The organism is Capnocytophaga stomatis (genome assembly GCF_002302635.1).
Lineage (GTDB): Bacteria > Bacteroidota > Bacteroidia > Flavobacteriales > Flavobacteriaceae > Capnocytophaga > Capnocytophaga stomatis.
In genome coordinates this window covers 1,899,350-2,014,692 of sequence record NZ_CP022387.1, presented here as the reverse complement: position 1 = coordinate 2,014,692, position 115,343 = coordinate 1,899,350, and the positions used below count along the sequence as shown (strand labels likewise).

101 protein-coding genes, 2 tRNA genes, 3 rRNA genes and 1 other RNA gene (1 of these 107 cut by a window edge) are annotated in these 115,343 nt (G+C 36.2%); 37 read left to right on the top strand and 70 right to left on the bottom strand.

The genetic code is table 11. The features are described from left to right. From CGC58_RS08945 to CGC58_RS08905, 9 genes are all read left to right on the top strand, one after another. Positions 1-1,473 carry the 3' portion of an AIPR family protein gene (locus CGC58_RS08945; RefSeq protein WP_095896403.1) on the top strand. 276 nt of this gene lie to the left of the window's left edge, so only the last 1,473 of its 1,749 coding nucleotides appear in the window; the start codon falls outside the window, past its left edge; it ends in the stop codon at positions 1,471-1,473. A 4-nt stretch (positions 1,474-1,477) separates the two neighbouring features. Next, a complete protein-coding gene (locus CGC58_RS08940) occupies positions 1,478-2,251 on the top strand; it encodes a TdeIII family type II restriction endonuclease (protein WP_095897177.1) in 774 nt (257 codons plus the stop codon). 53 nt (positions 2,252-2,304) lie between these two features. Continuing rightward, positions 2,305-3,171, top strand: a complete 867-nt coding sequence (locus tag CGC58_RS08935; RefSeq protein ID WP_095896402.1) for a DUF58 domain-containing protein — start codon at positions 2,305-2,307, stop codon at positions 3,169-3,171. Between the two features lie 110 nt (positions 3,172-3,281). Beyond that, a complete protein-coding gene (locus CGC58_RS08930; RefSeq protein ID WP_095896401.1) occupies positions 3,282-4,883 on the top strand; it encodes a hypothetical protein in 1,602 nt (533 codons plus the stop codon). 15 nt (positions 4,884-4,898) lie between these two features. After that, a complete protein-coding gene (locus CGC58_RS08925; RefSeq protein WP_095896400.1) occupies positions 4,899-5,900 on the top strand; it encodes a vWA domain-containing protein in 1,002 nt (333 codons plus the stop codon). 55 nt (positions 5,901-5,955) lie between these two features. Next, positions 5,956-6,987, top strand: coding sequence for a vWA domain-containing protein (locus CGC58_RS08920; protein WP_095896399.1), 1,032 nt, complete (start codon positions 5,956-5,958; stop codon positions 6,985-6,987). A gap of 51 nt (positions 6,988-7,038) precedes the next feature. Further along, positions 7,039-7,932: a tetratricopeptide repeat protein gene (locus tag CGC58_RS08915; protein ID WP_095896398.1), complete on the top strand. Its 894-nt coding sequence runs from the start codon at positions 7,039-7,041 to the stop codon at positions 7,930-7,932. Between the two features lie 52 nt (positions 7,933-7,984). Beyond that, entirely contained in the window at positions 7,985-9,748 is a 1,764-nt protein-coding gene (locus CGC58_RS08910) for a BatD family protein (RefSeq protein WP_095896397.1), read from the top strand. A 25-nt stretch (positions 9,749-9,773) separates the two neighbouring features. Then, positions 9,774-10,526, top strand: coding sequence for a tetratricopeptide repeat protein (locus tag CGC58_RS08905; RefSeq protein WP_095896396.1), 753 nt, complete (start codon positions 9,774-9,776; stop codon positions 10,524-10,526). A 27-nt stretch (positions 10,527-10,553) separates the two neighbouring features. Here CGC58_RS08905 and CGC58_RS08900 read toward each other — a convergent pair whose 3' ends face one another. Further along, entirely contained in the window at positions 10,554-13,724 is a 3,171-nt protein-coding gene (locus tag CGC58_RS08900) for a glycoside hydrolase family 2 TIM barrel-domain containing protein (RefSeq protein WP_095896395.1), read from the bottom strand. Between the two features lie 391 nt (positions 13,725-14,115). Here CGC58_RS08900 and CGC58_RS08895 point away from each other — a divergent pair, with 391 nt between their 5' ends. The 4 genes from CGC58_RS08895 to CGC58_RS08875 all read left to right on the top strand — a co-directional run bounded on the left by CGC58_RS08895 (position 14,116) and on the right by CGC58_RS08875 (position 17,619). Further along, the gene (locus tag CGC58_RS08895; RefSeq protein ID WP_095896394.1) at positions 14,116-14,397 is read left to right on the top strand and encodes a hypothetical protein; all 282 of its coding nucleotides are present in this window, start codon (positions 14,116-14,118) and stop codon (positions 14,395-14,397) included. A 581-nt stretch (positions 14,398-14,978) separates the two neighbouring features. After that, positions 14,979-15,146 carry a hypothetical protein gene (locus CGC58_RS08890; protein ID WP_157909239.1) on the top strand — a complete coding sequence of 56 codons (168 nt, stop codon included), beginning with the start codon at positions 14,979-14,981 and terminating at the stop codon, positions 15,144-15,146. A gap of 757 nt (positions 15,147-15,903) precedes the next feature. Continuing rightward, positions 15,904-16,569 (top strand): DUF6261 family protein, encoded by a 666-nt coding sequence (locus CGC58_RS08880; protein ID WP_095896391.1) that lies wholly within the window; start codon positions 15,904-15,906, stop codon positions 16,567-16,569. Between the two features lie 168 nt (positions 16,570-16,737). Further along, positions 16,738-17,619 (top strand): carbohydrate kinase family protein, encoded by an 882-nt coding sequence (locus CGC58_RS08875; RefSeq protein ID WP_095896390.1) that lies wholly within the window; start codon positions 16,738-16,740, stop codon positions 17,617-17,619. A 275-nt stretch (positions 17,620-17,894) separates the two neighbouring features. Here the strand turns inward: CGC58_RS08875 and CGC58_RS08870 are convergent, their stop codons facing one another. From CGC58_RS08870 to CGC58_RS08700, 35 genes are all read right to left on the bottom strand, one after another. Next, positions 17,895-19,343, bottom strand: a complete 1,449-nt coding sequence (locus CGC58_RS08870) for a Na+/H+ antiporter NhaC family protein (protein ID WP_095896389.1) — start codon at positions 19,341-19,343, stop codon at positions 17,895-17,897. Positions 19,344-19,517: 174 nt separating this feature from the next. Continuing rightward, positions 19,518-19,991 carry a 50S ribosomal protein L17 gene (gene rplQ / locus CGC58_RS08865; RefSeq protein ID WP_095896388.1) on the bottom strand — a complete coding sequence of 158 codons (474 nt, stop codon included), beginning with the start codon at positions 19,989-19,991 and terminating at the stop codon, positions 19,518-19,520. Between the two features lie 30 nt (positions 19,992-20,021). Continuing rightward, on the bottom strand, positions 20,022-21,014 hold the full coding sequence (locus CGC58_RS08860; RefSeq protein WP_095896387.1) for a DNA-directed RNA polymerase subunit alpha: 993 nt from the start codon (positions 21,012-21,014) through the stop codon (positions 20,022-20,024). A gap of 22 nt (positions 21,015-21,036) precedes the next feature. Further along, entirely contained in the window at positions 21,037-21,642 is a 606-nt protein-coding gene (gene rpsD / locus CGC58_RS08855) for a 30S ribosomal protein S4 (RefSeq protein WP_095896386.1), read from the bottom strand. Between the two features lie 84 nt (positions 21,643-21,726). Continuing rightward, the gene (gene rpsK, locus CGC58_RS08850; RefSeq protein ID WP_018279608.1) at positions 21,727-22,128 is read right to left on the bottom strand and encodes a 30S ribosomal protein S11; all 402 of its coding nucleotides are present in this window, start codon (positions 22,126-22,128) and stop codon (positions 21,727-21,729) included. Between the two features lie 13 nt (positions 22,129-22,141). Next, entirely contained in the window at positions 22,142-22,516 is a 375-nt protein-coding gene (rpsM, locus tag CGC58_RS08845) for a 30S ribosomal protein S13 (protein WP_018279607.1), read from the bottom strand. Between the two features lie 2 nt (positions 22,517-22,518). Next, entirely contained in the window at positions 22,519-22,635 is a 117-nt protein-coding gene (gene ykgO, locus CGC58_RS08840) for a type B 50S ribosomal protein L36 (RefSeq protein ID WP_095896385.1), read from the bottom strand. Between the two features lie 242 nt (positions 22,636-22,877). After that, positions 22,878-23,093: a translation initiation factor IF-1 gene (gene infA / locus CGC58_RS08835; RefSeq protein WP_002675066.1), complete on the bottom strand. Its 216-nt coding sequence runs from the start codon at positions 23,091-23,093 to the stop codon at positions 22,878-22,880. A 5-nt stretch (positions 23,094-23,098) separates the two neighbouring features. Beyond that, positions 23,099-24,442, bottom strand: a complete 1,344-nt coding sequence (gene secY, locus CGC58_RS08830; protein ID WP_095896384.1) for a preprotein translocase subunit SecY — start codon at positions 24,440-24,442, stop codon at positions 23,099-23,101. A gap of 11 nt (positions 24,443-24,453) precedes the next feature. Then, positions 24,454-24,906, bottom strand: coding sequence for a 50S ribosomal protein L15 (gene rplO, locus CGC58_RS08825; RefSeq protein ID WP_095896383.1), 453 nt, complete (start codon positions 24,904-24,906; stop codon positions 24,454-24,456). Between the two features lie 17 nt (positions 24,907-24,923). Further along, positions 24,924-25,106 carry a 50S ribosomal protein L30 gene (gene rpmD / locus CGC58_RS08820; RefSeq protein WP_095896382.1) on the bottom strand — a complete coding sequence of 61 codons (183 nt, stop codon included), beginning with the start codon at positions 25,104-25,106 and terminating at the stop codon, positions 24,924-24,926. 13 nt (positions 25,107-25,119) lie between these two features. Next, positions 25,120-25,644 carry a 30S ribosomal protein S5 gene (gene rpsE, locus CGC58_RS08815; protein WP_018279603.1) on the bottom strand — a complete coding sequence of 175 codons (525 nt, stop codon included), beginning with the start codon at positions 25,642-25,644 and terminating at the stop codon, positions 25,120-25,122. A gap of 6 nt (positions 25,645-25,650) precedes the next feature. Beyond that, a complete protein-coding gene (rplR, locus tag CGC58_RS08810; RefSeq protein WP_095896381.1) occupies positions 25,651-26,007 on the bottom strand; it encodes a 50S ribosomal protein L18 in 357 nt (118 codons plus the stop codon). Positions 26,008-26,018: 11 nt separating this feature from the next. After that, positions 26,019-26,561, bottom strand: coding sequence for a 50S ribosomal protein L6 (gene rplF, locus CGC58_RS08805; protein WP_095896380.1), 543 nt, complete (start codon positions 26,559-26,561; stop codon positions 26,019-26,021). A gap of 18 nt (positions 26,562-26,579) precedes the next feature. Further along, positions 26,580-26,978: a 30S ribosomal protein S8 gene (rpsH, locus tag CGC58_RS08800; RefSeq protein WP_095896379.1), complete on the bottom strand. Its 399-nt coding sequence runs from the start codon at positions 26,976-26,978 to the stop codon at positions 26,580-26,582. An 18-nt stretch (positions 26,979-26,996) separates the two neighbouring features. After that, positions 26,997-27,266 (bottom strand): 30S ribosomal protein S14, encoded by a 270-nt coding sequence (gene rpsN, locus CGC58_RS08795; protein ID WP_013996569.1) that lies wholly within the window; start codon positions 27,264-27,266, stop codon positions 26,997-26,999. 4 nt (positions 27,267-27,270) lie between these two features. After that, on the bottom strand, positions 27,271-27,822 hold the full coding sequence (gene rplE / locus CGC58_RS08790) for a 50S ribosomal protein L5 (protein ID WP_095896378.1): 552 nt from the start codon (positions 27,820-27,822) through the stop codon (positions 27,271-27,273). A gap of 2 nt (positions 27,823-27,824) precedes the next feature. Then, on the bottom strand, positions 27,825-28,136 hold the full coding sequence (gene rplX, locus CGC58_RS08785; RefSeq protein ID WP_095896377.1) for a 50S ribosomal protein L24: 312 nt from the start codon (positions 28,134-28,136) through the stop codon (positions 27,825-27,827). A gap of 19 nt (positions 28,137-28,155) precedes the next feature. Then, on the bottom strand, positions 28,156-28,524 hold the full coding sequence (rplN, locus tag CGC58_RS08780) for a 50S ribosomal protein L14 (protein ID WP_002675043.1): 369 nt from the start codon (positions 28,522-28,524) through the stop codon (positions 28,156-28,158). A 2-nt stretch (positions 28,525-28,526) separates the two neighbouring features. Continuing rightward, the gene (gene rpsQ / locus CGC58_RS08775) at positions 28,527-28,784 is read right to left on the bottom strand and encodes a 30S ribosomal protein S17 (protein ID WP_018279597.1); all 258 of its coding nucleotides are present in this window, start codon (positions 28,782-28,784) and stop codon (positions 28,527-28,529) included. Positions 28,785-28,802: 18 nt separating this feature from the next. Continuing rightward, complete coding sequence (gene rpmC, locus CGC58_RS08770) at positions 28,803-28,994, bottom strand: 50S ribosomal protein L29 (RefSeq protein ID WP_095896376.1); 192 nt, start codon at positions 28,992-28,994, stop codon at positions 28,803-28,805. A gap of 10 nt (positions 28,995-29,004) precedes the next feature. Further along, the gene (gene rplP, locus CGC58_RS08765; protein ID WP_095896375.1) at positions 29,005-29,424 is read right to left on the bottom strand and encodes a 50S ribosomal protein L16; all 420 of its coding nucleotides are present in this window, start codon (positions 29,422-29,424) and stop codon (positions 29,005-29,007) included. An 18-nt stretch (positions 29,425-29,442) separates the two neighbouring features. Beyond that, the gene (gene rpsC / locus CGC58_RS08760) at positions 29,443-30,183 is read right to left on the bottom strand and encodes a 30S ribosomal protein S3 (RefSeq protein WP_095896374.1); all 741 of its coding nucleotides are present in this window, start codon (positions 30,181-30,183) and stop codon (positions 29,443-29,445) included. An 8-nt stretch (positions 30,184-30,191) separates the two neighbouring features. Beyond that, positions 30,192-30,602: a 50S ribosomal protein L22 gene (rplV, locus tag CGC58_RS08755; protein ID WP_095896373.1), complete on the bottom strand. Its 411-nt coding sequence runs from the start codon at positions 30,600-30,602 to the stop codon at positions 30,192-30,194. 9 nt (positions 30,603-30,611) lie between these two features. Beyond that, the gene (gene rpsS, locus CGC58_RS08750) at positions 30,612-30,890 is read right to left on the bottom strand and encodes a 30S ribosomal protein S19 (RefSeq protein WP_018279592.1); all 279 of its coding nucleotides are present in this window, start codon (positions 30,888-30,890) and stop codon (positions 30,612-30,614) included. Between the two features lie 11 nt (positions 30,891-30,901). Beyond that, complete coding sequence (gene rplB / locus CGC58_RS08745) at positions 30,902-31,729, bottom strand: 50S ribosomal protein L2 (RefSeq protein ID WP_095896372.1); 828 nt, start codon at positions 31,727-31,729, stop codon at positions 30,902-30,904. A gap of 21 nt (positions 31,730-31,750) precedes the next feature. Next, on the bottom strand, positions 31,751-32,041 hold the full coding sequence (gene rplW / locus CGC58_RS08740) for a 50S ribosomal protein L23 (RefSeq protein WP_095896371.1): 291 nt from the start codon (positions 32,039-32,041) through the stop codon (positions 31,751-31,753). Positions 32,042-32,048: 7 nt separating this feature from the next. Further along, a complete protein-coding gene (gene rplD, locus CGC58_RS08735; protein WP_095896370.1) occupies positions 32,049-32,678 on the bottom strand; it encodes a 50S ribosomal protein L4 in 630 nt (209 codons plus the stop codon). Next, positions 32,678-33,295 (bottom strand): 50S ribosomal protein L3, encoded by a 618-nt coding sequence (gene rplC, locus CGC58_RS08730; protein WP_095896369.1) that lies wholly within the window; start codon positions 33,293-33,295, stop codon positions 32,678-32,680. The genes rplD and rplC overlap by 1 nt, the downstream gene beginning before the upstream one ends. A gap of 160 nt (positions 33,296-33,455) precedes the next feature. Further along, entirely contained in the window at positions 33,456-33,764 is a 309-nt protein-coding gene (gene rpsJ / locus CGC58_RS08725) for a 30S ribosomal protein S10 (RefSeq protein WP_018279587.1), read from the bottom strand. Positions 33,765-33,777: 13 nt separating this feature from the next. Further along, a complete protein-coding gene (fusA, locus tag CGC58_RS08720) occupies positions 33,778-35,898 on the bottom strand; it encodes an elongation factor G (RefSeq protein ID WP_095896368.1) in 2,121 nt (706 codons plus the stop codon). Positions 35,899-35,901: 3 nt separating this feature from the next. After that, the gene (rpsG, locus tag CGC58_RS08715) at positions 35,902-36,378 is read right to left on the bottom strand and encodes a 30S ribosomal protein S7 (protein ID WP_095896367.1); all 477 of its coding nucleotides are present in this window, start codon (positions 36,376-36,378) and stop codon (positions 35,902-35,904) included. 26 nt (positions 36,379-36,404) lie between these two features. Next, complete coding sequence (gene rpsL, locus CGC58_RS08710) at positions 36,405-36,812, bottom strand: 30S ribosomal protein S12 (RefSeq protein ID WP_018279584.1); 408 nt, start codon at positions 36,810-36,812, stop codon at positions 36,405-36,407. A gap of 361 nt (positions 36,813-37,173) precedes the next feature. Further along, on the bottom strand, positions 37,174-37,719 hold the full coding sequence (locus CGC58_RS08705) for a tyrosine-protein phosphatase (RefSeq protein ID WP_394336613.1): 546 nt from the start codon (positions 37,717-37,719) through the stop codon (positions 37,174-37,176). 60 nt (positions 37,720-37,779) lie between these two features. After that, positions 37,780-38,652: a bile acid:sodium symporter family protein gene (locus CGC58_RS08700; protein ID WP_095896366.1), complete on the bottom strand. Its 873-nt coding sequence runs from the start codon at positions 38,650-38,652 to the stop codon at positions 37,780-37,782. 195 nt (positions 38,653-38,847) lie between these two features. Here CGC58_RS08700 and CGC58_RS08695 point away from each other — a divergent pair, with 195 nt between their 5' ends. Next, positions 38,848-39,792 carry a GSCFA domain-containing protein gene (locus CGC58_RS08695; RefSeq protein ID WP_095896365.1) on the top strand — a complete coding sequence of 315 codons (945 nt, stop codon included), beginning with the start codon at positions 38,848-38,850 and terminating at the stop codon, positions 39,790-39,792. 39 nt (positions 39,793-39,831) lie between these two features. After that, on the top strand, positions 39,832-40,566 hold the full coding sequence (gene rlmB / locus CGC58_RS08690) for a 23S rRNA (guanosine(2251)-2'-O)-methyltransferase RlmB (protein WP_095896364.1): 735 nt from the start codon (positions 39,832-39,834) through the stop codon (positions 40,564-40,566). Positions 40,567-40,589: 23 nt separating this feature from the next. On the opposite strand, the gene CGC58_RS08685 is transcribed toward rlmB, so the two are convergent. The 3 genes from CGC58_RS08685 to CGC58_RS08675 form a co-directional block, all read right to left on the bottom strand. After that, positions 40,590-41,924 carry a deoxyguanosinetriphosphate triphosphohydrolase gene (locus tag CGC58_RS08685; RefSeq protein ID WP_095896363.1) on the bottom strand — a complete coding sequence of 445 codons (1,335 nt, stop codon included), beginning with the start codon at positions 41,922-41,924 and terminating at the stop codon, positions 40,590-40,592. A 23-nt stretch (positions 41,925-41,947) separates the two neighbouring features. Further along, positions 41,948-42,172, bottom strand: coding sequence for a membrane protein insertion efficiency factor YidD (yidD, locus tag CGC58_RS08680; protein ID WP_095897175.1), 225 nt, complete (start codon positions 42,170-42,172; stop codon positions 41,948-41,950). 91 nt (positions 42,173-42,263) lie between these two features. After that, positions 42,264-43,070, bottom strand: coding sequence for an enoyl-ACP reductase FabI (locus CGC58_RS08675; RefSeq protein WP_095896362.1), 807 nt, complete (start codon positions 43,068-43,070; stop codon positions 42,264-42,266). A 204-nt stretch (positions 43,071-43,274) separates the two neighbouring features. Between CGC58_RS08675 and CGC58_RS08670 the strand changes: the two genes are divergently transcribed. After that, positions 43,275-44,219, top strand: coding sequence for an NAD-dependent epimerase/dehydratase family protein (locus CGC58_RS08670; RefSeq protein ID WP_095896361.1), 945 nt, complete (start codon positions 43,275-43,277; stop codon positions 44,217-44,219). An 85-nt stretch (positions 44,220-44,304) separates the two neighbouring features. Continuing rightward, entirely contained in the window at positions 44,305-45,387 is a 1,083-nt protein-coding gene (gene recF, locus CGC58_RS08665; protein ID WP_095896360.1) for a DNA replication/repair protein RecF, read from the top strand. Between the two features lie 3 nt (positions 45,388-45,390). Here recF and CGC58_RS08660 read toward each other — a convergent pair whose 3' ends face one another. Further along, positions 45,391-45,630 (bottom strand): hypothetical protein, encoded by a 240-nt coding sequence (locus CGC58_RS08660; protein ID WP_095896359.1) that lies wholly within the window; start codon positions 45,628-45,630, stop codon positions 45,391-45,393. Positions 45,631-45,632: 2 nt separating this feature from the next. Then, the gene (locus tag CGC58_RS08655; RefSeq protein ID WP_095896358.1) at positions 45,633-45,902 is read right to left on the bottom strand and encodes a Sec-independent protein translocase subunit TatA/TatB; all 270 of its coding nucleotides are present in this window, start codon (positions 45,900-45,902) and stop codon (positions 45,633-45,635) included. Positions 45,903-46,105: 203 nt separating this feature from the next. Here CGC58_RS08655 and CGC58_RS08650 point away from each other — a divergent pair, with 203 nt between their 5' ends. The 11 genes from CGC58_RS08650 to CGC58_RS08600 all read left to right on the top strand — a co-directional run bounded on the left by CGC58_RS08650 (position 46,106) and on the right by CGC58_RS08600 (position 61,526). Further along, positions 46,106-47,389 carry an NAD-dependent succinate-semialdehyde dehydrogenase gene (locus CGC58_RS08650; RefSeq protein WP_095896357.1) on the top strand — a complete coding sequence of 428 codons (1,284 nt, stop codon included), beginning with the start codon at positions 46,106-46,108 and terminating at the stop codon, positions 47,387-47,389. Positions 47,390-47,458: 69 nt separating this feature from the next. Beyond that, positions 47,459-48,889, top strand: coding sequence for an asparagine--tRNA ligase (gene asnS / locus CGC58_RS08645; RefSeq protein WP_095896356.1), 1,431 nt, complete (start codon positions 47,459-47,461; stop codon positions 48,887-48,889). 345 nt (positions 48,890-49,234) lie between these two features. After that, a complete protein-coding gene (locus CGC58_RS08640; protein WP_095896355.1) occupies positions 49,235-49,843 on the top strand; it encodes an outer membrane beta-barrel protein in 609 nt (202 codons plus the stop codon). A gap of 702 nt (positions 49,844-50,545) precedes the next feature. Then, complete coding sequence (locus CGC58_RS08635; protein ID WP_095896354.1) at positions 50,546-52,912, top strand: TonB-dependent receptor; 2,367 nt, start codon at positions 50,546-50,548, stop codon at positions 52,910-52,912. A 3-nt stretch (positions 52,913-52,915) separates the two neighbouring features. Further along, entirely contained in the window at positions 52,916-53,815 is a 900-nt protein-coding gene (locus CGC58_RS08630) for a DUF4249 family protein (RefSeq protein ID WP_095896353.1), read from the top strand. Between the two features lie 4 nt (positions 53,816-53,819). Continuing rightward, the gene (locus CGC58_RS08625) at positions 53,820-54,809 is read left to right on the top strand and encodes a glycosyltransferase family 2 protein (protein ID WP_095896352.1); all 990 of its coding nucleotides are present in this window, start codon (positions 53,820-53,822) and stop codon (positions 54,807-54,809) included. A 46-nt stretch (positions 54,810-54,855) separates the two neighbouring features. Further along, complete coding sequence (locus CGC58_RS08620) at positions 54,856-55,722, top strand: OmpA family protein (RefSeq protein WP_095896351.1); 867 nt, start codon at positions 54,856-54,858, stop codon at positions 55,720-55,722. A 212-nt stretch (positions 55,723-55,934) separates the two neighbouring features. Beyond that, positions 55,935-56,891, top strand: coding sequence for a PhoH family protein (locus CGC58_RS08615; protein WP_095896350.1), 957 nt, complete (start codon positions 55,935-55,937; stop codon positions 56,889-56,891). A gap of 41 nt (positions 56,892-56,932) precedes the next feature. Beyond that, positions 56,933-57,799, top strand: coding sequence for a nucleotidyltransferase family protein (locus tag CGC58_RS08610; protein WP_095896349.1), 867 nt, complete (start codon positions 56,933-56,935; stop codon positions 57,797-57,799). A gap of 77 nt (positions 57,800-57,876) precedes the next feature. Then, positions 57,877-58,932, top strand: a complete 1,056-nt coding sequence (locus CGC58_RS08605; RefSeq protein WP_095896348.1) for a phosphotransferase — start codon at positions 57,877-57,879, stop codon at positions 58,930-58,932. 86 nt (positions 58,933-59,018) lie between these two features. Then, complete coding sequence (locus CGC58_RS08600) at positions 59,019-61,526, top strand: DUF5686 and carboxypeptidase-like regulatory domain-containing protein (protein ID WP_394336608.1); 2,508 nt, start codon at positions 59,019-59,021, stop codon at positions 61,524-61,526. Between the two features lie 48 nt (positions 61,527-61,574). On the opposite strand, the gene ypfJ is transcribed toward CGC58_RS08600, so the two are convergent. Next, positions 61,575-62,435, bottom strand: a complete 861-nt coding sequence (ypfJ, locus tag CGC58_RS08595; RefSeq protein WP_095896347.1) for a KPN_02809 family neutral zinc metallopeptidase — start codon at positions 62,433-62,435, stop codon at positions 61,575-61,577. 191 nt (positions 62,436-62,626) lie between these two features. Between ypfJ and CGC58_RS08590 the strand changes: the two genes are divergently transcribed. Together CGC58_RS08590 and CGC58_RS08585 are read left to right on the top strand one after the other, a co-directional pair. Then, positions 62,627-63,241: a bifunctional nuclease family protein gene (locus CGC58_RS08590; RefSeq protein WP_095896346.1), complete on the top strand. Its 615-nt coding sequence runs from the start codon at positions 62,627-62,629 to the stop codon at positions 63,239-63,241. A 22-nt stretch (positions 63,242-63,263) separates the two neighbouring features. After that, positions 63,264-64,685 (top strand): NupC/NupG family nucleoside CNT transporter, encoded by a 1,422-nt coding sequence (locus CGC58_RS08585; protein WP_198540719.1) that lies wholly within the window; start codon positions 63,264-63,266, stop codon positions 64,683-64,685. 43 nt (positions 64,686-64,728) lie between these two features. On the opposite strand, the gene CGC58_RS08580 is transcribed toward CGC58_RS08585, so the two are convergent. Next, on the bottom strand, positions 64,729-65,196 hold the full coding sequence (locus CGC58_RS08580) for a type I restriction enzyme HsdR N-terminal domain-containing protein (protein ID WP_095896345.1): 468 nt from the start codon (positions 65,194-65,196) through the stop codon (positions 64,729-64,731). Between the two features lie 69 nt (positions 65,197-65,265). After that, positions 65,266-66,279, bottom strand: a complete 1,014-nt coding sequence (locus CGC58_RS08575; RefSeq protein WP_095896344.1) for a TQO small subunit DoxD — start codon at positions 66,277-66,279, stop codon at positions 65,266-65,268. A 614-nt stretch (positions 66,280-66,893) separates the two neighbouring features. Between CGC58_RS08575 and CGC58_RS08565 the strand changes: the two genes are divergently transcribed. Then, positions 66,894-69,275 carry an outer membrane beta-barrel family protein gene (locus CGC58_RS08565; RefSeq protein WP_095896342.1) on the top strand — a complete coding sequence of 794 codons (2,382 nt, stop codon included), beginning with the start codon at positions 66,894-66,896 and terminating at the stop codon, positions 69,273-69,275. 609 nt (positions 69,276-69,884) lie between these two features. Here CGC58_RS08565 and CGC58_RS08560 read toward each other — a convergent pair. From CGC58_RS08560 to purB, 13 genes are all read right to left on the bottom strand, one after another. Next, the gene (locus CGC58_RS08560; protein WP_095896341.1) at positions 69,885-70,373 is read right to left on the bottom strand and encodes a hypothetical protein; all 489 of its coding nucleotides are present in this window, start codon (positions 70,371-70,373) and stop codon (positions 69,885-69,887) included. 54 nt (positions 70,374-70,427) lie between these two features. Then, positions 70,428-73,538, bottom strand: a complete 3,111-nt coding sequence (locus CGC58_RS08555; RefSeq protein ID WP_095896340.1) for a glycoside hydrolase family 2 TIM barrel-domain containing protein — start codon at positions 73,536-73,538, stop codon at positions 70,428-70,430. Between the two features lie 296 nt (positions 73,539-73,834). Further along, positions 73,835-73,942: ribosomal RNA gene (gene rrf / locus CGC58_RS08550) — 5S ribosomal RNA — on the bottom strand. A 134-nt stretch (positions 73,943-74,076) separates the two neighbouring features. Next, a 23S ribosomal RNA gene (locus CGC58_RS08545) occupies positions 74,077-76,909 on the bottom strand. 200 nt (positions 76,910-77,109) lie between these two features. Continuing rightward, positions 77,110-77,183, bottom strand: a tRNA-Ala gene (locus tag CGC58_RS08540). A gap of 151 nt (positions 77,184-77,334) precedes the next feature. Then, positions 77,335-77,408, bottom strand: a tRNA-Ile gene (locus CGC58_RS08535). Positions 77,409-77,479: 71 nt separating this feature from the next. After that, positions 77,480-78,995: ribosomal RNA gene (locus CGC58_RS08530) — 16S ribosomal RNA — on the bottom strand. Together the 16S, 23S and 5S rRNA genes with 2 tRNA genes alongside form the textbook arrangement of a ribosomal RNA operon. A gap of 905 nt (positions 78,996-79,900) precedes the next feature. Further along, positions 79,901-82,525, bottom strand: coding sequence for a carboxypeptidase-like regulatory domain-containing protein (locus tag CGC58_RS08525; RefSeq protein WP_095896339.1), 2,625 nt, complete (start codon positions 82,523-82,525; stop codon positions 79,901-79,903). Positions 82,526-82,530: 5 nt separating this feature from the next. Further along, positions 82,531-83,208 (bottom strand): GLPGLI family protein, encoded by a 678-nt coding sequence (locus CGC58_RS08520; RefSeq protein ID WP_095896338.1) that lies wholly within the window; start codon positions 83,206-83,208, stop codon positions 82,531-82,533. A 2-nt stretch (positions 83,209-83,210) separates the two neighbouring features. After that, positions 83,211-83,897 carry a GLPGLI family protein gene (locus tag CGC58_RS08515; RefSeq protein WP_095896337.1) on the bottom strand — a complete coding sequence of 229 codons (687 nt, stop codon included), beginning with the start codon at positions 83,895-83,897 and terminating at the stop codon, positions 83,211-83,213. 2 nt (positions 83,898-83,899) lie between these two features. After that, positions 83,900-84,574 (bottom strand): GLPGLI family protein, encoded by a 675-nt coding sequence (locus tag CGC58_RS08510; RefSeq protein WP_095896336.1) that lies wholly within the window; start codon positions 84,572-84,574, stop codon positions 83,900-83,902. Positions 84,575-84,632: 58 nt separating this feature from the next. Beyond that, positions 84,633-84,854, bottom strand: a complete 222-nt coding sequence (locus CGC58_RS08505; protein ID WP_095896335.1) for a hypothetical protein — start codon at positions 84,852-84,854, stop codon at positions 84,633-84,635. Positions 84,855-85,216: 362 nt separating this feature from the next. Next, a complete protein-coding gene (purB, locus tag CGC58_RS08500; protein WP_095896334.1) occupies positions 85,217-86,554 on the bottom strand; it encodes an adenylosuccinate lyase in 1,338 nt (445 codons plus the stop codon). Positions 86,555-86,689: 135 nt separating this feature from the next. On the opposite strand from purB, the gene pbpC reads away from it, so the two are divergent. Further along, positions 86,690-89,068 carry a penicillin-binding protein 1C gene (gene pbpC / locus CGC58_RS08495; RefSeq protein ID WP_373310242.1) on the top strand — a complete coding sequence of 793 codons (2,379 nt, stop codon included), beginning with the start codon at positions 86,690-86,692 and terminating at the stop codon, positions 89,066-89,068. Between the two features lie 75 nt (positions 89,069-89,143). On the opposite strand, the gene infB is transcribed toward pbpC, so the two are convergent. From infB to rimP, 3 genes are all read right to left on the bottom strand, one after another. Further along, positions 89,144-91,990 (bottom strand): translation initiation factor IF-2, encoded by a 2,847-nt coding sequence (infB, locus tag CGC58_RS08490; protein WP_095896333.1) that lies wholly within the window; start codon positions 91,988-91,990, stop codon positions 89,144-89,146. A 114-nt stretch (positions 91,991-92,104) separates the two neighbouring features. Continuing rightward, positions 92,105-93,340, bottom strand: coding sequence for a transcription termination factor NusA (gene nusA, locus CGC58_RS08485; RefSeq protein ID WP_095896332.1), 1,236 nt, complete (start codon positions 93,338-93,340; stop codon positions 92,105-92,107). Between the two features lie 12 nt (positions 93,341-93,352). Then, the gene (gene rimP / locus CGC58_RS08480; protein ID WP_095896331.1) at positions 93,353-93,820 is read right to left on the bottom strand and encodes a ribosome assembly cofactor RimP; all 468 of its coding nucleotides are present in this window, start codon (positions 93,818-93,820) and stop codon (positions 93,353-93,355) included. Between the two features lie 277 nt (positions 93,821-94,097). Between rimP and CGC58_RS08475 the strand changes: the two genes are divergently transcribed. Continuing rightward, positions 94,098-94,919: a universal stress protein gene (locus tag CGC58_RS08475; protein WP_095896330.1), complete on the top strand. Its 822-nt coding sequence runs from the start codon at positions 94,098-94,100 to the stop codon at positions 94,917-94,919. Positions 94,920-94,999: 80 nt separating this feature from the next. Here CGC58_RS08475 and dusB read toward each other — a convergent pair whose 3' ends face one another. The 3 genes from dusB to polA all read right to left on the bottom strand — a co-directional run bounded on the left by dusB (position 95,000) and on the right by polA (position 100,494). After that, positions 95,000-95,974, bottom strand: a complete 975-nt coding sequence (gene dusB, locus CGC58_RS08470; protein ID WP_095896329.1) for a tRNA dihydrouridine synthase DusB — start codon at positions 95,972-95,974, stop codon at positions 95,000-95,002. Between the two features lie 676 nt (positions 95,975-96,650). Next, positions 96,651-97,445, bottom strand: a complete 795-nt coding sequence (locus CGC58_RS08465) for an IS5 family transposase (RefSeq protein WP_095894635.1) — start codon at positions 97,443-97,445, stop codon at positions 96,651-96,653. Between the two features lie 259 nt (positions 97,446-97,704). Then, positions 97,705-100,494: a DNA polymerase I gene (gene polA / locus CGC58_RS08460; protein ID WP_095897171.1), complete on the bottom strand. Its 2,790-nt coding sequence runs from the start codon at positions 100,492-100,494 to the stop codon at positions 97,705-97,707. Positions 100,495-100,806: 312 nt separating this feature from the next. Here polA and CGC58_RS08455 point away from each other — a divergent pair, with 312 nt between their 5' ends. Beyond that, positions 100,807-101,064 carry a hypothetical protein gene (locus CGC58_RS08455; RefSeq protein ID WP_157909238.1) on the top strand — a complete coding sequence of 86 codons (258 nt, stop codon included), beginning with the start codon at positions 100,807-100,809 and terminating at the stop codon, positions 101,062-101,064. 24 nt (positions 101,065-101,088) lie between these two features. Here CGC58_RS08455 and CGC58_RS08450 read toward each other — a convergent pair whose 3' ends face one another. The 7 genes from CGC58_RS08450 to metF form a co-directional block, all read right to left on the bottom strand. Next, positions 101,089-101,556, bottom strand: coding sequence for a hypothetical protein (locus CGC58_RS08450; protein WP_095896327.1), 468 nt, complete (start codon positions 101,554-101,556; stop codon positions 101,089-101,091). Positions 101,557-102,266: 710 nt separating this feature from the next. Next, a complete protein-coding gene (locus CGC58_RS08445) occupies positions 102,267-104,198 on the bottom strand; it encodes a prolipoprotein diacylglyceryl transferase family protein (protein ID WP_095896326.1) in 1,932 nt (643 codons plus the stop codon). Between the two features lie 145 nt (positions 104,199-104,343). Then, positions 104,344-105,108: a hypothetical protein gene (locus tag CGC58_RS08440; protein WP_095896325.1), complete on the bottom strand. Its 765-nt coding sequence runs from the start codon at positions 105,106-105,108 to the stop codon at positions 104,344-104,346. A 125-nt stretch (positions 105,109-105,233) separates the two neighbouring features. Next, complete coding sequence (locus CGC58_RS12700; RefSeq protein ID WP_198540718.1) at positions 105,234-105,464, bottom strand: hypothetical protein; 231 nt, start codon at positions 105,462-105,464, stop codon at positions 105,234-105,236. 205 nt (positions 105,465-105,669) lie between these two features. Further along, positions 105,670-107,553: a molecular chaperone HtpG gene (htpG, locus tag CGC58_RS08435; protein WP_095896324.1), complete on the bottom strand. Its 1,884-nt coding sequence runs from the start codon at positions 107,551-107,553 to the stop codon at positions 105,670-105,672. Between the two features lie 394 nt (positions 107,554-107,947). Then, positions 107,948-110,248, bottom strand: a complete 2,301-nt coding sequence (gene metE / locus CGC58_RS08430) for a 5-methyltetrahydropteroyltriglutamate--homocysteine S-methyltransferase (RefSeq protein WP_095896323.1) — start codon at positions 110,246-110,248, stop codon at positions 107,948-107,950. Positions 110,249-110,305: 57 nt separating this feature from the next. Beyond that, positions 110,306-111,262, bottom strand: coding sequence for a methylenetetrahydrofolate reductase [NAD(P)H] (gene metF / locus CGC58_RS08425; RefSeq protein ID WP_095896322.1), 957 nt, complete (start codon positions 111,260-111,262; stop codon positions 110,306-110,308). 280 nt (positions 111,263-111,542) lie between these two features. On the opposite strand from metF, the gene asnA reads away from it, so the two are divergent. The 3 genes from asnA (at position 111,543) to CGC58_RS08410 (ending at position 115,330) form a co-directional block, all read left to right on the top strand. Beyond that, the gene (asnA, locus tag CGC58_RS08420; RefSeq protein WP_095896321.1) at positions 111,543-112,577 is read left to right on the top strand and encodes an aspartate--ammonia ligase; all 1,035 of its coding nucleotides are present in this window, start codon (positions 111,543-111,545) and stop codon (positions 112,575-112,577) included. Between the two features lie 100 nt (positions 112,578-112,677). Further along, positions 112,678-113,080: a transfer-messenger RNA gene (gene ssrA / locus CGC58_RS08415) on the top strand. A gap of 309 nt (positions 113,081-113,389) precedes the next feature. Next, positions 113,390-115,330, top strand: a complete 1,941-nt coding sequence (locus CGC58_RS08410) for a family 20 glycosylhydrolase (protein ID WP_095896320.1) — start codon at positions 113,390-113,392, stop codon at positions 115,328-115,330. Positions 115,331-115,343: the final 13 nt, after the last annotated feature.

The window sequence follows — 115,343 nt, the reverse complement described above, 5'->3', positions numbered from 1 at the left end:
TTTATTCAATCAAAAACATCAAATGGCTTTTCAGATTCTGAATTAGGAAATTTCCTAGATGTAATTATAGATTTTTTTTCAGATTCTCCCAAATATAACATTCCTGAATTTGAAAATTCCAAGGATATATATTCAAAAATAATTGAAAATCTTGCGAATGTAAGAGAATTTAACTTACATTGTTTATATGTTTCTTTAGGAAATAAGCAAGAGGGTTCAACAACAATTGGCGCAACAAAAGACATAAAAACAAAACAACTGAAAAAATATGACTTATTTGATAATGTTAATGTTGAATTAATTGATAAAACCACGCTATTAAAGTATCATAAAAAAGTAATTACCCCATTACGTTCAACTATTAAGTTTGAGAATAAAATCCAGTTGACTGGAATAACTGATGTAGAGGAGGCTTATATAGGGTTTATTCCATTTTTAGAGTTTAAAAAATTAATAATGGATGAATCTGAGACAAAAATAAAAAGTCTTTTCAATGATAACCTAAGAGATTTTTTAGGGCTTGATAATCCTATTAATCAAGGAATTAAAAAAACATTACAAATGAATAAGTTCAATGAATTTTCTTTACTAAATAATGGGGTAACTGTAATTGCAGATTCAAATATAGGAAAGGGAAACACTCTAATTCTTGAAAACTATCAAATTGTAAATGGATGTCAAACATCAAATGTTCTTTTCGAGTGCAAAGATATTCCAAATATAGACAATGTGCTCATTCCTCTTAAGGTAGTAATTACAAAAAAGGAAGAACTAAGAGATGAAATTATTTTAACTACAAATAGCCAATCAAGATTTACTGAAGAACAATTGTTTGCTATTACACAATTTCAAAAAACATTAGAAGATTTCTATACTTCAAATAAAAATTTGGATGGCTTGTATTACGAAAGAAGAACAAATCAATATATAAATCTAAGTATAAATAGGGGAAATATTATAGAAATTAGAGAACAACTTAAAAGTTTTATAGCAATGTTTTTTGACTTACCACATTTAGTAGCAGGGAATATAGGTAAAGTTATAAAAATTCATAAAGATAAATTTTTTCAAAAAGATCACGAACCGATTTCATATTATGTGTCGGGACTTTTGTCTTCAAAATGGGATAAATTACTATTAAGAGAGGATAAAGAGTATAAGCAGTTTAACAAATATCGATACCATATATTTATGGGGGTTAGATACTTAATTGAAGATCTACCATTTCAAAGCAGTTATCTGAACAAACCTAAAAATTACTCTATTAAAACATCTGAAGGAAAAAGAGAAAATAGTTTTAATAAATTACTTCAAGTTATAAGAGATGAAAATAATTTGGAACAGGTTATAGATACAGCTATAAATATATTCAAAACAGTCGATTATGAGCGCACGAAAAGAGGTGCGTACTCTGGACCTATAACAGATGAGTATATTAATAAATTACAAAATCATATTAATTCAGAAAATTAGAAAAATGCTCACACCCCAACAAATAACTAGCATCGAAAATACCTTGCGTCAGAGTTTGCGAAATAAGTTTCAAAACTATAATCCCGAACCTGCCGTAATGCCCTTCCATACACGGCTTTTAGGCAAAGACCGAATGGCGTTGTTTTCGTTTATTCATTCACTCAATACCAATTTCGGGACGAGTATTTTTGAACCTGTGGCGAAGTCGTTGGCAGAATCGAGGTTTAAAGTTGTAAAAACACAAGCTACAGCCGGCAATCAGATAAGTAAACAGGCACAAGAGGTTATTCAAGAAATAATGGATAATTTAACGGCTTCATTTTCAAAACCTAATAAATTTGATGAAATAGAAGCCATTAGAAAAGTTTGTCAATTGGGCGAAATGAAAACCGTAAAACCCACCAAAGTGGATATTTGGCTGGAAACTTACGAAAATGAATTATTTCTGTTCGATTTAAAAACAGCCAAACCTAACAAAGGTGGTTTTAAAGAATTTAAACGTACACTTTTGGAATGGATAGCTTGCGTTTTAGCAGAAAATCCTGAGGCAAAAATCAATACCCTGATAGCTATTCCTTACAATCCGTATGAACCAAAGCCCTATTCACGTTGGACAATGGCAGGAATGTTGGATTTGGAAAATGAACTTAAAGTCGCTGAAGAATTTTGGGATTTTTTGGGAGGAGAAGGTACTTATCAGGGTTTGCTGGATTGTTTTGAAAGAGTAGGTATTGAGCTACACGCTGAAATTGATGCGTATTTTAAAAGATTTGTTTAAACTTACTGGTCAAATATTTGTGATTTTATAGATACATAAACACATCTAAATCAATGGACACCAAAGAAATATTAAAAAAAGTACGGAAGATTGAGATAAAAACACGTCGGCTTAGCGATAATATATTCGGGGGAGAATATCATTCTACTTTTAAAGGGCGTGGAATGACTTTTTCCGAAGTGCGTCCGTATCAATATGGTGATGATATTCGCTCAATCGACTGGAATGTTACGGCTCGCTATAACGAACCTTTCGTGAAAGTGTTTGAAGAAGAACGCGAACTTACCCTTATGCTGATGGTGGACGTTAGTGGAAGTGAACTTTTCGGAACTTCACAGCAATTCAAAAGCGAAATGATTACTGAAATTGCCGCCACACTGGCTTTCTCGGCACTTCAAAACAATGACAAGACCGGACTCATTCTGTTTTCCGACCAAATAGAACTGTATATTCCTCCAAAAAAAGGAAAATCACACGTTTTGCGTATCATTCGTGAGCTTATTGAATTTGAACCGAAGAGTTACAAAACAAACATTGCCCAAGCGTTTGAGTTTTTGAGCAGTGTAATGAAAAAAAAGGCGATTGTTTTCGTGTTATCCGATTTTATGGACAGAAACTACGAAAAACCGGTTCGTATTGCCTCACGTAAGCACGATGTTACGGGCATTCGGGTCTATGATGCAAAAGAAACGACCTTACCTAATTTGGGTTACATCACGGTAAAAGATGCAGAAACGGGTGAATTACTGCTGGTCAATACCGGTTCAAAAGCAACACGACTCGAATACGAGAAACATTATCAAGAAACGGTATCTTATTTTGAACATTTATTGCAAAAATCGGGAGCGGGAACCGTAAGTTGCCGCTGTGATGAGAGTTATACGCAAAAGCTATTGGGATATTTTAAACGAAGAGGGTAGTTTTTCAATGAAAAATGAACAATTAACAATGAAGTAGGAAAATTCTTCAATGAAAAGGAAGAATAAATGATAAATTAAAGAGGAATTTTGACGAATAATGAAAAATCAGAATGAAAAATAAGATTTTATACGCTCTATTGCTATTGGTTTCGGGCTTAAAGGCACAAGAAATTCAGTTTGAAACCGACACCAAAGAGATAAAGATAGGAGAACAGATAAAATATAAAATATCCGTGGAAGCATCTGACGGAGAGGCTGTTTTATTCCCTGACGGACAGACTTTTTCCCCGCTGGAAATGGTGCGGACTACGCCTATTGACACTTTATCCAAAGGAGAAAAAATCCGTTTGGAGAAGGAATACTTCCTCACGCAATTCGATTCGGGAAATTATACCATACCCCGCCAACGAATCCGCATAAACGCCACTGATTTTTATACAGATTCGCTTCGAATTGAGGTGCGTTCAGTAGCGGTGGACACCTTAAAACAGCCCTTGTACGACATCAAGCCGATTATGGAAGTAACTCCGTCCAAAAGCACAAATCTATGGTTATGGATTGGTTCAATTTTGGCTTTGATAGCCTTAGGTTTGCTCGCTGTTTACTTGTTTATATTTCGGAAGAAGCGACTTTCACAGGAAGAAATAATGAGAAATCTTCCTCCGTTTGAACGAGCTATCGAAGAACTTAAAAAACTGCAAAATTCTAAATATCTGATAGAATCAAAGCACAAGGAATATTACTCGGAACTGACCGATATCATTCGTAAATATTTGGAAGAAGAAGTACATATTTCTGCCAAAGAAAGTACCAGCGATGAATTACTTGAAAAAATTCATCTTTTGCAACAGGACGGAAAACTTAATCTTACGCTTGAAACTATTTCCAACCTCAAAAGGGTATTGCAAACTGCCGATTTGGTAAAATTTGCCAAAAACAAGCCATCGGACAACATTGCAGAATATGACCGAGAGACCATTGAAGATGTAGTTGTAAAAACGAAAAAGGCTATTCCAGAAGTTTCTGAGGATACAGAAAACTATCATAATGAGCAAATTAAAGTTTTACAAGAAAAGAAACGCAAAAAGAAAAAGATTATAAACATAATTGTAGCTACAATAGCAGTTGCTCTGGTGGGAATATTTTCTTACTACGTTACATACAACTTTTTTGGGGGTAATTCTATCCAGAAAATTAGTAAAACCGAATGGGTAACAAGTGATTATGGATATCCAATTACAGAGCTTACAACTCCAAAAATATTAACACGTAGGCAAATAATTGATATTAAAGGCTTTGAAGGACTTGTAAACAAGCAATATGTATTTGATTTCGGAAGCATCAATTCTGAATTGTACATAATGACAAGCATTATTACCTTCAAACAAACAGGTTCAGACCAAAAATTTGAATTAGACCCTGAAATGGTCAATGAAATCGTACTTTCGCAGTTAGATGCAGCCGGAGCCAAGAACATTACAACCCTCAGAGAGGAGTACACCACTCCAAGCGGCGTGCAAGGAATCAAAGTTTCAGGCAAAATGACACTGAACGACGAAAAAAGTAAAAAGCCCTTTGATGCTGGTTACGAGCTGTATAGCTTTACCGAAAATGGTGCATTACAGCAATTGCTTATTACGCATATTGATACTCCACAAGCGGGAGAAATCGCTCAAAGAATATTGCATTCCATTAACTTTAAAAGAGATTGATAAAGAAATTTACGTATGTTCAAAGATATAACTTTTGCAAATCCAACCTTTTTTTGGCTGTTGTTGCTTATCCCATTAATGATATTGTGGCATTTCTTTTGGAACAAAAAATCAAAAGCCTCGCTCACGGTATCAACAACCAGTGCTTTTAAAAAAGTAACATCTTGGGAAAGTGGATTATATCACTCCTTATTCATTTTCAGAATATTGGCTACTGGTTTAATCATTGTTGCTTTGGCACGTCCGCAAATGCGTTCGGAATCGGCTAAAACCAAAATTACGGACGGCATAGACATTGTAATGGCAATTGATGTTTCGGCAAGTATGCTTTCACAGGATTTAAAACCAAACCGTTTTGAGGCTTTAAAAAAAGTGGCTTCACAATTCGTCAAGGAACGTCCGTCCGACCGTATCGGACTGGTTATCTATTCGGGAGAAAGTTATACTAAAACACCCGTAACCAGTGATAAGTCCATCATACTGAGTGCTCTTAAAGGACTCACTTACGGGCAAATTGAGGACGGAACCGCCATAGGAATGGGACTTGCCACTGCCGTGAACCGACTTAAAGAGAGTAAAGCCAAAAGCCGAGTAATTATTCTACTTACCGACGGGGTAAACAACACAGGTTTTATTGACCCGCAGACTGCGGCAGAAATAGCAGCGGAATACGGCATCAAAGTTTATACCATTGGCATCGGTACAAACGGTATGGCACTCTCTCCGTATGCCCTGAACGCCGACGGAAGCATTATGTATCGTATGCAACAGGTCGAAATTGATGAACCACTGATGAAAAACATCGCAAAAACTACCGAAGGACGCTATTTCAGGGCTACCGACAATAAAAAATTGGAAGAAATATACGCTGAAATCAACAAAATGGAAACCACAAAGATTGAGGAATTTAAATACACGCAAGTCGATGAAAAATTTCGGCTTTTGGTCATCATCGCAGGGCTACTATTATTGCTTGAATTTTTGCTCAAACATACCATTTTCAGAAATGAAATTTAGTTGATTTATCTCTCTTCATTAAAAAATTGCAATATCTTATTTCAAAACAATAGTTATGATACACATTGACGAAAAGATATATTTATGGTATATACCAATCATAGCATTTATGTTTCTTGCTTTTGTTTTATCACAAATCCGAAAAAGAAGAAAACAGAGACATTTTGCCGATGAAAAACTTTTAAAACGATTAGCCCCTGACCGCTCGCAGTTCAAACCTTGGCTAAAATTCAGTTTTTTGGTTGTCATCATTGTGCTTTTATGTATTGCTTTGGCTAATCCGAAAATCGGCACGAAAATTGAGACCGTAAAACGCGAGGGTGTGGACGTTGTCTTTGCCATTGACGTATCAAAAAGTATGCTTGCCGAAGATGTAGCCCCCAACCGTATTGAAAAGGCCAAACGCTTAGTGTTTGAAACAATGAACGAGCTGAAAGGCGACCGCATCGGGATAGTTGCATACGCTGCAAGTGCTTATCCATTATTGCCTTTGACTACCGACCACTCGGCGGCGAAAATGTTCTTGCAAAGTATGAATACTGATATGCTTTCATCGCAAGGTACAGCCATTCAGGAAGCAATCCGAATGGGAAGTAGCTACTTCGATGAAAACCAGCCAACAGCACGCATTTTGGTTATTATTTCGGACGGAGAAGACCACGAAATGGGAGCCACAGAAATCGCATCAGAAGCACTAAATCAAGGAGTTACCATTTACACCATCGGAGTAGGCTCAGAGAAAGGTGCTCCCATACCAATTAAAGAAGGAAATACACAAACTTACAAACGCGACCGAAATGGGGAAGTAGTCATTACTCGCCTAAATGCGGAATTATTACAGCAAATCGCCCAAAATGCGGGAGGAAAATACACAGACGGTAACAATACCAAACAAGCTGTTGAACAGATTGTAAAAATATTGGACGGAACCGAAAAAAGTGAATTTGAAACACAAAAGTTTGTAGATTACAAAGACCAATTTCAATGGTTTTTGGCAGGAGCATTGCTTCTTTTGATATTAGATTTATTTATTTTTGAAAGAAAAACATTGTGGGTTAAGATGTTAAATCTATTTAACGAATCGTAAGCCTGTTTTTTTCTTATTTTTTTAATGAATTATCATATTTTTATCTGAAAAATGACACGAAATTTATTTTACATAGTATTTTTGATAGGATTTTCTTCTTTTGCACAAAATAGAGAAATTCAAGAGATGACAAAATCAAAAGAAATATCAAAGAAATACACATATCAAGGGAATAATGCTCTGAAAAATGACCAGCCCGTGCAAGCCGAAGTTGATTACCGTAACGCAATTGCCAAAAACAAGGATAATGGCATCGCTCAGTATAACTTAGGCACGATGTACTACAAACAAAAAAGTTACGATGAAGCTTTTACACGTCTGAAAAATGCATCAACTTCCAGTGAAATAAGCAGTGAGGAAAAACATCAAATATTTCACAATCTGGGAAATACCTTTATGCAAGAAAAAGCCTATGACAAAGCCGTGCAAGCTTATAAAGAGGCACTTCGCAACAACCCTACTGATGAGGAAACTCGGTATAATTTGGCAGTTGCACAAGATTTACTAAAGAAAAATCCTCCAAAACCCGAAAACAACAAGGATAATCAAGACAAACAACAAAATCAGGATAACAAAGATAAACAAAACGACCAAAACAATAAGGATAACCAAGACAAAAAAGACCAAAATAAAGACAAACAGGACGAAAAAGACAAAAACGAGGATAAAAATAAAGAAAAAGACGACCAAAATAAACAAAACCAAGACGAAAACAAGAAAAATCAGGACAAAAACCAAGGAAAAGACAAAAAAGACCCTAAGCAAGATAAAGAAGATAAAAATAAAGAGGGTGAAGGAAAGGAGCAAAATCGTCCATCTTCATTGTCTCCTCAACAAATGGAACGCATCTTAGAGGCAATGAACAATGAAGACCAAAAAACACAAGAAAAAATCAATGCACAAAAAGTAAAAGGAAATCGGTCAAAATCAGAAAAAGACTGGTAACAAGAAAATAATATACTAATGAAAAGCAGATTAAGCTAAAAACACAATGAAGATGAAATACCGCATATTATTTTTTATTAGTTTTGTAGTCAATCTATTATACTCACAAAATATAGAATTCACTGCCAAAGTAAGCAAAGAGAAATTAGGCTTAAATGAACGTTTACGAATCGAATTTTCGGTGAACAAAAACGGAGATAACTTCACGCCTCCGAATTTCAAGGACTTTACTGTGGTGATGGGACCTTCTCAGTCCGTTTCCGAGTTGTGGATAAACGGAAAACGCAGTTTTTCAAAAACTTACGGATATATTTTACAACCTACCGCTAAAGGAAAATTTACCATTGGGCAGGCTACCATTGAAATTGACGGAAAAACTCACAAAACATCGCCGATTCAGATAACAGTTACGGAAGCTGTGAACAATCCGTCGATGGATAAAACAAGTAAGGACGTGGCTTCTGACAATTTGTTTTTAGTTGCAGAAATTTCAAATTCAAATCCGTATTTGAATGAAGCCATCAGCGTTGTGTATCGCTTGTACGTTGGCGGACAAGTAGCACTCAATAATTTACGTTCGGTAGATATGCCTAAATATCCTAATTTCTGGAGCCAAGAAATCCGATTACAAGGTGATTATGACGTAGAAAATTGCACATATGATGGGAAACCTTTCCGATGTATCGTTGTGAAAAAAGTAGTTCTATACCCGCAAAAGGACGGAAATATCACCCTTGAGCCTCTCACATTGGAAGCCATTTTGAGCGTTCCCACCGCTGAACGCGATTTCTTCGGAAGACCAATTATGGACCAGATTGCCAAAAGAGTAACTTCGGGCAACCGAACCATAAACGTAAAATCTTTGCCGGAAGAAGGAAAACCGGCTAACTTCTCAGGTGCTGTGGGAGAGTTCTCTTTCAATGTAACTACTTCAAAAAAAGAATTGAAATCCAATGAAAGCTTGCAAGCCAAAGTGGAAATTTCAGGAAGCGGAAATCTCAAGTTATTTGATATGCCAAAACTGACCTTCCCAACGGCTTTGGAGGTATATAATCCAGAAAAGAAAGACAATATAACCACTTCTATTTCAGGAATGAGAGGTAGGGTTGAGGAATTTTACACCGTAGTTCCTCAATTTAAAGGAAAATATCCTATTGCAGGCGTATCATTTTCATATTTCAATCCAAAAACTGAAAAATATGAAACCTTAAATTCTGATGAAATTTGGATTGATGTTACCGAAGGCCCAACGGGAGGCGGTCAAAACTCTGCAAATAACGTTGTTAAACAAGATGTTAAGACGCAAGGCAACCAGTTCCGTTTTTTGCAACTTAATCCTGATTTACAACCTATTGGTAAAAAACTGTTTTTCGGTTCAAGAAGTTATTATTTATGGCTATTCCTACCTTTGCTTTTAATCCCGATTGCTTTAATCCTATGGAAAGCTAAGCAAACAAGAGCCGGCGACATTGAAGGAAATAAAGTCAGAGCAGCAAATCGATTGGCGAAGAAGTATTTAAGTGATGCCAAACGAAAACTAAATGATAAAAATACATTTTATGAGGCATTAGAACGAGCCTTGCATAATTATCTGAAAGCCAAATTAAAAATCGAAACTTCAGAAATGAGCAAAGAAAAAATATCGGAATTACTTTCAGTACGAAGTGTAAATCAACAAACTATTTCAGAATTTTTAGGATTGCTCAAAAATTGCGAAATGGCACGTTACTCTCCGTTTGACACGGTTTCTATGGAGAACGATTATCACAAATCTGTTCAAACTTTATCCGAATTAGACAAACAAATTCGGAGATAATTTCAAAAACTAAAAAAGAAAGAAAATGAAAAATATTCTATACATAATTGCTTTATTTACATCGTTTTTAGGATTTTCACAAAACAATGATGTTCTTTTTTCAAAAGCTACTGAAAGTTACAATTCTGGAAATTTTCAAGAAGCGGTAGAAAATTATATGTCTATTTTGAAATCAGGGTTTGAATCATCGGCTTTGTATTACAACTTAGCCAATGCTCATTACAAGCTGAATCACGTGCCTGAAAGTATTTATTATTATGAAAAAGCATTGAAACTCAACCCTGAAAATGAAGATGCTAAAAATAACTTGGTGTTTGCCAATCAGATGACCATCGATGCAATTACTCCGCTTCCGAAAACGTGGTTTAAAAATCTGTCCGATTCTATAACGTCACTTTTTTCGTTGGATGTGTGGGCGATTATTTCAATTTTAGGAATTTTTGCCTTTGTAATTAGCTTTTTGTTGTATTATTTTTTAGAAAAAACGATTCTCAAACGTATCTTTTTTACAACAATGCTTGTGGCGATAATTTGCAGTATTGGAACATATTTTATTGCTGATTTTCACAGAAATAACATTGAGAAAGAAAAATTTGCAATTCTTTTTGATAAAACTGTGCGTGTTTTTTCCGAGCCAAACGCTTACAGCAACGAAGTTTTTTCACTTCACGAAGGCACGAAAGTAGAAATTATTGAAAGCCTCAACGATTGGGTGAAAATAAAATTGGCTGACGGAAAAATAGGTTGGGCGAAAGAAAGTACTTTACGATTCTTGTAAGTACTTTCTTCCGCTTCCCTTTTTATTTTATTTTTCTATTGGAATAATTCTGTAGGAATATTTATACGGCTTGTGTAAATACAGTAGGTATTGCTCCATAGGTAAGTTCCCCCAGCTGTTATCTCCCCCTAATCCTAATTGCTGATAATCAACATCTAAGTGGACATACTTATCTTTTTCAAGCTCGGCTGAGTGTGTTTGTTTTTTCTCTTCACCTGGGTAAAGTGATTGCGGGCTGTAAGGCAAAACATTAACGTTAAGCAAATTACTTTCGGATTGTATTAAAATTCCGCTTCCGTCCTTACGAAGTATTTTAGCAAAACGCACTTGTGTTTTGTTACCCGATTCCTGCGGACGAACGTATGGGTGATATTGCTCGTCAATAGTTCCTTTGTAATAGCCCACAAAAGCAGAAGTTTTTCTGTCCTCGTAACTTTCCCAAGGCCCTCGCCCGTACCATTCCACATTTACAAAATCTTTTGGCAGAACCAAATGATTTCCTATTTTGAAAGTCAGTTGATTGCTTTCTTTTAATGGAACAAGCTCATTTTCAACCAAAATACTTCCTTTTCCGTCAAAAGTTAATTTTTGTGTATATGCAATGCTTTCCAATACTTTTTTAGTGATACGCACTTGCTTTTGTCCGTCTTCCAAGTCGGAAATTTCCACACTTTCAACCTTTGCATTTGTGTCGGCTTGTTGTAAATCTTTGAGTTTTTTCGGTAATCCTGCCCCAAAATCATTATCTGTTGCCGGTCTCCACAAATTCAAAAATAATCCATCTCCTTGCAGAATATTTTTTCCCGCCTCGTACGATACAAGTTTTCCTTTTTCAGTTGAAACAATCGCTTTGAAATTCTTATTCTGAAGAATTATCTCCTTATCCGATTGTTTAACAGTAATAGATGTATTGTTCGGTTTGTAAACAGGTTTCTTATAATTACTTAACTGAAATTCAGCAAAGGCAAGAGGTGTATGTTCATCCAAAATACCTTCTTTTGCTTTCAATTTAGCTTCTATTTGCAAGAAATATTCATTTTCTTTATCGGAAGATATCATTTCTGCCAAAGAAGTTGCATTTTTTACCGAATTTTCATCAAAATTGATATGAAATTCCGCTTTGGAACGTGGCAAAACATCTACATTATTTATTTTTCCTTCTTTTAGAAAAATTCCGTTTTTGAAAACTTTCCAAGTGAATTCAAAATTTGATAAATCTTTAAAGAAATATTTATTTTGTACGGTTAATTTTTGGTCTTTGTAAGAAAATCCTATTTCTTGATATACTTTTCTCACCTCAAAAGAATGCGGATGGAAAGTTCTGTCAGAAGCAATTACTCCATTAATCAAGAAGTTATTGTCGCTCGGTGTAGTTTCATCGCCGTAATCTCCTCCGTATGCCAAAATTGTTTGATTTTTAGCGTTTTTCTTATAAAAACCTTGGTCAACCCAATCCCAAATGTAGCCGCCTTGCAGCCCCGGGTAGCTTTCAAAAACGTCCCAATATTCTTGGAAGTTTCCGACACTGTTCCCCATCGCGTGTGCATATTCACATAATAAAAACGGTTTTTTAGGATGCGACAATCCGTAATCTACCAAAAAAGGAATACGACGATACATTCGTGATTCTATATCTGTATTCCAATCATAATGAGCCAATTCGTGATGAATAGGGCGACTTGAATCTAATCCTTTTGCCATTTTATAGGCTTGATAAAAATTCCAACCGTTGCCGGCTTCGTTTCCTAAGCTCCATATAATGATGCTCGGATAGTTTTTATCTCGTTCTATCATTCTTCTAATCCGAAGTGTATGAGCTTCTTCCCAAACAGGATTTGTTGCCAACGTTCTCTCAGGACGATATCCCATTCCGTGTGTTTCCACATTCGCCTCATCCATCACATAAAGCCCATATTTATCACAAAGTTCATAAAAATACGGATCGTTAGGGTAATGTGAAGTACGCACACTATTAACGTTTAACTGTTTCATTAACAGAACGTCTTTTTCCATACTTTCGCGACTGATAACCTGCCCTGCTGTTGGGTCTGTTTCGTGGCGATTAACTCCTTTTATAAAAATTCGCTTTCCGTTAACGAGCAAATCGCTTCCTTTGATTTCAATGCTTCTGAATCCAACAAAAAGGCTAACCGCTTCACTTACTTGCTGTTTGTCATCTTTCAACAGAAGCTCCAATCTGTAAAGATTAGGCATTTCGGCACTCCATTGTTTTACAAGCGGAATGTTAGCTAAAAAGTTCAGTTCCGTTTTACTATTACTACGTTTTATTTGCGGAATATTCTTTGTTTCTACCCAAATTTTTTTGTTTTTATCATCAAAAATTGATGCTTCAAGCTGATAATCTGCTTTACTTTGCTCGGATTGATTCCAAACTTGCACGAAAAGATTTAAAACTCCATCCGAATAACCGTTTGAAAGCCCAGCTTTTGCATTTACATCGTACAAATGCACTTTAGGACGTGCATAAACGTAGCAATCACGCGTAATTCCGGACAATCTCCACATATCTTGTGCCTCCAGAAAACTACCATCTGACCATCGGCGTACTTCCAAAGAAATATTATTTTTACCAACTGAAACATAAGGAGTTATATCAAACTCCGAAGGAAGTTTACTGTCCTTTCCTACTCCCACGAATTTTCCATTTACGTACAATTTAAAAGCAGATTTAACAGCTCCTAAATGCAAATAAATCTGTTCATTCTTCCAGTTGGAAGGAACTTCAAATTCCTTGCGATAAAGCCCTACCGACTGTTTTAAATCGTCCGGAACATCGGGTGGATTCGGATTTTTTACGGCAAATTCAAACTTTTCGTTTACATAAATCGGAATTCCGTATCCGTTAAGCTCCCAAACCGAAGGCACATTTATTTTGTCCCAGCGAGAATCGTTGTAGTTTGGTTTGAAAAAATCTTTCGGAAGTTCTTTAAAATCTTCTTTCCATAAGAATTTCCATTGTCCGTTAAGATTAATGTACCGATTTGATAACTTATAATCGTTTTTCTGAGCCTTTTCCGAAGTTTCAAAAGGAAAATAATGACTTCGCATTGGCATCCGATTAATTTCCTGAATAGCAGGATTTTCAAAAATGCTATCCAAATGAGGCTTTTGTGCCCAATTTTGCTGAAAAAACAAAACCAGAAATGATAAATACAAAAAACTCGTTAGTGTTTTCATACGTTTCGATTAATATTAGTTTGATTGATTCAAAATTTCACTTATTCACTCATAAAATGAATGCCCACAAAAATAAGAAAATTATTCCAACTTATAAAATGATTATAAAATTAAAGGCTATATATCCCATTTTATTAATTTTTAAATGTTTATCTCCATAATGCGAAGTAAATTTTTTCAGCGTTAATACGTTATTTGTTTAAAGAATATTTTTAACGATTGCTTTTTGAACAATTATTTCAGAAAGTTAATAAAATACATTTCGGATATATTTTTAACAAATCTATTTTGATAAATTGAAAATAAAATCAAATATTTTTTATGATATATATGTTAAATTTTACTTTTTTATTGATTACTATTTTTTATTATCGAAAAGTAGTTTTTACATTTGACACATAAAATTCTTAAATCACAATACCATACGATAAAAACATTAAAACTTTTAGCAACCGCAGGTTTGTTATTGGTAATAACTTTTGCCTGCCAACGTGAGGAAAAAGAGCCTCTGCAAGATGTCAAAGCAATTTCATTGGAAGAAGCCAAACAGTTCTTTGAAAAACAAGAAACCGAAAAAGAAAAAAATGGTATTGATTTTAAAATTACCCCAAAATGGGAAACTTTTAAGGAAGAAGGTAAAGAAAAAGATAAAAGTTTGCATTCGCTCAATTAATAATCAACAATCAGAATGAACGGAAAGCAAAAATTTTATTTACCACAACAGAAAATGGCTTAGAAAGTATCATAATTGCAGAACATTATGTGAACGATAACTTGCTTTTTTAAATTTCAGGCTTAGAAGGAAAAATTATATCTATAAATTATACTCAAAAGGAGAAAACAGCAACTCCTGAAGGTGGAGTCCCAAATATAGATATAAGAATTTATAAATGAAATAGGCAAAGCTGTATATGAGTATGCCAAATTAAAAAAAATAAAAGTTAGCAAGCAATATTGTAATGATTTAGCTTGGGGTTCAATGCATAAAACTGATATTTTAAAAAAAACACTAACAAGTACTGGTAGAATACGTAGTAATAATAATTTTGTAGCAGAAGTAGATAATAATACCTATGAAAAATATTAACCTAAGGGCACCCCTTGTAATTAGTTTTTTCCTGAGCTTCTTTGTTTCTTTAGCTCAAAACGAAGATGATTGCAAATTATTAGAAAATATCGTTGCCCAATACAAAACTTCTTATAAAAAATCTTTTTTTTGAAACAAACGAAGATAAAAGCACAAACCTTGATTCGTTGTTTATTGAGAATTTCTTCTTAGCAAAATACAATGATAATGGTGGTATCGACCAGTATTTTGAAGAACTCAAAGAACGTGAACAAGCAGGGAGTTTTATGCACTTAGATTGTTTGTTTCAAAGCCTGTTTATACTTCCGACAAACGCTATGCAATCATATTTGTAAGCATACGTGGTTTGCTTGTAATTCATATTTTATATAACAACCCTGAAACAGATTGGATAGAAGCTGACTCCGATATAATGCGTTTTCAATAAGCCTCAAAAATAACCTAACCAAGTCTTGTATATCTTTATGCAAGGCTTAAAAATTCTATTTTTTTTATTAGTAATAATTTTCTGATAGAATAAATCTTACATCACTTGGAAAAAATCTTTTTCTATCAGCGTAAACCTTACACCACTTGGAAAAAATCTTTTTCTACCAGCGTAAACCTTACATCACTTGGAAAAAACCTTTTTCTATCAGCGTAAACCTTATACCACTTGGAAAAAATCTTTTTCTATCAGCGTAAACCTTACACCACTTGGAAAAAATCTTTTTCTACCAGCGTAAACCTTACATCACTTGGAAAAAACCTTTTTCTATCAGCGTAAACCTTATACCACTTGGAAAAAATCTTTTTCTATCAGCGTAAACCTTACACCACTTGGAAAAAATCTTTTTCTACCAGCGTAAACCTTACATCACTTGGAAAAAACCTTTTTCTATCAGCGTAAACCTTATACCACTTGGAAAAAACCTTTTTCTACCAGCGTAAACCTTACACCACTTTGAGTAAGAATAAATCTTATTTTTTTTATAATTTCTTCCAAAGATTGTATCTTTTAAAAATCAAAAAATATTTCTTTCTCATTTTCAGAAACTTTTATTTGCAAAAGTCAATTTATTTACTGAAATTTGTAAACAAAATTTAATCAATATGAAAATAAATCTCAGAAAATTATCGACAAAAGACTTAGCGGCATTAGCTCAGCGAGTTATTGACTCCTCTAAGCAATCTGAATTTGAAGAAGTCAAAAATCATTTGTTTTTAAGCAAGTTAGATGATTCCTATCAAGAGTATTACAAGGTCATTTCCAAGATAAGTTTCAGCGGAAAAGGCATAGATGTGCTTCAAGTTGATAGAGAACGTGATGCCATCTTCCGTAATATGAAAGGCTTTCTATCGGCTTATACCCGAATGACTTTAATGCCTCATCAAACCGATGCGGTGGCTTTATACAAAGAGTTCAAAATCTATGGATTATCATTGGATAAACTAAATTACGGCGAACAAACCATTCAACTCGATAAACTTATTGAGGCTCTTTCTTCTTCTGAAAATCAAATGCGTATCGATAATCTGTCCTTGCGAAGCACTTTTGAAGAACTCAAAAGGATAGAACTTCAATTCAAAGAAGTTTATGAAGAACAAGCTCAGGCAAATTCCGAACTTCGAAAAACAAAAAGTGCCAGTGAATTACGTAAAGATGTCGAAAAAGATTTAAGGCGTTTTCTGAACTTAGTAACTTCAATGTTTGAAACACAACAATGGATTTCACTTTATAATAAATTAAATGAATTTGTAAAAGCTGCCAAAAAATAGTTTTTACAACAAAAATTTTTCTGCATACGTATTATTCTTTGTTATCATAAGCATTTATTTTTCAATTTAATATCTCTGAATCAGAAGAAATAAAATGTTTCTGTTAGCAAAGAATAATCTTTTTAAAAGATACCATACATAAATACAAAATTAAAATCATACATACAAATGGAACATATTGTCGTAGGTTTGGGAGAAATTCTCTGGGATGTTTTCCCCGAACGAAAAGTAATGGGAGGTGCTCCTGCTAATTTTGCTTATCACGCTTCACAATTTGGATTAAACGGACATATTGTAAGTGCCATAGGCAACGATGTTTTAGGGAAAACAATTCTGGAGAACCTAAACGAAAAGAAATTAAATCATCTGTTGGAAGAAGTGCCTTATCCGACAGGAACCATTCAAATCTCATTAAGTGGCGAAGGCATTCCGCAATATGAAATTTGTGAGAATGTAGCTTGGGATAATATTCCTTTTACTGAAGAAACTAAAAAACTGGCTGAAAAAACACAAACGGTTTGTTTTGGCTCTTTAGCCCAACGCAGTGAAACATCTCGCTCTACTATTCAGAAATTTTTACAAGCGATGCCTTCCGATAGTTTGAAAGTTTTTGATATTAATCTTCGGCTGGATTATTACACAAAAGAAATTATTCATCAATCATTGGAATTATCTAATATATTGAAGCTGAACGATGAAGAAATCATCATAATAGCCAATCTTTTTAATATGGAAGGTACGGAACGAGAGGTTTGTGAACAATTATTGGAAAGATATAATTTAAAAGTATTGATTTTAACTAAAGGTGCTTCAGGAAGTTATATATTCACTCCGTCACAACTTTCCTTTTTGCCTTCTCCTAAAATAAACGTTGTGGATACAGTAGGTGCAGGCGATTCATTTACTGCATCTTTCATCGCTGCTTATCTCAAAGGGAAGCCAATTAGTAAAGCTCATCGGTTGGCAGTTGAAATTTCGGCTTATGTATGTCAGCAACACGGAGCAATGCCCAAATTTCCTGATTCTCTTTTAAAATCTTTCGGAAAGTAATAACAATTTTATTTTTTTGAATTAATTTCAATCACAAAAAAACATCTTAGTTAAGATTATTTATCTTTTTCTAAGATGTTTTTAATATAATTGGTGGTATAGTTAATTCAAATCAAGTCGATACAAATAAATTTTTGAATGTTTTTTGATTTCTATTCAAGAAAAGAACAAAATTTTATTTTTGTGAATTTCTATCTTATTTAGCAAAATCGAATGACTGATAATTTTCAACAAAACCCAGCAGAAATATTATGATTCACAAAAAAATGAAATAGTTATTTATTGTATTCTATTCTTCTTATTTTGATATTTAATGCAACAAAAAGAAGAGTCATAAACGGACTTATGAGGTTGAAAAACGCATACGGAAGATAAGTCAAAGTCGGGATTCCTAAAACACCACTGTTGTACGCCGCACAAGTATTCCACGGAACTAAAACAGAAGTCACCGTACCTGAATCCTCCAACGTTCTACTTAAGTTTTCAGGAGCTAATCCTTTTCGTGCATACGCTTTAGAGAACATTTTCCCCGGCACGACCAACGCTAAATATTGGTCGGAAGTGGTAACATTTAACGCCAAACAACTCATCACCGTGCTGGCAAATAGCCCAAAGACAGAAGTAAATAAATGCAATAAAAAGGCTGTTATCCGCTCCAAAGCCCCAATAGCTTCCATCACACCGCCAAAAGCCATCGCACAGATAATAAGCCATATTGTGTTGAGCATTCCGCTCATTCCTGAGGAAGAAAACAACTCGTTCAAAGCTTCGTTATCCGTTGGTATTTGTGTAGAAGTTGTAATTGTTTCCATAATTACTTTATAAAGAGCGGAAAACTCCAACGTTGATTTTTGGGTTAATTCCAATAGTAAATTCTGCTGAAACAAAATTGCGAATATTGCCCCCAAAAGTACTCCACAGAATAAAGCCACTAAGGGTTCTGCTTTTTTGTAAATCATTACCAAAATTATGGCAGGAACGATAAAAACCCAAGGCGTTACGTTAAATCTCTCTAAGATTGCATTCTGTATCGCTGTTGTATCCGAAACCCCAACCGTTTCAAGGTTTAACCCTATAATAGTAAAGATTATCAGCGTAATGGTAATTGTAGGGACTGTGGTTAGGGACATATATCGTATGTGGGTAAAGATATCCGTTCCGGCTAAAGCTGGTGCCAAATTAGTTGTGTCACTCATTGGTGACATTTTATCTCCGAAATATCCACCTGAAATAATTGCTCCCCCGATAAGCCCTTCGTGAATTCCTAAAGAACTCCCGATGCCCACCAAAGCAATTCCTATTGTTGCGGAAGTTGTCCAGCTACTGCCCACAGCCACCGAAACCAAAGAGCAAATAATAACGCAAGCGGGCAAAAAGATTGACGGCGTGAGAATTTTCAAACCATAGTAAATCATTGAAGGTATAATACCGCTCAATAGCCACGTACCCGATAAAGCTCCTACCAAAAGCAAAATAAGAATCGCACCGCTGGTGGACTTTATGTTATTGTATATTTCTTGTGTCATCGTGTGGATTGGAACTTTATTGAAAATTCCGATTACAACTGCGACTGCGGCTCCAAAAAGCAAAATAAATTGATTTGACCCTCCAAGAGCATTATCTCCATACACAAAAAATACATTATATCCTAATAGGATAATAAGCACTGCTATCGGGAAAATAGCTGCAAACAGTGAAATTCTATGTGAATGTTCTGTTTTCATAGTTTTTTTCTTAAGTGTAAGGCAAAAATATAAACAATATCATTATGTTTCACAAAAAGTTATATTTGAAACAAAAAATTAATTATTTAATCAAAACAACACATTTACAATTAAATAAAAAAAGGACAAGTATTTGAATACTTGTCCTTTCCAAAACTTAATAAAGTTCTTAAATTATTCAGCTGATTCTGTATTTGCAACTTCTTTTTGTGCAGTTGGCTCAGCAGATTTCTTTCTACCACGACGTGTAGTTTTTTTCTTGCTGGAAGCTTTTTCTACGTTGTAAGTTGTATTGTAATCAACTAATTCTATTAATGCCATTTCTGCGTTATCTCCCAAACGGTTTCCTAATTTGATGATACGTGTGTATCCTCCCGGTCTGTCTCCTACTTTTACAGAAACCTCTTTGAATAGTTCAGTTACAGCATATTTATTTCTTAATTTACTGAAAGCAATACGACGATTGTGAGTCGTATCCTCTTTTGACTTTGTCACTAATGGCTCTACAAACAACTTAAGAGCTTTTGCCTTTGCCAAAGTCGTATTTATTCTCTTGTGCTCAATCAACGAACAAGCCATATTAGCTAACATTGCTTTTCTGTGAGCGGTTTTTCTTCCTAAATGATTAATTTTATTTCCGTGTCTCATTTTTCCTTAATTAAATAACGCAAAAGCGGGTTAATCTCTATCTAACTTATACTTTGACAAATCCATCCCGAATGTTAAACCTTTGTTGGCAACCAATTCATCAAGTTCTGTAAGTGATTTTTTACCAAAATTTCTGAATTTCATCAAATCAGCTTTGTTGAACGAAACCAAATCTCCCAAAGTATCAACTTCAGCAGCTTTCAAACAGTTTAACGCTCTAACCGACAAGTCCATATCTACCAACTTAGTTTTCAACAACTGACGCATATGTAACGATTCCTCATCGTATGTATCAGTTTGTGCAATTTCATCAGATTCCAATGTAATCCTTTCATCAGAGAACAACATAAAGTGATGAATCAACGTTTTTGCAGCCTCTGTTAAAGCTTGCCTTGGATGAATTGAACCATCTGTTTTAATTTCAAAAACTAATTTTTCATAGTCAGTTTTCTGTTCAACACGGTAATTTTCAATAGAATACTTGACATTTTTGATAGGTGTAAAAATTGCATCTGTTGCGATAACTCCTATCGCTGCATTCGGATTTACATTTTCCTCTGCAGGAACGTAGCCACGTCCTTTTTCAATGGTTATTTCCATATCAAAAGTTACTGACGATTCCATATTACAAATTACCAAATCTGTGTTCAAGATTTGAAATCCTGATAGATATTTCTGAAAATCACCGGCAGTCAACTGTTTTTTTCCTGAAACAGAAATTGTTGCTGTTTCATTCTCTACATCTTCAATCTGTCGTTTAAAACGAACTTGTTTCAAATTCAAGATAATTTCAGTAACATCTTCCACAACACCTGATATAGTAGAAAACTCGTGCCCTACTTTATCAAATTTTACAGAAGTGATTGCGAAACCCTCTAAAGAAGAGAGCATAACTCTACGTAATGCGTTACCTATAGTTAAACCATACCCTGGCTCCAAAGGACGAAATTCAAATCGCCCCTCAAAATCAGATGATTCAATCATTATAACCTTATCGGGTTTTTGAAAGTTGAATAATGCCATAATTTGACTGCTGTCTTATTTATTATTTAGAGTACAACTCTACGATTAACTGTTCTTTAATGTTTTCAGGAATTTGGATACGTTGAGGCACGGCAACAAATGTACCTTCCAATTTTTCAGTATTCCAAGTAATCCATTCATAAACAGTGCTATTAGAAGCCAATGAGTTTTCTATTACACTCAATGATTTTGATTTCTCACGAACACCTACTACATCTCCTGGTTTTAAAGCGTAAGAAGGAATGTTAACGATATTCCCATTTACTGTAATATGACGGTGCGAAACTAACTGACGAGCTGCACTACGTGTTGGAGCTATCCCCATACGGTAAACGACGTTATCCAAACGTGACTCGCATAATTGCAATAACACCTCACCTGTAACGTGTTTACTTCTTTTTGCTTTCTCATACAAGTTGCGGAATTGTTTCTCTAAAATACCATATGTGTATTTTGCTTTTTGTTTCTCTTGCAACTGAATAGCATACTCAGAGCGTTTTGCTCTACGACGGGCAATACCGTGTTGCCCTGGTGGATAATTTTTCTTCTCAAAAGATTTATCATCTCCGAAAATAGCCTCTCCAAATTTACGAGCTATTTTCGTTTTTGGTCCTGTATATCTTGCCATTTTGTTCTTTTTAGATGAAAGGGATTATGAATTAAGGCATCCTCCTTCGATAATCAAAATCCTCTCGTTTGTTATTATTTAAAATTAAACTCTACGTCTTTTTGGTGGACGACAACCATTGTGCGGTAATGGAGTTACATCTATGATTTCAGTTACCTCAATTCCAGCATTATGAATTGTTCTGATAGCTGACTCTCTTCCATTTCCCGGCCCTTTAACATACACTTTCACTTTTTTCAAACCAGCATCGAAAGCTACTTTTGCAGCATCTTCTGCAGCTACTTGTGCAGCGTATGGTGTATTTTTCTTAGACCCGCGGAATCCCATTTTACCTGCTGACGACCAAGAAATCACGTCTCCTTTTTTATTTGTAAGAGAAATAATTACGTTGTTGAATGTAGCAGAAACGTGTGCTTCACCAACTGACTCTACAACTACTTTTCTCTTTTTAGAAACCTTTGCGTTCTTTGCATTTGATTTTGCCATACTAACCTACTTATTATTTAGTTGCTTTTTTCTTGTTAGCAACAGTTTTTCTTCTACCTTTTCTTGTACGAGAATTGTTCTTAGTTTTTTGTCCGCGTAATGGCAAGCCAATTCTGTGACGAATTCCACGATAGCAACCAATATCCATTAAACGTTTAATGTTTAATTGAATTTCAGAACGCAATTCTCCTTCAATTTTATAAGACGCAACCGCCTCACGAATGTTTGTGATTTCCTCATCATTCCACTCGTTTACTTTTTTGTCCTCATTAACTTGAGCCTTTTCTAAAATTTCTTTAGCTCTACTTTTTCCGATACCAAAAATGTAAGTTAACCCAATAACTCCACGTTTATTCTTTGGTAAATCAATACCTGCAATTCTTGCCATAATTATCCTTGTCTTTGTTTAAATTTAGGATTCTTTTTGTTAATTACGTACAATACCCCTTTTCTACGCACAACTATGCACTCGGGACTTCTCTTTTTAATTGATGCTCTAACTTTCATTTCTTTATTGTTTAATCAATAGAGTTTGCAAAACTACAAAATATTTTGAATTTATATGTAATTTTAAAATAAAATACTACTCTCTGTTTTTATAAAAAACTTTTCTCTCAACAAAAACGACTCATACCAAACTGATTATCAGAAAAGTATTCATCATACAGAACTTTGCCAAAGTTAAAAAACTTTGACAAAGTTTTTATCTTATTCAAGCATTTTATAAAAATCTTCTAATCGAATCTCTGTTAATAACGATACGTAATTCGAGCTTTACTTAAATCGTAGGGACTCATTTCAAGCTTTACCTTATCCCCAGGAAGTAATTTGATGTAATGCATACGCATCTTACCAGAGATGTGAGCTATCACTACGTGTCCATTATCCAACTCCACTCGGAACATTGCGTTTGACAACGCTTCTACAATTGTTCCATCTTGTTCTATTGCTGCTTGCTTAGCCATAAACCTTAAGCCTTTCTGTTTTTACCAGTTTTCATCAAACCGTCATAATGACGATTTAGCAAGTATGAATTAACCTGTTGCATCGTATCTATGGCAACTCCCACCAAAATTAGTAGCGAAGTTCCTCCATAAAACAACGCCCACCCATCTTGCATTCCAATAACTTTCAAGAAAGCAGGGAAAACAGCGATTAAAGCCAAAAATATAGAACCAGGGAACGTGATAAGTGACATAATTTTATCCAAATAGTCACTTGTTTCCTTTCCTGGACGTATCCCCGGAATGAAACCTCCACTTCTTTTTAAGTCGTCAGCCATCTTATTAGTTGGCACTGTAATTGCCGTATAAAAATAAGTGAACAATATAATCATTGTTGCAAATAGCAAGTTGTACCAAAAACCGAACATATTACTAAAAGCCTGCTGAATACTCAAAGCTGTTTCTGACTTGGATAAGCCAGCAACTGTTGCTGGTATAAACATCAAAGCTTGTGCAAAGATAATTGGCATAACCCCCGATGCATTTAATTTCAAAGGGATATATTGGCGAGCACCAAATATATTTTTTTCAACTGCCACACCTCCATCTGCTGTTCTACGTGCGTACTGAACAGGTATTTGACGAGTTGCTTTGATTAGATAAATACAAAGTAATATAATCACAAACCAAATAATAATCTCGATAAGAATCATCATCAATCCACCATTTGACTGTGCAACACGAGCATCAAACTCTGCTGCAAAAGCCATTGGTAAACGAGCGATAATCCCAACCATAATAAGTAACGAAATACCATTACCTATACCTTTGTCTGTGATTTTTTCTCCCAACCACATTGCAAAAATAGTTCCTGTTACAAGAATCAGAACAGCAGGAATAATGAAATCAAGTCCTTTCCCAAGTACAAAAGCACTGTCAGGCACACCCAACTGACCTATTCCGTAAAGGTAAACAGGAGCCTGAACAATACATATCGCAATGGTTAGCCATCGAGTAATTTGATTTATCTTTCTTCGGCCACTTTCTCCTTCCTTCTGTAGTTTTTGTAAGTAAGGAATTGCTATCCCCATCAACTGAACTACAATTGAAGCAGAAATGTAAGGCATAATACCTAATGCAAAAACTGAAGCGTTAGCGAAAGCTCCTCCAGTAAAAGCGTTTAAGATATCAAGCAAGCCCCCGCCTGAAGTCTTTGTAGCCAACTCGTGCAACTGAGTTGAATCAACTCCAGGGAGAACTATATGTGCCCCAAAACGATAAACTAACAATATCCCTAAAGTTAAAATAATACGATTTTTTAACTCTTCTATTTTCCAAATGTTGGTTAGGTTCTTGATAAACTTCATAATAATTTAATACATTACAAGGTCACAGCCTCTCCTCCTGCTGCTTCAACAGCTGATTTAGCATTTGCTGTAAACTTATGAACAGAAATTTTTAATTTTGCTTTTAATTCTCCTCCACCTAAGATTTTTACCAAATCTGTCTTTTTAACGATGTGAAGTTGAACTAACGTTTCCAAATCAACCGTATCTGTGATTTTGCCTGAATCAACCAAACTTTGTAATTGTCCTAAGTTGATTCCTACATACTCCTTACGGTTAAAGTTTTTGAAACCGAATTTTGGTACGCGTCTTTGCAAAGGCATTTGTCCTCCTTCAAAACCAACCTTTTTAGAGTAGCCTGAACGAGATTTTGCCCCTTTATGTCCACGTGTAGCAGTACCTCCTTTTCCGGAACCTTGCCCACGACCAACGCGCTTCCCTTCTCTGTGAATTGAACCTTCTGCAGGTTGTAAATTACTCAAGTTCATAACTTTGTATAAAAATATTATTTAATTTCTTCAACAGAAACTAAGTGTTTCACTTTATTAATCATACCTAGGATACTTGGTGTAGCGTTATGCTCAACAACCTGTCCTATTCTTTTCAAACCAAGAGCCTGCAAAGTCAATTTTTGACTTTTCAGACGCTTGATACTACTTTTCACCTGTGTTACTTTAACTTTTGCCATTGTTCTAAATTTATTAACCTTTAAACAATTTTTCTAAGGAAATTCCACGTTGAGCTGCGATAGTTTTTGCAGAACGCAATTGCAACAATGCATCAAAAGTAGCTTTTACCACATTATGAGGATTTGATGAACCTTGTGATTTTGAAAGTACGTTGTGAACTCCAACAGACTCTAAAACAGCACGAACCGCACCTCCGGCGATTACTCCGGTACCTTCTGTTGCTGGTTGCAAATATACTCTAGCTCCACCAAATTTCCCTTTTTGTTCGTGTGGCAAAGTTGTTCCGTTAAGCGGAATACGAACTAAATTCTTCTTCGCATCTTCAACAGCTTTTGCGATTGCATCGGCTACCTCCTTAGATTTTCCTAAGCCGTGACCCACAACTCCGTTTTCATCACCCACCACAACGATAGCTGAGAAACCGAATGCACGTCCTCCCTTAGTTACTTTGGTAACACGTTGAACCCCTACCAAACGGTCTTTCAATTCAAGACCACTTGGCTTTACATATTCTACATTTTTATATTTCTGATACATAGTTTATTAGAATTTAAGTCCGCCTTCTCTAGCTCCTTCAGCCAATGATTTTACTCTTCCGTGATACAAGTATCCTCCTCTGTCAAAAGAAATTTTCTCAATACCTTGTTTTAGAGCTTTCTCTGCAACAGCTTTTCCTACTAATGCTGCTTTTTCAGTTTTGGTTGCTTTGACAGCACTAATTTCTTTATCTCTCGAAGATGCAGCCACTAAAGTAGTTCCTTTGGTGTCATCAATAATTTGAGCATAAATCTCGTTATTACTTCTGAAAACAGCCAAACGAGGTTGCGTTGCAGTACCGTTAACTACTTTTCTGATTCTGCTTTTAATACGTTCTCTTCTTTTTATCTTTGATAATGCCATTGTTCTAACTATTAAGCTGATTTACCTGCTTTTCTTCTCAACACTTCACCAACAAACTTAACTCCTTTTCCTTTGTAAGGCTCAGGCTTACGGAAACTACGGATTTTAGCTGCTACTTGTCCAACCAATTGCTTGTCGTGAGATGTCAATTTAATAATTGGGTTTTTACCTTTCTCAGTTACTGTTTCAAGTTTTACCTCTTGTGGCAACTCCAAAACAATATTATGAGAAAAACCTAAAGCCAAATCTAACTTTTGACCTTGGTGTGAAGCACGGTATCCAACCCCGACTAACTCTAATTCTTTAGTGAATCCTTCTGACACACCAACTACCATATTGTTAAGCAAGGCTCTGTACAAACCGTGCTTTGCATTTTGGTCTTTAGTTTGAGCAGTAGGCTCCAACACTAATTGTCCATCCTCTTGCTTTACAGCAATGTCTTTAACCTCTTGGGTTAATTCGCCTAACTTTCCTTTCACTGTTACAATACCACCATTGATAGTAACTGTAACTCCTGCTGGAATTTTGATGGGTAATTTACCTATTCTTGACATTTCTTTGTCTTTTATTTATTAGTAAACATAACAAACTACTTCCCCGCCAACATTTAGCTCTTTAGCTTTTTTGCCAGTCATCACTCCTTTTGAAGTTGAGATGATTGCAATTCCTAAGCCATTTAATACACGAGGAAGATTATCAGCTCCGGCATATTTTCTAAGACCCGGTCTGCTTGCTCTCTCAATATGCTTAATGACAGGCTCTTTAGTTATTTTATCATATTTCAAAGCTATTTTGATAGTACCTTGAACGGCATTATCCTCAAACTTATAGCTTAAAATATATCCCTGATCAAACAAGATTTTTGTAATCTCTTTTTTCAAATTAGATGCAGGAATTTCAACTACTCTATGCCTTGCATTATTCGCATTTCTAATTCTTGTTAAATAATCTGCTATAGGATCTGTGTACATATTTTTATCCTTTTAATATTACCAACTTGCTTTTTTCACGCCCGGAATTAATCCTTTATTTGCCATTTCACGGAATAAAACACGTGAAATTCCAAATGTACGCATATATCCTTTTGGACGACCTGTTAATTTACAACGATTGTGCAAACGAACTGGAGATGCGTTTTTAGGTAGTTTTTGAAGAGCCTCATAATCGCCAGCCTCTTTCAATGCTTTACGTTTTGCGGCATATTTTGCTACCAATTTTTGTCTTTTAACCTCACGGGCTTTCATTGATTCTTTAGCCATATACTTAGTTCTTTTTAAAAGGTAATCCTAATTCGCTTAATAATGATTTGGCTTCTTTATCAGTTGCAGCAGATGTAACGAAAGTTATATCCATTCCCGCAATTTTATTGATTTTATCAATATCAATTTCAGGGAAAATAATCTGTTCTGTAACACCTAAGTTGTAGTTTCCTCTACCATCGAAACCATCGGCTTTGATTCCTTGAAAATCTCTTACTCGCGGAAGAGCCGTTGTTATCAATCTGTCTAAGAATTCGTACATTCTTTCGCCTCTCAAGGTAACCTTAGCACCGATTGCCATTCCTTTACGAAGTTTGAAAGAAGCTACGTCCTTTTTAGAAACCGTAGCAACTGCTTTCTGTCCTGTAATTTTGGTCAATTCCTCAACTGCATAATCTATTTGTTTTTTGTCTGCAACTGCCGAACCAACACCACGGCTCACAACTATTTTCTCAAGTTTAGGAACCTGCATTACATTTTTATAGCCAAATTCTTCTTTCAGAGCCGCTATTACACGCTCTTTGTATTCTTGTTTTAGTCTAGGTACGTAAGCCATAACTATATTACTTCATTAGATTTTTTAGAAAATCTCACTTTCTTACCGTCTCTTACTTCAAATCCTACTCGGGTTGTTTTTCCTGATTTTGGATCAATTAAAGAAAGGTTTGAAATGTGAATAAAAGCTTCTTTTTTAACGATTCCTCCTTGAGGATTTTGAGCACTTGGTTTTGTGTGTTTAGACACTAAGTTAACTCCCTCTACAATCGCCTTATTCTTCTCGCGATCAACACGTAGCACTTTACCTTCTGAGCCTTTATGCTCTCCGGCAATTACTCGTACTGTGTCTCCTGTTTTAATTTTTAGCTTCATTACTTAATATTATTAAAAATTAAAGCACTTCAGGTGCCAATGACACAATTTTCATAAATTGTTTATCACGAAGTTCTCTCGCAACAGGACCAAAAACACGTGTCCCTCTCATCTCACCAGCTGCATTCAAAAGAACGCAAGCATTTTCATCGAAACGGATGTAAGAGCCATCAGCACGACGTACTTCTTTTTTAGTTCTTACTACCACAGCAGTAGAAACTTGCCCTTTTTTCACGTTTCCGTTCGGAGTTGCCTCTTTAACGGTAACTACAATTTTATCACCTACAGAAGCGTAACGACGTTTTGTTCCTCCTAAAACACGGATTGTCAATACTTCTTTTGCTCCTGTATTATCGGCTACTTTTAATCTTGACTCTTGTTGTACCATAATTACTTCGCTCTTTCAATGATTTCAACTAATCTCCAACATTTAGTTTTACTTTGTGGACGAGTTTCCATAATTCGAACCGTATCACCAATGTTGCATTCGTTCTTTTCATCGTGTGCTACATATTTCTTAGTACGCAACACGAATTTACCATACATAGGGTGCTTTACACGCTTAACTTCTGAAACCACGATGGTTTTTTCCATTTTGTTACTACTAACAACCCCTATTCTTTCTTTTCTTAAATTTCTTTTTTCCATGTTTAACGCAGCATAGAATTATTGTAACTCTCGTTTAGTTAGCTCGCATGCCAATCTTGCTACAGTTCTTCTCACTTGACGCAATTGAATTGGTTTCTCAAGTGGTTGAATGGCGTGAGCCATTTTCAAATCTGCATACGATTTTTTATATTCACCAAGCTTTTCTTGCAGCTCAGCTATTGTCAATTTTTTAATTTCAGACTGTTTCATTGCTCTTTAATTAATCTTGATAATCTCTTGCTACAACGAATTTTGTTCTCACAGGAAGTTTTTGTGCTGCCAAACGCAAAGCTTCTTTCGCCACTTCAATTGACACTCCTCCTACTTCAAACATAATTCTTCCTGGTTTAACAACAGCTGCCCAGTATTCTACGGCACCTTTACCTTTACCCATACGTACCTCTAAAGGCTTCTTAGTAATTGGTTTATCTGGAAAAATTTTAATCCACAACTGACCTTCACGCTTCATATAACGAGTTGCTGCAATACGAGCTGACTCAATTTGACGAGAAGTAATGAATGCAGAATCCAAAGATTTTATCCCAAACATACCATTAGAAAGCAAGGTCCCACGATGAGAAACTCCTTTCATCCTGCCTTTCTGTACTCTACGATATTTCGTTCTTTTTGGCTGTAACATTTCTTTTTACTTTAAAAATTACTTTTTACGACGTGCTTTTCTAGGTCCTCCTTGGGCTTTATCCGAAGCAGATTTACCTGTTCCTGAACCTGCAGATTTTTTGGTCATTCCTACTAGCGGAGAAAGCTCTCTCTTACCGTAGATTTCACCTTTCATAATCCACACTTTAATTCCCATACGACCGTACGTAGTATGTGCTTCATCAAGTGCGTAGTCAATGTCTGCTCTGAATGTGGACAAAGGAATTCTTCCCTCTTTATAACTCTCAGAACGAGCCATCTCTGCACCATTCAATCGACCAGAAATCATCACTTTGATTCCTTCAGCATTCATACGCATTGCAGCCGCTATAGCCATTTTGATAGCTCTACGATATGAAACACGCCCTTCTATCTGACGAGCAATACTTGCAGCAACCAAGTTAGCGTCTAATTCAGGTCTTTTGATTTCAAAGATATTGATTTGAATATCTTTACCGGTGATTTTTTTCAATTCCTCTTTCAACTTGTCTACCTCTTGACCTCCTCTTCCGATAATGATACCTGGGCGAGCAGTAGTGATAGTAACGGTTACAAGTTTCAAAGTTCTTTCAATAATCACACGAGAAACACTAGCCTTAGACAAACGGGTTTGTACATACTTTCTGATTTTATCATCTTCAGCAAGTTTATCTCCGTAGTCATTACCTCCGTACCAGTTAGACTCCCATCCTCTGATAATTCCAAGGCGATTTCCGATTGGATTTGTCTTTTGTCCCATAGTTTATCTTAGCTTTCTGTGTTATAATTTTTAGCTCCTAAAACCAACGTTACGTGATTTGAGCGTTTTCTAATTCTGTGTGCTCTTCCTTGTGGAGCAGGACGCAATCTTTTCAAAATCATTCCTCCGTCCACGCGAATTTCTTTGATGAATAATCCAGCTTCTTCCAAGTTTGCATCTTCGTTTTTAGCTTGCCAGTTAGCTATTGCTGATAACAATAATTTTTCCAAGCGAGCAGATGCCTCTTTTTGGTTGAATTTCAAAATAGCAAGGGCTTTATCTACTTGTTGACCACGAACCAAATCCGCTACCAAACGCATTTTTCGAGGCGAAGTAGGGCAGTTATTCAACTTTGCAAAAGCCAAGCTCTTTTTAGCTTCTTTTATTTCTGTTGCTTTTTCTCTTTTACGAACTCCCATAGCCTTCTATTATTTTTTACCTTTATTTTTTGCACCAGCGTGTCCTCTAAATGAACGTGTTGGTGAAAACTCTCCTAATTTGTGTCCTACCATATTCTCAGTGATATACACCGGAACAAACTGACGACCATTGTGAACCGCTATCGTTTGACCAACAAAATCAGGTGTTATCATCGAAGCTCTTGACCAAGTTTTGATAACTGTCTTTTTACCTGTTTCAATGTTTTGTTGGATTTTTTTCTCCAAACTATAGTGAACGTAAGGTCCTTTCTTTAATGAACGTGCCATCTCTTAGTCTTTTATTTTTTTCTACGTTCTACAATATACTTATTACTTGCTTTGGTTTTAGAACGTGTTCTGTAACCTTTAGCTGGGATACCTTTTCTTGATCTTGGGTGACCTCCGGTTGCTCTACCTTCACCACCACCCATTGGGTGGTCAACTGGGTTCATAACAACTGGTCTTGTTCTTGGTCTTCTACCTAACCAACGTGAACGACCAGCTTTACCTGACACTATTAACTGATGATCAGAGTTAGACACAGCTCCAATTGTAGCCAAACAAGTAAGTAAAATCATACGAGTCTCTCCTGAAGGCAACTTCACTGTTGCGTATCTTCCATCTTTCGCCATCAACTGAGCAAAAGTTCCTGCAGAACGTGCAATATTAGCACCTTGCCCTGGGCGCAATTCTATACAAGAAATCACTGTTCCTAACGGGATTTGCGATAGAGGCATTGCATTACCAATCTCAGGAGCTACATTCTCTTGTCCTGAAACAATTGTTTGATCCACCTTCAAACCAGCAGGAGCGATAATGTAACGTTTCTCCCCATCTGTGTACTGAATCAAAGCAATAAACGCCGTTCTGTTCGGATCGTATTCGATAGAAACTACTTTAGCATCAACACCAAATTTGTTTCGTTTGAAATCAACAATACGATACTTTTTCTTGTGACCACCACCAATGTAACGCATGGTCATCTTTCCTTGATTGTTTCTACCACCAGTCTTTTTCAACGGAGCCAAAAGGCTTTTCTCCGGCTTATCAGTAGTAATGGTGTCAAAATCGTTTACTACTCTAAAACGCTGACCAGGGGTAATCGGTTTTAATTTTCTAACTGACATCTTTGTCTATTTGTTAAACACTTATATATTACTATAAAAATCTATAGTTCCTCCATCTGCCACTTGAACAACCGCTTTTTTAACAGAATTGGTTTTCCCAACTTGCAAACCTGTTTTTGTATAACGAGTTGTACGTTTAGGTCCGTAATTCAAAGTACGAACCTCTTTAACTTTAACTCCATAAGTGGCTTCAATAGCTTCTTTGATCTGAATTTTATTCGCTTGTTTAGAAACTTCGAATGTATAGCAGTTCTTTAATTCACTATTTGCGTTTGCTTTTTCTGTAATTACAGGTCTAATTAATACGCTCATTTCTTACTTATTTTGTTAAAATTGACTCTAAAACATTGACAGAGCTCTCCAATAAAACTACACTTGAAGCATTCACTACTTCATAAGTGTTTAACTCAGAAGCAGTTACAACATTTAAGCTCTTCAAATTTCGTGACGACAAATATACGTTATTATTTGTATCTGGCAACACAAAAAGTGATTTTTTATTCTCTAACCCCAAAGATTTCAAAATATTAGTAAATTCTTTTGTTTTTGGAGTTTCAAAATTCAAATCTTCAACAACCAAAATCGACTGGCTTTTTGCTTTTGCACTCAATGCAGAACGACGCGCCAATCTTTTCACATTTTTAGTCAATTTTTGTGTATAATCTTTTGGACGAGGACCGAAAATACGTCCTCCACCAACAAACACAGGTGATTTAACACTACCTGCACGAGCTGTACCAGTTCCTTTTTGTTTTTTAATCTTACGAGTACTTCCCGCTACTTCATTTCTCTCCTTAGCCTTGTGTGTTCCTTGACGTTGATTTGCTAAATAACGCTTAACATCTAAGTAAATCACGTGATTATTAGGCTCTAAACCGAAAACAGAATCAGAAAGAGTAACTTTTCTGCCTGTTTCTTTTCCTTGACTATTTAATACTGCTACTTCCATTATTTATGAATAGTTACGTAAGCATTTTTGTGTCCCGGAACACATCCTTTAACCACTAAAAGATTTTTCTCGGCTACCACTTTCAATACTTTCAAGTTTTGTACTGTTACTTTTTCTGCTCCCATTCTACCAGCCATACGCATTCCTTTGAATACTCTTGAAGGATATGACGATGCTCCAATAGAACCCGGTGCTCTCAAACGGTTGTGCTGACCGTGAGTAGTTTGACCTACACCACCAAAGCCGTGTCTTTTAACAACCCCCTGAAATCCTTTACCTTTAGAGATACCTGTTATGTCAACAAATTCTCCTTCTGTAAACAAATCAACAGTGATTGTATCACCTAATTTGTAATTTGCTTCAAATCCTTGAAATTCGATAACTTTTTTCTTAACAGAAGCTCCTGCTTTTTTGAAATGTCCTAACTCAGCTTTGTTAGCACGGTGTTCTGCTTTGTCATCGAAACCAAGTTGAAGAGCCTCATACCCATCAACCTCTACGGTTCTGACTTGGGTAACTACGCAAGGACCTGCCTCGATGATAGTACAAGGAATGTTTTTCCCATTCTCATCAAAAAGACTTGTCATGCCTACTTTTTTTCCAATTAACCCAGACATAAATTTAATTTAATTAATTATTCTACTTTTTTATAAAGTTCAGGGTCAAAAAATGCCTCAGCCATTTGACCCTGAATCATTTTTATCCGTTTTTCCTCAGCTCACAGGCTTAAGGACATTTAAGACGAAGTTAAACCTTCTTTTGAAGTTGAGCGAATTATCACACTTTGATTTCAACTTCTACTCCACTTGGCAACTCCAGTTTCATCAAAGCATCAATAGTTTTTGATGAAGAACTATAGATGTCTAAAAGACGTTTGTGAGAGCTTAATTGAAACTGCTCACGAGCCTTCTTATTTACGTGAGGAGAACGCAATACAGTAAATATTTTTTTGTGAGTTGGTAACGGAATAGGTCCTGTTACTACTGCTCCTGTTGCTTTCACCGTTTTTACAATCTTTTCAGCTGACTTATCAACCAAGTTATGATCGTAAGATTTTAACTTTATTCTGATTTTTTGACTGCTCATTTTTTATAAAAAATTAGTTGCCTTTTGCTTTTTTAATTACTTCCTCAGCTATATTTGAAGGTGTTTCAGCATAGTGAGAGAATTCCATTGTTGAAGTAGCACGCCCTGATGAAAGTGTTCTGAGCGTTGTTACATATCCGAACATTTCCGATAGAGGAACATTAGCTTTAATAACTTTAGCTCCATTTCTATCTCCCATATCGTTTACTTGACCACGACGACGGTTCAAGTCTCCAACAATATCACCCATATTTTCTTCCGGAGTTATAACCTCCAACTTCATTATAGGTTCCATCAATACAGCTTTCGCTGCACGAGCTGCCTCCTTGTATCCTAATTTAGCTGCTAACTCAAATGATAAAGAATCCGAGTCAACTGCGTGGTAAGAACCATCAACTAAGGTAATCTTCATTGAATCCATTTCAAATCCTGCCAAAGGACCATTTTTCATAGCTTCTTTGAATCCTTTTTCTACAGAAGGGATATACTCTTTTGGAATATTACCCCCTTTGATTTCATTAACGAATTCAAGTCCTACTTTTCCTTCCTCAGCAGGCTCCATACGGAACACGATATCAGCAAACTTACCACGTCCACCAGATTGTTTTTTGTAAACTTCTCTGTGTTCAGCTACCGCAGTCAATGCCTCTTTGTACTCTACTTGAGGCTCTCCTTGGTTTACTTCAACTTTAAACTCTCGTTTCAAACGATCAACGATGATATCCAAGTGAAGCTCTCCCATACCAGAGATAATTGTTTGCCCTGAAGCTTGATCTGTTTTTACTTGGAAAGTTGGATCTTCCTCAGCCAGTTTAGCCAAAGCCATACCCATTTTATCCACGTCAGCTTTCGTTTTTGGCTCAATAGCAATACCAATTACCGGATCAGGGAATATCATTGATTCAAGTACGATTGGATGTTTTTCATCGCAAAGAGTATCTCCCGTTTTGATATCTTTAAAACCTACCGCTGCTCCGATATCTCCTGCCTCAATATATTCAATTGGATTTTGTTTGTTAGCGTGCATCTGATAGATACGAGAAATACGTTCCTTGTTTCCTGAACGCGTATTAAGCACGTAAGAACCTGCATCCAAATGACCAGAATAAGCACGGAAGAAAGCCAAACGACCTACATAAGGGTCTGTTGCAATTTTAAACGCTAAAGCTGCAAAAGGCTCAGAAACAGAAGGTTTTCTAGCAATATCCGCTCCAGTATCAGGATCTGTACCCTCAATAGCTTCTTTGTCTAAAGGCGAAGGTAAGTAACGACAAACCGCATCCAACATAAACTGAACTCCTTTGTTTTTGAAAGAAGATCCGCAAACCATCGGAATAATTGCCATATCCATAACAGCAGCTCTTAAAGCTTTATGGATTTCTTTCTCTGTAATAGAGTTCTCATCCTCCATAAATTTCTCCAAAAGCCCTTCATCATATCCTGCCACTTCTTCAATAAGATGAGCACGATACTCGTGAACTTCGTCTTTCATTTCTGCAGGAATTTCTACAACGTCAAAAGTAGCTCCTTGCGTTTCTTCGTGCCATACGATAGCACGGTTTTTAATCAAATCCACAACACCTTTAAAGTCCGCTTCGTCTCCGATAGGAAGTACGATAGGCACTGCGTTTGATTTCAACATATCTTTAACTTGGTTACAAACATTCAAGAAGTTTGCACCTTGTCTATCCATTTTATTTACAAACCCGATACGTGGTACTTTGTAATTATCAGCCAAACGCCAGTTAGTTTCTGACTGAGGCTCTACACCATCTACTGCCGAAAACAAGAACACTAATCCGTCCAATACACGCAATGAACGATTTACCTCAACGGTAAAATCCACGTGACCGGGAGTATCAATGATATTGAAGTGATACTCTTTGGCATCAGCTGTAGGTTTTCCTTGTTCTGTTGGAAAATTCCAAACACAAGTAGTCGCAGCTGACTGAATAGTAATACCACGTTCTGCTTCTTGCTCCATCCAGTCCATTGTTGAAGCTCCATCGTGAACCTCTCCCAACTTGTGCGTTTTTCCTGTATAGAAAAGAATACGCTCAGTAGTGGTTGTTTTTCCTGCATCAATATGTGCAGCAATACCTATATTTCTTGTATATTTTAAGTCTCTTGCCATACACTAAAATCTAAAATGTGAAAATGCCTTATTTGCTTCTGCCATTTTGTGCGTATCCATTCTTTTCTTAACAGCAGCTCCTTCTTCTTTAGCCGCCGACAAAATCTCTCCCGCCAATTTTTGAGCCATTGATTTCTCGTTACGTTTACGAGCATAACCAATTAACCATTTCATAGCCATTGAAACTTTTCTATCTGGTCTGATTTGCATCGGAATTTGGAATGTAGCTCCACCTACACGGCGTGAACGCACCTCTACGTGAGGCATTACATTCGTTAGAGCATCTTTCCATACTTCCAACGCAGACTTTTCGTCATTGTTTTTCTTTTGTTCTACGATATCAAGTGCATCATAGAAAACTTTAAAAGCCACTGACTTTTTACCATCCCACATCAAATTATTGACAAAACGTGTTACCAATTGATCATTAAACTTTGGATCTGGTAAAAGAGGTCTCTTTTTAGCCTGTCTTTTTCTCATTTCTTCTCGTTAAAAGATTTTTTTAATTACTTTTTCCCTTTTGCTGGCGCAGCTGCTTGTCCTGGTTTTGGACGTTTAGCTCCGTATTTAGAACGTCTTTGCGTTCTTCCTGCTACCCCCGCTGTGTCTAACGCACCACGAACGATATGGTAACGAACACCTGGTAAATCTTTTACCCTTCCGCCTCGTACCAATACTATCGAGTGCTCTTGGAGGTTGTGCCCTTCTCCTGGAATGTAAGCATTCACTTCATTGCCATTTGTTAAACGAACACGGGCAACTTTACGCATTGCCGAATTCGGTTTTTTCGGCGTTGTTGTGTAAACACGCGTACACACCCCTCTTCGTTGAGGACACGAATCCAAAGCAACCGATTTACTCTTCTTGGTAATTCTGGTTCTTCCTTTTCGTACTAATTGTGAAATTGTTGGCATAATTTAATTTACAATATTATTTACTTAAAATTAATTTACTTGATTTTCATTAGGTTTTCTCTCAAAAAACCTCGTCTGCAAATTCAGAATTCATTTCTCCCACTCCATAATTTGCGGGTGCAAAAGTATAGTTTTATTTTCAAAACAACAAGAAATCAAGGTGTTAATAAGATATTAATTTTTACTTCAATCAAAACATAAAATCACATTGCGAACACTAAAAAACTAAATATCAAACAATTAAACACAAAACAAGAAATTCTTAAAAATTTAATTTTGTTACATATATCACAAAATTTTTCTTGATTCTTTTAAATTTTATAATTATCCGACAAGTAATATCTCTTTACTTATGTTTAATTTAATTGACTCCCAATATCTTTTTAACTTCGTCTACAGTTCTTTCCGTTAGAAGTCTGTCTAAATTTCTCCAGACACTGTGATATCCAAAAGGTCCCTGCTGCATTTCTTTTTTAGCTTGTTCGATACTCCAATTATGATAAATAACACGATACATTGCCACCATAATTCCCGTGCGGTCAGCTCCGTGATAACAATGCACCAATACAGCTCCTTTTTGTTGATGCTTCTTTATATTTGACAGCACATTTGCTATGTCTTTCGCCTTGATTCTCCAAGTTAGTAACGGAATGTTTATCAGAGTCATATCGCTTTCTTTATTAAAAACTTTACGATTTCCGCTACGTGTAAAGTATCGCAGATTTATAATTGTTTTTATTGGAGTTTTTTCTATCGTTTGTTTATCTTCTTCTCTTAACTGCTCACTGCGATAGAGTTTATCATCCACCTTATAAAGATTGGCTTCTGCACTGATTAACTCTACTTGATTTTGAGAAAAAAGCGACAAGAAACACAAAAAAAATGCAATTGATAAATTCAATTTAATTTTCATCATCTGAATTTTTAAGAACTTTACTTTCTATCTTTTTAAAAATTTTAAATTTGTTTATCTGTTGTACTTTGCTCTCATCACGATGAAAGCAAAAATTAATGTAGTAAAAAAGGAAAACATCGCGAAAACAAGAGCTGGTTTCGCCATTTCAACACTTTGGATAAGTCCCGCCACATAAATAGCAAGGACAGTATTTTGTAACCCCACTTCTATACCAATTGTAGCAGATTGCATATTAGTAATATGAAACACTTTTTTGGAAACCACATAACTCAAAATCATCGAGCTCAAATGCATAACCAAAGCATAAGGAAATATTCTTAAGATTTCATCAAGAACAATTCCTGTCCCTCCTGATTCTGTATCTGCAAAAAATTTAATCATAAAAACCAACCCAAGTAAGATTGTGTTAATAATCTTTAGAGGAATCTTGATTCTCGCTGTCACATCCGGAAAATAACGATTAAATACCAAACCCAAAAAAGCGGGAATTATAGTAATTTTGCTGACCTCCCAAAAAGTATCTGCCATTGACAGAGAAAACTCCGAAGATGTACCCATAAATAACGATATGGCTACATTGGCTAAAGTAGGAATTGTGAGCAAAATCAAAATACTATTTATTGTTGTTAAAGCCACTGCCAAAGCTGTATCCGCATTAACCAAATAAGAAATAAAGTTAGATGTTGTGCCACCGGGGCAAATAGATACGATGATTAAACCTACCTTCAGCTCAGGAGATAAGTCAGCCAAATAAGCAATCAAAAATGCTAAAATTGGTAAAAACACCATTTGAGCTATCAAACCTATATTAAACGCCTTCGACTTTTTAAAAATATTCTCAAAGTCACTAAAACGTAAAGAACTACCTATGGCAAAGGTAATTAGCATCAAAACTGCTGACATCAAATGATTTATCAAATCCATCTTTCCTTCTTAAAAATTACTCATAACTCATCTTGCTTATTATCACAAGAAAACAATCGCCGAAGTTACACATTTTTTTCATATTCGCGTTCACTTTCACTCTTTTTAACTTGAAAAAAATAAAATCAAGTAAAAAAGCAATAATCCGCGTATTAACCGAAAATTTCATACTTTTGCCACAAATTACCTTTCAGAATGGATTTCAGAACTATCGTTCCCGTAAAACAATCAGACTTCAAAATCAGTTATAATGACAGAATTTTGAGTGTCGGGTCGTGTTTTTCGGTGAACATCTCCAAAAAACTGAAATATTATAATTTTCAAACAGTTACAAATCCCTTTGGAATTCTTTTCCATCCTTTAGCAATTGAAAAATTAATTGAGAAAACATTAAAAAATAGTCTTTTCAATAAAGATGACTTCTTCAAACACAATGACTTATGGCATTCGTTTGACTTACATTCCGAGCTTAGCCAAATCACATTAGACGAAGCAATAAGTGTAGCAAATCAAAAAATCGAAGAATTCAGAAATGCGTTACAAAACTCTGATTTTATGTTCATTACACTGGGAACATCTTGGGTATATGTACACACAAACGGAAATATCGTAGCCAATTGCCACAAAATGCCACAGACGAATTTCTCAAAAAAATTGCTTTCTGTCAAAGAAATTGAAAAAAGTATTCAAAATACTGTAAATCAGATTAAAAATATAAATTCAAAAATAAAAATCATATACACGATTTCACCCGTCAGGCACTTGAAAGATGGCTTTGTTGAAAACCAAATAAGTAAAGCTCACTTAATCAGCGGATTGCATTTTTTCTTATCGCAAAATACTGAAGTACAATACTTTCCGTCGTACGAAATTTTGTTAGATGAATTACGAGATTACCGTTTTTATGCGGAAGATATGCTGCATCCGTCAGAATTTGCAATCGAATATATTTGGGAACGATTTATGGAAACGTACATCAGTGAAGAATGTTTTTCTGATATGAAGCAAATAGATTCTATACAAAAAGGACTGAAACACAGAGTTTTTAATCCGGAAAGTGAGCAATCCAAGATTTTTCAAGAAAAATTAACTGAAAAAATAAACAAAATCATCGAAAAGTATCCTTTTATGAGTTTTTAGTAACAAAACAACACTTTATTATCTTCAAATTTAAAAACTATGGAAAAAGAATATCAAATTTTTGGCATTCGTGCCGTTATAGAAGCCATTTCGGCAGGAAAAACAATTGACAAAATTTTCATCCAAAAGGGACTGAAAAGCACTCTTTTTCAGGAACTGCAAACGTTGCTAAAGGAAGAACAAATTGCTGTTTCTTACGTTCCTGTTGAAAAACTCAACCGATTGACGAAAAAAAATCATCAGGGTGTTGTTGCAAATCTTTCTCCCGTAGCATATCACAATTTTGAAAATCTTGTTATAAGCACGATTGAAAGTGGCAAAAATCCTCTATTTCTTGTATTAGACCACCTTTCAGATGTTCGTAACTTTGGAGCCATTATTCGTACAGCCGAATGTACGGGCGTTTCAGGAATCGTTATCCCTAAAAAAGGAAGCGTTTCAATCACTGCAGATACTGTAAAAACCTCAGCAGGAGCAGTTTTCAAAGTTCCTGTCTGTAAAGTTGATAACCTGAAAGATGCTGTGTATTATCTTCAAGGAAGCGGAATCAAAACCGTTGTTGCCACTGAAAAAACAGACAAACTCCTATATGAAGTTTCAATGACTGAACCTCTGGCAATTATAATGGGGGCTGAAGATATTGGCGTATCTCCTGCGTTAATCAAACTCGCTGATGATAAAGCTAAACTTCCTATGGTTGGCGAAATTAGCTCGCTAAACGTATCGGTTGCTTGTGGTGTTTTCTTATATGAAGTAATGCGACAACGAATTTAGTACAAGCAAATACACAAAACAACTTACAACTTGCCTAAGGTTTTTAAATGAATTTCAACTGCTTTGCTATCCGTTAAACTGGCAATGTAGCAAGTAACTCCCATTATTTTATCGTAAAGTGATTCGTCTTTTCTGTACTTTTCAGGAAGAATCTTGAGAATCAATTTATCAAAAGAAGTAAGTTTCCCTTCATAATCATTTATTGCAGCCGTAAAGAAAACGTCGAGTAAATTTTGAAGTACCACGTAACCCGAAATTTCCTTCTCAATAACTTCATCGGACTGGTAAATATGTGAAACACTTATGCTTATAATATCCTCTATCTGTGGCTTGTACACGCTTTGGCTCAACAATGAAGAATGAAATGTGCCCTCGAGAATTTCCTCTTCGTGCTTGATAAATATTTCGGTGGCTTCCTGAATAAGCGTTCCGATGGCGACAGCTCGCAAATAAGCTATACGCTCTTCTTTAGTTGATAACTTACTATATTTGTGAGAATTAATCCGTTCACTTATTAATTTTCCGAGATATTCCAAAGCCAAATCTTCAGAGATAAGCCCCAAATTAATGCCATCTTCAAAATCAATGATTGTGTAACAAATATCATCGGCAGCTTCTACCAAAAACGCAAGCGGATGCCTTGCAAAACGTAAATTATTGGCTTCTGAATTAGATTTAAGTTGCAGTTCTTGAGCTACTTTCGCAAAAAAATCTCTTTCCGATTGAAAGACACCATATTTTTTATCGGCAATATTCTTAGTAGGACGAAAGGGCAAAGATTCCTTCGGATATTTCATAAACGCCCCAAGTGTAGCAAATGAGAGACGCAAACCGCCCTCCACACCAGGTCTTGATTCATTCAAAATACGAAAACCATTGGCATTCCCTTCAAAGCTACATAAATCTTCGTATTCTTTATCCGTTAGTAAATGCTTGATTGCCACACCTTTTTTATATTTAAAAAATTCTCCGATGGCTTTTTCTCCACTATGTCCAAACGGAGGATTTCCGATGTCGTGTGCTACCGAAGCTGCTGCTACAATTGCCCCAAAATCATTTGCCTGATATCCCAATACTTCCAAATTCGGATACTTTTCCAAAATATGGCTTCCTACGGCACGTCCTAAACTCCGTCCCACCACTGAAACCTCCATACTGTGCGTGAGCCTTGTATGCACAAATCCGGTTTTCGACAATGGAATTACCTGTGTCTTATCCTGCAAACTACGAAATGCACTTGAAAAAACCACACGGTCGTAATCCGAATCGAAATTTGAACGCGTTGCATCTTGTCCTTTTCTGAGGCGTTTTTCTGTGTCTCCAAATCTGTTAAGCGATAGTAAGTTTTCCCAATTCATCAATTTTACAATGATTTTTAAAGTTACGGTACAGGGTCATATCCACTTCCTCCCCAAGGATGACAACTAAAAATTCGCTTTAAAGCAATCCAACCTCCTTTGAAAAGTCCGTGCTTTTTTAAAGCTTCCAAAGCATATTGCGAACAAGTAGGTGTATATCTGCAAGTAGGTGGTTTTAAAGGAGATATAAATAACTGATAAAAACGCACCAGCAATATAAAAGGAAATATGAGTATTTTTTTTAGCATCATCAAATTATAATTTATAGGCAGTAAATTGAGGAAAAATCACACATAATCCTAAAACTTACTGCCTAATAAAGTGAAGTTCAGAAACTGATTAGCTAAATCTTTCAATTACTTCCTGACTTACACCCGTATTTGAAAAACCTCCGTCGTGGAAAAGATTTTGCATAGTAACTTTTCTGGTAAGGTCAGAGAAAAGACTTACGGTGTAATCGGCACAATCCTGAGCAGTGGCATTACCTAAAGGAGACATTTTTTCAGCATACGAAATAAACCCGTCGAAGCCTTTAACTCCTTGCCCTGCAGTGGTTGGCGTTGGCGATTGTGAGATAGTATTCACTCGTACTTTCTTTTCTTTCCCGAAGAAATACCCAAAACTACGTGCAATCGACTCTAAATACGCCTTATTATCAGCCATATCATTGTAATCGGGGAAGGTACGCTGAGCAGCCATATAAGTAAGAGCTACAATACTTCCCCATTCGTTCATTGCGTCGTTTTTGTACAAAACTTGGCAAACTTTATGAAAAGAAAGAGCCGAAACGTCCCAACCTTTTTCAGTAAAATCGTAGTTTGATTCGGTATATGGGATATTTTTGCGAACATTAACTGACATCCCGATAGAATGTAGCACAAAGTCTAATTTTCCTCCCAAAATTTCCATTGCTTTGGTTACCAAATTTTGCAAATCGTCCATATTGGTAGCATCAGCAGGAATAATTTCCGAACCTGTTTTTTCTGCCAACTTCTTAATTTGTCCCATTCGCATTGCAATAGGAGCGTTTGTAAGCACGAATGTTCCTCCTTCGGCGTGAACACGCTCTGCTGTTTTCCAAGCTATCGAATTTTCATCTAATGCACCAAAGATGATTCCTCTTTTCCCTTTTAATAAATTATACATAATTAATTACTTTCTGATTTTATTTGACAAAGGTACAAAAAAAGTTGAAAAACGAAAATACAATTATCTTTCTGCAATTTTTCAAAAATAGCAACTTTTGCCATCTGAATTTTTAACCTTAATTTATTAAATTATAAATTTCAGATTCATTTTTTTTTTCATACCTTTGTGAAATCAAAATTTAATCAAACCAACGTTACGAAAATGACAAAAACAAGAGTATTACTTACGGGAGCCGGCGGGCAGTTAGGTAGTGAACTGACAGAAGCCTTGGCTCAAAAGTTTGGGGCAGAGAACATTGTTGCCACAGACATAAATGAAAAAGTTTCCGAAAAATTTTCATATTGTAATTTTGAAGTTTTAGATATTCAAGATAATGCCAGATTAGAGCATCTTGTTGAGTACTACCAAATTACTCAAATCTACCACTTAGCAGCGTTGCTTTCGGCTGTGGGAGAAAAGAACCCTCTTTTCACTTGGAGTCTGAATATGAATGGGTTACTCAATGTGTTGGAGGTCGCTCGTAAAAAGAATTTAGATAGAGTGTATTGGCCTTCGTCAATTGCGGCTTTTGGAGTAAATACCCCAAAACAAAACACCCCTCAAGAAACTGTAACTGAACCAAATACAGTTTACGGAATCACAAAGGTTTCAGGAGAATTATGGTGCCAATATTACTTCCAAAAGTACGGAGTAGATGTTCGCAGTCTTCGCTATCCCGGTCTTATCGGTTATAAATCATTGCCTGGTGGCGGAACAACTGATTACGCTGTGGATATTTACCACAAAGCCATTGCAGGAGAGGAATTTTCTTGTTTCTTGAATGAAAATTCATACTTACCTATGATGTATATGCCTGACGCTATAAAAGCTACCATCAACTTAATGGATGCTCCGAAGGAAAAAGTAAAAATTCGTACCTCTTACAATGTTTCTGCTTTATCTTTCTCTCCGAAAGAAATTTATGAAAGTATTGTAAAAATTATTCCTGATTTCAAAATCAAATACGAACCAGATTTCCGACAAAAAATAGCTGATAGTTGGCCAGATAGCATTGACGACTCGGCTGCAAGAAATGATTGGGGCTGGGAGCCTGATTTCAGCTTGGATAAAATGACTGAAGATATCATCAAAAACTTAAAACCGTAAATATTGGTTTTTCATTTTTTTATAAGCTATAAGTAACGGGTTATCAAACTATTACTTATAGCTTACTTTTGTACAGTAAAAAACTATGTTTCTGAAAAAACTTTCAATTGTAAATTACAAAAACATTCCTTCAAAAGAGTTTCTTTTTGAGGCAAATATCAATTGCTTTGTTGGGAACAACGGTGTCGGAAAAACCAATTTGCTTGATGCTATTTATCATTTAGGAATTGGGAAAGGTTACTTCAATTCGTCAGCGACACAAAGTATTCGCCACGGAGAGGAATTTTATGTAATTGACGGGCTTTTTGAAAGTCAAGAGCGTGAAGAACAGATAGTTTGCAGCATAAAACGAGGACAAAAGAAAATCATCAAATGTAACGGAAAAACGTATGACAAAATGGCTGACCACATAGGCAAATATCCTATGGTTATTATTTCGCCAGCCGATCAGGATTTAATTTTGGACGGAAGCGAAGTACGAAGAAAATTTTTAGATAATGTAATTTCACAATCCGATGTGCAATATTTGGACAAACTTGTGAATTACAACCGAATCCTTTTGCAACGCAATACACTTCTCAAAATTTTCGCTGAAAATCATTCTTTTGACATTGATACGCTTTCCATTTATGACAAGCAACTTTCTGAAATCGGGCAATATATTTACGAAAAACGAAAGTCTTTTATGAAAACTTTCTTGCCTATTTTTGAGTATCAATATCAATATATTTCCGAAGGAAAAGAAAACGTGAATTTGACTTACGAAAGTTCTCTTCATCAAACGGATTTAGCAAGTTTATTATCACAGAACATCAACAAAGACAGAGCTTTACAATACACTTCTGCCGGCATTCATAAAGACGATTTGCTTTTTGAAATAGAAGGATTTCCTATGAAAAAATACGGAAGTCAGGGACAACAAAAATCCTTTTTAATTGCTTTAAAACTATCTCAGTTTGAAATAATTAAAAAACAATTAAAGGTTGTTCCTATTTTCTTGTTAGATGATATTTTTGATAAATTAGATGATAATCGGGTAGCAAAGTTGGTTTCGCTTGTAACAGAAAAACATTTCGGGCAACTGTTTATCACCGATACACATCACGAACGCACTGAAAATGTGGTAAAAAGAACTCACTTGAAGTACAAAATTTTCTCAATAGAATGATTATTAGTCTCCTATTTGCTTAACACCTTTGAAGAAAATCCACTTCATAAAAAGTTTTTCTCCTTTGTCCGTAGGCACAGCCGCAAAACGAGGCGAAACAAAAATCGTTATCACTCCCGAAATAAGAGATGCAAACAAGTACTTCAGCTCAGGAAAGAAGTAATTAACCCCAAGCCGAATCGTGATAAAAATCGCTCCAAAACAAATGAAATTAAATAAAAATGCTTTCGTTTTTGGTGTCATAATTATCGTTGCCTTTTTACGGTTCCTGTAATATTTGTTGCTTCTTCAATTTCCTCTTTTATTTTATCTATCTCATTTTGAGTTTCTTCTATAAAAGAAGTATCAATATTATTTTGTTCTGCACTCTTTTTGATTTCGGACTTAATTTCATTGGTTGCATCACGAAGTTGTCGCATTCCTTTGCCCAAACCACGAGCTATTTCCGGAATCTTATCTGCCCCAAAAAGTATCAGAACCACAAAAAGTGTAAAAAAAATCTCAGAAAAACCCATAGCTTTAAAAATATCTGCAAACCTACATATTTTTTAAATATCAGACAATTTTTTATGTCGGAAATTATATTTTCTATTCCTATGTTATTGACAATCTAAATTATAAGTTAAAAAATTATCGGAAAAGTTCCGCCCTAATCGCTTAATTTTACTTACCTTTGCCAGTAAGCTAAAACTCATTATTTATTAAATTCATCTAACTTATGAATAACGTTATTGAAAATATACAAAATTCCTATTTGTTATGGAAGGAATATTCTGTGCCTCAACGGATTGAAGTCATTAAAGAAATAAGAGATAAACTACTAAAGAATACCGAGTTATACGCCAAAGCAATTACTTCGGATATGGGTAAACCTATTTCGCAATCCATCGCAGAGGTAAAAAAATGTGCTTATTTGTGCGATTATTATATTGAAAATTCTGAAAATTTCTTGAAACCGCAGCAGATAAAAACCAAATGGACAGAAAGTTACATTACTTTTGAACCGATTGGAGTTTTGCTTGGGGTGATGCCTTGGAACTTTCCTTTTTGGCAAGTTTTTCGTTTTGTGATTCCGAATTTGATTTTAGGAAATATTTTTGTAGTAAAACACGCCTCAAACGTCCCAAAATCAGCGGATTTACTGGAAACCATTTTCAATTCCGACAAACTGAAATTTCCTATATACAAAAATCTGTTTTTAGAAAGTAAATTCGTTGCTGACATTATTGCTCACAAACACATTAAAGGAGTTTCTCTCACAGGTAGCGAACCCGCAGGAAGAGCCATCGCTCAATGTGCAGGGCAACATCTCAAAAAATCCGTGTTGGAACTTGGCGGAAGTGCGGCTTTTATCGTATGTGAAGATGCTGATTTAGAGTTAGCTGTATCAACTGCTGTTAATGCCCGTATGCAAAATGCAGGACAAAGCTGTATTGCTGCCAAACGTTTTCTTGTTCACGAAAATTTGAAAGAAAAATTCCTTTCTCTTTTCAAACTAAAAGTAGAGGCCTTGAAAAAGGGAGATAAATTCGATTTGAATACGGAAATAGGTGAAATGGCACGGGAAGACTTGGCTATTGAATTGGAAAAATTAGTAAATGAAAGTATCTCTCTGGGGGCAAAGCTCATCTGCGGAGGAAAACGTGAAGGTTCTTTTTATGAGCCTACGATTTTGTCAGAAGTCACTCCTGAAATGCCTGTTTTTAAAGAAGAAACCTTTGGTCCTGTCGCAGCTGTGACATTTTTCAAAACCTTTGATGAAGCTGTAACGTTGAGTAATTTATCGGATTTCGGTTTGGGAGTTTCAGTCTTTTCAAAAGATGTAGAGTTCATAAAATCACAAACTTACCGCTTTGAAGAAGGAGCTGTTTATATCAACGAAATGCTCATCAGCGACCCGCATTTACCTTTCGGCGGAGTGAAAAATTCAGGATACGGGCGTGAACTTTCTCAATTTGGAATGTATGAATTTGCTAACATCAAAACAGTAGTGATTAAGTAACAAATCTTTTTCCTATATTTGCAAAATAATTTATCACCGCAACAAAAAAGACAAACAAAGCATAAATGTATGTATATCAACATTAAAAATTTATTAAAAGAAGGTAAAACAACACAAGAAGTAACTTTAAAAGGTTGGGTGCGTACTTTCCGAAGCAATCGTTTTATTGCTTTGAATGACGGTTCAACTATCGAAAATGTGCAAGTAGTTGTAGATTTTGAAAACACCGATGAGGAAATTCTCAAACGCATCACAACAGGGGCTGCCATTGAAGTAAAAGGTACTGTTGTAGAAAGTCAAGGAAAAGGACAATCCATTGAAGTTCAAGCAACAGAAGTACATATTTTGGGAGATTCCAATCCGGAAGAATATCCAATTCAACCTAAAAAACACTCTTTTGAGTTTTTGCGTGAAAATGCTCACCTAAGGGTGCGAACCAATGTTTTCGGGGCTATTATGCGGGTGCGTTCGGTATTGGCATTCGCCATTCACGATTATTTCCAACAAAACGGATTTTTCTACGTGAACACACCTATCATCACAGGAAGCGACGCCGAAGGTGCGGGCGAAATGTTCCGTGTAACCACCTTAGATGCTAAAAATCCGCCACTTACCGAAGAAGGAAACGTTGATTTCAAAAAAGATTTCTTCGGAAGAGAAACGAATTTGACAGTTTCCGGACAGCTTGAAGGTGAAACCTTTGCAATGGCTTTGGGCAAAATCTACACATTTGGTCCTACTTTCCGTGCCGAAAATTCAAATACTTCTCGCCACTTGGCAGAATTCTGGATGATAGAGCCCGAAGTTGCCTTCCTCGACCTTGACGGAAATATGGATTTGGCGGAAGATTTCATCAAATATGTGCTGAAATACACCCTTGAGCGTTGCCGTGAAGACATCGAATTCCTGAACAATCGCTTCTTGGAGGAAGAAAAAACCAAACCACAAAACGAGCGTAGTTCGATGTCACTTATCGAAAAATTGGAGTTCGTTATCAACAACAATTTCAAACGTGTAAGTTACACTGAAGCTATTGATATTCTGAAAAACTCAAACCATAATAAAAAGAAAAAATTCCAATATCTTATCGAAGAATGGGGAGCAGATTTGCAAAGCGAACACGAACGATATTTGGTAGAAAAACATTTCCAAAGTCCTGTGATTCTGTTTGATTATCCTGCAAAAATCAAAGCGTTTTATATGCGTCTGAACGAGGATGGAAAAACGGTTCGTGCGATGGATATTCTCTTCCCAGGCATTGGCGAAATCGTGGGCGGTTCGCAACGTGAGGAACGCTACGACGTTTTGGTTGAAAAAATCAAAGCTATGGGCATCGACGAGAAGGAATTATGGTGGTATTTGGATTTACGTAAATTCGGTACGGCTGTTCACAGTGGTTTCGGGCTTGGTTTTGAGCGATTAGTGCTTTTCGCAACAGGAATGACCAACATTCGTGATGTGATTCCTTTCCCCCGAACGCCACAAAACGCCGAGTTCTAATACTTAAATTTGAGGGTTATACATTTGTTTTTTTATTTTTTACTGTCCGAGAAATTCAGTTTTTTCGGGCAGTTTTTTATTGCCTAAATATATTGAACGAAAAAAACTTCCTGCTTTCATTTCTGATTTATTCCTATTAATATATGCATTTTATTGGGTTGAGTGATGTTTATTTAATGTTTCAATTTTCTGTGAGACTTAAAACATCATATAATTCCTATATTCAAAATGAAATATTACTATTTCTTTCATATTTTTCTATCTAATAAAATTTGATATCTTTAACTTTTCTTTCTATTTTTGCTAATATTTTCATTAAGCAATCAACAATAAAAATATATAAATATGAAACGACTTTTAACAATCGTGTTTTTAATGACATTGGGTGTTATTAATGCACAATCATTCAGGTTTGGAACAAAGTTAGGTTATGTAAATTCAACTTTTAAGATGGAAGGCTCCAATCATATGAGTTTAACATCAAGTTCAAAATCAAATATCTACTTGGCATTGCAAGCTGAATATTTTTTAAACGAATATATCTCCGGGCAAGCCGAATTCACGATGGCAGGACTTGGAGCAAGAAACATCTTTGGAAGTATTCAAGTAGATAAAGGAGAAAATTACGAAGGATTTTTCGATATACATTTACATACTTACAGTCTTCCGCTCGGAATAAAGGTATATCCTGTTAATCGGCTTGCTTTACTCGGAGGATTAAATCTTGGTTTTAATTTAACAGCTACAACAAAGATAAACGGTGAAATAATTAGATTAAGGAATATCAAAATAGGAAATCATTCTTTGTTTTTGGGTGGAGAATGCCGTATTTTTAAAGATTTCTTTTTGGAAGCAAGATATAACTTCGGGTTGAGTAACATTTCCGAGTTTGCACCGATTATTCGCAATAATTATCTTCAAATAGGAATAGGATATTATTTCAAAAACTTATAAAGAGTAAAACAACCACCCCAAAAGGTGGTTTTTTTATGCTTTTTATTAACGTCGCCAGTTATTTTAAAATTAAAAAGAAGCCATCAATCTCATATTTTTGCTTAAATCAAACTAAAAAAAGCCTTTCAATCCCATATAATTTATTCTCAGAAATATGGAGAAGGTTTTGACATCATATTTTTTGTAGAATTAAATCAGAAAAAAGCTATCAATCTCATATTTTTATCTAAATCAAACTAAAAACAGCCTTTAAATCCCATATAATTTCTTCTCAAAAATCTGGAGAAGGTTTTGACATCATATTTTTTGCAAAATTAAATCAGAAATAAGCTATCAATCTCATATTTTCACCTAAATTAAACTAAAAATAGACTTTCAATCCCATATAATTTCTTCTCAGAAATCTGGAGAAGGTTTTGACATCATATTTCTGCAATAATTTTCAAATTTTCTGCATAAATTCATCTCTTTACAACTGTTTTCAAACCTCAAAAAGGGGAAAATATCCCAAAAAGCAGGTGAAACAAATTCCAAAGGTATAATTAGCAACATATTTCAAGAAGATTTTATAAAAAATTAAGATAAAATCAAAAACTAATCTCTTATTTTGAAAAAAAATCACGTTTTTAGGCAACAAAAAAGCATTCTCAACAATAAAATTCTCAAAATTAATGACTATCTTTGCGACAAATAAAAATTTATATGAAACAAGTAGCTTTATTTATCCTCTTTATTGTAAGTCTGGCAACATATTCCCAAAAGAAACATACCATCAGCGGAGTTGTTTCCGATGCCTCAAACGGGGAAAAGATGCTTGGAGTAAATATAATCATCAAGGAACTTAACACGGGGACTTATACCAATGAGTACGGCTTCTATTCTATCACCCTTCCCGATGGAAAATACACCATAACGGTAGATTTTATGGGATTTGAAACCATTGTTGAAACCATTACATTGGATAAAAACATACGGAAGGATTATAAAATTTCTCCTCAAGCCGTAGAACTCGACGCGGTGGAAATTACCGCCAACGCTTCGCAAAAGGTGGACATCCGAAAGCCCGAAATGAGTACCGTTAGCGTCCCTATTTCTACAATTAAGAAACTTCCCGTACTTGTGGGAGAGGTGGACATTGTAAAATCTTTAATGCAATTGCCCGGCGTGAGCAATGCTGGGGAAGCCTCTTCGGGTTTCAACGTTCGTGGTGGTGGTGCCGACCAAAATTTAGTGCTTTTGGACGAAGCTGTTATCTTCAACTCGTCACATTTATTCGGATTTTTGAGCGTTTTCAATGCCGACGCTGTCCGAGATATGAAACTGTACAAAGGGAGCATTCCGGCACGATACGGCGGAAGGATTTCTTCCGTGTTGGATATTTATCAAAAGGAAGGAAACCGCAACGATTTTGGGATGACCGGTGGTATTGGCGTTCTCTCTTCCCGATTATTGGCAGAAGGTCCTATCATCAAAGATAAGGCTTCTTTTCTTTTCGGAGGAAGAGCCTCGTATGCACATCTGTTCCTAAAACTGCGAAACAATGACAATACGGCATATTTTTATGACCTGAACACCAAACTTTCTTACCAACTTAATCAGAACAATACCTTTTATTTGTCGGGATATTTTGGGAGAGACTTATTCGAGCTAAGCGATGTGGTTAAGAATGTATATGGGAATGCACTCTTTAATTTGCGTTGGAATCATATTTTCAACAGTCGTCTTTTCTCCAATCTGTCGCTCATTTTCAGTGATTACTATTATGGTTTCCGTCTTGACCCTATTGAGTTTCAGTGGGATTCGGGAATTAAGAATCTCAATTTAAAATACGACTTTAGGAACTACATTTCCGAGAAGTGGAAAGTTAGTTACGGAGTGCAAGGCTTGCTTTACAAGTTTATGCCCGGAAAATTATCGCCAACTACGCCCACTTCTGCCATAAAAGAACTTCAGCTTCCTAATAAATACGCCCTTGAAACAGGAATGTACATTGATTCCGAACATAATTTGACCTCATCGCTAAGTGCTTCGTTCGGGCTTAGGCTGAGTTCTTTCTATCATTTAGGAAGTCGCCGTATGCACGTTTATAAAGACGATGAAGCTGTGGTTTTCAATCGTGACTTACAGATTTATCAGGAAGCCACCCCGATAGGCTCTACATATTATCATCGAGGAAAAATTATCGACCTGTTTAGTAATTTGGAACCGCGATTTGCCCTTGCGTATGCTTTGGATGACGATAAATCCATCAAGGCAAGCTATGCACGCACCTCGCAGTATTTGCATTTGATAACCAACACCTCATCTCCTACTCCGCTCGACGTTTGGGCTCCGAGTGACCGATTCCTAAAACCACAAAAAGCCAATCAGTTTGCCATAGGTTTTGCGAATAATCTGGCGGAAGACAAATACAGCTTGGAGGTTGAGGCTTATTACAAACTAACAAAAAATCGTTTGGATTACATCGATGGAGCAAATCTTATTGCCAAAGAAGATATTGAGCGTGTTATATTAAGTGGACGCAGCCGTGCATATGGGTTGGAAGTATTATTTCGCAAAAACACAGGGAAATTAACCGGATGGATAGCTTATACACTTTCAAAATCAGAGCAACAAACCAAAGGACGTACAGTGGAGGAAATCGGTATCAATTACGGAAATTGGTACAACACGGCGTACGACAAACCTCACGACCTTTCCATCACTGCTACCTATGCTTTGAATAAAAAATGGTCTTTCGGAGCGATTTTTAACTATCAAACCGGTTTGCCTGCCAATTTTCCGGTTGGTAAATACCAATATTTGGGGCTAACCATCCCGAATTACAGTGAGCGCAATGCGTACAGGCTGCCGAGTTATCACCGTTTGGATTTGTCGGCAACTTACACACCAACAAGAAAAGACAAACGTTGGAAAAGCGAATGGAGTTTCGGGCTGTACAATGTGTACAATCGTAAAAATGCGATTTCTATTTCCTTCAGAGAGAACAAAGAAACCAGAAAGAATGAGGCCGTTAAGCTTTCCATCTTCGGAATTGTTCCGAGCGTAACCTATAATTTTACTTTTTAAGCTATGAAAAAATTTGTTTACATATTTCTGTGTCTTACAACCTTGCTTGCTTCTTGCGAGGAGGTAATTGACTTATCTTTAGACACTCAAGAAAAACAATTGGTAGTTGATGCCTATATCGATTGGAAAAAAGGAAACGAAAAAGCCTATCCCGTTGTTCATTTGAGCTACACTACAAATTATTACGAGCAAAATCCTTCGGAAAAAATCAGCGATGCAACCGTAAAGATATCAACAAATGATGGCGCGGTTTATATTTTAAAAGAAATCTTCCCGGAAGATTACAAAGATTTGGACATCAAAGATAAAGACTTGGTTGGGATTGCGTTTGTTCCTTCCAAAGGAGGAAGCATCTACACAAACACCGATGGTATTATCCCCGCAATAGGAAAAGAATACATCCTGACTATCGAACACAAAGGCAAAACGTACGTCGCTAAGGAAAAAATGCGGGAAGTTCCTGTGATAAATCCTGATGAAATTACACAAAAAAGTAACGGCGGGATTTTCAAAGATAAAATCGAAGTGAAATTTCCTTTTAATGGCTTCCCGAATGAGCCGAATAACTATTTTATAAGAATTAAAGACCATAACAAAGACGTTTTCATCAGCTTGGACGATGAACTCCTTGCCGACCAAAAATTCTTCTTTACTACAATCCTTATGGAATTGGTTTTGAAAAAAGGATACGAGGTTAGGGCTACCCTTTTTCGTGTTTCTCCTCAATATCAGCAATTTGTTAATATATTGATAAGCAACATAGTCGGCAGCAGAAGAGAAGGCGGATTTACCGTTCCTTCGCGTGTGTATGGCAACGTTGTAAACACAGAAAATCCAAAAGAAAATCCGTTAGGGGCTTTCCGCGTTTCACAATACTCCGAAATTTCCTACGAAGTGAAATAACTCTATGAAAATAGCTGTCGTCATACTTAATTGGAACGGAAAACACTTGCTGGAAAAGTTTCTCCCTTCGGTGGTAAAACATTCGGAAGGAGCTGATACTTACGTAATTGACAATACCTCTTCTGATAATTCAATTGAGTATTTAAAATTTAATTTTCCAAACGTTCAGGTTGTCAGAAATCCTTTAAATGGTGGCTATGCTCAAGGATACAATTTAGGATTAGCAGAAATTTCCGCAGATGTGTACTGTTTGCTCAACTCGGATATCGAAGTCACCGAAAATTGGTTACTTCCAATCATAAATATCTTCAAAAATCCTGAAATTGGGGTAGTTCAGCCGAAAATTTTGGATTATAAAAATAAAAAACTGTTCGAATATGCGGGAGCTGCGGGCGGTTTCATTGATAAATATGGTTTTCCTTTCTGTCGAGGACGTGTTTTTGACACTATCGAAGAAGATAACGCTCAATATGACAACCAAACGGATATTTTTTGGGCTTCGGGAGCTTGTTTTTTTGTGCGTTCTGAAGTTTTTCATCAGCTAAAGGGCTTCGATGAAGATTTTTTTGCTCATCAGGAGGAAATAGACCTTTGTTGGAGGATTCATCTTCTCGGCAAACGAATTGTTTTTTGTCCTGAAAGCGTTGTTTATCACGTTGGTGGTGCTACTCTTCCCGTGAATGACCCGAAAAAAACTTTTCTGAATTTCAGAAATGGTTTGTTTATGCTTCTTAAAAATCTTCCGCAAGAAAACTTATATAAAATACTGTTTATCAGAATGGTTTTAGACGGAATTGCAGGAATTCGTTTTCTTTTTCAAGGAAAAATTCAATTTACTTGGGCGATATTTAAGGCTCATATGAGCTTCTATCGTAATTTTTTCAAATTCAAGAATAAAAGATTAAAATCTAATTTTTCTTCATATTATATCACAAAATCAATCGTTTGGCTCTATTTTATTAAAAATAAAAAGCTATTTAGTGATTTCCATTGATTTTTTTAGTAACTTTGCGGACTAACTATTTATTAAACGTATAGAGATGAGAAAAATTTTTATCGCTGTTTCATTAGTGAGCTTTTTGGCGACTTCGTGCGTTTCTAAAAAGAAATTCGCTGAATTAGAAGATAAATACAAACAAACGGAAGATTTATTGAATTCAGCAACAATGAAGTTGAACATCTGCTTGAAAGATTACGAAGGTTTACAGCACCAAATTGCAAGTTTGAAAAGCCAAAATGATTTGTTAAAGGAAAACAATCAGCAACTTATCAACAATATGGACAACCTTACAACATTAACCCAAAAAGGAGCTGAAAACCTTGAAAAATCATTGGAAAGCCTTCGAGAGAAAGATTTGACAATCAAAAATTTACGAGACGCCGTAACTCGTCGTGACTCTGTTAATTTGGCTTTAGTTCAAAGTTTGAAAGGAGCTATCGGAAACTTAGACGACCAAGACATCGAAATTAAAGTAGAGAAAGGTGTTGTTTTTGTGAATATCTCCGACAAGTTGTTATTCAGCAGCGGAAGTTACGCCGTTACAAACCGAGCTAAAGAAGTGTTAGGAAAAGTTGCTACGGTTGTGAAAAACAAACCTGATTTTGAGTTTATGGTTGAAGGACATACTGATAATGTTCCTTTCAAAGCAAATAGCTCAATTAAAGACAATTGGGATTTGAGTGTACTTCGAGCTACTGCAATTGTTCGTATTTTGCAAAACGATTTTGGAGTTAGCCCAGCACGTATGACAGCCGCAGGACGTAGCGAGTATGTGCCTGTAACCACTAACGACACCAAAGAAGGAAAAGCTCAAAACAGAAGAACTCGTATTGTGGTACTTCCAAAACTTGACCAATTCTACAATATGATTGAACAAGGAATGAAAGACCCTGCAATCAATAATTAATTTCATTAAATATTTACAAAAAAGTAGCCAAGACACAAAACTTAGCTACTTTTTTTATTTTAAATATCTTCCATACTTCAGCATTTAAATTTTCTTACTCAATATCCAAAATAAAAAGAGCTTTTCTCTTGCAAATGAGCGTTTTTTTTTATAAAATTGCACTGTTTTAATTAACAACATCACATCATTCGATTCACAAAAACTAAAAAACTTTGAACGAAATTACTTTAGAACTCACAGAAATAAATCCTCAACTCTTTTTCGGTGAAGGAGAAACAAATATAAAGCAAATCAAAGCCCATTTTCCCAAACTGAAGATTGTTGCACGCGGAAATAGCATTCGTGCCTTTGGTGAGGAAGACCAACTGAAAGATTTTGAAAAGAAAATTCAGCAACTAATCAATTTCTGTACGAAATACAACCGATTGGATGTACAGTCAATCGATGGTATTTTGAACTCAAACGGAGAAGATGCTCAGATAAACCAAAAAAACGATAAAGATATCATTCTTCACGGTGTAAGCGGAAAAGTCATTCGCCCACAGACAAAAAACCAAGTTAAATTGGTTGAGTTAATGAAGAAAAACGATATGCTTTTTGCCGTGGGACCTGCGGGAACCGGAAAAACTTATGTAGGAGTGGCATTGGCTGTTAAAGCTCTGAAAGAGAAACAAGTAAAACGCATCATCTTGACACGTCCTGCTGTGGAAGCAGGTGAAAATTTAGGATTTTTACCGGGAGACTTAAAAGAAAAGTTAGACCCATATATGCAGCCCCTCTATGATGCTCTTCGGGATATGATTCCGTATGAGAAACTCACGGGATTTATTGAAACAGGTGTCATAGAAATTGCTCCTTTGGCTTTTATGCGAGGACGAACTCTTGATAATGCCTTTGTAATTCTGGACGAAGCACAAAACACTACACACGCACAAATGAAAATGTTCCTAACCAGAATGGGACGAAACGCCAAGTTTATGATAACTGGCGACCCAGGGCAAATAGACCTCCCTCGCAGAGTTTCTTCCGGATTGAAAGAGGCGTTGCTCATCTTACGAAATGTAAAGGGAATCGGGATTATTCACTTGGATGACAAAGACGTTGTGCGACATCCGTTAGTGAAAAACATCATTGAAGCCTACAAGAATATCGAAAATATGGAAGGCTAACACTTAAAAGAATTATAATCAAATACAAAAATATAAAAAGTATGAATACAACATTAGTAATTTTAGCTGCAGGCTTAGGTAGCCGTTTCGGTTCAGATAAGCAATTACAGGAAATTTATAACGGAAATGCTTTATTTGACTACGGGATTTTCGACGCCCTCGAAGCTGGTTTCTCAGATGTAGTTATGATTATCAGAACGGAAATTGACCAATTAACTAAAACGCATTTAGAAAAACGTTTTAAAGGAGTGCCTGTTTCATTCGTTTATCAAGATTTACAAAATCCGAAAGGAATTGAGCGTCAAAAACCTTGGGGAACCGGACACGCAATGCTTTGTGTGAAAGACGTTGTAAAAAATCCTTTCTTAATTATCAATGCCGATGATTATTACGGAAAAGATGCCTTTACTTTTATGGCAAAAGCCTTAAAATCAGGAAAAAATAAAACTTTCTTCTCTGCCGGTTACCTATTAAGAAACACACTAAGCGAAAACGGAACCGTATCACGAGGAATCTGTAAAGTAGATAAAAACAATCATTTACAGTCAATTGTAGAGGCTACAAAACTTATAAAAGTAAATGAAACTACTGTTTTAGACCAAGAAACAGGAATAAACTACGATATCAATGATTTTGTTTCTATGAATTTCTGGGGATTCACGCCTGAAATTTTCCCAATGACAGAAAAACTTTTTGCAGATTTCGTTGAAGCAAACAGAGATAAACCAAAAGCTGAGTTTTTTATTCCGTTAATCGTTCAGCACGCTATTGAAAAAGAAGGCTATGTTTTGGAAGTCCTTCCAAATAACGATGCTTGGTTCGGGATGACTTACCGTGAGGACTTGGAAAAAGTTAAAAAGGAAATAGAAAACTTAACTAAAAGCGGAAAATATCCTGAAAATTTTTAAGTAATTAACCACTAAGATGAAAAAGTTGAAAAAAATCAAAAATCTTCTTTTTCATCTTATTTAAATTTTAACAAATAATGAAAACCACAGCCGAAAAAATTGCTCCTTTGTTCGATTTAAAGGGAGAAATCATTTCCGTAGAACCTTTTGGAAACGGGCATATTAACTATACTTTTTTGGTAAAAACCACTGAAGATGAGTATGTTCTTCAAGGAATCAACATCAACGTTTTTAAAAAGCCACACGCTATTATAAAAAACATAGAGTTACTTTGGGAAACAGTTTCAGATAACAACATCATTTTAAATATGTTACCTGTGAAAACGGGTGGCTACTCTGTAGAAACAGAAAATGCCGTTTGGAGAACCGTTCCCTTTGCAAAAAATTATGTTGCTTATGAGTTTGTAGAAGAAGCTTGGCAAGCAGAAAAAGCTGCTTCAGCTTATGCTACTTTCATCAAAACTTTTGAAAAAATTGATACTGACAAACTTCAGGATACTATCCCTGATTTTCATAACGGACCAAAACGTTTCCAGCAGTTGGAAGATGCTTATGCACAAGCAAAACCCGAACGCATCAAAAAAGCACAACATCTTTATGATTTTGCAAAATCACACAAAGTTATTTTCGATGAAGTGAAAAAAGCTGTTGATGAAAAACGCATTCCTATTCGTGTAACGCACAATGACACTAAAATCAATAACGTTCTGATTAACAAGGACAATCCTAATGATTTTAAAGTAATTGACTTGGATACGGTAATGCAAGGAATTTTGTTATACGATTTTGGAGATATGGTTCGCACCTCTGTCAGCCCAACCAATGAAAATGAATTGGATGACTCCAAAATTGTGTTCAATACATCGTTCTTTGAAGCCATTTGTAAAGGTTTCTCTGTAATGAAAAACGTAATGACCGAAACCGAAAAAGATATGATTTTGGATGGTGCTAAGTATATGATTTTCATCATCGGAGTTCGCTTCTTAACGGATTATTTTAATAATGATATTTACTTCAAAACTCACTTTGAAGATGAGAACTTCATTCGTGCGAGAAATCAATTCGTACTATTGCAACGCTTAGAAGAAAAAGAAGCCGAACTAAGAGAAATCACAGCAAAATGCTTTAAATAGAATATAAAATAAATCAATTAATTTTAAGAATCTGTCTGAAAAAGGTTTATATTTGCCCGCTTTTCAGACAGATTTATTATTAATTTATGATGAGAATATATTTTTTTACATTACTGTTCTTTCTTCCTTTTTTTATTTTCTGCCAAACAAATGTTTCAGGAAAAGTAATTGACGAAGACGGAAACCCTATTCCTTATGCCAATGTAATTTTTCCGAAAACAAAAATAGGCACCTCAACAGACGAAAACGGAAAATTTTCACTATATTCCGAAAAAAAGCACCGTGAAATTGAAGTCTCTTTTATTGGGTATGCTACTAATAGAGTATCTCTGAACAAAGCCGATGTAAGCAATTTGGTTATAGTACTGGCTGAAGGAGAGATACTTGAGGAAGTAACCGTTGTTGGCAAACCCAAAAAAGCTTTATCCAAAAAAGAAAATCCCGCATATCCTATTCTGAAAGGAATTTGGAAAAATAAATCAAAACGAGGCTTGCAACATTCCACAGCCTACGAATATAAAAGACATCATTCTACCGAACTGGGATTAAACAACTTAGATAGCATTTTTCTACAAACAACCTTAGGAGGAGAATACGATACCATACGAAAAATTCTTTCCGAAAAGAAGTACAAAGAACACTTTTCCCTTCCTATGTACTTAAAAGAAACTGTTGAAAGAGTTTATGAAAACAATATTTCGGGCAAAAAACGTGTGGATATTGAGGCTGAACGCTCACAAGGAATTGTTCAGGAAGGATTTGGTTTAGAACGAATTAGCCGAGCTTTCGATGAATTTGAAATTTATGACAATTCATATATTATTCTAAATAAACCCTTTGTGGGGCCTCTTTCCGAATTCGGCTACGGAACATACCATTATGTGCTAAGTGACTCTATTTCAGAGAATAACCGAATGTTCTATAAAATTCATTTCTTTCCAAGGTCAGATGAAGATTTGGCGTTAGAAGGCTTTTTTACTGTTGATAGTAAAACATTTATTATCAAATCAATAGAAATGAAAACAACGCCAAAAACAAACATCAATATGGTACGAAGTTTGTTCTTTGAAAAACATTTTGCTATTGAAAATGATTCTGTTTATTATCCTATAAAAGAAATACAAGAAGGTGATTTTACGCTAATTACAAAAAAAGAAGATGAAAAAGGATTGTATGTACACAATGAAATCTATTTTTCCGATGTGGTAATAAATAAGCCAAAACCTTCCGCCTTTTATAATGAACAAACCGTTAGAGTTTCTAAAAATCAGTTTGTTAAAGATAACTCATATTGGAACGAAAACGCTGCGACTTCCAACCGTTTGAGCAAAACAAAAACATTAATCCAAGAAGTTGGAAGCAATCGTCGCATAAAATTAATCGGAGACTTTATGGACATCATCGGTTCGGGATACATTTCTGTAGGAAAATATCTGAAATTTGGAAATTTCGGACAAATCTTCTCGCGAAATGATGTTGAAGGAGGAAGACTGCGAGCCGGATTCAAAACTTATATTTCAACCGAAGATAGATTTCGCTCGTATTTCTATGGAGCCTACGGATTGCGTGACCATAAATTCAAATACGGAATCAGTGCCAAGTATTTACTGACACATTCTCCACGTATCTCTTTCGGAGCTTCTTTCCAAAATGATAATTTGCAGTTAGGCAGCTTTGTAATGCACGACGATACTCGCTTGGATTTTGGGAAAACGACCAATTTTATCATCGCCCGAGGTGAAAATTATTATCTGACCAACAACAAAAAATGGCAGAGTTCCGTAACCATAGGGCTTCACAAAAATTTTGAAGTTTCATTCTTCGGTGCACATCAAAAGACAAAACCTGCTGATGAAGAACATTTTTCAATAGCTTACAAAAATCCTGAAAATCAGAAAATAATGAATCATTACAATGATTTCAGTACAGGTTTAGTTCTTTCATATACTCCGAAAAGAAACGTGTATGGTTACGGCGTTGAGCAACGTTTCGGGAAAAAGTTATTTTCAACTTACCAATTCAAATATACCAAAGGGGTGAAAGGCGTTTTTGACAGTCAATTCAATTACGACAAATTACAGCTTTTGGTACAAAAACCGATACCTCTTTTTGGTTACGGATTGCTTTTAACTTCAATCGAAGCGGGAAAAATATTTGGTACAGTGCCTTTAACTGTTTTGAGTCCAACTCCTGCAAATCAATCTTTTTCAACAGCTCCTAACACATTTGTGTTGCTGGATTATTACGATTTTGTAACAGATACTTACATTAATGGATATTTCGAACATCATTTTGAGGGACTGATTTTCAATAGAATACCTCGAATTAAAAATACAAGGCTACGAAGTTTGGTTTTTGCTCGTTTTGCTTACGGAACTATTTCTGATAAAAACAAAGACGCTACCATTTCAAATGTAGTTTTCAATGCTCCGAATAAGTTGTATTGGGAATACGGGTTCGGAATTGAAAATATTGGTTTGGGGAATTTCCGTTTCATACGTTTGGACTTTGTTTGGCGAAGTGATTTCAACGACGTGAACGGTGTCCGAAACCCGAAATTTGGAGTACGACTGGGAATCGCTCCTGTGTTCTAAAGAAAAAGATTCAAAAACTGATTTTAAGTTTTTGAATCTTTTTTGCTTTCACTCAATTCCGGCAAATGTGTTTCCTTGCCTGATATCTCCTGTGGTGTAACCTTTCATAAACCACTTTTTGCGTTGTTCGGAAGTTCCGTGTGTAAATGAATCCGGGACTACGTGCCCTTGCATACGCTTCTGAATGGCATCATCACCTACCGCGTGAGCTGCACTCATAGCTTCCTCTATATCACCTTCTTCTAAATATTTTCTGTTATGATGAGCCCAAACTCCTGCGTAAAAATCAGCTTGTAATTCAAAGGCAACCAATAGTTTATTAGCTTCTTTTTTGCTTTTTCCTTGTTGTGCTTGCCTTAGCTTTTGCGAAGTTCCTAAAAGCGTCTGCACGTGATGCCCAACCTCGTGAGCCATTACATAAGCGATGGCAAAATCTCCACCTTTTGCACCGAATCTTGTTCGAAGTTCCTCAAAAAAGGTCATATCCATATAAAGTTTATGGTCTGCAGGACAATAAAACGGACCTACGGAAGCCGTCGCCCTTCCACAACCTGACTCTACAACATCCGTAAATAATACCAAGCCCGGTTTTTTGTATGTTCCCAAACCGTTTTCTGCAAAAATTTTATCCCACACATCCTCTGTGTCTGCCAAAACAGTCGCTGCAAATTCGCCTATTTTCTTTTGCTCTTCTGTGAGTTCTACCACTCGCGAGGTTTGCTCCACTTGCTGCCCTCTGTTAAATTGCTCAAGTATTGGAGCAATGTTCTGACCTGTTTCTCCACCAAAGAGTTGTAACAACACGATGATAATTCCCAGCACTCCCCCACCGGCAATTATTTTCTTGCCTGCTCCCATTCCTCTTCGGTCTTCCACGTTTTTACTTTGTCTTCTGCCTTCCCATTTCATAATATTACAATTTTTAATTTTCTAACCAATTCAAAATAAATCAGCATAAATGTCTGATATACTTTTGGCAAATGTAACACAACTATAATTAATATTCAACCCTAAAAAAGTAAATTTTTAGCAAAAACTTTTGAATCTTATTTTTTTACAGTACTTTTACCATCTGAATTATTATACTGAACTTCATCATAATGGAATTAGTTGAACTTTCCGTAGAAAGAATTGCTTACAGCCAATCTCAAAATGAGGCTTTTGTGTTGATTTTACGCGAATCGGAATCCGATTTGAAGTTGCCAATTGTTATTGGTGCTTTCGAGGCTCAGGCAATTGCCCTTGAGATGGATAAAAATATGATTCCTCCAAGACCTTTAACGCACGACCTTTTCAAGATTTTTGCCTCAACTTTTAATGTAAAAGTTACCAAAGTTATAATTTACAGGCTAACAGAGGGAATTTTCCATTCCAATATGATTTGTGAACAAAACGGAGTAGAACATTCCATTGATGCTCGCACAAGTGATGCCATTGCCATTGCTTTGCGTTTCAACGCTCCTATTTACACACATAAACATATTTTACAAAAAGCCGGAATTCAAATTCCTAATCAAATTGATACGATAGAAACTACCATAAGCCCAACATTGGATTATCCTGAAAAACAGGAAGCTCCAAAAGAAAAAAGCCGTTTTGAACATCATTCACTTCAAGATTTAAAACGAATGCTTAATGATTGCATAGAAAACGAAGATTATGAGTTAGCGGCTCAAATCAGAGATGAAATCGCAAAAAGAGAAAGTTCACTATAAATCATTATCTTACAGACTAAAAATGAATACAGCATTAAAATTTCTTAGCATATTTTTTTTCTTCCCATTGTTTGCTCTCGCTCAAGATGTGAAGCAAGAATTAGGAACTTCAGCTGAAGCAACCACGAAACTCATACAAAGTCAAGGATTTACGTTTGAAAATTTGTACAGAGGCGTGTTGGGAATGGTTGTTCTTTTACTGATTGCTTATATTTTCAGTAGTAACAGAAAGAAAATCAATTGGAAAACCGTTGGCATCGGGCTCGGAATGCAAATTTTACTTGCCTTTGGCGTTCTTAAAGTGAGTTTTGTGCAAAGTATCTTCGAGAAAGTGGGAGGAGTTTTTGTTCTGATATTAGATTTTACCAAAGCTGGAAGTGAATTTTTGCTCGGCGGACTGATGGATAGCAACACGTACGGATTTATTTTCGTCTTCCAGATTTTACCTACGATTATTTTCTTTTCTGCTTTAACTTCGCTTCTTTTCTATTTAGGTGTAATTCAGATTATTGTACGAGGATTGGCTTGGTTTTTATCCAAATTTCTTGGAATTTCAGGAACCGAAAGCCTTTCTGTGGCGGGAAATATATTCTTAGGGCAAACCGAAGCCCCGCTGATGATTAAAGCCTATCTTGCAAAAATGACTCGTTCCGAAATTTTACTTGTTATGATTGGCGGAATGGCTACTGTGGCAGGTGGCGTTTTGGCAGCTTATATTGGTTTTCTGGGCGGAAATGACCCAGCTTTACGATTGATGTTTGCTAAGCACTTGCTGGCAGCCTCTGTAATGGCAGCACCTGGGGCTATTGTGGTTTCAAAAATATTATATCCGCAAACCGAAACTTTTTCAAATGACTCGAAAGTATCTGTTGAAAACGTAGGTTCTAACGTGTTGGATGCCATTGCTAACGGAACTACCGAAGGACTAAAATTAGCAGCCAACGTAGGAGCTATGTTGCTGGTTTTCGTGGCTTTTATCGCGATGATTAATTATTTCTTTTCTTGGGTTGGAGAAATCACTTCCCTAAATGGCTTCATTGCAGAAAACACGCCATACCAAAGCCTATCATTGGAAATGATTTTAGGATTTGTTTTCTCTCCCTTGATGTGGCTCATTGGTGTTCCTAAAGAAGATATGATGCTGATGGGACAACTTTTAGGAGTGAAATTAGCCTCTTCTGAATTTGTGGCTTACACGCAATTAGCTGATTTAAAAAACGTTGCCAGTGTCACGCACTTGTTGTATGACAAATCGGTAATCATTGCTACGTATATGCTTTGCGGATTTGCAAATTTTGCTTCTATCGGAATACAAATCGGAGGAATTGGGTCTTTGGCTCCCAGTCAGCGAAAAACACTTTCCGAGTTTGGGCTGAAAGCTGTTTTAGGCGGTTCGTTAGCTTCACTGCTTTCTGCAACTATCGCGGGAATGATTATAGGATAACATCTTTGAAATATAAAAAGAGGATAAAGATTTTTTTCAATCTTTATCCTCTTTTATTTTGGCAGAAAAAATCATATTCGGGCAATTCTTTCAGAAAAAGATACTTACCTTTTTCATAGTCCACCTGACAAAAATAATGATGTAAGCCATTGGTTATCATCAAAACCTCGGATTTCAACATTAAATTGTAACGTGCAATTTGGTCGAAAACCGACTGTGAAATGTGTACTGTTGGTGCTTTGCATTCCACCACCAGAAGAATATCACCACTTTTTGAAAAAACCACTATATCATAACGTTTTGCCAATCCGTTGATGGTTATTTCTTTTTCCACGTTTATCAGTGACTTCGGCATTTTTTTTTCCTCTATCAAGAAACGAATCACGTGTTGGCGAACCCATTCTTCAGGCTGTAACACCACAAACTTCCTCCGAATTTCATCAAAAATAAACACTTTATCGTCTATTTTTTTCAATCGGAAGGAATATTCTTTAAAATTTAATCTTTGCATAAGGCAAAGTTAAATAATCTTCCTAATAACAGCAAACAGACTTCATATTTGCAGTTATTTTCATTATTGTTAGCGTATTTCGGCAGCCCATTCAGCTCCGCTAATATCAATAAGTTTCAGCGTTTTAACTTCTGACTTAGGCAATTCATCTAACGGAACTGACAAATCTGCTTTTGCTCCCAAAGGCAATATCAAACTATGCTTGCCAGGCTTCACTTTTGCTACATAATGATTATTAATCTTATCCTTCGGGAATTTTGACAAATAATTCATACTCCAGCTTTTAGAAACTTCTCCCTTATCATTCAAAATTTGTATTTCAATTAAGAAAGAACCATAAACGTCAGCTCCTTCTACACGAAAAACTTCAAAAGTGAGTTCATTATCAGCTAACACCACATTTGAAATTTCTACTTTAGGTTTTACCGATTTATTATGAAGTTTCCCAAACACGCCTCCGTGAAAATACTGATTTGTAAATAACGTAATTGCGAAGATAAATAGCGAAAATACCAACACAAAAGGCTTCAGTTTTTCGGTTGGCAAGACACCTGAACCCAAGTAGTTAAACCATTTTTTGGAGGTAAACTCGTATTTTTTTCGTATAAAGAAATCATCAAGTGAATAGAATCCTCCACCGGTTAAGAAAATGGTAAAACCTCCTGCCAAGCCCAAAACGCCAATCTGCCATTCATCCAAACAAGTGGTTCCTAACCAGCCCGAACCCAGCAAAATCCCCATCGCCAAGGAAAACACCCCGATGCTCATCAAACGTGTGAATAATCCTAACATAATGAATAACCCCACGATAGCTTCTACTATAGTGAAGGAAATCATTGCAAATTCTAACTTATCGGGATTAGAAACCAAGTACTCAATTAAAGGTTTTATTCCCAATGCATTGGGCAAAAAATGGTTAAACTTCTCACCTACATAACCAGCCACTTCCGGAGAAAGTTTGTCTTCTAAAACCACACGTCTCCAAAAAGCAGAGAAATATGTCCAACCAATAACCAAACGCAACGACAAAGCGAACAATCCTGACCAAGACGAAAATTGTTCTTGAAATGTATTATTTTTCATTTAAACTCTTTTTAATATTAAAACTTTATTAGAAAACGGCTTACTTTCCTAATCGGAAAAGTAAAAATAATAAACGGAACAAGCTTCTCGCAGTTTTTTCAATCTGCGATGCCTGCCATCTAAAAAAGTTAGCTTAAATGAATCCTTAAACACCTAAAAAGAATATACTTAGGAGGAGCATTTGAAGAATTTCGGTAAAAATACTCCTTTTTTATTTTCGCTTCGGAAGTAAATAACTCAGCAGAATAAAACGAGTCGCTTTCCTGATTATCAAATACATTTAAAACGTATTCGGTTTGAGTATTTTGCTCTTCAGCTACGGAATTCTGACATTGAAATGAAAAAGCAGTTGTTCTATTTTTATGAAACGGCTTAAAAAACGAAATTTCAACACTATCAAAAAGAAATCCTTTCGCTGAACAAGGTGTAAGCGAAAATAAAATCAACGTTCCCCACAAGAGAAACTTTACTTTTTTGATATGTAACAACAACTCTTTCACGAAGTTTGAATGTGTTATTGGGCAAATGTACATTTTTTTTTCAGAAAATTTCCGATTTTTTGTAACATTTTCTGTTTTTCTGCGTCTTTAGGGTAGAAACCAAAAGAAAATTATATGAGAAGCGTATTTTATGTATTAACGATGCTATGGGCAACAAACTTTTTCGCCCAAGAAGTTATTCTTTCGGGGGTGGTACAAAACCAACAACAAAAGCCCGCCGAGTTTATAAACGTTCTCCTGAAAAAAGACGACAAAGCCGTACAGGGAGCCATTACCGATGCTTCGGGAAAATTTTTGGTGAAAATCCCGAAAGGCGATTACACTCTCATTTTGGAACAATTCGGCACCGAATTTCTTTCCAAAAACATTTCCGTTTCCCAAAATACCGATTTGGGTGTTATGCAAATCAATCAAGCCATTGAAATAGAAGCCGTAACCGTTGAAGGCAGGAAAAAACTCGTGGAACAAAAAGTAGACAGACTTGTATTCAACGTGGAAAACTCCGTGCAGGCAAGCGGTGGAGACGCCCTCGATGTGCTAAAATCCACACCAGGAGTGCAGGTTCATAATGAGGATATTTCCATCGTTGGGAAAAGTGGCGTTCGGGTGATGGTCAACGATAAAATAATGCAACTTTCGGGGGAAGAACTTACCAACTTCCTGAAATCCATAGCGTCCGACAATATCCAAAAGATTGAAGTCATCACCACACCGCCTTCCAAATACGACGCCGAAGGTAATGCAGGGCTCATCAATATCGTACTGAAAAAAGCCAAAGAAAATAATTGGAACACCACTCTGCGGACTTCTTACCAACAAGGAATTGAAGGGAAATCACGCGGTGGCGTAAACTTTTCGTACCGAAAAAATAAGTTCTCCGCTTTGGCTGACTTGGGGTATGCAGACGATAAGCAGTACTACGAGAATGATGTACATTTTTGGTATCCGAAAGAATATTGGGTAAATCGGTTGGAAACCAAAAGAAAAGCAAAAACTTGGTCGCCTCTTCTAAATTTAAACTACGACCTAACCGAAAAAAGCATACTTGGGATGCAATTTATGGGAAGTTTTTCAGAAAATATCAGCAATAGCTTGGCGGCAAATCGTGCGTATTTGTATAACAACCCAAAACTAATGAAAGAATATATCACACGTCAAGCCAAACCTGAAAACACACAAAATTTATCCGTAAATGTGAATTTCTTGCAGAAAATCGGAGAGAAAGGAGCCAAACTTACCATCGATGCTGATTATTTCCATTATAAAAAAGATAGAAATGATGATTTAAACACTATTTTCTATAATTATCAGCTCAATACGCAACCAAAATTGTTTGGAAATTCTCTATCAATGCAACAAATCGATAATTATTCTTTCAAAACCGATGTGGAAATGCCCGTTTCGTGGGGAAATCTTTCTTTTGGAGCGAAAATTGCCCGAACACAGACCGATAATATTGCTCAATCAGACTTTCGTGATGAAAAACAAGTGCAAACCCTTGCTCACAACGACCATTTTCTCTATACGGAGGATACGCAGGCACTTTATACCGATTGGGCGAAATCTTTCGGAAAGAAATGGAGCGTAAAAGCAGGCATTCGAGGCGAAAATACCATTACGAAAGGTGTCTCAGTCTCTGATAACCAAACGCACAAACGAAATTTCTTTAAACTTTTCCCGACTCTGTACGTGCAATACAAAATCAATGAGAATCACAACATTTCGGCAAGTGTAAACCGCCGTATTTTTCGTCCGCAATTCTTTTCGCTTAACCCAGGGAGAAACTATCTAAATCCGAAATCATACGTAGTAGGAAATCCGTTTTTACAATCTTCCTATTCATTAGGAGCTACACTCAACTATTCCTATAAACATTGGCTAACACTTCAATTATCATATACTGACATAGAAGACAGCCGAACTCAAATCACATATCACAATCCTGATTTGGAAGAAACTCAAATCCGATGGGAGAATTTTGCCAATACCAATCGATGGAGTGCTTCGGTGAATATCAACAAAAGTTTGTTTTGGTGGTGGGAAGTTTCAGCATATATGGGAGCAACTTATGAAGATGCAAGACCTTATGTAGATGTATTCCCCGATAAAATGATAAGTTGGGGAGGCTATCAAAACTTGCAGAATACTTTTATGCTCAATGAAAGCAAAACTTTACAAGCAAATGTATCGTATTTCTATCAATTTCCGTGGGATAGTGGCACGAGAAGGGTTTCGGAGTCTTCAAGTTTGGATTTAGGTATTAAGTATTTAGCTTTCGACAAAAAATTAACTCTTGCCCTTTACGTGAATGATATTTTCAAAACTGAGGCAATGACTTTTACCTCTCATATTGAAAAACAAGGTATTAAGGAAAGTTATCGCCAGTACTACGACACGCGTTACATACGTCTTTCTCTTACCTATAAGTTCGGAAACAGCAAAATTTCGGTACAAAAAAGAGAGGGTGGCAATGCAGAAGAACGTAGTAGAAGTTAATACAATTCGTTTACTATATTTTCCATATCTTACAGATTTCTAATCCCTTATAATATCTTTATCTTTACCCTTTGGGAGTGTTTATAAAAGCACTCCCTTTTTATTTTATTATTTCAATGAATCAGGCGAAGATAAAAAATAAGCAGTTTGATGCTTCAACTATAGCTAACTTGAAATAATTTGTCGTACTAATTCCCCCTTTGAAGGGGGAAGGGGGATGTAAATCTTAAGAAAACATCCTCCGTCCTTCCTCACATACCCTGTTTTCACAGGCTTCCTCTCTTCAAAGGAGGATTTTAAAACTCGGCAATTTAAAGTAAGTTAGCTGAAATTAAGCGAAGACAAAAAACAAACGATTTGATGCTTCAACTATAGCTAACTTGAAATAATTTGTCGTACTAATTCCCCCTTTGAAGGGGGAAGGGGGATGTAAATCTTAAGAAAACATCCTCCGTCCTTCCTCACATACCCTGTTTTCACAGGCTTCCTCTCTTCAAAGGAGGATTTTAAAACTCGGCAATTTAAAGTGAGTTAGCTGAAATTAAGCAAAGATAAAAAATAAGCAGTTTGATGCTTCAACCAAGTAGGCGAAAGCATAAAACAAGCGATTTAACACTTCAACCAATCAGGCGAAGATAGAAAACAAGTGTTTTGATACTTCAACCAAATAGGCGAAGATAAAAAACAAGCGGTTTGACACTTCAACCAAATAGGCGAAGATAGAAAACAAGCGTTTTGATACTTCAACCAAATAGGTGAAAGTAAAAAACAAGCAGTTTGACATTTCAACCAAATAGGCGAAGATAGAAAACAAGCAGTTTGATGCTTCAACCAAATAGGCGAAGATAGAAAACGAGTAGTTTGATACTTTAACCAATCAGGCAAAGACAGAAAACGAATGGTTTGATGCTTCAACCAAGTAGGTGAAGGTAAAAAACATCGGTTTGACACTTCAACCAAATAGGCAAAGATAGAAAACGAGTGTTTTGACGCTTCAACCAAATAGGCGAAAGTAAAAAACAAACAGTTTGACACTTCAACCAAATAGGCGAAGGTAAAAAACAAACGATTTGAGGATTCGGGGTTTCCAATATTCACAAAAAAAAGACTGATTATCTAAAATCAGTCTTTTACATTTATCATTTTTACGTGTTATAAAGGTCGTATTACGTAACTGTACGAATAATCCTTAAACGGAATTCGATATTTTTGTAACGGAAGAGCGTGCCAACTGTCGATTCCGCCTACGCCCATTTGCTTATGGTCAATACGCAAGTGATTGGACTTGTCTTCCTCCAAAAGCTCGGAATGTTCCTGTCCTTTTTGGGAAGAAGGGTACAATTGCTCCCATCGGTAAGGTAATGCCGAGACGTTCAGCAATTCATCTTGGTAATCAATACGGAAGCCTTTTCCTTTTTTGTTAGTTACACTCGCCCAACGCACATCGGTTTTATTTCCGGACTCTTGCGGACGCACATACGGATGATATTGCTCCTTTACCGAGCCTTTATATAAGCCCACCGACGCACTGTACTTACGGTCGGCATAACTTTCCCAAGGACCACGCCCGTACCAAGTGAAATTTTCAAACGATTTGGGCAATTCCAAATCATTTCCGATGCGTAACAAAAGCAGATGTTCACCTTTTTCTGCCTTAAATTGATTTTCTACACGTATTTCTCCGTCAGAATTTATGGTATAAACCTGCACCAGAGAAGCATCTCCGTTCAAAAGTGTGTATTTTGCTGTAATTTGGTAGCTATTATCGATATTTTTCAGAGGAGTTAACGAAATTAATTTCAATTTCGGGTTCTTCAAATAGTCCGCACTTTGGTTGAGTCCCGCTCCAAAGTCATTATCGTTCAACGGACGGAATAATGAAAACTCCGGACCTTTTTCTATCAATTGTGTTTTATTAACAGAATAATCGAAGAAGCGTCCCGTTGCTTTGTCAAACGAAATTGAAAACGTTTTATTCTTCAAAGTAAAATTATTTGCCGATTCTGTCAATTCAATCGCCGAAGACTGTGAAACGAATTTGCTTTCAATAGGCTCTGTCAGTGAAAATTCTTCTTCTGCAAGAAAAGTTCCTGCTTTCATACGTCCTTCCGCATTGATGATGTGCCCTTGCACTAATAATCGGTATTCATTTTTGTGGTCTGTCTTCATTTTGAAATGAATAGGCACATTAACCGATTGCCGTGGAGGAACGTTGAACGTCCCGAGGTTTAAAGTCTCCACGGAAGTTCCATTTTTGAGTAATTGAGCCGTAAAAACGTAGTTTGACAAGTCTCTGAAGAAATATTTATTGAAGACATTGACTTCGTTTTTGGCTTCGTTTAGTGTAAATTTCACTTCCTGATGTACTTTACGAACCTCATAAGCGTGCGGATTCCAAGTTCTGTCCGCTCGGATAACCCCATTGATTAAGAAATTATTGTCGCTGGGTGTGTTCTTATCTCCCCAATCGCCTCCGTAACCAAAAATACGTTTTCCGTTCACGGTTTTGTAAATTCCTTGGTCAACCCAATCCCAAATGTAACCTCCTTGCAATGATGGATAACGTTCATCTTCAATCAGTTCCCAATATTCCTTGAAATTTCCCATACTGTTACCCATTGCGTGAGCGTATTCACTCATTATATACGGACGCTGCGGATTGTCGGTAGCATATTTTACCATATAATCCGGGTCGGGATACTGCGGAACTATCATATCCGTATTCCATTCGGTTGTAGAACGTTCGTATTGCACAGGTCGAGTAGTGTCGAAGCCTTTGAGCCATAAGTATGCTTTGTAGAAATTCCAGCCGTTTCCTGCTTCATTGCCTAAGCTCCAAGCAATTACAGAAGGATGATTTTTATCACGTTGTACCATTCGTTCAATACGAATGCGATGGGCATATTCCCAAGACGGGTCGTTTCCTAACGTTCTTTCAGGGTCATAGTACATTCCGTGTGATTCGATATTGGCTTCATCAATAACATAAAAACCGTATTTATCACATAACTCATAAAAATAAGGGGCGTTCGGATAATGTGACAGTCTCACAGCATTCATATTGAGCTCCTTCATTATTCGGATATCATTTTCCATTTGCTCTTTGGTCATCACGTGATGTGTTTCGGGATGTGATTCGTGACGATTAACTCCTTTAAAATGAACTGCTTTTCCATTTACCAAAAACTGAGCATTTTTGATTTCCAAACTTCGGAAACCTACATTCTGATGAACCACTTCCAAAAGCTCTCCGTTTGAAGCTATAACTTCAGTTGAAAGTTTATACAGATTAGGAATCTCTGCCGACCAAGGTTTTACATTCGGAATTTTCCCTTCGAATCGCATTACTGTTTTCCCGTTAAGACGCTTCAATCCGATAGCTCGCTGCGTTTGGTTATACACAACATTGCCCTCCGAATCCGTTAAAGTCATCTTGATTTTGGTATCTCCCTTGTCTTGAGGAGTTTGATTAAAAACTTCCAACGTTACTTCAAGTGTTCCGTCCGTATAATTATTAATCAATCCCGATTTTATAAAAATATCGTACAAGTGTACTTTTGGGCGTGCATACAGATACACATTGCGTTGAATACCACTTATTCGCCAATAATCCTGTGCTTCAAGGTAGCTCCCATCGTTCCAACGACGAACCTCAATAGCAATTGTGTTTTTCCCTTTTTGAACAAAATTTGTAAGATTAAACTCCGATTCCAACTTGCTGTCCTTGCCTAATCCTACATATTTTCCATTTACATACAAACGAAAAGCTGATTTTACTGCTCCTAAATGCAGAAATACTTCCTGATTTTCCCAATTAGCAGGTAAATCAAACGTACGACGGTAAATACCAACTGGTTGCGTTTTATCTCTGGGAATAATAGGAGGATTTGGGTTTTTCACTGCAAACTCAAACGGATGATTGACATAAATAGGCGTTCCGTAACCGTTAAATTCCCAATTGGCAGGTACTTTGAAATTATCCCATTTGGAATCATCAAAATTTACACTTTCAAAATCTTTAGGAGCATTACGAACATCCTCATTAAAGAAGAATTTCCAGACACCGTTCAAATCCACAAAACGATTTGATTTCTCTTTTTGGCTTACTTGATTATTTTCAAATGCAAAATAAGTTGAACGCATTGGTAATCGATTTTCCTCTTGCACAGAAGGATTCTCAAAAATGGGATCTGGTTTAATCTCTTGGGCTTTTCCTACAAAGAAAGCAAAAAAACACAGTCCGAAAAAAAAGTATTTATTCATAAGTGGTTAGTTTGGTTATTAATTCTGTAAATTATCTTCACAAAAGTATGAAAAATCTCACAGATTAAAATTGACTTTTCTAAATTAATTCTCCTATCAACTCTATAAAAAACAATCTCGACCCTAAACTATCCCCAACCTTTCTTTTGTTAGTAATCTTAACCCTCAAAAAAACAAAAAACCTCAAGATTCCTCTTGAAGTTTCTAAAAGAAGGTAGTGTGCGGCCGCAGAAACACTCTACCCCCCTTAAAAAACAAAAAAACTCCAATCATCTCTGATTGGAGTTTTAACTTAAAGAAGGCGGCGACATACTCTCCCACTTGCGTAGTACCATCTGCGCTAAAAGGTTTAACTGCTCTGTTCGGAATGGTAAGAGGTGAGACCTTTCGCTATAACCACCTTAAGTCTTTAGGGAAGAGCCATTAGGCAACAGGCATTAGCCATACTTCCACTATAATATGTTAACATACTAGGATAAAAAACACGTTCTAATTATCCGCCAACTGCCATAAGCTATCAGCACAAAAGAATCTGCGACGCAATAAGTCTACGGGTTATTAGTATTACTCGGCTATGACATTACTGCCGTTACACCTGTAACCTATCAACGTGGTCATCTCCCACGACCCTTAAAAGAAATCTCATCTTGTGGCGGGTTTCGTACTTATATGCTTTCAGCACTTATCCCTTCCCAACGTAGCTACTCAGCCATGCTCCTGGCGGAACAACTGATACACCAGAGGTTGGTCCAACTCGGTCCTCTCGTACTAGAGTCAGCACCACGCAAATTTCTAACGCCCACAGTAGATAGAGACCGAACTGTCTCACGACGTTCTGAACCCAGCTCGCGTGCCACTTTAATGGGCGAACAGCCCAACCCTTGGGACCTTCTCCAGCCCCAGGATGTGACGAGCCGACATCGAGGTGCCAAACCCCCCCGTCGATGTGAGCTCTTGGGGGAGATCAGCCTGTTATCCCCGGCGTACCTTTTATCCTTTGAGCGATGGCCCTTCCATACGGAACCACCGGATCACTATGCTCTACTTTCGTACCTGATCGACTTGTTAGTCTCTCAGTCAAGCTCCCTTATACCATTGCACTCTACGCACGGTTACCAAGCGTGCTGAGGGAACCTTTAGAAGCCTCCGTTACGCTTTTGGAGGCGACCACCCCAGTCAAACTACCCTCCACGAATTGTCCTCCACTCTATGCGGAGTTAGACCTCAGATAAGCAAAGGGTGGTATTTCAACAACGACTCCACAACTACCGGAATAGCCGCTTCTAAGTCTCCCACCTATCCTACGCATCACTTATCCAAGACCAATACGAAGATATAGTAAAGGTGCACAGGGTCTTTTCGTCCCACTGCGGGTAATCGGCATCTTCACCGATACTACAATTTCACCGAGCTCATGGCTGAGACAGTGTCCAGATCGTTACACCATTCGTGCAGGTCGGAACTTACCCGACAAGGAATTTCGCTACCTTAGGACCGTTATAGTTACGGCCGCCGTTTACTGGGGCTTCAATTCAATGCTTCGCCGAAACTAACATCTCCTCTTAACCTTCCAGCACCGGGCAGGTGTCAGACCCTATACGTCATCTTTCAATTTAGCAGAGTCCTGTGTTTTTGATAAACAGTCGCCTGGACCTTTTCACTGCGGCCTCCCCGGAGGGAGGCGACCTTTCTCCCGAAGTTACAGGTCTATTTTGCCTAGTTCCTTAGCCATGAATCTCTCGAGCGCCTTAGAATTCTCATCCCAATCACCTGTGTCGGTTTACGGTACGGGTTTCATAACTCGCTTTTCTTGGAAACGTTATCTGCTCATTATCACCGCAGCCGAAGCCTTAGTGTACTATCAATGCCATAACAGCACCTTCAACGTACTATTCCGTCAGTACGCAGAGCTTACCTCATTCCGTCACTTCTATCGTTATGAAAGTACAGGAATATTAACCTGTGGTCCATCCACTACTCCAATTCGGATTCGCGTTAGGCCCCGACTAACCCTCAGCTGATTAGCATAGCTGAGGAAACCTTGATCTTTCGGCGGGCAGGTTTCTCGCCTGCCTTATCGTTACTTATGCCTACATTTTCTTTTCTAATCGCTCCAGCAAACCTCACAGTTCACCTTCAACGCCATTAGAATGCTCCCCTACCACTTAATTTATTAAGTCCATAGCTTCGGTAATATGCTTATGCCCGAGTATTATCCATGCCCGACCGCTCGACTAGTGAGCTGTTACGCACTCTTTAAATGTATGGCTGCTTCCAAGCCAACATCCTAGCTGTCAGTGCAGTCAGACCGCGTTTGGTCAACTTAGCATATATTTGGGGACCTTAGCTGATGGTCCGGGTTCTTTCCCTCTCGGACATGGACCTTAGCACCCATGCCCTCACTGCCGCAAAACATTTATTAGCATTCGGAGTTTGTCAGGAATTGGTAGGCGGTGAAACCCCCGCATCCAATCAGTAGCTCTACCTCTAATAAACTATATACGACGCTGTACCTAAATACATTTCGGGGAGTACGAGCTATTTCCCAGTTTGATTGGCCTTTCACCCCTACCCACAGGTCATCCGAAGTCTTTTCAACGACAACCGGTTCGGTCCTCCACGCTGTGTTACCAGCGCTTCAACCTGCCCATGGGTAGATCACCAGGTTTCGCGTCTACTACTACCAACTATATCGCCCTATTAAGACTCGCTTTCGCTACGAATTCGTATCTGAAATACTTATCCTCGCTGGTAAAAGTAACTCGTAGGCTCATTATGCAAAAGGCACGCCGTCACCCAAAAGGGCTCCGACCGCTTGTAAGCGTATGGTTTCAGGGTCTATTTCACTCCGTTATTCACGGTTCTTTTCACCTTTCCCTCACGGTACTGGTTCACTATCGGTCTCTCAGGAGTATTTAGCCTTACCGGATGGTCCCGGCAGATTCAGACAGGGTTCCACGTGCCCCGCCCTACTCAGGATTTCCCTATGATTTATTAAACGTTACCCATACGTGACTATCACACTCTATGGCGTATCTTTCCAAACACTTCCGGTTCCATTTAACAACCAACATCGGGTCCTACAACCCCCATATTGCCGTAACAACATGGGTTTGGGCTGTTCCAATTTCGCTCGCCACTACTCTCGGAATCACTTTTGTTTTCTTCTCCTCCGCCTACTTAGATGTTTCAGTTCAGCGGGTTCGCCTCCTTTATAAGGATACTAGTCCTTCAAACTAGTGGGTTGCCCCATTCGGATATCTGCGGATCTATTCGTATGTGCCAATCCCCGCAGCTTTTCGCAGCTTATCACGTCCTTCTTCGCCTCTGAGAGCCTAGGCATCCCCCATACGCCCTTACATAACTTATTGCGCTTGTAGTTGCTTTACTTCAAGTAAAGCATACCTCGTTCTCTTTGATTCTTTTATTTTTTTCTCGATTTAATCAATCTTATTTGATCTCTCGTGTTTTTTATCCCAATATGTCAATGAACCTTTCGAAAGTTTAAAGTGTAAAGTTAAAAGTTTGAAGTTTTTTATCCTTTTTACTTTATCCTTTATCCTTTTCCCTGTGGAGAATAAGGGAGTCGAACCCTTGACCTCCTGCGTGCAAGGCAGGCGCTCTAGCCAGCTGAGCTAATTCCCCTTTTTATACAGGTATTAGGGGTTAGGCAATAGGGAATAGTTTATATCAATCCCAAAACTCTTACCTATCTTAAAAGCAACAACCTCTAAAATTTCCTTTCATTCTATTTCTATGAACTTTTTAGCATTTAGCTAATAGCTATCAGCCTTTGTAGTCCCAGGCAGACTCGAACTGCCGACCTCTACATTATCAGTGTAGCGCTCTAACCAGCTGAGCTATGAGACTGCATCTTTTTTTATCGACTGCACAAGATTTAAAGAAAATCCCTAACAACTCTCCATTTGGATCGTCTCTAGAAAGGAGGTGTTCCAGCCGCACCTTCCGGTACGGCTACCTTGTTACGACTTAGCCCCAGTCACTAGTTTTACCCTAGGCAGCTCCTTGCGGCAACCGACTTCAGGTACCCCCAGCTTCCATGGCTTGACGGGCGGTGTGTACAAGGCCCGGGAACGTATTCACCGGATCATGGCTGATATCCGATTACTAGCGATTCCAGCTTCACGGAGTCGAGTTGCAGACTCCGATCCGAACTGTGACCGGCTTTATAGATTCGCTCCTGCTCACGCAGTGGCTGCTCTCTGTACCGGCCATTGTAGCACGTGTGTAGCCCAAGATGTAAGGGCCGTGATGATTTGACGTCATCCCCACCTTCCTCACGGTTTGCACCGGCAGTCCCGTTAGAGTGCTCGACTTCACTCGCTAGCAACTAACAGCAGGGGTTGCGCTCGTTATAGGACTTAACCTGACACCTCACGGCACGAGCTGACGACAACCATGCAGCACCTTGAAAAACGTCCGAAGAAATATCTATCTCTAGATACGTCGTTTCCCATTTAAACCTTGGTAAGGTTCCTCGCGTATCATCGAATTAAACCACATGCTCCACCGCTTGTGCGGGCCCCCGTCAATTCCTTTGAGTTTCACACTTGCGTGCGTACTCCCCAGGTGGGATACTTATCACTTTCGCTTAGCCACTCAATATTACTACCAAACAGCTAGTATCCATCGTTTACAGCGTGGACTACCAGGGTATCTAATCCTGTTCGCTCCCCACGCTTTCGTCCATCAGCGTCAATAAGTTGTTAGTAACATGCCTTCGCAATCGGTGTTCTGTGTAATATCTATGCATTTCACCGCTACACTACACATTCCAGCTACTTCACAACCATTCAAGACCTACAGTTTCAAAGGCAGTTACTCAGTTGAGCTCAGTGCTTTCACCTCTGACTTATAAGCCCGCCTACGGACCCTTTAAACCCAATGATTCCGGATAACGCTCGCATCCTCCGTATTACCGCGGCTGCTGGCACGGAGTTAGCCGATGCTTATTCGTATGGTACCGTCATCAATCTACACGTAAATCTTATTCTTCCCATACAAAAGCAGTTTACAACCCATAAGGCCGTCATCCTGCACGCGGCATGGCTGGATCAGTCTTCCGACCATTGTCCAATATTCCTCACTGCTGCCTCCCGTAGGAGTCTGGTCCGTGTCTCAGTACCAGTGTGGGGGACATCCCTCTCAGAACCCCTACCCATCGTAGCCTTGGTGTGCCGTTACCACTCCAACTAGCTAATGGGACGCGTACTCATCTTTTGCCACCGTAGCTTTAATTATTAAATGATGCCATCCAATAATACTATAAGGTATTAATCCAAATTTCTTCGGGCTATCCCTTAGCAAAAGGTAGATTGTACACGCGTTACGCACCCGTACGCCGGTCTCAAGTGCCGAAGCACTCTACCCCTCGACTTGCATGTGTTAGGCCTGCCGCTAGCGTTCATCCTGAGCCAGGATCAAACTCTTCATCGTTAAAATCTTTAATATTATAACCAAATAAAGTAATTGACTCTAGGATTAATTCTTTAAATCTTTTTTGTGCTGTCAACAATATATCAATGAACTATGCGTCTTATTCATTTTAGCAACGCACCTCCCCTTCAGAAGCTCGTTGCATTTGCGGGTGCAAAAGTAATACTTTTTTTTAAACCACCAAAACTTTTTGAAAGTTTTTTTATTTTTTGCTTTTAGCTATTGGCTAATTGCTATTAGCTATACACCGTAAGCCTTTCAAAGCGGGTGCAAAGATAAATACTTTTTTTATTCCCACAAAATTTTTATGAACTTTTTTTATTTTTTCGCTTTTAGCTATTGGCTAATTGCTATTAGCTATACACCGTAAGCCTTTCAAAGCGGGTGCAAAAGTAATACTTTTTCCTAAAACTCCAAACTTTTTGCCAAGTTTTTTGCAAATTATTTTTGAAAAGAAAATTAAATAGCTAAAAATCAAATTTTTAAAAATTCATCTTTAAAAAATAAAACTTCAAAAATTACTCAAATTGACTAAGGGAATTAAACTTCCAAAACATAAATATCCAAAAAACTACGCTCAGCTAAAAAACTTTCACAATATTTATCCCTGCAAATCACCAACTTTCCCACTCATATTATATATAAATGGTATTTTTTGAGCTGTTCTTTTTACATTATTTTCTTGTTGGGTACTTAATTAGTAAGCTATCTATTCAAAAAAACAATTAAAATAATCCTTTTTTATAAATAAAGAAACTAAATACTCCCTTCAAGCGGATTTTTTCACTTACTTATATATACGTGTACGTACAATTTACCTTCTATGAATAGATTCAAAAATTCTGAAAATAAGTCGTATAAATTCTTGGAATCACACAAAAGTGAGGTTCATCTTGATAAAGCGATTAAAATTTATAGCCCACAGAAAGCAAAATAACACGAGGCAAAACGTTGATTTCTTGTTCGCTAACTAAAAAATTAGATAACGAACTGCTATAAATACTTTTGTTATCAAGGACGTTTTGAGCTTGTAGCTCTATTCTCCAAGGAGAATGTTCTTTGCGGTAATCCAAAGAGAAATTTAGATTATTGGATGTTTCTTTATTACCACTACGGATTAAATTTCTCCATTGATAGGAACCCTTAAAACGAAAATCTTTAAAAATTTGATTTTCAGTAGATAATGAAAAAGTTTGTGTTTGATAATGGTTTTTAACCTTACTTATTAGTTGATTAAACCCGTGAGAATACCCAAGCCTGAATATGTGTATTCTGCTGAATGATGACCGAGATGAAAATGAAATACTTTGCACACGATGCGAAACAGAATTTACCTCTGCATTTACCAATCGTGAATAATTAAACATATTGGCACGAAAACTTATCGATACGAGGTTTTTAAGAATACGAGTCCCCGTCCACCAAGTGCTAACTCCCATACTATTTTCGGGAGTGGCGAGTTGCACAGGGCTATACAATTGATTGATTCCGTTTAAGGTTAGTTGATTGCTAAATGCATTATTTTTATGCGTAAGGTTCGCCAAAAAACCTATATAATAATTACTGAACGGCTTAGTTTGCATAAAAGAAAATATGTGATGTTTTGCATTTTCTAACAATGAATTTCCCTTAGTAATGGTATTAAAATTCAGCAAAGTGGGGTTTTCGGTCAGCTGATTTACCATAGGAAATATGTTCGTTAAGCGATAATCAATTTCGGATTTTCCCCATCGGGATTCATACTCACCATCAAATGCAGGTTCTAACTCAAAATAATTTCTCTGTACCAAATGATTATTCTGTCTGATTTTCAGGTAGTAAAAATGACCTCCGAGGGAAAGTTTACTCTGTAATCCAAATAAACTAAAACGATATTCCGTGTTGATATACAAATCGTTCAGCAAATAATTCAAATCATTTGAAGAATGGTCTTTTCTTTGCTCATCAATTACCTGAAAGTCATACGTTTTTAATATATCATTGCTTAAATTATTGCCTACAGAGACATACAAACCTTTTCCTTTGGGCAACTTCCAATATTGCTTGTACATTGCATCAAAAGTGTGTTGTAACAAGCTTTCAGATTTAAAAAAATTATAACTTGGAGCGTCTTGCAAATCCAAAAAAGGATTGGGAATCAACCTGTTACTAAACCATTGGTCGTCAGAGGTTTTTTCCGTATAACTGTGATTAAATACCAGCGTACTTTTGAGTTTCTCAGAATGTACTTTGTGATGCTCAAGATAGTGCCTGAATTCAGTTTGTGGTGTTCTGTCAAGGAAATTAAGTCGTTTTTCTTGATCATCGTAAACAGAAATAATATTTCTATTACTTTTATTTTCAGAGATATTACTGTATATATTATAAATCAATTTGGTGTCTTTGTCAGGGGTAACATCAAACTGAAAATTAAAATTGGCTAATTGGTTTTTCAGCCTATTGTGGTTTTGACGCATCTCAAAAATATCATTTTGAAGATAATGATACTTATTGAAAATATTTTTCTCGGTAACAACATCCGAAACAATGACATAGCCGGCTACTTGTGTTTTTTTACTAAGACTGACGTTGATATTCAGTGCATTGAGCAACGATTCGTTTTTGCTCACGTTTGTATTTTCATTAGAAAGTGCCTGTAAATCAAATGAATTCGGACGGCGATTTACAAAAGAACTGATACCTTTTCGAAAAACAGAAACATCATCAGAAGAAAATGCTTTCTCGCCAAAGTTATTCGCATTGCCAATATACGAGCTGCTAAATTCAGGAGAGTAATAAAAAAGTGCTGCGTGTGCCAAATAAAAATCTTGATTCCCGTAACCTGCATTAACATCTCCAAAGAAAAAACGCTTCTTCTCCTCTTTTAACTTTACGTTCAAAGCCAAATCGCCTGTTTTAAGTTCGTCCTTCAAAATAGCGATATTGGTGTAATTATCAATAAATTGAACTTTATCTACAGCATCAGCGGGGATATTTTCAACACCTAATTTGGTTCCACCACCGAAGAAAGATTTATCTTCAACGAGTAATGTAGAAACTTTTTTATTATTGAAAAACACCCTTCCGCTATTATCAACCTCAACACCGGGCAGTTTTTCAAGTTGTTCTTTAAGTTTCAGCTCTTTGCCAGAAGCAAAAGCATTAACCCGAAAGGTTGTAGTGTCTTTTTTTTGCTGTATGGGAACTTCAAAGTTAATAATCACCTCTTCAAGAACTTCCTGTGAGGGAACGAGCTTGAAATTATAAGTAGTTATGTTATCTTCGGAAGAATACTGTATCGTTTGTGCTACAAAACCCATATACGAAACTCTGATTTCGTAAGATACTTTAGGTTGTAACGATAATTTATAAAAACCTTTACTATCAGCAATGGCGAAAGTAGGCGACACGGCTTCTTTAATAGGCATTGCAATGACGTTAGCTCTTTCTAACGGATTGTTAAGTGTGTCAGTAACATATCCCGTAAGCATTTCTTGTGAAAAAACGCTTTTTACGAGTAAAAAAAATAATAATGTATAGATATATTTCATTGTAACTACTTGCTTTTTAAGGCTTCTTCTTTCAACTTTTCATAGTTTTTTGGAGGTGTAAGTGCCTCTTTTGAAGCATTAAAAACTATTTTTTTTGCTACATATTTGTTTCTGACACTTTCCAAAGCCAATACCAAACCCGGCAAGCCGTGATAGCCTAAAGGCGAGTATCCGTAAGGAATGTCAGGGCAATACCAAGCCACTATATTATTAATACGTGTCTCACCAACTCGATTTACATAAGGAATATCTACATAGGCTTTATAAACCTTGTAACCATTTATCTCTGCCGTTTCGTTGGTTAGTATCCAATCAAAAGCCTCCTGCTTTCTGCTTTTCCAACTATCCCAATACAAGCACAATATATTATCATTTGCATTGTAGTATAGTTCATCGTATTTTCCAATTATTAATCCAAGTCTTTTTCCATAATATTCAAAATTACTTACATTCTCAAATTCTTTGTCGTTTACTTTGAATATATAACCTGTATGGTCAAACTCCAAAATAACACTTAGTTTTAATTGGTTATGATATTTTATTTTTTCATCATCTTTATTTTTTTCGGTAATAGGAATTTGACGTGGTGTCAACTCATATTCGACCAAATGACGTTGGGCAAATACAGATAACAGAGAAACAAATAGAAATAATACAAATAAGCACAATCGTTTTTTTACCATAATCACTTACTTTTCAGAGCTTGTTTTTTTAATTTGTTGTATTCTTTAGGAGGGATAATAGCTTCCTTGGAGACATTGAATACGATTCTTTTAGCTACATATTTGTTTCTGACACTTTCCAAAGCCAATACCAAACCCGGCAAGCCGTGATAGCCTAAAGGCGAGTACCCATACGGAATGTCAGGGCAATACCAAGCCACTACATTGTTGATACGATTCACACCTTTCGCACTTATATAAGGAACATCTACATAAGCTTTATAAACTCTGTAACCATTTATCTCTGCTGTTTCGTTGGTTAATATCCAATCAAAAACTTCCGGATTTCTGCTTTTCCAGCTATCCCAATACAAGCACAATACATTATCATTAGCATTATAATACAACTGGTAATACTGCCCTATTATTAAGGCACTTCTCTTTCTGGAATATCTAAAATCACCTGAACGACTCAGATTTTCAAACTCTTTATCATCTACTTTGAAAGTATAACCTGTATGGTCAAACTCCAAAAGAACGCTTAATTTTAATTGGTTATGATATTTTACCTCTTCACTATTTTTAAGTTTTTCAGTAATGACAATCGGACGTGGCGTTAATTCGTACTCCACCAAATGACGTTGAGCAAATACGGATAACAGAGAAACAAATAGAAATAATACAAATAAATACAATCGTTTTTTTACCATAATCACTTACTTTTCAGAGCTTGTTTTTTTAATTTGTTGTATTCTTTAGGAGGGATAATAGCTTCCTTGGAGACATTGAATACGATTTTTTTAGCTACATATTTGCTTCCGAAACTTTCCAAACTCAATACTAATCCAGGCAAACCGTGATAGCCCAAAGGCGAATAACCATACGGAATGTCAGGGCAATACCAAGCCACTACATTGTTGATACGATTCACACCTTTCGCACTTATATAAGGAACATCTACATAAGCTTTATAAACTCTGTAACCATTTATCTCTGCTGTTTCATTGGTTAATATCCAATCAAAAGTATCCTGTTTCCCTCCTTTCCAGCTGTCCCAATACAAGCACAATACATTATCATTAGCATTATAATACAACTGGTAATACTGCCCTGCTATTAAGGCAATTCTCTTTCTGGAATATCTAAAATCACCTGAACGACTCAGATTTTCAAACTCTTTGTCGTTTACTTTGAACGTATAACCTGTATGGTCAAACTCCAAAAGAACGCTTAATTTTAATTGGTTATGATATTTTACTTTTTCATCATCTTTATTTTTTTCAGTAATGACAATCGGACGTGGCGTTAATTCGTACTCCACCAAATGACGTTGAGCAAATACGGATAACGGAAAAATAAACAGATATAGATATAATAGTTGTTTCATATTGTTAATGTTAAAATAAAACTACAGCCCTATTTTTATAGAGCTGTAGTTTTTAGATTTAATCAGCCTTAATTCGACCTTCTTCCTTTTGATTATTCTGCCAACAATCAGCCTGAATTTCATTTAATCTTCTTGTATACTCATCGTGAGACATCTGCTCATCAGCATTCTCTCCTTCAAGCACTTTAATTGCGTAATAAAAGCACGCTTCACTTGGGGTAGATGCATTCAAGCCTACCATCCCTAAAAGGAAAACTACAATAAAAACAACTTTTTTCATATGTTTAATTTTTATTGTTAATAATACCGCAAATGTAGTAACTTATTTTAAAAAAATAAAATATTAACTATATTTAACACTTTAAAAATACAAAAATATTATTTTATCGTATTAAAATTTTATGATTTCTTCCGTAAACAATAAAATATTTATAAAATAAAAATGCAAAAGAGTTATTTTTTTAACAATTCTTTTGCGTTTCTATTTTTTTTACTTTCGGATATCCCCAAAAAGGTCTATTGTAGTATTTTGGAGCTTGCACAGTATCGGTAAATACACCAATCGCTCCTTATTTTTATGGGATTCTATCGGATATTTTTTCTAACAACAAGATTTTTAATCCTCTTTTTTCAAATTCTTGCCTAAAAAACTCCCGTGTAATTTTCAGGGGTAATAGACTTAAGTTCTTGCTTAATTGCCTCAGAAACTTCTAAGGTTTCAATAAATGAAGCTATGGTTTGCTGGTTAATCTTTTCGTTGGTTCTGGTTAATCCTTTCAAAGCTTCATAAGGGTTGGGATAGCCTTCTCTGCGAAGAATTGTTTGTACAGCCTCAGCTACCACCGCCCAATTTTGCTCCAAATCCCATCGAATTTTTTCTTCATTGAGTAATAATTTCCCCATTCCTTTCAGTGTGGACTTCAATCCTATTAACGTATGCCCAAACGGAACACCTACATTTCGCAAAACTGTGCTATCAGTCAAGTCACGTTGTAGTCGGGAAATTGGTAATTTTGCGGATAAATGTTCAAAAACAGCATTGGCAATCCCTAAATTCCCTTCCGAATTTTCAAAGTCAATAGGATTTACCTTGTGTGGCATTGCCGATGACCCCACTTCACCCGCTTTAATCTTCTGTTTGAAATAATCCATTGAAATATACGTCCAAACATCACGATTGAAATCTATCAATATGGTATTGATACGTTTTAGAGCGTCAAAAAGTGAAGCCAAATTATCATAATGTTCAATTTGTGTGGTTGGGAAGGAATGATGCAATCCCAATGTTTTTTCAACAAAATCTGTACCGAAAGCTTTCCAGTTTACGGACGGATATGCCACATTATGAGCGTTATAATTCCCTGTTGCACCTCCAAATTTTGCTGAAAAAGGTATGTTTTTCAACTGTTTTAACTGCTCTTCTATCCGAACGGCAAAAACCTCAATTTCCTTCCCTAAACGAGTGGGCGAAGCTGGTTGTCCGTGAGTGCGTGCCAGCAAAGGAATATCTTTCCACTGGGAAGAAAATAATTTTAAATTATCTATAATATTTTGTAATTCAGTATAATACACTTCATTCATTGCTTCCTTAATAGAAAGCGGAATTGCTGTATTATTAATATCTTGCGATGTCAGTCCAAAGTGTATAAATTCCTTGTAATCAGACACATTTAATCTGTCAAAAGCATTTTTTATAAAATATTCAACTGCTTTTACATCGTGATTGGTTGTTTTTTCGATTTCCTTAACTTCCAAAGCTGAATCCGAATCGAAATTTTGGTATAATTCGCGAAGTTTCGGAAAAATATCTGTTGGAAAATTGCTTAATTGTGGCAAAGGCAATTCACAAAGAGCGATAAAATACTCTACTTCTACCAAAATTCGGTATTTTATCAATGCTTCTTCTGAGAAAAATGGTACTAATTCTTTCGTTTTGTCGGCATAACGACCATCAATAGGAGAAATTGCTTGTAATGACATCTTTTTCTGTATTTTTGGTAAGGGACAAAGATAGGAAATTTTGTGAATTACAAATTATGATTTATAGATTATTTCGCTACCTTTGTGAAAGCAACTCGGAAAAAATTCTATTTTTAAAATTTACTCTTTTTTACATTGAAAAATATTTTCTACCATATAAAAGGTTTTCTCCTCCAAATAATTGGAAAAGTCAAACGTCATCCTATCAAATCTTTGATATTTACATCTTTATTGATTTGGTATTATTTTTCGCTTCCTAAAACCTTGTTCCCAGCTAATTATGCCACTGTTTTGGAGAGTTCGGAAGGAAATCTTTTAGGAGCGAAAATTGCTGAAGACGGACAATGGCGATTTCCGGAAACGGACAGTATTCCTTACCGATTCAAAGTTTCCTTGCTTCATTTTGAAGATGAATATTTTGATTATCATTGGGGAATAAACCCTCTTTCTGTTGGGAAAGCTCTTCTTGAAAACCTGAAAAAAGGCAAGGTTGTTCGCGGAGGAAGCACACTCACTCAGCAGGTTATTCGCCTTTCCAGAGAAAATCAAAAACGTACGTATTTTGAAAAACTTACCGAAATGATTTTGGCAACTCGTTTGGAATTTCGGCATTCAAAAAATGAAATTTTATCTCTTTATGCTTCTCACGCTCCTTTCGGTGGAAATGTTGTGGGACTTGATATGGCTTCTTGGCGATATTTTGGAGTTGCTCCTCATCAATTATCGTGGGGACAAAGTGCAACATTGGCAGTACTTCCGAATGCTCCAAGCTTGATTTTCCCAGGAAAAAATCAAACAATTTTGAAAGAAAAACGAGATAGGCTTCTGAAAAAACTATACGAAAAAAAAGTTTTTGACAAAGAAACTTATGAGCTTGCTCTACTGGAGCCTCTACCGCAAAAACCGCATAAATTACCGCAAATAGCACCACACTTTTTGGATTTTGTTACGAAAAAACAACAAGGACAGCGTGTTCACTCAACTTTGAGATTATCCGTTCAAGAGAAAGTAAATCAGATTGTTGAGAATTATTACAAGCATTATTCGCAATCCGAAGTGTATAATATGGCTGCACTTGTGGTTGATGTGAAAACTCGGAATGTAATATCCTATGTGGGAAATACACCTACAGATGAAAATCATCAGAAAGATGTAGATATTATTCACGCACCAAGAAGCACAGGAAGCATCTTAAAACCAATACTTTATGCAGCAATGCTTCATCAAGGAGATTTATTACCTCAAGAACTGATTCCTGATATTCCTACTCAAATTTCAGGATATTCTCCTCAAAATTTTAACAATACTTTCGAAGGAGCCGTCCCCGCTGATATGGCTTTGGCAAAATCACTGAATATTCCTTTCGTTTGGCTATTACAAAAATTTGGAATATACCGATTTTATGATATTCTTCAAAAATTGAAACTTTCGGATATAAAAAAACACCCTGACCATTACGGATTGTCAATTATTTTGGGAGGGGCAGAAAGTAATTTGTGGGATTTAACGCGTGCCTACACTAATTTAGCTTCAGAATTGAATGTTTTTACCCAAAAACAAATGTACAGAACCAATGAATTTCAAGAATTAAAATATAATTTGGCAGGAAATGAGACCAATTTTGGAGATTTGACGTTTGACTCTACCGTTTTCAGAGCGGGAGCTATTTGGAAAATGTTTGAAGCTATGAAAGAAGTAAATCGCCCCACTGAAGATGTTGCGTGGAAGTATTATGAATCTTCCCGAAAAATTGCTTGGAAAACAGGAACAAGTTTCGGTAATAAAGATGCTTGGGCGATTGGCATCACTCCGGAATTTGTTGTTGCCGTGTGGGTAGGAAATGCTACAGGAGAAGGAAGACCCACGCTTACCGGAGCTTCTTATGCCGCTCCCGTAATGTTTGAAATTTTCAACGTTTTGCCTTCCACTTCTTGGTTTTCAAAGCCTTATGATGATTTGGAAGAACTTACAGTTTGTGAAATGTCAGGTTTTTTAGCAAAAGAAGAATGCCCAAAAAAATCTATCCTTACTGCAATTACAACCAATGACCATAACGTTTGTCCGTATCATAAAATTGTTCATCTTGACAAAAGCGAGCAATTTCAAGTAAACACATCTTGCGAATCCCCCAGCAATATGATTTCAAAATCGTGGTTTGTTCTTCCTCCGGTTATGGAGTGGTATTACAAAAACAATCATATCAATTATCAAAATCTTCCTCCTTTCCGAGAAGATTGCTTAGAATCAAGCAACTCAAAAAGGCTTGACTTTATCTATCCGAAACATAAAAGTGTTATTTACACAACTAAAAACTTTGGTGGAGAACTACAACCTTTCATTGCAAAGGCAGTATCTTCCGAAGAAGGAAATGTTTTTTGGTATTTAAACGAAACTTATTTAGGTTCAACAAATCTTTTCCACGAAATGAATGTTTACGCACCAAAAGGAGATAATATTTTACGAATTATCAATACCAAAGGGGAAGAAAAAGTGATTCAAATTATTGTTCAATAAATTGATTTTCAATTTAATTGAAAAAAGAAGAGGAGCAATATCAAAATTACTCCTCTTTTTATATCTGATTAATTCTTACAATTTCTTTTTAACTGCCACTTCTTGGAAGGCTTCAACTACATCGCCTTCTTTAATATCGTTGTAGTTTTTGATTTGCAATCCGCAATCGTAACCTTTTGAAACTTCCTTAACATCATCTTTGAAACGTTTAAGCGATGCTAACTCACCTGTATAAATTACGACGCCTTCGCGGATGATTCGTATTTTTGAATTTCGGAATATTTTTCCGTCGGTAACCATACAACCCGCAATTGTTCCAACTTTTGAAATTTTAAACAATTCACGAATTTCAACCGTTCCGGTAACTTCTTCTTTAAACACAGGAGAAAGCATCCCTTCCATAGCATCTTTCAAGTCATTGATAGCATCATAAATGATTGAATACGTGCGGATATCAATTTCTTCTTTATCAGCCAAAGCTCGGGCATTTGCCATCGGACGAACATTAAATCCGATAATAATCGCATCCGAAGCCGATGCCAACAACACATCCGATTCCGTAATCGCACCAACCCCTTTATGAATTATAGAAACTTGGATTTCTTCTGTTGATAATTTTTGGAAAGAATCCGTTAAAGCTTCTACCGAGCCATCTACGTCCCCTTTCAAGATGATATTCAACTGTTTGAAATCACCCAACGCGATACGTCGTCCAATTTCGTCCAAAGTAATGTGACGTTGCGTACGCACAGATTGTTCACGTTGTAATTGAGCTCGTTTGGCTACAATTTGTTTTGCTTCACGCTCATCTTCAAACACATAGAACTTATCCCCTGCTTGTGGAGCTCCGTCCAAACCTAAAATAGATATAGGTGTAGAAGGTCCTGCACTTTTCACTTTTTTACCACGCTCATCGTGCATTGCACGGATTTTTCCGGAATTCGTTCCTGCCAATACGTAATCGCCAACATTCAATGTTCCCGATTCAACTAACACTGTTGAAACGTATCCTCGTCCTCTATCAAGCGATGCTTCAACAACTGTTCCCACCGCACGTTTATTCGGATTGGCTTTCAACTCCAACAACTCAGCTTCTAAAAGGACTTTTTCTAAAAGTTCCTGAACTCCGATTCCTTGTTTTGCCGAAATATCTTGCGACTGGATTTTTCCTCCCCAATCTTCCACCAAAAGGTTCATTCCGGCTAAACGCTCTTTAATTTTCTCAGGATTTGCAGTTGGTTTATCTATCTTATTGATAGCAAATATGATAGGAACTCCTGCCGCTTGTGCGTGGCTGATAGCCTCTTTGGTTTGCGGCATCACATCATCATCGGCAGCTACCACAATAATAGCAATATCCGTAACCTTTGTACCACGTGCACGCATTGCAGTAAATGCCTCGTGTCCCGGTGTATCCAAGAAAGTTATTCTTTCTCCACTTTCCAACTTAACTCCGTAAGCTCCAATATGTTGCGTGATTCCCCCGCTTTCACCTGCAATCACATTTTCTTTTCGGATGTAATCCAATAGCGAGGTTTTTCCGTGGTCAACGTGTCCCATAACGGTAACAATTGGTGCTCTCGGAACCAAGTCTTCTTCTTTATCTTCTTCAATTTGAATAGATTCCTCAATATCTGCCGTGGCGAATTCTACTTCATAGCCGAACTCATCCGCTACGATTGTTAAAGTTTCGGCATCCAGACGCTGGTTCATCGTAACCATAATTCCCAACGACATACACGCACCAATTACCCTGTTAATTGGTACATCCATCATTGTAGCCAGCTCATTTACAGTAACAAACTCGGTTACTTTGAGGATTTTTTCCTCTTGTTCTAATTGTGCTAACTCACTTTCTGTTTTCTGACGGTGCAAATCACGTTTTTCTTTGCGGTACTTCGCTCCTTTTGATTTGGTAGCTTTTCCTTGCAATTTCTCCAACGTTTCACGAACTTGTTTTTGTACTTCTTCTTCGGTAGGTTCTACTCTTGTGAACGTTTTAGCTTTTTTGTCTTTATTTTTTCCGTCCTTTTTATTATTGTTAGCTGATGAAACGTTTGGCTCATCTTTTCGGATGCGTTTGCGTTTACGTTTTTCAGCGTTATCGTCTTCTTTCGGAGCTTCGGTATTAGGTTTATTATTCTCCTTTTCCTTCCCTCCTTTTTTCTTTTTCTTTTTCTTCTTTTCAAACTGACTTAAGTCGATTTTTTCTCCGACTAATTTTGGTCCGGTAAGTTTTTGATATTGAGTTTCAAGAACTTCAGGCTCTTCCGGTTCTTTCTCTTCTACTTTTTGTTTTGGAAGTTCTTTTACCTTTTTCTGAACATCTTGTTGGTTTTGAGGTTTTTGAATTTGAGGTTTATTTTTTTGAGGAATTTCTACTTTTTTCTTCTGCTGTTCTTTAGCTTTTTCCACAATTGGAGCTTTTTCTTCAACAGGCTCAGGTTTAGTTTCCTTAATTTCTTCAGAAATTTCAGTTTTGGATGGAGTTACAACCTCTTCTTTTTCAGGTTGTTGAACAGGCTCTTCTTTTTTAACCGGAGCTTCAATTGGCTTTTCTTCCTTTTTAGGTTCAAGGTCAATTTTGCCTACGGTTTTCACTCCTGCAACGGTTCCTTTTGCTCTAATTACTTCTTGTTCTTGTTGTTGCTTACGCTTCTTTTCATTTTCTTTTTCTTGTTCAATACGAATAGCTTCACGCTCTTTACGCTGATCTTCAACAATTTCCTTTGAAGCCTCACGTTTATTTTTATCCGCATTAAACTTGTCGGAAAGAAATTTCACAACTTCACCCGAAATCTTTACGTTAGGATTGGATTCAATTTCAATCCCCTTATCTTTCTTAAGATAGTCAACAGCCGTATCCAAAGAAATATTAAACTCCTTTAAAACCTTACTTAATCTTGTAGTTCCCTCGCTCATATATTTTTTATTTCGCTATAAGCAAATAACTTATAGCCTTGTAAACCTCAATTTTTTTGTTCTCACAAACGCTTAAAACCTTACCGAAAGCGAAAATCTCGGCAAAGATAATCATTAATCCTCAAACTCTTCCTCTAAAATCTTGATAACCTCACGAATTGTCTCTTCCTCAAGGTCTGTTCGTTTCATCAAGTCAGAAACTTCTAATTCCAAAATACTTTTTGCCGTATCCAAACCGGCTTTCTGGAATTCTTCGATAATCCAAGGTTCAATTTCATCATCAAACTCACTAAGCTCGATATCCTCATCATTGATTCCCTCACGATACACATCTATCTCATAACCAGTTAATTGACTTGCTAAACGGATATTGTATCCCGATTTTCCAATCGCTTTTGAAACTTCTTCTGTTTGAAGGAAAACCTCTGCACGTTTTTCTTCTTCATTAATTGTAACCGAACTTACTTTGGCAGGAGCCAACGCACGTGCAATTAATAGTGAAGCATTTGAAGTATAGTTAATTACGTCAATATTTTCGTTTCCTAATTCACGAACAATTCCGTGAATACGTGACCCACGTACTCCCACGCAAGCTCCCACAGCATCTATGCGGTCATCAAAAGAATCAACGGCAACCTTTGCTTTATCTCCCGGAATACGAACAACTTTATTTATGGTAATTAGCCCATCCATCACTTCAGGAATTTCCTGCTCAAACAAACGCTCCAAAAACACCGGTGACGTTCTTGACATTATGATAGAAGGTTTATTCCCCTTAAGTTCCACAGATTCAATAATTCCGCGAACGTGTTCACCTTTTTTGAAAAAGTCAGACGGAATTTGCTTTTCTTTCGGTAAAACGATTTCATTTCCCTCATCGTCCAACAATATTATTGCACGATGCCTAATGTGATGAACCTCAGCAGTGTATATTTGCCCTATTAAATCTTTGAATCTGCGATAGATAGTTGTACTATCGTATTCGTGTATTTTAGAAATCAAGTTCTGACGCAACGCCAAAATTGCTCTACGCCCCAAACTTGCGATTTTTATCTCTTCCGAAACATCTTCACCTACCTCAAAATCAGGCTCAATTTTTCGAGCTTCTGCTAATGCTATTTCCTGATTTTCATTTACAACAGCACCATCTTCAACAACCACACGGTTCCTAAATATCTGTAAATCTCCTTTATCAGGATTAATAATTATGTCGAAATTATCATCTGAACCATATTTCTTTTTCAAAGTATTACGAAATACTTCTTCCAGAATCGCCATTAAAGTCTCACGGTTAATTAATTTGTCATCTTTAAACTCTGAAAAAGACTCTATTAATTCAAGATTATCCATAATAATTTTTTATTAAAATTTAATGATTACTTTCGTTTCTTTTATATCATTTAAAGCAAATGAATGCTCTTTTTTTACGGTTACTTTGCCCTTTCCTACAGGTTTAGGCTCTCGTGTTTCTGTTTCCAGAATTATATTTCCTTCTCCCACACTTTTCAGCAGTCCTTCGTGTTTTTTTCCATCAAGAGTTTTAACCTCAACGTCTCTACCTACATTTTTTCGGTATTGTCTTTCCAAATGAAAAGGTTCTGTGGCTCCAAAAGAGGTTACTTCAATGGAAAAATCAACTTCTTCTCTGTCCAAATTATGTTCGATTGCACGGCTAACAGCAATACAATCGTCAATTCCTACACCTTGGTCTCCATCAATAACAACACGCACCGCATTATCATTCGATACAGATAAATCAATCAAAAACAGTGTTGGATTTTCATCTAAAACACTGATTGTCAAATCTTTAACTTTATCTTTAAAATTCATTTTTCTATAAAAAGAGGGGACTTTATGTCCCCTCAATACTTCATTTATCGGGGCAAAGATACAATTTTTTCAATAAATCAAGAAAAAAATCAAATTTATTTTGCAATATGATTTTTATTTTGTACCTTTACGGAAAGTTAATCGCTCCTAATCACTGATGCAAAAACTCAACTAAAAGTTAGTGGCTTTTTAATTATTCCGGTGTAATTTTAACACAAATAAAAGGAATAATAAGCTGTAAAATTAAATTAATTATTTAACTCTAAAAGTAATAATGATGAAAAAGATTCTCGTTACCACCGATTTTTCAGAAAAATCAATCGCTTCTTTAAAAGTTGCAATTGAGTTGGCAAAACGCCAAAAAGCTGAAGTATTTCTATTACACGCCCTTGAGCTACCTTTCCGTTTAGCTACACAAGACCAATCTTCTGTACCTGAGGCTATGTATTTTTTGAATCTGTCAAAGCAACGTTTTGATAGCATCAAAAAGGAAATGGGGGATGAAATTGAAATTAAAGACCTTATAGAAACAGCTCCTTTAGCGGATGCAGTGGAAGACGTTATTGAAAAGTATGGAATTGACCTTGTTTTTATGGGTTCAAACGGAGCTTCAGGAACTAAGGAACTTTTCATAGGGTCAAATGCTGAAAAAGTAATCCGCAGAGCGAGTGTTCCTGTTCTTGTAATTAAAAATCCTGAAGAAAAACTTGATATTAAGCACATTATGTTCGCTTGCGATTTCACAAAACGATTCTTGAAGCCATTTGAGAAAGCTGTGAAATTTGCGGAACTTTTCGATGCGAAGATTGATTTGGTTTTTGTCAATACACCTTATCAATTCCTAACAACTTCCGAAATCAGAGAACGTATGAATGAGTTTTTGGAAAGCCAAAATTCAGATGTCAAGGAATTTGAAACGCACGTTTACAATGATATCCGTATTGAAACAGGAATTTTAAATTATGTGGGCGAAAACAATATTGACTTGATTTGTATGTTCCCGAGCGGAAGAAAAGGAATTGCTCACTTCTTCAACGGAAGTATCAGTAGCGATTTGGTAAATCACGCAACAAAACCTGTGCTCACAATCAGAATGTAGTCATATTTTTACAAAATTAGTTATCTTGAACTTTGCCAAAAAAATCAACAAAAGATTAATTTTGGCAAAGTTTTTTATATCTAAAATTTACTTTTTATTTCTTCAAGCACTTCCAAAATTTGTTGTAACTCGTTCAATGTAACTAACTTTTGACGATATTCTTTAAAATTAGGAATTCCACGAAAGTAATTCGCATAATGCCGACGCATTTCCAAAACTCCCTGACGCTCACCTTTCCATTCGGCTGACCAAGTTAAGTGATTTTTCACGGCTTCCACCCTATCTGCAATTGTTGGTGAAGGTAATTTTTCTCCCGTATTGAAAAAGTGTTTGATTTCATTAAAAATCCAAGGATAACCGATTGCAGCCCTTCCAATCATAATTCCGTCAACGCCATATTTATTTCTGTATTCCAATGCTTTTTCGGGAGAATCAATATCTCCATTTCCGAAAATCGGAATTTTAATTCGCGGATTTTCTTTGATTCGAGCGATATGTGACCAATCGGAATGACCTTTGTAAAGTTGCGAACGTGTACGAGCGTGAATAGACAACGCTTGAATGCCAACATCTTGCAACCTTTCTGCTACTTCATCAATATTTATGGAATTTTCGTCCCAACCCAAACGTGTTTTTACTGTTACAGGAAGTTTTGTGCTGTTAACCACTGCTTTAGTAAGCCTAACCATCAAATCAATATCCTTCAAAACGCCTGCTCCGGCTCCCTTTGAAACTACTTTTTTGACAGGGCAACCAAAATTAATATCGAGCAAATCAGGGTTTACCGTTTCCACAATTCTGGCGGAAAGTGCCATTGCTTCTTCATCGCCTCCGAAGATTTGTATTCCCACGGGACGCTCATAATCAAATATATCCAACTTTTGTTTGCTTTTTATGGCATCGCGAATCAATCCTTCTGAAGAAATAAATTCACTAAAAAGCATATCCGCTCCGTGAATTTTGCATAATCTGCGAAAAGGCGGGTCGCTCACATCTTCCATCGGTGCGAGTAGTAGTGGGAATTCTCCTAAATCTATGTTTCCTATTTTAACCATCTTCTGGCTATTAATCTTAAACTTAAAAAGGTTGCAAAATTATGGTATTTCAATGAAAATCCAAAACATTAATTTAACTAATGAGCTTCCAACCAATTAGTTCCAACTCCTAAATCAACAACCAAAGGAACTGTTAGTTTGAAGGCATTTTCCATTTCATATTTGATGGCTTCCTTCACTACTTCCAATTCTGTTTTTGATACATCGAATACTAATTTAGAATAACACTAAAAAAAAACATAACTAATTGATATTAAACTATTTATCTTTTCTATAGTTTAAAAATTTGTTTATGAAAATCTGATAAACACAAAAGTTAAAATAAAAAAAATTTTTTTATTTTCGTTTTTATTATATATAAATTTGCTAAATAAAGTAAAAGGAGTTCATTTAGATGAGGTAATATTGCAAGTACCAAACTCTCCTTCCGCAAAAGTTTGGGGCGTAAATTTCAAAAAGTTAAGGTTATGAAAAACAAATTTTTATTAGGGATTTTTTTTTCTAGGAACAGTTGTTCTGCCCGCTTTGGGAGCTTTTGCCACACGAAACTAGAATGCATTTAGCCTTTTTGCTTATTATAGCGGAGATAAAGATGCAGGAGCCACAGCAATTATTGTAGATACTCAAAATATTAAACTTTTTTTAGTTATGAAAAAATATTATTTAATAAACTTGTTTAAACTTTTCGAATAAATGTTAGTATAATCCCTAGATACAACATAGCCATCCAAGTTGTGTTTAGGGTTTCATATCTTATAATCAATCCTTTAAAACCATCAAGCCACGCAAAACTTCTCTCTATTTTAAACCGATTTTTATATAATTCTTCGTCAAAATAAATATTTTCATTTTGTCCATTTCTGGGATTTTGTTTGATATTAGGTATTATTTCTTTTTCCTGTAAAAAACTTTTTAAGTCTCGGCTATCAAAACCTGCATCTGCATTGACAAACAAGCCTTTATGCTCTATTTTCGCTTCCTCCAAAAGATTCAAAATCTCTTTTAAAACAAAGTCTATATTATTCAAATCGTGATGATTACCGGATTTTGGACTACCCATTGCTAAAATTTGCCCCAAATTATCACACAGAAAGATAGAATTCGTGGTCTTTGACTTTTTTCTTAACTGATAACCAACAGATTGTCCTCCCATTCGACATCGAGTATGACTACCATCAAGTTGGACGCTTGATAAATCTAATTTTCTCCGATTCTCAAGCAACAAATTAAGCCAAATTCGCTTAAAACTACCATCTTTACTCCATTTATTGAAATAATAATAGACTGTTTGATAGCTTATTTTTTGGTCTTTAAAATACACTTCTACCGGAAGTTCCCTCCACTGGCAACCTGTTTTTAATCGTTTGACTATCAGAAGAAAAATTAATGATAAATCAAATTTTGTTTTAAATCCTCTTTTTCCAATACTCAAATGGGAAATAATCCATTTTTTTATTATATCTTTGCTCAAAGTTCCTTGATTTTCATTTTGTTATGCAAAACAAAAATGCTAAAAATTCTTGGAACTTTTAATTTTCCTCTTAAAAAGTTTAGACAGGTTTAATGACAATAGTCCTTATAACAATCATTTCTGTTACATTCTTATATACAACTGGAAAAAAATGGATTATATGGGTTCATTTTTTGATAACAATTGTTTGGTATATGGCTTATAAACACAACTTAGGAGAGAAAAGCAAAAAGTAAATAGTTTCTTCTCCTATAAGTTGTTAATGTGCTTCGAGCCAGTTTGTTCCTACACCCAAATCAACAACCAAAGGCACGGTAAGTTTGAAGGCGTTTTCCATTTCGTGCTTGATGGCATTTTTCACTGCTTCCAATTCCGTTTTCGGGACATCAAATACCAATTCATCGTGTACTTGTAGTAACATTCTCGTTTTGAAGTGTTCTTTTTCCAATCGGTTTTGAATGCGAATCATCGCAATTTTTATAATATCGGCGGCACTTCCCTGAATAGGAGCATTGATGGCGTTTCGTTCGGCAGCTCCCTTAACTACTTGATTTCGTGAATTAATGTCGGGGAGATAACGCCTTCTTCCCAAAACAGTTTCCACATATCCGTGTTGCTGAGCAAAAAATATTTGTTTGTTGATATAATTGCGTAAGTTAGGATATGTTGCGTAGTAGGTTTCAATTAGTTCCTTACTTTCAGTACGTGAAAGGTCGGTTTGGTTACTCAACCCGAAAGCCGACACACCGTAAATAATTCCGAAATTCACCGTTTTGGCGTGGCTTCGTTGTTCGCGTGTAACTTCTTCAATAGGAACATTAAAGACTTTAGCAGCCGTTGAGCGATGAATATCTTCTTTGTTTAAAAACGCTTGAATCATATTTTGTTCTTCACTTAATGAAGCAATGATTCGCAGTTCAATTTGTGAATAATCCGCAGCTAACAAAACGTGTTCTTCATCTCTGGGAATGAAAGCTTTACGAATTTGTTGCCCTCTTTCTGTTCGAATTGGGATGTTTTGCAAATTCGGGTTGTTACTGCTCAAACGCCCGGTGGCTGCAACTGTTTGCATATAGGTTGTGTGTACTCTTCCCGTTTTTGGATTTACTTCATTAGGAAGTGCATCAATATAAGTTGATTTTAGCTTTTGAAGTTGTCGCCATTCCAAGATATCAGCCACAATTTTGTGTTTATCAGCAAAGTAAGATAATACTTCTTCCGATGTGGCATATTGTCCTGTTTTGGTTTTTTTAGGTTTTTTATCAATTTTAAGTTTTTCAAACAAAATTTCGCCTAACTGTTTGGGAGAAGCCAAGTTAAAATCCTCGCCCGCAGCTGTTAGAATTTCTTTTTCATAGGCAATAATATCTTCATCTAATTTTTTGGAAAGTTCTTTTAAGAAAGAAATATCCAAATTGATGCCTTCCAATTCCATTTTGGCGAGTACTTTCACCAGTGGAGCTTCTAATTTGTGGTAAATTTTATCGGCATTTACCTTTTTGAGTTCTTCTGCAAATATTTCTTTTAATTGCCAAGTAACATCAGCATCTTCAACAGCGTATTCTTTTTGTTGTTCGAGGGGAACTGAACGCATCGAAAGCTGATTTTTTCCTTTTTTGCCTATTAATTTTTCAATGGAAATGGGTGTATAATCCAAATACGTTTCCGAAAGTACATCCATATTGTGACGCATATCAGGATTAATGAGATAATGTGCTACCATTGTGTCAAATAACTCACCTTTTACCTCTATTCCGTAAGTGTGCAATACTTTGATATCATATTTTAGGTTTTGCCCAACCTTTATAATTTGTTCATTTTCAAAAAATGACCGAAATTCTTCCAATAATTCAGAAGCCTCCGACCTATTTTCAGGAAACGGAACGTAATATCCCTTGCCTTTATGCCACGAAAAAGCAATCCCAACCAATTCGGCATTTAAACTTTCAAGATTTGTTGTTTCGGTATCAAAACAAATTGCTTTTTGTTGCAATAAATTACTTAACAATATCTTACGAGCCATTGGCGTATCTACCAATTGATAATGATGAGGCGTATCCTGAATTGTTTTTTTGCCGGAAGATAGATTTTCTGCAAACAAATTTTCTTGTACTGCAAATAAATCCATTTGTCCTTCCGATGAGGTTGATTTTTGTGCCACTATTTCAGGAGGTTGATACGTACGCATAAAGTTCTGAAGCAATTGCCTAAATTCCAATTCCTCAAAAAGTTTGGCGACAGCCTCAAAATCGGGTTTTGAAAGCTCAAAGTCAGTTTCATCAAATTCTACGGGAACATCTAACATAATTGTTGCCAATTTTTTGGATAAAATTCCTTTTTCGGCATTGTTTTCAATGTTCTCTTTCATCTTTCCTTTCAGCTTATGCGTATTTGCCAGCAGATTTTCCAAACTTCCGAACTCGGCAAGAAGCTTTTTGGCTGTTTTTTCACCCACTCCGGGAAATCCGGGAATGTTATCAACCGCATCGCCCATCATTCCGAGAAAATCAATTACTTGTTCGGGTGATTGTACTTCAAATTTTTCTCTTACTTGCTCCACTCCCCAAACCTCAACATCATTTCCGTTTCGGGCAGGACGATACACAAAAATATTATCAGAAACCAATTGTGCATAATCTTTATCCGGAGTAACCATATACACCAAATAGTTTTGTTTTTCAGCCTGTTTGGCAAGCGTACCGATAATATCATCAGCTTCGTAACCTTCTTTTTCAATGATAGGAATATGTAAGGCTTTTAATATTTCGTGAATATAAGGTATCGCAATACGAATAGCCTCAGGAGTTTCTTCCCGATTGGCTTTGTAATCCGTGAACATTTCAGTGCGAGCAACGCTTCCGCCTTTATCAAAAGCCACTGCTAAATGATCGGGTCTTTCTTTTTTAATCACATCAAAAAGTGAGTTCATAAAGCCCATTATCGCCGAAGTATTTAATCCTTTTGAGTTAATTCTCGGATTTTTAATAAAAGCGTAATAACCTCTGAATATCAAAGCATACGCATCTAAAAGGAAAAGTTTTTTTTTCAAAATAATCAACAGTTTTAATGTGAAGTGAAAAACAGAATATTGGTTTTGTTCTTTTGGTTTTGGGCAAATGTAGTCAAAAAAAATCAGAAAAAGAACTTATAAATATCAGAAAATTAATATGCAATACATCAGTTATTAATTCCAACTTCATATTTTCATACAAAATTTACAATTCTATAACTTTTTAAGGAAATAGAAGCTAAAAAATAATCTAAAAAATCAAAAAAATTGATTCTGAAGTTTAATTTATTGTTTCTGGAAGCAAAAAAATAATCTAAAAAAGCAAAAAAATTGATTCACGAGTTTAATTTATTGATTTCGGAAGATAAAAAACAATCTAAAAAAGCTAAAATATTAATTCCGGAATTTAATTTATTGTTTCCAGAAGCAAAAAAACAAACAAAAAAAGCTAAAATATTGATTCAGGAATTTAATTTATTGTTTCCAGAAGCAAAAAAACAAACAAAAAAAGCTAAAATATTGATTCCGGAATTTAATTTATTGCTTTCAGAAGCTAAAAAACAAAATATGATAAAAATAAAAAAACTTCAAGAAAAGTACAATTCTTGAAGCTTTTCATTTTTAAAGTTTTCTTTATAAAGCAGAAGGCGGTGTTTTTGTTTTCTTTTTTTCATACCGCTTCGCCATTTCATCTACCAAGTTTTTAACTGATGCATCTTTCTTAGCAGCTGTTTTCAGATAGCTATACACTTCATTACCTGTGTACATTGCATCGGTAGATGCTGCGTGAATAGTATCATCAATATTTTCAAGAAGCGATGCCACCAAAATACGAATGTCCCAAAGCTGGTCGATTAGTTTTACATCATTGGCAAACTCTTCCTTATTGAATGATTGTAGCAAATATTGCGGAAAATTAGTTGCTCCACGCAAAGCAAGATTTACAAATTCCACACTTTTTTGCCCCATCGAGGCTCCTCCTCTTTTCTGACCCGCCGGAAGGGCAATCAAAAAAGGTAACAATTGCTGAATTTCTTGCAATTTTGTTTTTACTTGCTCTTTATCGGAATCCGATAGCTTTGCACTTATTAAATTACTCATAATTTCCTTATTTTTAATGTTATCTTGCCCGAAAGGTAGTAATTTTTTTAATACAAAAATTATTTTTAATAAATGTTTAACTTTTAATACGTTATCAGCAATATATAAAAATGTTTTCAGAATCTTTTATAAAGAAAAATCCCACAGATTTTGCAGATTAACGCAAATTTTTTAATCTTTCAACAAAAAACAATAAACATCAAACCTTAAATTTTGAATATCAGGAAACATTACAAATCTGTGAATATCTATGAAATCTTTGGGAGTAAATATTTTTTAATAATACACATAAAAGAAAAATGATTCCAAAAACAATATTTTTGCTTTTGGAATCTTTTATAAACAAAAATCCCACAGATTTAGCAGATTAACGCAGATTTTTTAATCTTTCAACAGAAAACAATAAACATCAAACCTTAAATTTTGAATAGTAGAAAACATTACAAATCTGTGAATATCTATGAAATCTTTGGGAGTAAATATTTTTTAATAATACACATAAAAGAAAAATGATTCCAAAAACAATATTTTTGCTTTTGGAATCTTTTATAAAGAAAAACCCCACAGATTTTGCAGATTAACGCAGATTTTTTTATCTATCAACAGAAAAAATAAACGTTAAACCTTAAATTTTGAATATCAGGAAACATTACAAATCTGTGAATATCTGTGAAATCTGCGGGAGTAAATATTTTTTCTTTCTCCTTTTTCTATTCTAATCTTGAAAAACGTTTATTACTTTTGGGAAAATCAATTCCGTAAGCGAATAAAACTAAAAATCCGTATAAAAGAGAGTGTAGAATAATCTCCATATTCAATTCTCCTAATTCCAAAGGCAAACTATGTGCACAAGTACACAAAATTCCAATTATGACAGAAGCCATTGCTAACCATTGATATACTCGCATTCCCATAAAATAAGGCGTTTGTGGTTCTCCTCGCAAAGATTCTTCTACAAATCGGAAACTTCCGTTTAAAATCAAATACATTCCTATAATAAATGAAGCAGACATTTGTAGTGTTACCAATCTGAAAAGAAAAAAGAAAGTTAAAAAATTTGTTACTATCGAATAAAATTGTGTAGGATACAAATTTTTTCCAGACAAGTTTGCCATTTTATGCACGCGTGATTTCGGATGATGAAAACAAATCCCTAAAGTTGTTTCCGTAGGCTTTCCGTGACAACAACCTTGCACCAAACACCTAAAACGACCAAAAAACTGAATAGAACTTGCCGCTAAAGCACTTACTCCCATCAACTTCCAAAAGTCAATTTCTGAAAACAAACTTATCAAAACCAATGTAATTCCTATTCCAATCAAACTTCCGTAATAACCAAAAGGACGCGAAAGTCCGGAAGAACTTTCTATAAATTGAGCCCAAAGTCCTGCTCCTACAAAACCTGAAATACCTATCAGATACACAATAAATAATTGTTCGGGAAAGAAATATCCGATAATTAAAAATCCTGAAATGCCTCCTAAAGCTGCATAAAATCCGTGATTGATAACTCGTATATTTCCGAAATGCCATTCTTTCCAAGAATTAGATATTTTTTCACAAACGAAAAGCATTTTTTTATAAATAAAAGTTCGATAATGAACTATATAGTAAGAAATTATACCAAAAATAACATCTAAAATAGTATGACTGTATGTAGTTAAGCAACTGATGATAATTAAAAAAGATATGAAAGCAAATAAAAAGCTTATTTTAGGAAATCGTAATGAAAAATATTTATAAAAAATCATTGCCCAAAACACGTGAAAAGAAGGTAAAGCTGCCGTTTGCCCATCAGTTTCTCTCCCTAAAATAATCAAATTTGTAAAAAAGCTTCTGTTTTCAATATCAGTATATGGAACGATAAAAGGAAAAACCAAATAGCAATAAAAAATGATTCCCATTCCTAAAATCGAATCAAAAATGAATATTCTTGTGGTTTTATTATCTTTCAAAATCAGAGGAATAGCTAAAGTCAATGGATACGAAAGCACATAAAAAACTACACTGAAGTCTAAAAAGGGAATCAAATCATCTAAAAAAACTCTTGTAGAAATTGCATCAGGAGGAGTTCCCAAAAAAATGAATGCTTCATACAACAAAAACCATATCAGAAAAATCCAAATGTATATCAGCAATCTATTTTTTAAAGATAATGAATCAGAGTTTTCTTCTGGAAAATCAAAAAATGTTCTGTGTGATTGATTTGAAAAATTAGAAGAAATAATTTCATTTTCAAATCCCTTTAAGTAAGCCCAGATAAGCAAAATAAATATAGGAGAAATCAGCCAGAGCCCTGAAGCAGACTTAAAATATAAGCTAATTCCCAAGCACATTAGCACCGCTCCTACATAAATAGGATGATGAAAAAAGTAATAAGCTCCTGAACTGACATATTTTTTAGGCGGAAAAGCATTCATTGGCAATCCCTTACCTTTGAACCACAAATTTGACATTGCAATGATTATCAAAAACAATCCTAAAAATACTAATACCAAATCAATAACTGGCAAACTTGGTACAGGTAGTTTGATTATATTTTCAGTTTGTTTTGCCCAAAATATTAAAAATAAAGGAAGAAAAATACAAAATGTACTTGCATATATTATCTTTTGAAAAAGAATTTTCAAAGTGGTTTTCATAAACAATTTTTGATTTTTGCTGAATTTTGTTACAAATTTATCACAAAAAAATGATTCGGAAAGCTAAATTATTGATTTAAGAGGCTTTTATTTCTTTTAATAATCTATTAATATTGATTTTATAAGCAATTTTCTTGTTTTCTAATTATTTTTTCCAAAGTACGGTTTCATATAAAGAAAAACCTTTTTCAGACTGATTGTTAAAAATAAGTGATGCAGGACTTTTATATTTTGTTTCTCGCGATTGCAAGAATTTTTTATTGAAAAACGGTTTTAAAAAAAAATATTTATTAGCAATATTGCTTAGTGTTTCATTTTTTATGATGATAGGATTTTCAAATTTTAATTTTGCATTGGTTTTAGGGAAATAAATTTCAGCATCAGAAATGATTGCCTTTTCAATTAATTTTCCATTCCAAAAAACTTTTTGTAAAGGACTTTCTCCTTGCCATTCTATCCAAACAATACAATGATTTTCAGACAGAAATCTACCCCATTTTAATACAGAAATAGGCAATTTCCAAGGAACGAAATTCATTTCCAGTACTTCACAATATCCAAATCCTGTTAATTTTTTATCTCCGAAATTCAACAAAAATCTTGCTTTGGGAATTATACAATTCCACAAAAGTTTCTTATTGTTTTTTGAAAGTAATATTTCAGAAATGGAAGATTCTAAAGTTTGCCAACTTCCTGATACGTTGATTTTTTTATTTTCAAAAGAAGTACATTTTTCATTTATTTTGGCTTTTTGCAATATGCTTTTTTCTTTTATAATACCTTCTATAGAAGAAATATAAGACGTATATGGAATTTTAATCCCGAAAAGCTTTAATTCAGCATAATACAAAATTATAGCATTTCCTTGAGCATCAATTCCATCAAAATAATGTTTTTTTAATCGAAACATTTTACTGTATTAATTTCCACAAAGTTAATACATTTTTTATATTTGATAAAAATTATATTCATATTGTATATTTATTTTATTTTTATGATTCAAGAATCTAAAAAATAGTCATCGGAAACTAAATTTTAGCTTCCCGAATCTAAATTATTGCTTCCCGAATTTAAAATATTGTTATCGAAAGCTAAAATATTGTCATCGGAAGCTAAATTATTGCTTCCTGAACCTAAAATATTGTCATCGAAAGTTTTTTGATAAATAATTAATGCAATTTTACTATTCGGCATTAGAGACAAAGTCCGCACTGCGGAGTATGTGTCGTTAAGAAAATCAATAAATGAAACATAGAAAATATCCACTGTTTGAGCGAAGCGAGTTTGGATATTTTCAGTGAAATGAATTGATTTTTAGTGAAGTATCTAAAGCCTTGAACTTTTGATACTTTTGGTTCAAGCCAAAAGTATGGAAGAAAAAAGAAACTATTGTTCGTGATTTTAATCAAAAAAAGAAAAGCGATACACTATTTCTGTGCATCGCTTTTCAATAGTTATGGAAAAGTTATCATTATTTCAATTCCTGAAAATTTCGTTTAATGAAATCGGTGAGTTCTTTCCCTTTCAGAAGTCCTTGCGAAAGTCGTGCCAAATCGAAGGCTTGCTTGATGAGGCTTTGTTTTTCGTTTTCGTTTTTTGCATTAAGTATGGAAGTTGCCAAAGGTGAATTGGTATTGACCACCAAATGATACATTTCGGGGAAATTACCCATTCCGAACATTCCGCCACCGCCGGTAGCACTCATTTCTTTCATCCGACGCATAAATTCGGGCTGATTGATGCTAAAAGGCGTGCTGTCGCTATCCAAATCTTCCAATTGCACCACAAAACCTTCACTCGGAATGCTTTTTTCGATGCTTTCTTTAAGCGATGTTTTTTCCTCTTCCGAAAATTTGGAAATCGCAGTGTCTTCTTTTTGAATCAGTTTGGCAATCGGAGCCGAATCCACACGTGCAAAAGTCAGCTTTTCGTTGTCGTGTTCCAATTTCTGAATCAAATGCGACACGATGGGCGAATCCAAAAGCAACACTTGATATCCTTTTTCCTTCGCTTCCTCAATGGCAGCGTGTTGTACTTCTTTATTTTGAGCGTAAAGCACCACTAATTTACCATCTTTATCGGTTTGTTGGTCTTTTAAAGCTTCTTTAAGCTCCGAAAGCGTATAATACTGGTCATCTACCGTTGGATAAAGCATAAAATCGCCCGCTTTTTCGTAGAATTTCGGCTCGGAAAGCATCCCGTATTCCAAAACTATCTTAATATCGTTCCATTTCGATTGAAAATCTTCTCGATTGTTATTGAAAAGCGATTTTAATTTGTCCGAAACCTTTCGGGTAATATAATTTGCGATTTTTTTAACGTTGCCATCGGCTTGTAAGTACGAACGCGACACGTTCAGCGGAATATCTGGCGAATCGATAACTCCTTTAAGCATTGTCAAAAATTCCGGAACGATTCCTTCCACATTGTCCGTTACAAAAACCTGATTTTGATACAACTGAATGCGGTCTTTTTGAATTTGCATATCCATCGAGAGCTTTGGAAAATACAAAATTCCCGTTAAATTAAACGGATAATCCACATTGAGGTGAATGTGAAACAAAGGGTCGTCAAACTGCATCGGATAAAGTTCACGATAGAAGTTTTTATAGTCCTCGTCTTGCAAATCGGCAGGTTGTTTTGTCCACGCCGGATTTGGGTTATTTACAATATTGTCAACGGTTTGATATTCGGTTTTGTAATTTTCGTCGGCATTTTCAGGACGAGGAAGCGGCTCTTGTTTGGTTCCGAATTTAATAGGAATAGGCATAAATTTGTTGTACTTACGCAACAATTCCTCGATGCGATGTTCTTCCAAAAACTCGGTGGAATCCTCGGCAATGTGTAAGATGATTTCCGTACCTCTTTCTGACTTTTCGGCAGGTTCAAGCGTGTACTGAGGCGAGCCGTCGCACGTCCATTTTACGGCAGGAGCGTCGGTGTACGATTTGGTGATGATTTCCACTTGGTTTGCCACCATAAAAGCGGAGTAAAAACCAAGTCCGAAATGCCCAATCACGCCTGCATCTTTGGCAGTGTCTTTATATTTTTCCAAAAATTCTTCTGCTCCCGAGAATGCGATTTGATTGATGTACTTTTCCACTTCTTCGCCCGACATCCCGATTCCTTGGTCGATGATGTGTAAGGTTTTATTTTCCTTATCGATTTTTACTTCGATGATAGGATTGCCGTATTCCACCTTCGCTTCCCCAATTTGGGTTAAGTGTTTGAGCTTTAGTGTAGCATCGGTAGCATTGGAGATGAGTTCCCGCAGGAAAATTTCGTGGTCACTGTATAAGAACTTCTTGATAAGCGGAAAAATATTTTCCACCGAAACATTGATATTTCCTTTCATTAAATTATTGTTTATTAAATGATTAAACGATTAAAAAATTAAATGATTTGGTTGTGTTATAAAAAGTATGATGATGGTTCTGATTGTCGGGCTGAGCGAAGTCGAAGCCTTGTAATTATAAGGCTTCGACTTCGCTCAGCCCGACAGAAATCTCTCTTTTTTAGGTATCATACTTTTTACATCACCTCCAATGATTTAAAGTTTGAAAAATTCAAAGATTAAACGATTTAAAAATTATTACGGGAAATGCTTTCTCAAAAAAAATACCAATGTTTTAAAAATGTCAATTTGTCAGTTTTTGTGGTTGTCGTTAGCATTTCTTCTGAATTAAAAAAACAAAAAAGGTTGCCTTTTCTTTTGGCAACCTTTTTCTTTATTTGACAAAAAGCATTTATTATGCGTATTTGTTTCGCAATTGTTTGGCAGTTTCCACCATTGCAATGAGTGCTTTTTTGGTCTCTTCCCAGTGGCGTGTTTTGAGTCCGCAGTCGGGATTTATCCACAGATTTCGTTGCGGAATCACTTTAATGGCTTTTTCCATCAGGAAGCTCATTTCCTCAACCGATGGCACACGGGGCGAGTGAATATCGTACACTCCCGGACCAATTTCGTTCGGATATTTAAAATCGGCAAAGACATCAAGCAGTTCCATTTGTGAACGCGAACACTCAATGGTAATGACATCGGCGTCCATATCGGCAATAGCCTGAATCATATCATTAAACTCGGAATAGCACATATGTGTGTGGATTTGAGTGCTGTCTTCCACTCCCGAAGCCGAAATTCTAAACGCACGTATCGCCCAATCGTAGTAGGCTTCCCAATCTTTTTTACGCAATGGCAACCCTTCGCGAATGGCAGGTTCATCAATTTGAATAACCTTGATACCTGCTTTTTCCAAATCAACCACTTCATCGCGAATCGCCAAAGCAATTTGCGTACAAGTTGTGGAACGAGGCTGGTCATCACGTACAAACGACCATTGCAGAATCGTTACTGGTCCCGTAAGCATTCCCTTAACAGGAAACGACGTTAAAGACTGTGCGTACTGCGACCAGCGTACCGTCATCGGCTCAGGACGCGATACGTCTCCGTAAATAATCGGAGGTTTTACACAACGCGACCCATAACTTTGCACCCAACCGAATTTGGTAAAAGTATATCCCTTTAATTGTTCGCCAAAATATTCCACCATATCGTTACGTTCAAACTCCCCGTGAACCAATACATCAATTCCCGCTTCTTCCTGAAAACGAATGGAGGCTTCAATTTCTTCTTTCAATAATGTTTCGTATTCTGACAGCGGAAGAACGCCTTTTTTGAAATTCGCCCGCCAACTCCTAACCTCTTGTGTTTGAGGAAACGAACCGATGGTAGTTGTAGGGAAAAGTGGCAGGTTCAACGCCTTTTGTTGAATGGCTTGACGCTCAGCAAACGCTCCTTTGCGGTGAGCATCTTTTTCAGTGATGGAAGCTACCCGAGCCTTCACTTCGGTATCGTGGATGAGTTTGGAAGTTTTCCGATTGTCGTTAGAAGTTTTGTTTTGAGCCACAGCAGATTTTTGACTTTCAGTTAAAGAATTCTCTGCTATTGCCTTGATAGTGCTGATTTCCGCAAGTTTTTGTTTGGCAAAAGCCAACCATTGTTTGATTTCGGGAGTAAGCACTTTTTCATTGTTTTCCAACTCCAAATTACAAGGCGAATGAAGCAAAGAACAAGAGGAAGATACCAAAACACGCTCATTGCCAATCTTTTGCTGTGCTTTCTGAATCAAAGCCGAAGATTTTTCAAAATCGTTAATCCAGATGTTTCTTCCGTCAACAACTCCGAGTGAAAGTTTCTTTTTACTATCTATTTGATTAAGAACATCATCTAATTGCTCATAAGCACGTACCAAATCAATGTGAAGCACGTCAAACGGAAGGCTCAATGCCAAAGACAAATTATCTGCCAATGCACCAAAATAAGTGGTCAGGATAAATTCCGTATTTGGGAACGATGCTCTAAGGTCTTCATAAACTGATAAGTACGTTTGTTTTGCTTTTGGGCAGAGGTCAAGTGCCAAACAAGGTTCGTCAATCTGAATGGTTTTCGCCCCGGCGGCTACCAATTCCTTCACGATTTGTTTGTAAGCAACAAGCAACGAAGAAGCCAAATCCAAACGGTCAAAATCATTTTCTTTCTCTTTCCCCAGCAACAAATAAGTAACGATGCCCAGCAACACGGGTTTGGTTTCAAATCCTTTCTCTTTGGCAAATTGATACTCGGCAAGGGCTTTGTTGTATCTCACTTTAAACGATTGATTCTTATAGAATTCCGGAACGATGTAATGATAATTAGTATCGAACCACTTCGTCATTTCCATAGCCGTAATATCAATTCCATCTTTTTGATATCCTCTTGCCAACGCAAAATAGAGTTCCATATCCGACAAATGGTTTATCGGAGCAAAACGATTGGGAATAGCATTTACAGAGAATGAAAAATCAAGCACTTGGTCATAAAATGAAAAGTCATTGGAAGGAATCAAGTCAATGCCTGCCTCTCTCTGAATGTTCCAGTTATGAACTCGGATAGTATCAGCAACTTCAAAAAGTTCTTTTTCGGAAATTTTTCCTGCCCAAAAAGCCTCATTGGCTTTTTTCAACTCGCGTTTTTCCCCTATGCGGGGATACCCTAATAGATTGGTTTTCATATTTTAATTCTATTTTTTTATGTATTTTTACTCTTTTTCTTTTTATACGACTTACGATTAAAAAACTTTGGAAACAATATCCACGATTCCGTCCGATTTTCCCATAGAATAATAGTGAAGCGTGGGTACGCCATAGTTTTTAAGTTCTTTGCTTTGGTGAATTGCCCACTCAATGCCCACCTGTTTCACTTCGCTATTGGTTTTGCATTTTTCGAGTTCGCTTACCAATTCTTCGGGCAAATCAAGTTTGAAAACCTGTGGAAGCAAACTGATATGCCTTTTAGTGGTAATGGGCTTGATACCAGGAATGATAGGAACGTCAATGCCAGCCAAACGCACCTTTTCCACGAAATCAAAATATTTTTGATTGTCAAAAAACATTTGAGTTACAATATAATCCGCACCTGCATTTACCTTTTCTTTGAGCCGAGCCAAATCAAAAGACATCGAAGGAGCCTCTATGTGCTTTTCAGGATATCCTGCCACCCCGATGCAGAAATCGGCTCCGTAGTCGGTTTCAATTACGTCGTGCAGATATTTTCCTTTGCTTAAATCCTTGATTTGCTTTACCAGTTCCATAGCGTAGGTATGTCCGTTTTTAGTAGGCTGAAAGTAACGTTCTTCCTTCATTGCGTCGCCTCGCAGTGCCATTACATTATTGATACCCAGATAAAAACAATCAACCAACAGATATTCAGTCTCTTCTTTTGTAAAACCTCCGCAAAGCACGTGTGGCACCGTATCGATTCCGTATTTGTATTTTATGGCAGAGCATATTCCCACCGTTCCGGGACGCATACGAGTGATTTTCTTTTCTAACAACCCGTTAGGATGTTCCTTATAAAAATACTCCTCACGCGATGTAGTAACATCAATGAAAGGAGGTTTGAACTCAATAAGTGGCTCGATATTCCTATAAAGTTCCTCAATATTATTTCCTTTTTTGGGCGGAACAATCTCAAAAGAAAAAAGCGTCTTCCCTTTGGCTTTGGCAATATGCTCTGTTACCTTCATAGTGTACGTGATTTTACAAATAAATTACAGAGGCAAAATTAAAAATATTTTTTAAAAAACAAAATAATTATAAAAAAAAACTACATAAAAATAAAATTCAGAAAAAAAAACTACAAAATAACAAAATCAAAGTATATCAAAATTTACCTTTCACACAACAAACAAGCTTGTGCATATGTATTTTCTACTATTGCATAGAAATTATTTTTAAGACGAATTAATTTTTTTCATACTTTTGTCCGATTTTAAAACTTTTTGGCTCACCAATCATTAAATTTGTATGAGTTATTTAATAAAACCTAAAGACTATACTCCCCTTTTAGATTTACAACAAACCGAATTGGGAATTCAGAAAATAAAGGATTTTTTTCAAGCTAACTTATCCGCCGAACTTCGATTACGCAGAGTTACCGCTCCTTTGTTCGTTTTGCAAGGAACAGGACTTAATGACGATTTGAGTGGCGTGGAACGTGCTGTCAATTTCCCAATTAAAGATATGGATGACAAACGTGCCGAAGTAGTACACTCGCTGGCTAAGTGGAAACGCGTAATGCTTGCCGATTATAACATCGAAAAAGGTTACGGAATTTATACCGATATGAATGCTATCCGTGCCGATGAAGAACTCGGAAACTTGCATTCGCTTTATGTTGACCAATGGGATTGGGAAATGGTAATTTCAGAACAACAACGCAATATTACCTTTCTGAAAGACATCGTACGTCGTATCTATGCCACGTTATTACGTACAGAATATTTGGTTTGCGAAAGTTTCTCAAAAATAAAACCCATATTACCTCCCGAAATCCATTTTATTCATTCGGAAGAACTTTTGCAAAGATTCCCGAACCTCACTCCCAAACAACGAGAAGCTGCTATCGCCAAAGAACTAAAAGCAGTTTTTATCATAGGCATTGGCGGAAAACTTTCCAATGGAGAAAAACACGACGGACGTGCACCCGATTACGATGATTGGAGCAGTTTTTCCGGTGATTTTGCAGGAATAAATGGCGACATTATCCTTTGGAATCCTATTTTAGAACTTCCTTTTGAAATTTCTTCAATGGGAATACGAGTTGATAAGGAAGCATTGCTTCGGCAATTGAAAATTGAACAAAAAGAAGACCGATTGGGATTATATTTTCACCAGCGATTAATAAACGGAACGCTTCCGCTTTCTATAGGAGGAGGTATTGGTCAATCCAGATTGTGTATGTTTTTGCTTCACAAGGCACATATTGGTGAAATTCAAGCAAGTATATGGTCTGACGAAATGCGTAACGAATGCAAAGAATGGAATATCCCTCTGATTTAAAAGTTATTAATCGTTTGATTTGATTCTGAGAGATTTATTTTTTTGAAATAATCAAAAAAGTAATTATCTTTGCCCCAAGTTCATAGAAAGAACCTTGAATGGGGTCGATCGGTTTTGACAGTAAGTCGAATTGAAATGTAAGCATACCGAGCTATGAAATTAATGCTCGTTAATCTCTATTTCAAACTTTTTAAATGGCGAGAATAACTACGCTCTTGCTGCCTAATCTGAAGTTTAGTAGGATTTCTGGCTAAGTCTCTACAAGGTAGGGAGGCGAGATGTCTCTGAAAAGCCCTTGTTGACGGCGGTTCATACAGAGGCACCATAAAAGTCAACATTGAATCGGATGATGGTTTCCGCTGAAGATTCGGATTTTAGGAAACTAAGCGTGTTGTGGGCGGTTTTTGGTCAGCAACCCGACGAAAATCAAACAAAAACTAAGTATGTAGAAAGCCTTTGAATTGCTTATTTGGACGAGAGTTCGATTCTCTCCGACTCCACAAGAAAAGGATAATTATTTGACTAAAAAATAATTATCCTTTTTGTTTTGTTAATTTGTACAACCAAAAACCGAATATCTATTTTTTTTGCTTTTTTGGGGCTGTAAAAATTAGTTTAACAGGTTGTTTTTACCTCCTTAAAAAGATAAACAATACTTAGCGAATGAGTATTTAAAATTAAATTTTGTCAATAAGTATTCCATTTTAAAATTCAAAACTGCTATTTAGGCTTTAACTTTCAAAGCTTTAAACTTGTTACTTTCTGAATTTTCTACTAACTTTGCCAAGAAACCAGAATTTTTTCAGTTTACTATGAAACATTTTATGATTATCGCACTGTGTGTGTTCTCTTGGATGGGGACGGCACAAAACGCCAAACCTTTTGTAATTCCTGAGCTTAGCCAATGGCAAGAAGCAAAAGGCAATTTCACGATTTCCGAAAAAACATCGCTTTCGGCAGATGCAAAGTCGGCAGAAGTTATGCAAGCCTTCGCTGACGATTTCAAGGCAATGTTCGGGAAAATATTAAAAGTAAATAATTCAAAATCAGACATTCATTTTGAAATCCATCCCGATATTTTGAAAGACAAAGGCGAGGAAGCTTATCAAATCGAAATCGGGAAACAGGTAAAAGTCAGTGCAAATTCTTCCAAAGGACTATATTGGGCAACACGCACCTTATTGCAACTTTCGGAACAGTCTTTTGACCTGCCTTGCGGAACTATTGTGGATTATCCGCAGTATCCGTTCCGTGGTTTTATGCTTGATGTGGGCAGAAAATTCTTCACATTGGATTATCTCAAATCGGTGGTAAAACTGATGGCTTACTACAAGATGAATACTTTCCAAATTCACCTGAACGACAATGGTTTCAAGAAATTCTTCAATGAAGATTGGGACAAAACCTATTCTGCATTTCGTTTGGAAAGCACCACTTTCCCCGGACTTGCGGCAAAAGACGGGCATTACACCAAAGAAGAATTTCGCCAGCTTCAAATTGATGCTCTAAAACAAGGAGTTACCATCATTCCTGAAATCGACGCTCCGGCACACACTTTGGCTTTTGCACACTATCTGCCCGAAATTGGTAGCGACAAATATGGCAAAGACCACGTGGATTTGTTCAACCCAAAAACATACGAGTTTTTCGATAAATTGTTCAAAGAATATCTGGAAGGCGAAAATCCCGTTTTCGTAAATCCGTTGGTGCATATCGGTACGGACGAATACAGCAACAAAGACCCCGAAGTCGTGGAAAAATTCCGCTATTTTACGGATTATTACATCAAATACATTGAAAGTTTCGGCAAGAAAGCAGCTCTTTGGGGAGCTTTGACCCACGCCAAAGGTGAAACTCCCGTAAAAGTGAAAGACGTGCTGATGTTTTGCTGGTACAACGGATTTGCGCAACCTCGCGATATGATTTCCTTGGGATACGATGTGGTTAGTGTTCCGGACGGATGGATATACATCGTTCCGCAAGCGGGATATTATTATGATTACTTGAATATCAAAAAATTATACGAAAGTTGGACGCCTGCCACCATCGGCAATGAAGTTTTCGAAGAGAACCATCCTCAAATTAAAGGCGGAATGTTTGCCGTTTGGAATGACCACGTAGGGAACGGAATCAGCCAGCAGGACGTTTATCATCGCTTATTTCCGGCAATGCAAACACTTTCCGTAAAGATGTGGAACGGAAAAAACACTACAGTTCCTTTTGCTGATTTCGACAAAAAACGTCATTTGCTTAGCGAAGCTCCTATGGTAAATGTGCTCGGTCGTCCTGCAAAAAGCGAAAAAGGAGTGGTTTTTGAACTTAAAAATCCCGAAAAAGGCAAGGAATTGGGGCAAGCACTAACCGATATCGGATATGATTATCGCGTAACTTTCTATATCAATGCGAAAAGCAACCCAAAAGGAACAGCTTTGTTCACTTCCGATTATGCAACATTCTATTTGTCAGACCCTAAAAGTGGAAAAGTAGGTTTTAGTCGTGACGGATATAACTATCAATTTAATTATTTTCTTCCAACAAATAAAAAGCTGAAAATCATTGTTAAAGGAACCAACAAATCGACTTCATTGTACATAAATGATGAACTTATCGAAACTTTGGAAATCGTTCCTCACAAAGACGATGCTCATTTGGATAAACCTCGAAAATGGGTACAAACTTTGGTTTTTCCGCTTAAAAAACTGGAACATTTCAACGGAAAAATCACCGATTTGAAAGTGGAATATTTGAAATAAAAACAATAAAGGG

What these genes read in the sequence shown, in the direction of transcription:
- CGC58_RS08940 (WP_095897177.1), top strand. Translation starts at nt 1,478, where the DNA reads ATGCTCACACCCCAACAAATAACTAGCATCGAAAATACCTTGCGTCAG.
- CGC58_RS08935 (WP_095896402.1), top strand. Translation starts at nt 2,305, where the DNA reads ATGGACACCAAAGAAATATTAAAAAAAGTACGGAAGATTGAGATAAAA.
- CGC58_RS08930 (WP_095896401.1), top strand. Translation starts at nt 3,282, where the DNA reads ATGAAAAATAAGATTTTATACGCTCTATTGCTATTGGTTTCGGGCTTA.
- CGC58_RS08925 (WP_095896400.1), top strand. Translation starts at nt 4,899, where the DNA reads ATGTTCAAAGATATAACTTTTGCAAATCCAACCTTTTTTTGGCTGTTG.
- CGC58_RS08920 (WP_095896399.1), top strand. Translation starts at nt 5,956, where the DNA reads ATGATACACATTGACGAAAAGATATATTTATGGTATATACCAATCATA.
- CGC58_RS08915 (WP_095896398.1), top strand. Translation starts at nt 7,039, where the DNA reads ATGACACGAAATTTATTTTACATAGTATTTTTGATAGGATTTTCTTCT.
- CGC58_RS08910 (WP_095896397.1), top strand. Translation starts at nt 7,985, where the DNA reads ATGAAATACCGCATATTATTTTTTATTAGTTTTGTAGTCAATCTATTA.
- CGC58_RS08905 (WP_095896396.1), top strand. Translation starts at nt 9,774, where the DNA reads ATGAAAAATATTCTATACATAATTGCTTTATTTACATCGTTTTTAGGA.
- CGC58_RS08900 (WP_095896395.1), bottom strand. Translation starts at nt 13,724, where the DNA reads ATGAAAACACTAACGAGTTTTTTGTATTTATCATTTCTGGTTTTGTTT.
- CGC58_RS08880 (WP_095896391.1), top strand. Translation starts at nt 15,904, where the DNA reads ATGAAAATAAATCTCAGAAAATTATCGACAAAAGACTTAGCGGCATTA.
- CGC58_RS08875 (WP_095896390.1), top strand. Translation starts at nt 16,738, where the DNA reads ATGGAACATATTGTCGTAGGTTTGGGAGAAATTCTCTGGGATGTTTTC.
- CGC58_RS08870 (WP_095896389.1), bottom strand. Translation starts at nt 19,343, where the DNA reads ATGAAAACAGAACATTCACATAGAATTTCACTGTTTGCAGCTATTTTC.
- rplQ (WP_095896388.1), bottom strand. Translation starts at nt 19,991, where the DNA reads ATGAGACACGGAAATAAAATTAATCATTTAGGAAGAAAAACCGCTCAC.
- CGC58_RS08860 (WP_095896387.1), bottom strand. Translation starts at nt 21,014, where the DNA reads ATGGCATTATTCAACTTTCAAAAACCCGATAAGGTTATAATGATTGAA.
- rpsD (WP_095896386.1), bottom strand. Translation starts at nt 21,642, where the DNA reads ATGGCAAGATATACAGGACCAAAAACGAAAATAGCTCGTAAATTTGGA.
- rpsK (WP_018279608.1), bottom strand. Translation starts at nt 22,128, where the DNA reads ATGGCAAAATCAAATGCAAAGAACGCAAAGGTTTCTAAAAAGAGAAAA.
- rpsM (WP_018279607.1), bottom strand. Translation starts at nt 22,516, where the DNA reads ATGGCAAGAATTGCAGGTATTGATTTACCAAAGAATAAACGTGGAGTT.
- ykgO (WP_095896385.1), bottom strand. Translation starts at nt 22,635, where the DNA reads ATGAAAGTTAGAGCATCAATTAAAAAGAGAAGTCCCGAGTGCATAGTT.
- infA (WP_002675066.1), bottom strand. Translation starts at nt 23,093, where the DNA reads ATGGCTAAGCAAGCAGCAATAGAACAAGATGGAACAATTGTAGAAGCG.
- rplO (WP_095896383.1), bottom strand. Translation starts at nt 24,906, where the DNA reads ATGAACTTGAGTAATTTACAACCTGCAGAAGGTTCAATTCACAGAGAA.
- rpmD (WP_095896382.1), bottom strand. Translation starts at nt 25,106, where the DNA reads ATGGCAAAAGTTAAAGTAACACAGGTGAAAAGTAGTATCAAGCGTCTG.
- rpsE (WP_018279603.1), bottom strand. Translation starts at nt 25,644, where the DNA reads ATGTATCAGAAATATAAAAATGTAGAATATGTAAAGCCAAGTGGTCTT.
- rplR (WP_095896381.1), bottom strand. Translation starts at nt 26,007, where the DNA reads ATGGCATTATCAAAGATAAAAAGAAGAGAACGTATTAAAAGCAGAATC.
- rplF (WP_095896380.1), bottom strand. Translation starts at nt 26,561, where the DNA reads ATGTCAAGAATAGGTAAATTACCCATCAAAATTCCAGCAGGAGTTACA.
- rpsH (WP_095896379.1), bottom strand. Translation starts at nt 26,978, where the DNA reads ATGTACACAGATCCTATAGCAGATTATTTAACAAGAATTAGAAATGCG.
- rpsN (WP_013996569.1), bottom strand. Translation starts at nt 27,266, where the DNA reads ATGGCTAAAGAATCAATGAAAGCCCGTGAGGTTAAAAGACAAAAATTG.
- rplE (WP_095896378.1), bottom strand. Translation starts at nt 27,822, where the DNA reads ATGGCTTACGTACCTAGACTAAAACAAGAATACAAAGAGCGTGTAATA.
- rplX (WP_095896377.1), bottom strand. Translation starts at nt 28,136, where the DNA reads ATGAAGCTAAAAATTAAAACAGGAGACACAGTACGAGTAATTGCCGGA.
- rplN (WP_002675043.1), bottom strand. Translation starts at nt 28,524, where the DNA reads ATGGTACAACAAGAGTCAAGATTAAAAGTAGCCGATAATACAGGAGCA.
- rpsQ (WP_018279597.1), bottom strand. Translation starts at nt 28,784, where the DNA reads ATGGAAAAAAGAAATTTAAGAAAAGAAAGAATAGGGGTTGTTAGTAGT.
- rpmC (WP_095896376.1), bottom strand. Translation starts at nt 28,994, where the DNA reads ATGAAACAGTCTGAAATTAAAAAATTGACAATAGCTGAGCTGCAAGAA.
- rplP (WP_095896375.1), bottom strand. Translation starts at nt 29,424, where the DNA reads ATGTTACAGCCAAAAAGAACGAAATATCGTAGAGTACAGAAAGGCAGG.
- rpsC (WP_095896374.1), bottom strand. Translation starts at nt 30,183, where the DNA reads ATGGGACAAAAGACAAATCCAATCGGAAATCGCCTTGGAATTATCAGA.
- rplV (WP_095896373.1), bottom strand. Translation starts at nt 30,602, where the DNA reads ATGGGAGTTCGTAAAAGAGAAAAAGCAACAGAAATAAAAGAAGCTAAA.
- rpsS (WP_018279592.1), bottom strand. Translation starts at nt 30,890, where the DNA reads ATGGCACGTTCATTAAAGAAAGGACCTTACGTTCACTATAGTTTGGAG.
- rplB (WP_095896372.1), bottom strand. Translation starts at nt 31,729, where the DNA reads ATGTCAGTTAGAAAATTAAAACCGATTACCCCTGGTCAGCGTTTTAGA.
- rplW (WP_095896371.1), bottom strand. Translation starts at nt 32,041, where the DNA reads ATGAGCGTATTAATTAGACCTGTAATTACAGAAAAAGCAAACGCAAAT.
- rplD (WP_095896370.1), bottom strand. Translation starts at nt 32,678, where the DNA reads ATGGAAGTAGCAGTATTAAATAGTCAAGGAAAAGAAACAGGCAGAAAA.
- rplC (WP_095896369.1), bottom strand. Translation starts at nt 33,295, where the DNA reads ATGTCTGGGTTAATTGGAAAAAAAGTAGGCATGACAAGTCTTTTTGAT.
- rpsJ (WP_018279587.1), bottom strand. Translation starts at nt 33,764, where the DNA reads ATGAGCAGTCAAAAAATCAGAATAAAGTTAAAATCTTACGATCATAAC.
- fusA (WP_095896368.1), bottom strand. Translation starts at nt 35,898, where the DNA reads ATGGCAAGAGACTTAAAATATACAAGAAATATAGGTATTGCTGCACAT.
- rpsG (WP_095896367.1), bottom strand. Translation starts at nt 36,378, where the DNA reads ATGAGAAAAAGACAGGCTAAAAAGAGACCTCTTTTACCAGATCCAAAG.
- rpsL (WP_018279584.1), bottom strand. Translation starts at nt 36,812, where the DNA reads ATGCCAACAATTTCACAATTAGTACGAAAAGGAAGAACCAGAATTACC.
- CGC58_RS08700 (WP_095896366.1), bottom strand. Translation starts at nt 38,652, where the DNA reads ATGGATTTGATAAATCATTTGATGTCAGCAGTTTTGATGCTAATTACC.
- CGC58_RS08695 (WP_095896365.1), top strand. Translation starts at nt 38,848, where the DNA reads ATGGATTTCAGAACTATCGTTCCCGTAAAACAATCAGACTTCAAAATC.
- rlmB (WP_095896364.1), top strand. Translation starts at nt 39,832, where the DNA reads ATGGAAAAAGAATATCAAATTTTTGGCATTCGTGCCGTTATAGAAGCC.
- CGC58_RS08685 (WP_095896363.1), bottom strand. Translation starts at nt 41,924, where the DNA reads ATGAATTGGGAAAACTTACTATCGCTTAACAGATTTGGAGACACAGAA.
- yidD (WP_095897175.1), bottom strand. Translation starts at nt 42,172, where the DNA reads ATGCTAAAAAAAATACTCATATTTCCTTTTATATTGCTGGTGCGTTTT.
- CGC58_RS08675 (WP_095896362.1), bottom strand. Translation starts at nt 43,070, where the DNA reads ATGTATAATTTATTAAAAGGGAAAAGAGGAATCATCTTTGGTGCATTA.
- CGC58_RS08670 (WP_095896361.1), top strand. Translation starts at nt 43,275, where the DNA reads ATGACAAAAACAAGAGTATTACTTACGGGAGCCGGCGGGCAGTTAGGT.
- recF (WP_095896360.1), top strand. Translation starts at nt 44,305, where the DNA reads ATGTTTCTGAAAAAACTTTCAATTGTAAATTACAAAAACATTCCTTCA.
- CGC58_RS08660 (WP_095896359.1), bottom strand. Translation starts at nt 45,630, where the DNA reads ATGACACCAAAAACGAAAGCATTTTTATTTAATTTCATTTGTTTTGGA.
- CGC58_RS08655 (WP_095896358.1), bottom strand. Translation starts at nt 45,902, where the DNA reads ATGGGTTTTTCTGAGATTTTTTTTACACTTTTTGTGGTTCTGATACTT.
- CGC58_RS08650 (WP_095896357.1), top strand. Translation starts at nt 46,106, where the DNA reads ATGAATAACGTTATTGAAAATATACAAAATTCCTATTTGTTATGGAAG.
- asnS (WP_095896356.1), top strand. Translation starts at nt 47,459, where the DNA reads ATGTATATCAACATTAAAAATTTATTAAAAGAAGGTAAAACAACACAA.
- CGC58_RS08640 (WP_095896355.1), top strand. Translation starts at nt 49,235, where the DNA reads ATGAAACGACTTTTAACAATCGTGTTTTTAATGACATTGGGTGTTATT.
- CGC58_RS08635 (WP_095896354.1), top strand. Translation starts at nt 50,546, where the DNA reads ATGAAACAAGTAGCTTTATTTATCCTCTTTATTGTAAGTCTGGCAACA.
- CGC58_RS08630 (WP_095896353.1), top strand. Translation starts at nt 52,916, where the DNA reads ATGAAAAAATTTGTTTACATATTTCTGTGTCTTACAACCTTGCTTGCT.
- CGC58_RS08625 (WP_095896352.1), top strand. Translation starts at nt 53,820, where the DNA reads ATGAAAATAGCTGTCGTCATACTTAATTGGAACGGAAAACACTTGCTG.
- CGC58_RS08620 (WP_095896351.1), top strand. Translation starts at nt 54,856, where the DNA reads ATGAGAAAAATTTTTATCGCTGTTTCATTAGTGAGCTTTTTGGCGACT.
- CGC58_RS08610 (WP_095896349.1), top strand. Translation starts at nt 56,933, where the DNA reads ATGAATACAACATTAGTAATTTTAGCTGCAGGCTTAGGTAGCCGTTTC.
- CGC58_RS08605 (WP_095896348.1), top strand. Translation starts at nt 57,877, where the DNA reads ATGAAAACCACAGCCGAAAAAATTGCTCCTTTGTTCGATTTAAAGGGA.
- CGC58_RS08600 (WP_394336608.1), top strand. Translation starts at nt 59,019, where the DNA reads ATGATGAGAATATATTTTTTTACATTACTGTTCTTTCTTCCTTTTTTT.
- ypfJ (WP_095896347.1), bottom strand. Translation starts at nt 62,435, where the DNA reads ATGAAATGGGAAGGCAGAAGACAAAGTAAAAACGTGGAAGACCGAAGA.
- CGC58_RS08590 (WP_095896346.1), top strand. Translation starts at nt 62,627, where the DNA reads ATGGAATTAGTTGAACTTTCCGTAGAAAGAATTGCTTACAGCCAATCT.
- CGC58_RS08585 (WP_198540719.1), top strand. Translation starts at nt 63,264, where the DNA reads ATGAATACAGCATTAAAATTTCTTAGCATATTTTTTTTCTTCCCATTG.
- CGC58_RS08580 (WP_095896345.1), bottom strand. Translation starts at nt 65,196, where the DNA reads ATGCAAAGATTAAATTTTAAAGAATATTCCTTCCGATTGAAAAAAATA.
- CGC58_RS08575 (WP_095896344.1), bottom strand. Translation starts at nt 66,279, where the DNA reads ATGAAAAATAATACATTTCAAGAACAATTTTCGTCTTGGTCAGGATTG.
- CGC58_RS08565 (WP_095896342.1), top strand. Translation starts at nt 66,894, where the DNA reads ATGAGAAGCGTATTTTATGTATTAACGATGCTATGGGCAACAAACTTT.
- CGC58_RS08555 (WP_095896340.1), bottom strand. Translation starts at nt 73,538, where the DNA reads ATGAATAAATACTTTTTTTTCGGACTGTGTTTTTTTGCTTTCTTTGTA.
- CGC58_RS08525 (WP_095896339.1), bottom strand. Translation starts at nt 82,525, where the DNA reads ATGAAATATATCTATACATTATTATTTTTTTTACTCGTAAAAAGCGTT.
- CGC58_RS08520 (WP_095896338.1), bottom strand. Translation starts at nt 83,208, where the DNA reads ATGGTAAAAAAACGATTGTGCTTATTTGTATTATTTCTATTTGTTTCT.
- CGC58_RS08515 (WP_095896337.1), bottom strand. Translation starts at nt 83,897, where the DNA reads ATGGTAAAAAAACGATTGTATTTATTTGTATTATTTCTATTTGTTTCT.
- CGC58_RS08510 (WP_095896336.1), bottom strand. Translation starts at nt 84,574, where the DNA reads ATGAAACAACTATTATATCTATATCTGTTTATTTTTCCGTTATCCGTA.
- CGC58_RS08505 (WP_095896335.1), bottom strand. Translation starts at nt 84,854, where the DNA reads ATGAAAAAAGTTGTTTTTATTGTAGTTTTCCTTTTAGGGATGGTAGGC.
- purB (WP_095896334.1), bottom strand. Translation starts at nt 86,554, where the DNA reads ATGTCATTACAAGCAATTTCTCCTATTGATGGTCGTTATGCCGACAAA.
- infB (WP_095896333.1), bottom strand. Translation starts at nt 91,990, where the DNA reads ATGAGCGAGGGAACTACAAGATTAAGTAAGGTTTTAAAGGAGTTTAAT.
- nusA (WP_095896332.1), bottom strand. Translation starts at nt 93,340, where the DNA reads ATGGATAATCTTGAATTAATAGAGTCTTTTTCAGAGTTTAAAGATGAC.
- rimP (WP_095896331.1), bottom strand. Translation starts at nt 93,820, where the DNA reads ATGAATTTTAAAGATAAAGTTAAAGATTTGACAATCAGTGTTTTAGAT.
- CGC58_RS08475 (WP_095896330.1), top strand. Translation starts at nt 94,098, where the DNA reads ATGAAAAAGATTCTCGTTACCACCGATTTTTCAGAAAAATCAATCGCT.
- dusB (WP_095896329.1), bottom strand. Translation starts at nt 95,974, where the DNA reads ATGGTTAAAATAGGAAACATAGATTTAGGAGAATTCCCACTACTACTC.
- CGC58_RS08450 (WP_095896327.1), bottom strand. Translation starts at nt 101,556, where the DNA reads ATGAGTAATTTAATAAGTGCAAAGCTATCGGATTCCGATAAAGAGCAA.
- CGC58_RS08445 (WP_095896326.1), bottom strand. Translation starts at nt 104,198, where the DNA reads ATGAAAACCACTTTGAAAATTCTTTTTCAAAAGATAATATATGCAAGT.
- CGC58_RS08440 (WP_095896325.1), bottom strand. Translation starts at nt 105,108, where the DNA reads ATGTTTCGATTAAAAAAACATTATTTTGATGGAATTGATGCTCAAGGA.
- htpG (WP_095896324.1), bottom strand. Translation starts at nt 107,553, where the DNA reads ATGAAAGGAAATATCAATGTTTCGGTGGAAAATATTTTTCCGCTTATC.
- metE (WP_095896323.1), bottom strand. Translation starts at nt 110,248, where the DNA reads ATGAAAACCAATCTATTAGGGTATCCCCGCATAGGGGAAAAACGCGAG.
- metF (WP_095896322.1), bottom strand. Translation starts at nt 111,262, where the DNA reads ATGAAGGTAACAGAGCATATTGCCAAAGCCAAAGGGAAGACGCTTTTT.
- asnA (WP_095896321.1), top strand. Translation starts at nt 111,543, where the DNA reads ATGAGTTATTTAATAAAACCTAAAGACTATACTCCCCTTTTAGATTTA.
- CGC58_RS08410 (WP_095896320.1), top strand. Translation starts at nt 113,390, where the DNA reads ATGAAACATTTTATGATTATCGCACTGTGTGTGTTCTCTTGGATGGGG.